We start from the raw sequence: 91583 nt of genomic DNA on the forward strand, positions 1-91583 counted from the left end.
CGGGGGAGCCCTCCTCCCCGAGGAGCGTGCACCGGAGCGGTCCGGCCTCGGCGCGTTCCCTGCCGACCAGGCTCAACCGCTCCGGGCCGATCGCGAGCCCGAGCGGGACTCCCGGGCCGCGCCAGCGGGGTTCGTGGGTGGTGTCGCCGCGACCGGCGAACCTCCTGGCCCACAACGTGTCCAGGAGGCGCTCACCCGCGAGCGCCGTCACCAGTTCGGGCAGTGCGCGGAGGCGGGCCTCCCGCTGGCTCCCGAAGCCGACCAGCATGGAGACCTCCTCCCTGACCCGGTCACCGCTCCAGGTGACGCGGATCTGACCCGAGTAGGGGTGGCCCGTGTCTCCGGGCCCGGAGAAGTACGACAGCGCGGCCCGGGGCGCCCGGTGCCGGACGGACCGGGTGAGCAGTTCCCGGTCCCACGGGATGAGGGCGGGCTCGTGCCTCCCCCAACCGGCGGGCGGGGGACCCGCGGCGTACTCGGCGAGGACCTCCGCGGCCCGGCCGAGGAGGAGGCCGTCCCGGTCCTCGTGCACCACCGACAGGTTCAGGGCGAGCTGGACCCCCGTGGGCGCGGCGTCCAGGAAGCCCGGAGCCGCCTCGGGGGCCCGGATGCCAACCCCCTCCCCGGGCGGGGTGACGGTTCCCCCCGAGCCGTCCGCCTCCTCCGGTCGGAGCACGAAGCCCTGCTGGTCGTCCCAGGTCAGCGGTAGTCCGGTGACCCCGTCGTAGTGGCCGCCGTCCGCACCGCGCACCACCCACAGGCCCAGGGGGCCGGTCACGAAGGTCCACAGCCCGTACGTCAGGCGCGAGGTCTCGGGGGTCAGCACCTGGAGGCGCCTCCTCCCGCCGCCGGTGGCCACGACGTCGCCGAGCCAGGACGAGAACGGCACCACCTCGCGGTCCTGGGCCACCAGCACCGCGTGCGGAGTCGCGCGTTCGACGGCCGGATGGGAGGTGTCCTCCCACAGGCCGAAGTCGGCTCCGCCCGAGGTCCACACCAGCCCGCCCAGCCGCAGTACGAGCCCGTCCGCGATCCGGTGCGCCACCTCCCGCCCCGCGCGGTCCGGGCGGGCGCGCACCTCCACCCACCAGCAGGGGGCCGGTAGCTGCGCCTGGACCTCCGCGCCGAGCAGGCGGCCGACCTCGCCCGGGGAGCCCACCGACCGGCCCGGTTCGAGTGTGGCCAGGAGCCTCTCCTCCGCGTCGCACACCCGGAGGAGGCTGGTGCCCTCGTACCCGTGCAGCCACAGGCCGGGATCGACGTCCCCGAGGGCGCGGGCGACCGCTTCGAGGGCGGGCTCACCCGCCACGAGCGCCACCGCGTCGTAGCTCAACGTTCCTCCCGGTCTGGTGTGGGGGTGCCGCCGGGGCGGGCGGACACGGACCGTGGCGTTTCCGGCGACGAGGGTATCCAACGTGCCGCGCCCGCCCGCCCGGGGGTCCGGCGGCGGACACGCGGACGGCGCCGCCCGGAGGGGCGGCGCCGTCGCTGCGTGGGAGGGGCGGGTGCTAGCTCACGGCGGGCAGGGCCTCGGAGCCGGGCAGGTCCATGAAGGTCGGGTGCTGGGTCATGCCCGCGGGGGTCTCCTGCGGGGCGGTGCCGCCGGAGACCGAGAGCAGGTCGCTGGTGTCGATGTCGTTCAGCAGGTCGGTGCCCCGGCCGAGCTCGGCCACCAGGTCCTCGGCGGTCTGGGTGTCGACGCTCTCGACCGCCACGGGCAGACCGGCGTCGGCCAGCTGCGGCGAGACGGAGTCGGCCGCGTCGTCGACGAGGGGCACGCCGGTGCCGGAGAGGCGGGGCAGCCCGGGGTCGGCCAGGGGGCCGTCCACGTTGAGCGGCTCCATGCCGAAGGTGCTGAAGCCCTCGCGCTCCAGGTCGCCGCTGAGCAGGGTGCCGACCAGGTCGCCCAGGCCGGGGTTCTGGGGCGAGGACTGCGGCAGGGTGGTGAGCGGCTCGTCGAGGTTGCGCTGTCCGACCATGCCGAGCGCCTCCTCCTCGCCCAGGCTGACGGAGTTGCCGTCGGTGAGGGGGGTGAGCGACATCAGGTCCCGCACGCCGTCGGGCGTCTCGATCCCGAAGATGTAGGCGATGTCCCACATGTTGGGGGCGACGGGCCCGGCCGCGCTCTGGTGCACGGGCGCGGACATGCCCAGGGTGTCACCCAGGGCGGGCGCCTGCTCGCCGTTCAGGGACAGGGTGTTGCCGCCGGTCACCGAGGTCAGGTCGGAGGTGTCGGGCAGCGGCGCGGCCTCGGAGAGCCGCTCGGGGCTGGCCAGCGGGACGACCTCGTCGACCTTGGGCAGGTCCACCTGCTCGCGCAGCCCGTAGACCGACTCCACGGTGTGCGGCAGCACCTCCATGGCGGTGGCCTCGGTGCGCTCGCCCGCGCCCTCGGCCATCCCCTCCACGGCGGAGCCCGCCCGGTGGCCGCCCTCCTCCAGGGAGCGGCCCAGGTCGTGGCCCACGGTGTCGTGCGGGTCGCCGTCCAGGCCGGTGGCGTCCTGGACACCGGCGACGGCGTCAGCCAGGTCGGAGGTCGGGTTGGGCAGTTCACCGAGCGGCGTGCGCACCGGCTCGCCGTCGGGCAGCGGCGCGGACAGGTCGGGGGCGGGCTTGGCGGGGTCGTGCGCGCTCTGCTGCAGTTCGGAGCGGGCGCTGTCGGCGATCGGCCCGACGCCCTCGGGAGCCAGGCTGGTCACGGTGGGGGCGACGCCCTCCACCAGGGCCCGCTCGACGAGGGGCGCCACCTCCTGGAGGGGCGCGACGTCCGGGAGCGGGATGTGGAGGGCTTCGGCACCCGCGATTCCGCTGCCGAGGGCGACGAAGCTCGCCGTTCCGGCGGCGAGGAGGACGGACCTGGCCGGGATGCGCTTGACCTGCGTCATGGGGTTTCCTTCCGGAGTTCGTGATCTGGATCAGTGGATTGCGGTGCGGCCGTGCGCGTGGGGCGCGTGCGGCCGGAGCCGGAGTGGACCACCGGCTGGCGTGAGCGCCGTGCGCGGGCACGGGACTCACGTCAGCTCCCAGAGAGGCGGCGTCGTGACGGCCGGGGCTGGGAACGGTCCGGGCGGGGACCGTCCTAGTCGGGCGAGACGGTGGGGTCGTCGCTCGGACCGCCCGGCACGGGGTGCAGGGCGTGCGCGGCGAGCAGGACGGCGTCGGCCGCGGGCGCGGCGACGGGAACCGTCGTGAGGTAGCCCGCGATCCCGGGGGCCGGGGCGCCGCCGCCGGGGGCGGCCGAACCCGGGGTGAGCTGCACGGTGGAGGAGGCGGGGACCGCGGGCGCGGCCTCCGGCTCGGCGGTCTCCACGGAGGTCTCGGTCGCGGGCAGGGCCGTCAGGACCGTGTGCGAGGTGCGGACGGGCGCGGGCCGCCGGGGGGCGCCGGAGGCAGGGGGCTCCTGCCCGGAGCGCTCCTCGGGTGCGGTCGCGGGGTCCGGTTCGGCCTTCGGCGGGGACACGGGGGCGAGAACGTCCTCGGTGCGGTCCCGGTCGAGTTCGCGGACCACCCGGCGGGCGCCCTCGCCGACACCGTCGACGGGCCAGGGCGCCTCGGGCAGGACGGTGGCGGTTCCGGCGGCGGTGCGCTCGGCGCCCTGCTCCAGGCGGTGCTGGACACCGTCCAGCGTGCTGGAGACCGGCTCGGCCACCTCGCCGGGGACCACCTCCTCCAGCGAGCCGGGGTCGCGCAGGTCCAGAGAGGAGGTGTCCAGGCCGCCGCCGAGCACGGCGTGGGTCAGCGGGCCCTCGCCGAGGGAGCCCCCGGCCAGCGCGCCGGTACCGAGGCGGCCGCCGAACGGGCTGCCGTCCTGGGCGGAGGCGGGGGCGGCGCCGAGCAGCCACAGGCCGGCCAGGAAGGCGCCGACCACCAAGGGCAGGAGCAACAGGGAGGGTGCCAGCGGGCACACGGCCGCGGCCGCGCGCGAGGCGCGTGCCGTTCGGCTGGTGCGAGGCATGGCGGGGCCCTCCGGCTGTGTGCGGCCTGGTCGGAGCCGGGGCGGAACCCCGACTCGCGACCTGACGTTAGCACAGAGTCACAGAGGGTAGTTTGGGTTTTCCGTGACCGGGGAACCCGGAGTCACCGCGGGGCCTCCCCCCTGGCGGCGCGTTCGCGGAGGACGAAGCGGGACCTGCTGTCGCGCAGCTGGTCCCAGGCGAACACGCACAGGGCCAGCCAGACCAGGCCGAAGCCCAGCCAGCGGGCGGGCGGCATCTCCTCCCCCTGGACGAGCCAGCCGATGAGGAACATCATGCTCGGGGCGATGTACTGGAGCATCCCGATGACGCTGAGGGGCACCATGCGGGCGGCGGTGCCGAACAGCAGCAGGGGCACGGCGGTCACGAACCCGCCGCCGACGAGCAGGGCGGTGTGGCCGGGGGAGACCGACAGGGCGGTGCCCGCCCCGGTGGCCTCCAGGTAGACCACGAAGCCCAGCGCGGGCAGGAACATCACCAGGGTCTCGACGGTCAGGCTCTGGGTCCCGTCCAGGTCGACGTACTTCTTCACGGCCCCGTAGGCGGCGAAGGAGGAGGCCATGAGCAGGGACAGCCACGGGGCCACGCCGTAGCCGACGGCCATCACGACGACGGCCAGGGCGCCCAGGACGACCGCGGTCCACTGGGTGGCCCGCAGGCGCTCGGCGAAGAACAGGACGCCCAGGCACACCGACATCAGCGGGTTGATGAAGTAGGCCAGCGAGGCCTGGAGGGTCTGCTCGATCGAGACGGAGTAGATGAACCCCCACCAGTTGACGGAGATCAGGGCCGCCGCCGCGACGACCGGCAGCAGCCGCCGGGGGCTGCGCACCACGGCGGGGAACCAGGACCAGCCCCGGCGGGTGAGCAGGAGGATCACGCACATCGCCAGGAGCGACCAGACCATGCGGTGGGCGAGGATCTCGGCGGGCGCGGCGGCGGAGAGTAGGGGCCAGTACAGGGCCGTTACGCCCCACAGGAAGAAGGCGGAGGCGCCGAAGGCGACACCGCGGTTGGATTCGGTCACGGGGGCGATACGGGTGGATTCCGGCACGCCTCAATGGTAGGACGAATATTTCTGCATGTCCTGTAAGTTCTTCCCGCCCCCGGTTGTCCACAGCCCCCGCCCGGCCCCCGCGCCGCTCTCCTCCCGCGGATACCCTGAAGCCATGTTCGGTAGAAAGACGACCATGGTCGATCCAGCCCGCGCCCTGCCCGGCCGCGACACCCCGCTGCCGGAACCCGCGGCGCACACCGTCCTCGGTACCAGGCTCACCCCGCCCTACCCGGAGGGGAGCCGGATCGCCGACGTGGCGATGGGCTGCTTCTGGGGTGCCGAGCGCATGTTCTGGCGCCTGGGCGCCGAGCGGGGCGTCATCACCACCGCGGTGGGCTACGCGGGCGGCTACACGCCCAACCCCACCTACGAGGAGGTGTGCTCGGGCCTGACCGGCCACACCGAGACGGTGCGTGTGGTGTTCGACCCCGAGCGCATCACCTACGAGGAGATCCTCAAGGTCTTCTGGGAGGGGCACGACCCCACCCAGGGGATGCGCCAGGGCAACGACGTCGGCACCCAGTACCGCTCGGCGGTCTTCTACCATGACGACGCCCAGCGCGCCGCGGCCGAGGCCAGCCGCGACGCCTTCCAGCCGGTGCTGACCCGGTCCGGCTACGGGCCGATCACCACCGAGATCGCCCCGGCCGCCGAGTTCTACTTCGCCGAGGACTACCACCAGCAGTACTTGCAGAAGAATCCTAACGGGTACTGCGGCATCGGCGGAACCGGTGCCAGTTGCCCGATCGGTGTCGTGACCTCGGACGATGCGTCCTCGGGTCACGCGGCCGAGTAGTACGACGGAGTACGTGCGAGTACGCCCGCGCACGTTCGAACGATGGCTGAGTGATGGCTCAGCCATCATTCAATGATGGTTGGGGCACCAACGGTCGACAGCAACGCCGTGGGCATCGCTCGCGGGAGACTGCTCGCCGTATGCGAGCGTCTGTACCTTCAGCATGGCTGGATTCGCCGGTACACCCGCGAGTGCCGGGATAACGGAAGAAGCTTGCGCCATACTCTCGTGTTCTACGCGCCTTGGCGGCCCACGAAGCAATAGCTTGCATACACGAGAGGCTCGCTCATATGTGATGCTCGGCACCGTCTAGGGTGGCCCTACTGTTCAGGCGCGAGGACGCGTTCGTAGAGCAGGTCTTCTACCTGGTACATCTCGCGTTCGACGGACTCGGTCAAGCCTTGGTCGTCAATGAGCACACCGAACTCGACGTTGCCGTGTTCCGCGCTCCACGAGAAGTTGGCACTAGTCACCAGAAGGAACCGGTGATCGATGGCCAGGAACTTCGCATGGTTGCGGACAAGGTTTCCGTCGAAGTCCTTCGTTCGCAGGACGACGCCTGGACTCAGGTGCGCGGCCACTTCCGTTGTGGTGGGTGACCAGCGTTTCGGATGAAGGTCGGCCGCTCGGGTGTCGAGATAGACCCGTACCTCGACCTCTGAACGGCGCGCTGTTCGACGCAGGGCCTTCCAGAGCCCGGACGACCGCTGAAAGTTGAAAGTCGAGCAGGTGACGGACCGGCGCGCGTTGTTGACGAGGTGAGCGACGGAGCTGGTCAGAGGCCCGCTTTGTGCCAGGTGGCCGGGCATGGTCCACAGCGGGTCCAGGGCGGTGGCTTTCGACCGCGCTCCCTCGACCGCCCGCAACATGGTCACCAACAGGCCTGTGTCTGGCGGTCCCGATCCTGCGGCGCCTTCCAACAGCGCCCGTACCTCCGAGCGACGTCCGACGGCGACCGCCCTAAGCGCGGCTGTCAGAGTGGCGCCATCGGCGAGTCGGTTGGCCAGCTCCCGGGCTTCTGTACCGGTGAGGAACTGCCCGAGCCTCCTCGCCGCAGCGGCGTCAACCGGTCTGTCCGAAGAAGCCAAAGTCGCTCCCGGGCAGATCGATGAGGAATCGGCGGTCGAGGAAACGGTTGGCCCGCTCGCACGAGGTCTCCGAGGCCATGACACAGCAGTGGCACGCGGCTCCGTGGAGGAAGTCTTCGGGGTTCTGCGGAGTACGTGTCGCGCATATCGGGTCCGAGGAGCACCGAGCCGCCCGACGCAGAGCTCTTGACACGACTCCCTGCATCTCGGCGGGGTCGCTCAGTTGGACGAGCCCGCCGAGTGTCCCGTCACTGTCCGATGCGGTGGTGCAGATCAGCAGGCCAGCGGCAGCCGACCGTTCCTCGGTCTCCGGCCAGGCGTACAGGCGTTCGCTCAGGCTGGCCGCTGAATAGCCACAGGTCATGGCCAGCTCGCGAATCAGGACATGGGCCAGTGTGTGCACGAGCCAGTAGCGTGGCGGCCGAAGACGGTCATCTGGATCAACCTCGATGGCCGTTTCGGAGAAACGCCGGTGGAAGTTGCGTCGGTGGGCTTTTTTGTGTGCGTTCCAGATGCCGGTGCCACAAACCTGGCTCTCCCACTTCGCGACCGCTTGCTCGTCGAGTTGCAGGAAGATCCCTTCCCCGCGGTCCTCGGTGGCGACGGTCCAAGAGGGTCGGGGAGCACGGGTCAACGGGACGAGACGATGGGGCAGGTCACCGACACGGTCCATGGCGTCGATCCGGGTGAAACCGATCAGTGCGTTGACCTTGCGCAGCCTTTCCACCGCGAGCACGCGAGTGATCTGCTCTGGCAGCTTCGATCCGCGTTCCCGCTTCGAGAGTGTGAGACCGCTCGCCGGATCCTCGACCCCCGGTCCGGGTACCTCCTTCTGGAGATACAGCCATTCGGGAACGAGTAGGTCCACGGGATCCCAAGTGCGGGCACGCTCCTCCTGGCCCGCCTCGGGCACGGGCGGGGCATCGGCCGCTGCGACCGTCTCAGCCAGTTCGGTGTCCGAGAGGTCGGTGACGTCGACCTTGCCGTCCAGCACGTCCCGCATCGTCTCCAGGTCATCGCGGTACTTCGCCAGCTTCACACCCAAGGCGACGCGGATCTGGTCGGCGAGGTCGCTTCTACGCTCCTCTGTGGACTCCGGCATGACGATGATCGACTCTGTGGCCGGAAACCAGAGGTTGGAGGCACCGACGAGCATCAACCTGGTGTCATTGCCGCACTGTTCGAACGCGTCCAGGTGCGGGTGGCGACCACGGCAGCTCGGCAGTTTGGACCTGCCAGCCTCGCCCTGGGCCTCGTTCATCGGTCGCCGCAGACCACAGGACTCGCAGCGGATCACGGCCGAGGCGCCTTTACCCGCCATACGATCGACCATTTTCAGCGCCGGGAACTCCGCTTTGTCGCATCGTTGGCCTTGATGGACCCACAAGTTGTAGGGAAACTCGTCGAGGTGACCGTTGACGCAGGCCAGTAGGTAGCGGGCCGGCACAGCGGTGCGACGGCTCGGCTTGCGGGTTCGGGCACCGGCGCGGCCGGTGCACCGGACATGCTCAAAGCAGGCCAGGTCGGTGCGGTAGGGATGGGTGTTCCGGTAGTCGAACTGCGGCAACGTGCCGAGCATGTCGCATCCAGTGCAGCGCAGCCACTGCGGGAAGACACGCGCTGGTACGCCCAGGTCGTTGCCCTCGGTTGACAGACTCGTCTTCTTCGGTTGCCACGGGAAAGGTCGCAGTTCGACGTCCCGCGACCCCAGCAACGAGCCCACGGCTTGGCGCAACCGCGGTGCTCGAATCTGTGGAACACCGTCACGTCGACGCCAGATCCGCTCCCAGTCGTCGAGTCCGGAGGGCATGATCGTGAACTGCGGTAGGTCCATGATGGCACCCGGACCGTAGGTGTAGAGCAGCGAGGACGGGCGTCCCGAGCCGACCTTGGCCCGGTTGTGCTTGCGGCCTGCGTCGGATTCCCTCTCTGCGTCGCCCAGAGGGTCGACGGTGTTGGACGCGTCGTAGAGGAAACGCACATCCATCGGTTCGGCGGTCATGACTCCTCCTCGGGCGGAGCGAACTCCCATGCCGGAGTACCGGGTGGCTCGGTGAAGACCAGGTTTTCCTTGATTGGGCTCACCAGGAGGTTGATCTCCGGTTGCACCTCACGCATCGAGTTGGCCACGACGAACGGTGGGGTGTCCTTGCTGTCCGTCACTGCTCGGGCGTTCTCCGCGCTGATCATGAGCGGATCGAAGTGGGCCTTGTCCGGTACCCGCTCATAGACGAGGCCCTTGTTCTGGCTCGCCAGGTACCGGCACCGCTTCTCCCACTGGTCGAGTCGGTTGTGCAGGCGTCGGCGCGCACGGTCGGCCGGATCGTCGTTGGACGCGCGTTTCACCCGTTGCACCAGTTTGTCGATCAACCCTTCGGCGAAGTCGCGCTCCTCCTCGATCCTGCCCGCACCCCGCTCAGGTGACAGGCCTTCACGCCGGGTCGCCTGGAGTACCCGTGCAGCGCTGACCAGTACGCCGTCCAGTCCTCGTTCCAGGGAAGTGATCGAGAACGGAGTGACCGACAGCGCCTCGACCCGGGAGTAGAACGTCTCGTGGTAGTGGCGGAACTGTTCGAAGTGTGCCAGGTCACGCGGCCTCGCCCAGTTGCCTAGTGTGACTACCAGACCGGGCCTGTTCGCGGCGCGCCCCACGCGTGAGGAGGCCTGAATGTACTCCGCGGTGTTTTTCGGCTGTCCGACCACGAGCATCAGTCCCAGGCGAGTGACATCGACACCGACCTGAAGCATCGACGTGGCCAGGACCGCGTCGTACGGGTTCGCCTCGCGACTGGGCACGGGTTTTCGGGCCTCGCGCAGTTCTTGCATCTTCCGTTTGCCGGAAGCGGAGTCGAACTCCGGATCGAACGTCACCGCCATCTGATCCAACGTGGCGGTGATGTCGGCACTGGCTACGCGGGAGGTCAACTCGGCGGTGTTGAGCGTGCCGAACTCCGTGCCGCTCCGACGCGGCAGCAACGACCACGGCCGCCGCTTGGAAAGCGCGGTCTGGATGTCGTCACCCATGTAGCGGGCCATACCGGCCAGTTCGCGAGTAGCGCTGAAGTAACCCACCAGGGTCATGTACGGGTCGGCTGCCCTGCCGGATCGATCGAGCAGCAACTGCGCACCGGCCATGAGGACTTCGGCGATGCGGATCTCCGCCGTGGTGAGCCGGACCCCGGTCGTGCTGATGCCCACGTACCGTCGACCGGGGAACTGTTCGGAGACGGATTCCTCCTTGGAGAAGAACGTCATCCCAGCGTCGAGCACTTGCGGCGGGAAGATCGTTACGTCACGCCCGTAGAGAGCCCGTACCTGGTCGGTCGCGTTTCGGGCCGTCGCGGTCGAGGCGACCAGCAGTGGTTGGACCGCCCGTCCTTCTGAGTCATGCCAGGACGTCATCACGTCGATTGCTACTTCGAACAGACCCACTGTCGTGCCGAGCGCCCCTGTGATCAGGTGTAGTTCATCCTGGATGATGAGATCCGGCGGACGTAGCCGTGCCACGGGACGGAGGCCTCCAGCAGACAGGCCGTCTTTGGCCCGGTGCCTACCGCTGTCACTCAGTTCGCAGTACTGCGAATCCTGGTGGACGTAACCGTGCCAGTCACAGCGCCGGGACACGTAGCCGAACAGGGCCGCAGCCTCACCCTCTCGCGCTAGGCGGGCGAACTTGTCCACGGTGGCGATGACGAACGCCGGAGCGAGCCGGTAGATCTCTTCGTCCACCGTCAGGACCGGCAGCCCTTCGGTCACCTCGCCGCCTTCGGCGAACGGGCAGTCGGCGAGTTCATCGCTGCAGTACACGTGTACTCGACGGGTCGCCTTGACCGCCCGGATATCCCGCGCACTGATCTTGCTCCCGCACCAGGGGCACCGTTGGATCTGCAGCACTGTCAGCCGGTGCCCCGGGCGGTTGTTGGCCTTTTCCAGCTGCGCCTCCGCGTCACCGAACCGCTTCGGGCTCACATCAGTACCGACCCACAGTCCGATGCGGAACGGTTCCTCTCCCCACGTCTTTGGATCCGCAGCGCGTGCCAGCTCGGCAGCGCACACCAGGGCGGTCGCACGCTGGAACTGCTGTGACGTGAGCAGACGCAGCGTGTAACGCATCAGCACGGCCACACCCGCGCCACCGTCGAGAGGGCCGTCGGAGGTCTCCACGACACCCTGCCGCCGCCGGATCGCGAACGTGTAGGCGGCCAGCCCCAGGTACGCCTCTGTCTTGCCACCGCCGGTGGGGAAGAACAACAGCTGCGCCTTGGCCAGGTCACCGGAGCGGTTCTCCGACGACGGATGGGTCAGCAGCGGCAACTGCATCAGGATGAACGCCAGCTGGAAGGTGCGCCACGAATGCGCCTTCGCGCCGTTCCCGTCAAGTACTGCTGTGCGAGCCTGCTCGATGTCCTCCTGCGGGTGCTTGGCCCGATACTCAGCCACCTGGGTGTGCACGCGTTGGTCCGCCATCACCTGGTTCATGAACCGGAAGCAGCGCAATGCCTCATCGTCGTCGAGCAGGTGTTCCAGGCCTTCGGTGAGCTGATGCTGTACTTTGCGGGCCTCGTAGACGGCCGCCAAGCCCTCCTGCCGCAGGTGCTCCGGCAGTGTCTCAGCACGACGTTCCTCTCCGTCGAGCCAGGCTGTGTAGCCATCCAGAATGGGCTTCAGCCCCGCCCGCAGTTGCTCTGGGACCGCTGTGGCGAGCTGGGTCATGTCCAGCAGTGCCTCGTGAATCTCCTCCGCCGTGGTCTGCGGTGTCTGATGGGTAGGCAGCCACGTCGTCCACACTCCGCTGGCTCGCCGTGCGCCCTCCTTCACCCGCCAATCCACCGAGCACGTGCGCCCGACGGCGAATTCCAGCCGGTCTCGGTACTGCAGGTCCAGTCGTTGCAGCTCTTCGTCGTCCTGCTCGAGGCGGGTCTCCTCCAACGGGTCGGAAACGGGAAGGAACGCTTCCGCTCCACCGGCGTCTACGGCCAGTCTGGTCTGGTAGAGCCACGCCTCGACCGGGATCTTGCGCGGTGTCTCCCGGTCGTTGCACAGAGCTACTTCGATGATCAGGCAACCTCGGGACTCGTCATCGTGTCGATCGACACGCAGTACGACCTTGTCCTTCAACGGGAGCTCCGTCGTGGTACCGGCCTTGAGCTCGGCAACGGAAACCTTCGTCGCAATATCGACGGGCGTGCGCTTGTAGCGGCGGCCACGTGGACCGTCAACGTCCGCGGACTCCATCTTGACCGGCTCGTACAGCCCCCACGACGCGGTCACCGTGAACGACTCGAGGTCGTACGGGATCTGGTAGCGCAGGCCCATCGACGCGGGGATCATCAACCCCCGTTGCTGCGGTTGGTCCTCGGCCTCAGCGTCATCGCCCGCTCCCTTGCCGCTCTCTTCCACCGCGGTGACGGGCACGCCCCGGCTCTTGCTTGCGGCTATGGCGTCACCGACATCGGTGGCTGCATCGTTCGCGTCGGCATCCTGCGGGTCGTCATCGCTGACGGCCAACTTGGACGGAGCGATCCGACCGACGAGATACGCCACGTCCGGTGGGCCCTCCAGAAGCTCCTCCGGGCCTCCGGCCGGCCCAAGCAGTTCCCGTTCGAGGATGTCGGCCAGGTTCTCTCGAGCCGTCCAAGACCGTTCATCCGGCTCGTAGGCAAGCGGGTAGGACGGCTCGTGCGTAGGGTGGGGGACGGTCACTCAGCATGCTCCTCACCTGGACTCGGCTTGGGCCTCTCCAGAACCGGCCGGATGGCTCCTATGACGCGCAGAGGGTTCCGTTAGGGTCCGGCGCGACGGCTCCACCTGCTGATTCGGATGTCGTCGTGCTGTTTCCACGCGATCACTTCGCACGACGGTATCGTGTGGCAGCGACAGGAGAATCCTGAGCATGAAGGTGCCCGTACCCAAACTCACGCTGGAGTTGCTCCCAGGTGAAGTCCACACGAGCACGGTCACGCTGCGAGAGCACCCGGGAGATCTCGCACGATTACCTGGAAGCGGTCATCCGCGACCGCTGCGTAACCAGCGGTGGTCGCGGGAGACGCATGCCGCATAAGCCGCTGGGTCAACAACAGATCCTGCCCGGAGGCCCGGTAGACGGCGGTTCCAAAACGGTGGCGGAGCTGGTGATAGCGTATCTTCACTCCGATGGCGGCCGCAATCCGTGAGATGGAGCGCGAGACCTTCTCCGGACGCAGCTCGGGCCAGAATCGTCCGCCGCTTTTTTCTTTGAGGGCGGCAAGTACCACGGGTGGTACGGGGATGACGTCTGTACGCCCGCCTTTACCCACCACACGCAGGACTGTCTGTCCGTCCCCGGCATCATGAAGATCCTCTGCGGACAGCTTGGCTGTCTCATGCGCACGCAGCCCGCAGAAGGCGCCGAGTAGTACCCAGGCCTTGTGATCGGGGCGGGTGGCGGAACGAAGCAGGTCCTTGAGGTCGCGTTCCGCGATGGGGTCAGGAGTGGCGCGAGGAGCCGGAGGTTTTCGAAGGCCGTCGATGAGATTTCGGCCGAGCCATTTGCCGAAGGACGAGAGATGATTGAGGTAGGTGCGTCGAGTCCAACTCGTGAGGAAGCGCGTTGAAAAATATTCCTGTACGTGCTCTGCACGGATTCGGTTAGGCGCCAACCCGGAATGCTTCGCGATCGCTTTGATGCAGTTTACTCGAGCGCGGATGGTGTTGTAGGCGTAACCGTCTGCGCGCTGGGACGCAGCATACTTTTCGATCACCATACCGCAATCCTTGGCTGTTCGTGGGGGTATGACTGGTGTTGTATTGCAGATATTAGACAGGGTTAGAGGGAATGTCAATTCGTTGATGTAGCACTCTCTGCCAGGGATTTCTGGAAATTTTCCTCTGGAGTTGACTGATGTGGGGAGAGGGTGAAGTCGGTTGCCGACTCCTCGGTACGCCCGTGGTGTAGTACTGCTGTTCGATATTTCTCTTGTCGAAGCACAGGGAGGATAGCGGCATCGGTAGGGCGATCGTTAGATGGATCGCATCCGTCTGGTAGCCAACCGTAGGCGGTCATTTATCGGATCGTATGTCCTGGGCACTGGCTTCATTCTGGAGCCTGAGCAGGCCCAGGAGCTGATCGAGCGTGACCCCCGCAACAAGGACGTCCTCTTCCCCTACCTCAACGGAGAGGACCTCAACTCGCGTCCTGACTGCTCGGCGAGTCGGTGGGTGATCAACTTCCACGACTGGTCCGAGGAACGGGCGCGGAGCTACTCCGAAGTATTCGACATCGTCGAACGCCTCGTGAAGCCCGTAAGAGCAAAGAACAGCAACCGTCAACGCCGGGAGCTATGGTGGCGCTTCACGCGTCCCACACTCGATCTCTACCGGGCTATTTCGGGTCTTGACCGTGTTCTGGTGGTAGCTCTCGTCAGCAAGACACTTATGCCAGCCTGGACATCCAGCCGTCAGGTTCTATCCCACAAGATAGGTGTTTTTGCAGTCGATAAAGACGAATATCTCGCCTTTATGTCAAGCTCTTTTCACTCCAGGTGGGCATGGCGCAACTCATCAACGATGAAGTCTGATATTAACTACTCCCCATCTGACGCCTACGAAACACTTCCTCATCCGCAACTTAATTCTCGCCTTGCAGATCTAGGTGCAACTCTTCATGGAATTAGGGGAGGTCTAATGACAGAGAGGGGCGAGGGACTGACAAAGCTCTATAATTCATTCCACGACCCTATGCAAAAAAGCAAAGATCTGTGGTTACTTCGGAAAGTTCATGAGCTAATCGACCACACAGTTGCAGATCTGTATGGCTGGCACGATTTGGACGTTAGGCATGACTTTCGGGAGACTCGGCAAGGGTTCCGTTACGCCATCGACCCCACCATCGAAGTTGAAATGCTCGATCGCCTTCTTGAACTCAATCATCACCGCCACCAGGGGGAACACACTGGGGAGGCCTAAGGTGCAAACACGGGGATAATTATTTTCTTCCCTCTTGACTGTGCGCGTGATTGACCTCAAGTAGCCGATCAAGGATCTCCGCTTGAGTTGTGCGACAAAAAACGAGGCGATGGCTTTGCTTTTCCTGCTGAAACTCGAGGTCGAGATTGAGATCTCCCCATCCGTATGATTCTGCCACAGCTTGATTAATGTGAGCATGGACACCCCTGAGTTTGTTTATTTCTTCCCCTGCAAACGCCGGGTCATGGAATCTATTGTATAGCTTGGTCAATCCGATATTTTGATCAAGCATGATGGTGGAACGGGTTTCATGCAAGAGCAAGCCGAGGCTAGCCAATTTTTCTTTGGATGAAGTGCTGGGCTGAGGAAAAGTCTCGTAAACATCGGATGGTGTATAGCGAAGGTCTCCCTTGAGGCTGGAGCCCCATGTGTTCGCCCACAGGTAGTGAATTCCGCTACTCAGAAGAGCCAAGTCTGATGTGCCATTGCTTGTAAAAACTACAGTGTTCTCACTGAGCACCTGGCCCGTAGGGACGAATACTGGTAGGCATGTCTTGCTAACGCGAGCTACCACCAGAACACGGTCAAGTTCAGAGATGAGCGAGTACAGTTCAGGACGACGTCGCTCGTACTGCCACCACCTCTCTCGAGCGTTCTTACTGTGGGTAACTTTCAACCGTACGGGCTTCACGAGGCGTTCGACGATGTCGAATACTTCGGAGTAGCTCCGCGCCCGTTCCTCGGACCAGTCGTGGAAGTTGATCACCCACCGACTCGCCGAGCAGTCAGGACGCGAGTTGAGGTCCTCTCCGTTGAGGTAGGGGAAGAGGACGTCCTTGTTGCGGGGGTCACGCTCGATCAGCTCCTGGGCCTGCTCAGGCTCCAGAATGAAGCCCTTACCCAGCACGTTGGACCCTTGGAAGGACTTACCCCGGTTGGCTACCAGACGGAACGGTCTCCCAGAGACACGTGACTTGCGATCCAGTGAGGAGGTGATGCCGTTCACCGGTTCGTCGTCCAGTACACGTCCCGCTTCGGGGTCCAGAGGCTTCTTACTGGTCCACACCGCGCAGTACTCCAGCGCGGCTGAAGAAGAGGGCCAGCGCGCACTCTTGATAGCCCTCCGGATCTCGACACCGCTTTCGGTGATCTGGTCGAGCCCCACCTCGCGTGTATCGCCCTGGGCAAGGGTGTTGGTGGCGATGAGGCCGGTGTATCCCTGGGGGGCGAGGAGCCGATGCGCGCGGAGTTCGAAGTAGGCGACAAGGTCGGCGCTACCCTTACGTCCGTTCGCAAGCATGGTGACGAACCAGTCACGGACGTTCTTTCCCATGGCGCCGGTGAGTTTCTGCCCGCCCAGGAACGGAGGGTTACCGATGATCGCGTCGAAGCCGCCCCGTTCCATCACGTCTGGCACAGCGAGGATCCAGTGCAGTGGCTTCCAACGCTCGTAGTCCGTCACCACTGTCGGGGTGAGTCCAGCGAGGAGAATGTCGTCGAGCATCGCCCGGTTAGGTTTGCTGTCGTCTGTCGGGTATGCGAGGCCGACAGCGATGCGGAGGTTCTCATATGCTTCGGACAGCGCCTTGCCGGGTTTGCCGCCGAGTCGCAGGCCGGCCGCGATCACGCCGTCGGCAACGTCCGCAAGCTGGCGGGTCAGTTCCTGGTACTCACGCCACTGCCTCCGCTTCGTGGTCGCCGAACGCTGCGGGTCGTTGTCGTTGATCTCGCTCGCTAGGTTCTGACGCAGTCTTGTTGCCCGTGTGAGCACGCCATCGATGTCGAGATGACGGATCGTCTCAGCGTTCTCACCGATATCGAAGAGCGGTGTCGCCGCTGCCTTGACCGGAGTGGCGTGGAGCGCACGAAGTTGTTCGGCATCAGTGAGGCCGAGCAGGGAGTTGCCGTGCAGCACCTTGTCGTCGACGAAGGAGAAAGGCAGTTTGGGGTCGAGGGAGACCAACCAGAGCGACAGCTTGCACATCTCGACGGCCATGGCGTTGATGTCCGCGCCGTAGAGGCATCTCGCAACGACCGTCCGTATCGCGTGGATGTACAAGTCGTGTGCGGTCCCTGTCGCCACACCCTCACGTCGCCAAGCCTCGACGAGCCGAGCTGCCAGATACCGAGCGGCGGCGACGAGGAACGCGCCGGAGCCGCAGGCGATGTCGGCGACCTTGAGGTCGAGGATGTCATCGGACGAGACGGGCCGCCATGCTTCACGATCGGCAGTCCGGTGCGGACCGGGGTTGAAGACCAGCGGTTCCAGAGCATGCTGGACGACTTTCTCTGCCAACTTGCGCGGGGTGTAGTGGGCCCCCGCGGTGGCACGGGACGGGGACTCGACGAGTAGTACACCGCCGGGCTCGACGACGAATGGGCGGTTGCGCAGATCTCGTCGGATGATGCCGATGAAGGGCCGTAGTTGGTCGCGCAGCGCAGTGTCGGTGGTGATGGCGCGCAGGGCCCGTTCGGTGTCCTCGATCTTCTCGCCGCTGAGAATCGCTTTGGCTAGTGCCGTTCTGGAGGGTGGCTTGGCGGCGGGCTGGTTCTCTTTCACCCAGGCCAAGATCGCTCCGGCCAGCTTCGACGCGTCGCGGTCTTGGGCGGCCATGGCCTCCAGCTCGGCCAGGGGTACCTCCGGCTCCTCTCCAGGCCTTCCCTTGAGCCCTACGGTGATCTCATCGACCTCCTTGCTGGTGTAGCCGAGCAGACCCTCGTAGATGTAGCCGATTTGCTCGACGTCGATGTCGCGGAACGAGATCCGCCGAGCCGGCTCGCCCCGCAGCTCGGCCACCTGGACCGAACGCAGTACCTCCAACATGACCCGGTCGCTCACCGTGATCGCCAAGGTGCCTCGGGGGCTGCGCGTCAGGAGGAACGGGAACCGATCGGCGGCGAACAACGAGCCGCCGTACGAGGGCAGGCGCAGATCCTCGAACGAAGCACCGCGGGAGAGTGCTTGAGACGTCGCCAGGAGACGGTGCCAGGTGAGGTGGGTACCGTCGAGAGTCTCACTGCCCTCTTCTCGCTCGCGGCGGTCAAGAGCGTCCAGCTCGTCGCTGATGCCGTACCCCATCGCGAACAGCCGACTTTGCGGGAGCAGACCGCGCTCCTCTGCGAAGAGGAGAAAAACCACCCGCATCATCACCGTCACGGCGGCCTCGTAGACCTCCGACCGCTCTTCGGGCAAAGGATCGGACTCGCCATGTCGGACAGCGTCCAGAGCCCCCTCCGACAGGGCCTGTACGAGTAGTTCGACCGCTCGTCGGACTTGGACGCCGAGTGCCTCGGTGATCTCCTCGGCGGCGGCGACCGACTCTCCGAACAGTTCAGTCAGCCTATCCCCGGGGCGTCCTCCGAACAGGCGCCGGATCCGGAGCAGTTCGAGGAATGCGTTGCGCGTCTGGGGCTCCTCGATCCAGGTCTGCGCGTCGACGATGCCGGAGGCGACCATGGTGTCCTTGCGGGCGCTGACGATCGCCCACCACCGTCCATCGGTGACGACACCGACGGGAACCCCACCAAACCGCAGCAGTTCTTCCATGCGGTCGATGGGACTGGTGGCCCATCCATCGTCCAAGGGGTCGCGCAGCGAGTCCACTGGGTCGACGACCAGGACGAACGCGCCGAGCTTCTCACCGTGCGCGAGGACTCCGGTAGGTGTCACCGTCACGGTGTGGTCTGGAGAGCGTACACCGGCAGCCACCTCAGCGAACTCGGTGAAGTCGGTGGTGTAACGGTCACCCCAGCCGAGGATGTTGCACAGGATCAACTCCACCCAGGAGTCGCGTGCCTCTCGGTAGACATCGAGTGCGGCCGGGTCGTCTCGCCGTAGGTCCCAACTCTCCCACGCCTTCTCGAATGCCGGCCTGGCCTCCTTGAGCATGGCGACCTGGTCGGCGTCGAGCGGCGGCATCCCCTGAGGCCAGACGCGTTTGAGAGCGGGAACGGACAGGAACGGTCCGTCGGAGTCCACCAGCTCCAACCAGGCGCGGTGGAGATCGGCAGCGGATCGCATCGTTCCGGCAGACTCGCGCCTCATGACCCTATCCTTCCCTCTTCAGCGTCGGCTGTGGTCAGGGCGAAGACCACGGCTGCGGCGGATACATGCGGTTTGACATCGGCGTATCGCTCGCCAATGGAGGCGATCTCGCGTTGCTCTTCATCTTGGAGGTTGGCCAGCCGATCCTCCATCGCACGCAGGTCACGTCGCCGCTGAGCTTGCTGGTCGTCGGTGAACAGCAGTTCCTCCTGGGCCCGTATCTCTCCCGCGAGCCGCTCGCGTGATTCCTTTAGGTTGACCCGAAAGGCCGCGAAGATCTCTCGGGCACGGTCGATGTCGGACTCCCTGCGGGCGCGCAGGGCCTCCGTAACCCGTTCCTGGTGGGACTCGGCTCTGCGTGCGACCGCTGTGAGCAGTCGGTTCCGTAGCCGGGAACCATCGGCGTTCCACACCTGTACGAGCGCAGTACGTACACTCTCGTCGGCCAGGACCAGGTCCTCTGCGTCGAGAACCTGGTCGAGCACCTCTTCGACCTTGGTCTCCGCCATGGCCTGACCGCGTAGGCGAACGCCGGTGAGGAAAACCTCCTCATGCAAGCGCAGACCTCCGCGTCCGACGAGGACCAGCCGGGAGACTGCGGCCACGCATGACTGGGGCAGGTCATCGACCACCACCGCGCTCACTCGGTGTACCGGCGAGTCGACTCCGAACAGCGCGCTTCGCAGCAGCCGGGCCGACCGCTGCATCAACGCGTGGCCGAGGTGGACATGAACCAGATCGGTACGGCCCTGTACAGCTTGGTCGTCGAACGTGATCGGACGCAGGACGCCGGGGTTCAGGCGGGTGTCGAGTCCATCGATTGCATGCTGCCAGGCCGATCCAAGTGCTGGGATCTCGAAGACGTCCGCCTCGGTGCGGTCGTCACCGATCTCGACCAGCGGTGGCTGAGCGGTGAGCGACAGAGCTGTGTCAACCACACGACGTGCGTTGCCGGGGGTCAGATGCATCTTCAGCTTGCGCTGCTTATAGGTGTCGGAAAGCTCGGTGAGGCGGCGGTTGAGTTCCATACCACCAGCCAGGGCGCGGGTAATGATGGCATCACCGTTCTCCCGACCCGTCCTAGCCCTGCGGGTGGCCGTGTGCGGACTGAAATACTCCTGCAGTTCAGCGTCGATGATCTGGTTGACCGAGCCGAGATCGTGGGCGACGTTGCCGACCTTTTCCGCGACCCGACGCATGAAGTCCATGTCGGCCGCGTAGGTCGCCGAGGTCGAGTCGGGCCGGAAGTGGTAGATCTCGGGCGTGTGTCGCTGACCGTAGCGGTCGATGCGCCCGATGCGTTGCTCCAACCGAGAAGGGTTGAAAGGAATGTCGAAGTTGACCAGGCGGTGGCAGTAGGCCTGCAGGTCGATACCCTCACCGGCTGAGTCGGTCGCGAGGAGCACCCGCACACGTTCCTTGCTCGGGTCCTCGGTGAAGCGAGCCCGGATCTCCTCTCGCTCTTCTACTGGAGTCGTCCCCTGAATGGTGGCCAGTACCTCACCGTAACCACACTGTGTGAGCACGTCGGTGATCCAGTCCAGGGTGGCGGCGTACTCGGTGAACACCACCACCCGTTCGTTCGTCCACAATGTGCCGTCCGGACGGCAGGTCGCATCAAGGAAGCGGATTAGGGCCTGGAGACGGGAGTCCTGCCGGTGTTCGTACCTCCGGCCCCACGTGACCAAGGCGGTGATCTCCTGGGAAGAAGCAGCCACCAGTGGGTCGGAGCCCTTACTCTGCCGCAGGGCGGTGAACTCCGGATGGTCCGCCTGCCCCTCCTCCTCATCGGACTGCCGACTGCCGAGGACTTCCTGGTAATACTCGTCCTCGTCGTCCAGGTCCGGCAATCGGCCGGTCGCGGCTGCCTGCTCGTACAGTTCCAACGTGCGAGCGAATGCCCACGGGCTCGACAGGAAACGCTTCTTCAATAGCATCGCCACGATGTCACCCGAGCGTTTCTTGCCGTTGGCCCGGGCACTCTCCGTCAGGATGCGCTCCAAAAGCGTGAACTGCCGCTGTTCGTCCTCGTCCGGGGTGAACGGGATGGTCTTCAGCTGACGGGCCTTGAAACCCCTGTCCTTGAGTTCGCTCTTGAGCCGCCGCACCGTCACCTCGCGTAGGGCCCTCTCGTCCAGCAGAGCTCCGCGGCTGAACCGACGGCTGTCGATCATCTCCAGAAGCGCGGTGAACGACTCCTGGTAACCGTTGTGCGGCGTGGCGCTCAGGAACAGGCGATGCTCGCACCTCTCCGCCAGAGCCCGAGTGGCCGTCGTGCGCTGGCTGTCCACGGCATAGCCGTGGTGTCCGTCTCTTGAAGCAGGCCCTGCGGGCGCGACATGGTGTGCCTCATCAACAACGAGCACATCGAACGCGAAACGCTGAGCCGTGGTTGTGTCTCGGGTATCGGCGTAGACCGCGCGCAGCAGACGCTGCGCCCGCACCGTGGGCAGCCACGACAGACTCACGATGACACGTGGGAACAAGCGAAACGGGTTCGTGTTCAGCCCGTGGCTGCGTCGTACCCGCGCCATCAGATCGCTGTTGACGATTACGAAGTCCAGGCCGAACTTCTCCCGCATCTCGTCCTGCCACTTCAAAGCCAGACTCGGCGGGCAGACGATGATGACCGACCGCGCCCTGTGCCGAAGCAGAAGTTCCTGGATGACCAGACCGGCCTCGATGGTCTTGCCCAGCCCGACGTCGTCGGCGAGCAAGAGGTTGGTTCGGGAAGACTGCAGGGCACGGCGCAGCGGCTCCAACTGATACGCCTCGATGTTGGCGCCGCTGCGGAACGGTGCTTGATAGGAATCGGTATCAGCGGAGGTCACCGCGCCCCAGCGCACGGCGTCCACGAAGGCCGCGAGCGTGTTCGGGTCGTCGAAGCTGTCCACAGCGATGGTCTCTGGCAGTCCTTGGTCGGGCGCGACCGTGTGCCCAACCTCCAACTCCCATACGACAGCCAACTCCTCGCCGAGGCGGTCTTCCTCCAAGGACTGGAGACCAACCACATGTGTGAGCTGGGCCGTGCCCTCGTCCGCGGGACTCCGAGGCAGACCTTGTCGACGCACGTCTGTCACAGCCCAGGTGGATCCTCGGACGTTGACGACCTGTCCGGGCTCGGGGACCGGGGGTCGACCTGCACGCTGTTCGCCGCCGAGCTCTTCGTGGCCCTCCTGCTCCGGTGTGACCGTCATCCCCGTGCCCCTTCGTCGTTCGTCACCGGCAAGTGGATAGCACAAGCCTCTTCAAGCCATGAACAGCGCCGGTCTGATCTTCCCGATGGTTTCAAGGTATTGCTACTCATGGGGGCGTAGACCTCAAGGGCCGAGGCCAAGTGCGGGGCCACCAGTTGTACAGGGAAGAGCTCCAGGGCCTCCGACACCTGGCGTCCAGTCACCAACATGCCTTCTCCGACTGCGTCGGAGGAGACATGGTCGGTCTCCGTCTCTGTGGGTGCCTGACACAGTTGCCCTTGTTTGGACAGCGGTTGAGGCTCTGTTGCGGTGTTCGAGCAGTTCAGCGGTCCAGGTTTCCATCCAGAAGCTGGCCCTGGGTGATATTAGGGCGTTAAAAAATTCCAGCACGTGAATATTCGGATTATTCCTGGACGCCGGTGCTCTGTACGCGTAGATTGCGGTGCACAACCCCCTACCGCGGAGGTACAACCGTGGACATGGTCCAGATCGCCGGTGACTGCAAGGGCGACGACTGCCCCAAGGTGTTCACCACTGACAGGAACTCGATCGTCGTCCAGGGCGACCTGGTCACGAGCATCAGCAGCCCCGACGGAGAGGCCGTCGTGGAGATCCCCCGAGCCGTGTGGGAGGAGGCCGCCCGTGCGCTTGGAAGGTGACGCTTGGCGCGAGTTCTTCGACGCCTTCAGCGACTACGCGTTCCGGCTGGAGACCCTGCCGGTCTACGGAGTCGCCTCCGAGGACGAGGAGTTCAGACGCTTTCTGGTCGGCGAGCCACGACCGGACGAGGAACTGGCGGACTCCCCCTGGCTGCACCGGGTCCGGAGGTTCACGGCATCCGGACGCCGCGTGGAACGCGTTCACGTGGTGACACCGCCGCTGTCGGACTACCTGCGCTACGAGATGGAGTGGGGATACGACTTCAACATCGTGGCGGGAGAGGACGTGCGGATCATCGAGACAGAGGCGCCTTCGGGGCTGCCGTTTCCCGCGCATGAGGACTTCTGGCTCTTCGATGACACGCATGTCGTCCTCATGCGGTACGAGGACGACGGAACGCAGATCGACAGGGTTCTCCTCGAAGATGCGGATGTCTCGGACTACATCTCTCGCAAGGACACCGCGCTTCGTCTGGGAACTCCCTACGAGCGTTACAGGGTACGACTGAACACCTAGTGCTGGAACCAGAAAGCATCGACGGGCGCCGCGGAGAGCTGTCCAAGGCGCTCCGTCGTGTGCGGAAAAAGGCCGGGCTCACCGGAGAGCGGCTCGCCTCCATCGTCGGGATGAGTCAGAGTAAGGTCTCGAAGATAGAGACAGGTAAACTGGTTCCCTCTTCAATCGATGTTGAACGGATTCTTCGTGCGCTCAAGGCGACTCCAGAAGAGATAGAAGAAATCTCGTCGCTGGCACGAGTCGCCAACACGGAGTACCAGAACTGGCGTGCTTCGTTGCGCCGAGGCCTGCACCACAAACAGGCGGAGCTCGCCACCCTCGAAGCAACCTCATCGACCTTCCGCTACTTCCTCCCGTCCATGATCACGGGGTTGCTCCAGACGCCGGAGTACGCCAGGGCGAGCCTGGCAAGCCTGCCGGGGGACCACACGCGTGCCCTGATGAGGCGGTTCGAGCGCCAGTCCATCCTGTATGACACGAACAAGGGCTTCACCTTTCTCCTCACCGATCAGGCACTCAGATGGCCGCTCTGTCGCCCGGGGGAGATGTCGGTACAGCTCGAACGGATCGCGGCGCTTTCGGAGCTGCCCAACGTCAGGATCGGTGTGCTTCCGCTTGACCGGGCCACGGTACCCGAAGGCCCATTGTCCACGTTCACCGTCTATGACCAGACCCTGGCCACTGTCGAGACGTTCACCGGAGCACTGCTCATCCGCTCTGCCCAGGACGTGGCCCTCTACGTCGAGACTTTTCGCCTGTTCGAAGAGAACGCCCTGTTTGGTGCACAGGCGCGGGATTTCGTGCGCCAGGCGGCAGAAGCCTTTCGCGACTGAATTATTCTTCATGGGTCCATGTCTTGGTGGCCCGGTCATCATGCCTGATGGGTGACTTTATTCCATGACGGGAAACCCATGGAATCCCCATCGGTATGTGTATATGCTCTGGATCGGTTGGCGGCCATTGGGAGAGAAAACCTGATCGCCATGAGCGTGGTCGAAGCAGGTTCTCCTCATCTCCGGAAAGAACCACGAAAGCCTGTCTTCGGGCGCGAACACACGAACGAGGAACGAGGGAACATGCCCGTGATCGTCAAACAGAGCGCCCGCGCAATCCTGTTCGACAGCGAGGGGCGACTGGTGTTCTTCAAGCGCACCAAACCGGGACAGGAGCCTTACTGGACCTCTGTGGGAGGCCGACTGGAGCCGGAGGACGCCGATGCCGAGGCCGCACTGCACCGGGAGGTCCTCGAGGAACTCGGTGGAAAGATCGACCAGGTCCGCCAGGTCCTCCTCATCACCGACGACCTTCCCGGAGGTGTGGGCCTTCAGCACGTCTTCACCGCACGGCTGGTCTCCATGGACCTGGTCCACCGTACCGGTGCCGAGTTCACCGAGACCGGACGCGGAACCTACGAGGTGGTCAGCGTTCCCGCCACACGCGCCGCCCTCTCGGAGATCCGTCTCTTGCCATCTCAGCTCGCCGAGTTCGTCCAAGCGAACGTCCATGGTCTTCTGGCACTGCTGGACCCGACCGGTGAGGCGCACGAGGAAGACGAGGCTCCGTGACCGGATTTGTCAGCCTCAACGGACCGGACAGCAGCGGCAAGTCGACGCAGGTGCGTCTGCTGGCCGAGAGCTGGGAAGGTTTCTGCGACCTGGGCCCCGTTCACCGGCACGACCCGATTCCGTGGGACCGCGTCTCGGGGGAGGGGTACGGCACCTGGTGGTTCATCACCTCCACGACGGAGGAACTAACCGGAATGCTGTTCGCTGGCCACGCCGCTAGGGCAGGGGCACGACCTTCCGGCAGGGTCGGGCTGCTCGACCGCGGCTGGTACATGCTTCTCGCCACGGCGATCGCCACGTGCACGGTCAAGGAGTCGTTGTCTGTCGAGGACGCCCGGTCCCGTGTCCTCGCCCTCCTGGACACCGACGCACCCGATCCACCCGAAACCCCGCTCCTGCTGCTGCCCTCACTCGACACCGAACGCAGTATCGCCATCGCCCGGCGTCGAGAAGAACGCCCGTGGACCGATACCTACCTCGACTACCAGAGGCATCTACACCGCGTGCTCCTGTGTATGGCGCACCAGGGCGTGTTCGCTGATGTCGTGGCCGATCCCTCCCAGGGCATCGACGCGACACACGCACGTATTCGCCGGGCTCTCACCGAACAGGAAGTCGGTGTTCCCGCACATCGCCACCCAGTGAAGGACGGACGATCCCGTGAACCCTCCCGGCCTCTCCCTCGCTGAACCCCTCGACCCCCTGCTCACCCTGCTCCCCTTCAAGGAACGCGCCCGGTTCAACGAAGTCGCGAGCGGGTTGCACCACACGAACCACCTGCTCTGGTCTGCCGAGGACGGTGTACGGGGCGACTCGCTCGACGCGGTACAGGTTGCTGATGGCAAGCGCGTCATCGACCAGCTCAACATGGACCGCGTCCGCCACGCAGAACGACTCGACGAGGTGATCGGTGCGGCATGCCCGCCCCCGGCCGTGACCGCTCCACTCCACACCGAGCCGCTCAGCTCCGTGATCGACCGGCTGTCGGTGTCCGTGCTGCGGCTCCACTACACCCGTCTGGTGGCGGAGGACGACACCGGAGTCCGAGCCCGTGTGGCCGGGGTGCGGACCCAACTCCGCGAGGCACGCGAATCCCTCAGATGCCTTGCCGAGGACGTTGCCGCCGGAGGCAGGCGGCTCCCCAACGGTGCGCGGTTCAAGCTCTACGGCACGACCACGCGGACCGAGACGCGCTCCGCCCCGAGTCCTCATCTTCCGCCGGTCATCGCACTGGGTGGGCTGAGCGAGTGCGGCAAGACCACCTCGGGGATCTTCCTGAACCGGGACGAGAACGCGGCACGGTTCAAGATCGGCTACCTCCTGGCCCAGGCAGCGGCCCGTCAGGGCTTGGCCGATCCCTACGCCCTGCCGCCGACGCGACAGGCGGAACTCCTCCTGGACGAGCTCAACCGGTTCGCCGACGCTCACCTGGGTATCGGCCTGATCACCATCGAGTCCGTACACAGGGCCGAGTCGATCACGGCGCTCAAGGAGGTGATGGGTGAACGTCTGCGCGTGGTCTACGTGCGCACTCCTCGCGCGGTACGGCTGGCACGATCGGGCGGCGATGAACGGGCCCTGGAGGAGAAAGACCGGATCAAGATCGAACGGGGTGCGGACCGTATCCCCGCCGACGTCGTCCTCGACAACTCCGGCAGCGTGCCCCGTCTGCACAGTGGACTCCGGCACCTGGCCAGCCCGCCGGTCGACTCACGGTTCAAGACCGTCCGCCCCGAAGAACTCGGGCTGCCCTCCGCGGTGTGTGCGGCAACCTCCCGGCTTGTGGACGCATTGGCCGTTCTCTCCGAGGAACCGTGTCTGGTCGCCCTCACGGGAAGTGCGGTCAACGGCGGGTGGCGCGAGGGCTGGTCCGACATCGACCTGCTGGTCATCGCCGAAAACGGGCACAGTACAGGCGTGACGCGGGCGGTCGATGACTACCGAGCCGCCCTTCAGGCCTACGGAGACATCCACCTGGGTGCGACAGTCCTCCCCCTCGCCGAAGCCCAGGCCCGCAGACTTCCGAACCGGGTACTCGCCGCGCTGGTCATGCTCCAAGAGGGCGCTCCCGCTCTGATGGTCGGGCCGGGACTTCGGCTGCCCATGATCTCCCGGCAGGAGGTGGAACGCGCGACCCCCGCCGCCCTGGCCGACGTGGTCGCGACCACTCGGAGACTCCGTCACGACCCCGGACACGGCCACATCCGTTCCCTGTACAAGCATCTGGTTCTGCTCTGCCGACTCCTGCTCAGGGAACAGGCGGTGTGGGTGAACGGCAACGACGAAGTCATCTCCGAAGCGCTCCGGTTGCTTCCCGGACTCGGGGCTCTCGAACTTCCGCCCCTGCCCGAGGTCATCGCCGCCCACCAGCAGGGCACGGACCAATCCCGAGTGCTCGGCGCGATCGAGAAGGCCGTGGACCGGTTGCTCATCTGGCACCAGCGACAGTGCGCTGCCTGAGATCCGAGAGGAAGAACATGGAAGCGGTCACCCAGAGAGCGGCCTTTCACGCCGAGGTCGTCCCCCGATTGGATGCAGGACCCCACAGCCGTCCCGAGCGGGTGCTCCACGACCTCGACGGCGCACGGTCGGCTGTTCTGCCGGCCGAGTTCACCACCGCCGGTCGCACCCTGTGGGAAAGCCTGCGCAGTACCGCCCCGGCGGTGGAGGACGCCGACGCCATCCTCGGCCTGGACGCGGGCGGAATCGTCCCGGCCCTCGCCGCCAGCCTCGCCTCGGGGATCCCTTACAAGCTCGCATGGAAGGTCCGGGTTCCCCTGCCCGGAGCCGTCCATTTCGTCGAGGGCCACGCGAACCGTCCGAACGTGTTCGCCTACGGAATCGTCCCCGGCAACGGTTACGTCCTGGTCGACGACGAGGTGACGACCGGCGTCACCCTGGCGAACCTCGCCCAGGCTCTGTTCCGCCACGGGGCGCGTCCGCTGGCCGTGGCGTGCCTGGCAGAGGACACCCGTTACAGGGCGAGGGAGGTCATCGAGGAACTCGGTCTTCCCCTCGTCTCGCTCACCCGGATCGGAGAGGGAGGATGAGTCCGACCAGGGCCGCAGTGGCATGTCACTGGGGGAACACCGTCTACACCTCCGCGCAGGTACTGGCGATCCCGCTCGGCTACGACCGCGAGGCGACTCCGGTCGGACAGACGCTTCCAGGATCTCCCGATCACGGGTTGCGGCGTTCTCTGGAACGGTGCACGCAGGTCGTGGTGGCCTTCGACGGCAAACTGGGGGACTCCCTACTCTCCTTCGGAGTGGTCGCCGCGGTCACGGATGCACTCTCGCTCTTGGGTAGAAACGTTCCCCTCATTACTCTCGGCCGCTACGGGCATCTCCACCCGGAGAGACACACGGACGGCTCACACCGTGGCACGCCCCGGATCATCATCGGTGATGAACCGGGGGCGGCACTGGCTCACCCGACCGGTGACGACCACGTTCTGCTCTGCCGTCCGGAACGGGCCCACTGCCGTGATGACGGTCAAAGAGCCCACACCTTCCTCCCCGCCCGCTACTACCTGGGAGTGGAAGAACGCTTCGGTCAGCGCCTGATCGGCGGTCCGCCGTTCCTCCCCTCTCTGGCACCGGACACGTGCGGTACCGGTGGACATGAGCTCACGATCGCGGTCGTCACCGCAACCAGTTGGCCCGACCGCAAGGACTACGGCGCGCAGGGGTTCACCACGGCGGCCCGCATCATCGGTGAGCGCGTCGGCCGCAAGGTGAGGCTCCTTCTCGTGTCCGGCCATGACAGGGCAGAGGTCCTCCCCGCAGACGCGGGCGGGACACGTGTGGAACCGGTCGTGGGAGCTGGTCTGAAGACACTGATCTCCCGGTTCGCCCAGTGCGACATGGTCCTCGGCAACGACACCGGGCTCACCCACCTGGCCGCGCTCGCCTCAAGACGCGCCGAGGTCATAGGGCTGTACGGTCGGCACTCCCACAGCAAGTGGCGGACAGGGCTTGCTCACCACCACGCACTGGCCACACCCTTCTCCGAGCGCATGCACCGCTGGGACATGTGCCCGGTACGTGACGGCCTGGACGAAGCCGCAGGGGAGCGGCACTCCCCGCTGTCCACGATCTCCCCGCACGTACTCGCGGACGCCGCTGTCCTCGCCCTGGAACGCGGACACCCATGACGAAGCCCAGAGTGCTCCTGCGCATCGGCCGCCCCTCGCGGTACACCCGCAACCGTCTCTATCCGGTCGACACTCCCCGTCGTCAGCTCATCGCCAAGTCCATGCCCGACCACGGTGAGGCCCGCGCCGAGGTACGCGGGCACCTACTCCTGCGCCGTTGGTACCCGGTGCCCGCTCTGCACCACCGGATTCGGCTTCCCAGCCGCACCGTCCTGGTGTACCAGCGGCTGGAGGCGGGTACCGACCGCGGACTCCTTCTGGATCTGCTCAACACACCGGACGACGGCGACCACTCGGCCCTGGACACCTACCTGCGCCAGCTGACGAGCACCTACCTGCGGGTCTTCTCCGAAACAGCGCAGATGAGCCCTCCCGAGGCAGTGATCGGCAAGCTCTACCGGGACCGGGCCAAGCCCGGTGGACGGCTCGACCACTACTACGCTGACCAGGAGTCCGTACTGACCGATGCCGAAGACGGACCGAGGCTCAGCGACCTCGCAAGAACCGGCGTGTACGTCAACGGGCGCCACTACAAACTCGACTGGGCCGCGACGATCGCCTGGCTTCGCGACGCGTTCGACGTTCCCGGCTGGAGCGTGATCAGCCAGGGCGACCCCACCGACGTCAACCTCGCCGTTCCCTTGGCCTGGATGGACTACGACACCGCCGGACGCAACGCCCTTGCGGGCGAGATCGCCAACTTCAGCTTCTACACGGCCGTGCTCGGAGGTTGGTTGGTCCCCGCGCTGAACCCGGAGGCGTTCACCCGGCATCCCGCCACGTTCGCCCGGCTCCCCGCGAACACGCCACACGTCAGCTCGCATACGCACGCGGACACGCTCCACATCCGGTTCACGGACCGGTTGACTCGTGCACGGAGGCTCGCGCTGTCCCGTTACTGGGAGCTGCTCGTCCGCCCGATCGCCGCACGCTACCTCCCCGGAGAGTCCCTCGGTGAAGCGCTCCGCCCCTACCTGGCGATGCGCATCATCGGTGTGTTCAACCTCGCCCACATGTCCTTGGAACAGCGGCTGTACCTGATCGCCAAGCTCGCTCTGTGCATGGACTCCAACTTCTCTCCCACCCGCTTCTTCGGCCTGACGGAGTACGCGTGACCTACTCGTTGAACGGGCGCCTGGCCCTGGTGACCGGAGCCACCGGCGGAATCGGATCGGCAGTCGCCCGTGCTCTTGCCGGGGCCGGTGCCCATGTCGCACTGGCCCACTGCGGCGGTGACGAACACGCCCGTGGCCTCACCCGGGAAATCATGGACGACGGAGGCGTCGCCGGGGTCTTCGAAGCGGACCTGCGTTCACCCACCGCACCAGCGGAGTTGTACGCACGCGTGCATGAACGGATGGGAGCTCCGAACATCCTTGTCAGCGCAGCCGGAGACTACCCCCGGACGCCGCACGCGGACCTCACCCGGGCCCGGTGGGCAGAGTGCCTTGCTCTCAACCTGACCGCCCACCACCTGCTCATTCAGGCCATCGCTCCGGCGATGGTCTCCCAACACCACGGCCGCATCATCATCATCGGTAGCGTGCTCGCCTCCACCGGTAGACACGACCTGGCCGACTACATCGCGGCGAAGGCCGGTCTCGAAGGGCTCACCCGGGCGCTCGCCCGTGAACTCGGCGGGGACGGAATCACCGTCAACTGTGTCGCACCGGGGTCCATCCGCGTGCCCGCCGAGGACCAGGTCGTCCCTGATCCCGTAGCCATGGAGGAACGTCAACTCACCCGTCAGTGCGTGCGACGCCGGGGCCGTCCCGAGGACGTCGCTTCCGCTGTGGCATTCCTGGCCAGCTATGAAGCCGGGTTCATCACCGGACAGACCCTGCGGGTGGACGGGGGATGGGTTCTTGGCTGAGGTGTACCTGATGCGTCATGCCCACTACGTCGGCCACGGATCCGGCTACCACGCGCCCGACGACGCGATGCTCTCATCCGAAGGCCGACAGGACACGATCGCGATGGCTCGGTTCCTGCCATCCGCTGCCGGCATCGTCTCCAGCCCACTGCCGCGTGCGCTTCAGACCGCTGAGATCCTGGCAGAGCACTCGGGGGTCCCTCGGTTGGGCGCCATCTCGGACCTTCGGGAATGGCGCAGTCCGAGCGCCGTTCGAGGTGTACCTCCAGCGGACTTCCCCGAGGACTACGCCGAATGGCGTTCGAGGCGCACGCATGAGCCCGCCAGCCGGTACGGAGACGGCGAATCTCTCCAGGAGTTGAGTGAGCGAGCCACACGAGTCCGTGCGGGGTTGACCGCTCTGGCGGAGCGGCAAGGACCTCTACTCGTGGTCTCCCACAAGATGCTTCTCCGCGCGCTGACCCTTTCGGGCGGCCCCTCGCCCGTGTTCGACCCGGCTGGACGAGACAACTGGCCTTTTCTCGAGTTCCGTGCCTTGGACAGGGAAAGCTAGACGACGTACTGCTGGGGAGAGTCTGAGGAAGCGGTCGCCTCCGACCTGCTCTTCGGTGCCGAAGGGGCCCCAGCGGCGGTGCTTCTGTACTTTGTGCTGTGAGCGCACCACAGTTTGGGCTCAGACGGCGCCAAGCCTCACCCAACCCCATTTGGATGGAGAGCCGAAGAGATAGCCCTGGCGCCCACACGGCTTTTCCACCATGATGGACAGTCGTGAGTAGCCGTGGCAGTATCGCGAGCTGGCCTCAAAGCAACAGGGGCGCTCCCGGATCTCGTCTCACCAGTTCTCCGAGGCGAGGATTCGGCCGCCAATGATGTCCCGTTCCAGGCGCGCGTACCCATTCGCTGCATGACCAGTTCGCATGCCGGAGTCATGCGCTGGTGTGCGGCGGGTGAAAAAACAACTGCGTCTCCCCAAGGCCACATCCGGACATCGATGGTTCTCCTGGCTCCACTGGTCCTAGTCTGTCATAGGGACATTTTCCTCACTGAAGCCTGGACCATGTTCCGGGGCGGCCAGCAGATTGCTTCGTGGCGCCTTCACGACATGCTGGTCCTCTGGCTCGAGCATGGAGAAAGACCTTCCTCTTGCGCCGTAACGTATTGATGAGTGGAGTGCTGTGACGCTCAAGCCCTGGCCTGAAGCGATCGAGGCGGCTGCGCGTGCTCTTCGCGCTGGCCGTATTGCTCGGGATTCCATGCACCCCCGCGAAGCCGCTGAAGCTGCCTACACGCCTGGAGGCCCCAGCGTTGACGAGCTCGAAGCGCTGATCCGGCGGCATCGCGCCGAAGCACGTGCAGCCCTGGGTGGCGTAGAAGCTGAGTCGAGCGAGGTCGACCGGCGGCCGAAGCGCCAGGATGCTCGAAAATTTGACGCCCACGAAAAAGGATCCTTTAACCCGAAAAGGGGAACGGTGAAACAGCCGCGCAGCTCTGGAGAGATGAAGGAAGAATTTCCGTACACCCTGAGCACGATGTGCTACATCGAGGTACGCAACGACGGTGAGGTTCTGTGGGGAGGCGGACACGAAGCATATGAGCGCGTGAGAAGGGGCGAGTGCCGTCTCTACGCGGTCTGGCCAGGGCAGTGGTCAAGCCACCTCTTCGCCATTGACGACCTGGACCAGTACGCCGCTGCCTTCGGCCTCGTCCATGACGAGAAGCGAACGGGCCTAGCTGACCACCAGCATGAGGTGAGCTGGTCGGTGTCCCCCTACGAGAAGCGCCCCAACGGATCCTATGTCTCTATCGAGGTGCAGCTTGGCTGTGGGTGCTCGATCCGAGATCTCAAGGCCTTCGCCAAGCAGATGCGTGAGCAACGCGGCTGGGATGTCGCGACGACCACGGGTTGGGGGAGTGCGGGAGACACGTACTCCATCCGTGTACGCCGCACGAGTCTTCGGCAGTAACGGAAATGGAGTACGGCACTTGAGGTGATCCGGTCCGCATCTTTATGCTCTTCGTGCGTAGCTCGTTGGCGGTCCGCGGGCCGTCGACGAGCTGTGAAGCCAGAGTGCGTCGCTGACTATCCGTACTGGAACACCTGGGTTCGGACCCCACTTCGCTGAAGCTCAACGAAGGTCGGGAAGCCAGGTTTCCTCGGTAGTGGGGTAGTCGTGTCCCACAGCCTCTTGGGACAACCCCGCTACCGCTGTCGGGAGCCCTGGTCATGGCACCAGGGTTCCCGTGAACTGAGCTGGTTACGGACGTTCTGCCCTGAACTGGTGGAGGAAGCGCTGCCACTCCTCCGCCGGAAAGCTGAGGAAGCCGAGGACACGGTTCTGGGTGTCACGGACGTCGGCCCCACGGGCGTGCTCACGCGCTTCGACACAGTTGGTGGCCCCGTTGCTGTACGTACTCTTGTGCCACTCCGGCCTGTTCATCGCTCCAACCTCGCTATTTCGTCCTGGAACCTGGTCAAGGTCTCGATGGGGTTCATCGCTATCCCCTGCAGCGCGGAGAACTGCATACGGTAGTTGGCCACCTCCATCGTGTTCGTGATGACCTGGCCTTCACGGATGGACTCAGCGACCAGCACTTCCGGGACGTGATCCGTCGTGATCAGCTTATATGCGCCGGAAACGCCAGGATGGGTGGGAGCGTCAGGAGGCACCATCTGGAGGGTGATCCGACCGCGCACGGCCAGATCCGTCACGTGCGCGAGCTGACGGCGCATGACCTCTGCCGATCCATAGCGTCGGAGTAGGACCGACCCGTCCATGACCAGCCAGAGTCTCGGATTCTCCCTCTCGGCGATTCGCTGTGAACGCTTCCACCGCTCCTCCGCCATGCGCTCCACCTCGCTTGTGGGAAGCCAGGGAGCTCCGTGGCGGATGATCGCCCGAGCGTACTCCTGCGTCTGGAGATAGGCCGGGAAGACAAGGACCTCATACTCGTAGACGGCGCTGGCCCCGTCGATGAGTTCGGCGATCTCGTACTTCCAGACCTCCCCTCCCGAGCCGGTCAACTCCTTCCACAGGTGCGTCAGTCTCCCGTTGCCGAGGGCCTCGTCCAGGGCGGCACGCAACTGGCCGACGGGAGGCGTTACTCCCCGCTCGACCTCAGAGATCGTCGTCTTCGAACTGTTCGCCCTGCGTGCGAGTGCTGTCTGCGTCAGTCCGGCCTCCTCCCGTAGGCGCCGAACCTCACGCCCGTAGGAAGCAAGGACTCTCTTGTCCGGTTTTTCGTTCTTCTCGGGAGGCACCCTCTTATCATGCCTGGCTATGACGTGTCACGTCGATCCTTTCCTGAAAATGACGGGAGGGGAAACCCTGTGACGGCTCTGTGACGATCACCTTCACCTGCGCAATGACGAAGCCGAAGATGGAACCGCGGCTCGTTGGGATGAGGAACCGAACCATCCCCAAGGCCGAGAAGTGCCTATCAATGGCCAGTCTCCACATGAAAAACAGACAGAAAGGTTGATGGCGTGGCGAAAGTGATCAGAGTAGACACGGCCAGGTTCCGTAGCTGCGGAGACCAATCCGCCGATCGGCTTCCCCGCCGCCTCGGTGACTCTCGTTCGAACTCGCCCCTGGTGATGGACGAGGATCGTCCGCACCTGGGTGCCGCGATCGTTCTCCCCGGTGAACCTGATCAGGCGGCCGTCATGCGGCGTCGAATCCGCTCACGCACCAACGGCAACGGCCCTGGGACCGACACTCTCGTGCTGCTGGCCAGCGAGCTGTTCACCAACGCCCTACGACATAGCCGCAGCGGCGGTCCCGGAGGGGAGGTCGCTGTGGCCGTGTTCAAGCTCCCCGGCCGCTACCAGGTCAGAGTCACCGACCAGGGGCCCGGTGAGGACCACAGGAGTACCTTCCCCCATCCCCGTCCCTTGGGCTTGTTGGACGAAGGAGGCTTCGGTCTGCACCTGGTCGACAGCGAAGCCAGCCGTTGGGGCACGATTCGCGAAGGCGGCCGGACCACTGTGTGGTTCGAGGTTGACCGCGATTCCCACGTCTCCGCCTCGTGAGGCCACTATGGGGTGGCAACGTGCGGATGACCAATGTGCTTATGACGCCGCCCGAGGGCTTCAGCGCCACCTCGGTTCCAGGTGGCTCGTGTTCTGGGGGCCCGCGTCGCGAAGCTTCTGGGGGTTCCAGCGCGGTGGCCCCTACCCCCTGATGCTGAGAGCCCCAACACCACAGGGCCTTGTGGACGAGATCCGACGACACCGAGGATGAGGGGAAAGCAAGCGGATGGTTCTCCTCTGCGGGTGCTACGGCAACCCTCGCGAGGGCGCGGAACGCCGACCTACCGCTACACCCGCATCCCTGTGCCGGTGTAGCGGTCTCCGGGTTTGGCTCCGGCCTTCACACGCTGAACCTCTCCGAAGCCATCCGGTGTCTGCGCCGCCCCTCTGAAGCCGGTGCCCGTGCCAAGGCGGTGCAGCTTGTCACGGGCGATGGGCTCTGGCCCCCAAATCGTCGGTATCAACCGTGCTGTCGCCGTTCCGCGCGGTTAAGGGGGCCAAAGGGTCCAGGCCACTTCGGCAGTGCCGTGTGTGGTCATCACCAGTTCTGTCCCAGACCCGGGTTACGCACCAGGACACTCGTTCCAAGCCGTTCCTGTGGTATCCGCTGCCGTGCTTGGAGAAGGGGCAGAACGCGGTTCTGCAGTGGCCCGGGGAGCCACCGGCATACCGCTGCGTAGTCGGACGAGGCGTGTCGGTTGCTCGCGTCCGGTTTCCTCCAGGATGCGGAACCGTCAAGCAGAAAGCGATAGTGGGCTTCTGCTGGTCGTAGCCTCGGTAGCCCGGCTGCTTCGGCCTGTGCGGCTGCACGCACGGCTATCTGCAGTCCTGCCAGATCCAGATCGCCGAAATAGTAGACATGATCTGGTGCCGGTTCGAGCATAGGGATGCTCAGAACACTCTGTGTGAAAGACGTGCCGTGTCCCCACCCCACGTGCAGGTTCGGGCGTGCATCTGGTCCACATCGCCGGAGCGCGGTGAGGAAGGAATTGTAGGTGGCGAGATTCTCCACGACGAGCAGACGGGGGCGGCCCTCTCCCCGCACGTACTGGGAGACGAATGGTAGGGGTGGTGCGAAGCACGCCAGAGAGTCCAGGCTCAGCGCGCCAGTGGTGAAGAGCCTGGTCTTCAGGTAGCGCTCAAGGGCTTTCTCGTCATCGAAGAGCTCCAAGGACCGCTCCTGGACGGGAGCCGGGGCCGGTGTGGGAGTGTCGCGCATCCAGGAGGCTATCCGCTCGAGGACCTCCTGTTCGTCGGCGCGGGTGGCGATCCGCCCTGCGGCTTCGAGGGCCTTGGGCCAGACACGCCGGATGGGTTCGGGCTTGGACGGCGCCGGAGGCATGACGCGCATGACCCAGTTGGGTATCGGCGGAGAGGCACGCGTGTCCCAACCCGTCCGCGAACCGTCCGCTGGAAACGTGATCTTCCTGGTGCTGCCGAGTTCATCGAGAGCGGTGCGGACCCGGGCACGGCCCTGGGGATCACCGACCAGCCCCGGGTCGAATCCGTGTGCACATTCGAAGAGCACATCAACCTCGACCCGTTTGGTGCGGGCACCGTCGAGGACGTGGGCGAGTTCAGCGGCCAGTGGAGACAACCGCTGCTCCTCGGAGTGGCTCATACCTCTCCTCCCTCATGGGGAGAATCGTTCTCCCAGGAGTGGTCGTGATGCGCGACCCGGATGCCGGTGACCCCCATGGCGCGGTCCTTGATCTCCTCCTCGGCAACGATGTAGCGGCGGTTGCGGGTGCGACCACCCCGGTTCTCGAGCCTGATGACGTTGGGGAACTGGATGACGGCCGCGGGGTCCTTCACACCTGTGGTGTAGACGAGCTGTACTCCGTGTGAGGCGGCCACGCTCCGCTGCAACCGCACCAAGGAGGCTGAGGAGGCCCTGCCGATGGGATTGTCCAGGAGCAGTACCCCGCCCGAGCGCCCCCGGCGGCCGGTGTTCGCGGCGCGTAGCGCGGCCAGCGTGCAGTACAGGGCCACACACACGGTGAGCTTTTCACCCCCGCTCCACTTGGCGAGCCGACTGATGTCCTCCGTAGCGCCGGTGACGTCTTCGGTGGGCTTGAGCACCTTGACAGTGAAGCCCCGAGGTCCCGCCGCTTCATGGACGGCTGCCTTGAGCATCGGCATCCCCTCGGGTTTGAGCCCTTTCTGCACCGTCCGGTCAATGATTCGCTCGGCGTAGACGATCAGATCCGCTTCGCTGGGCCTGTCGAATCCGATCCGGAGTATGCGCTTCCCCGACCAGGAACCGGAGGTGTTCTTCATCTGGGAAGCGCGTTCGGCCTTGGCGAGCACGTCGAGGCTCTCCTTGACCAGGTGGGCCAGGGCCTCGCTCAGAATGCCCTGGTCCTGGGCGATCGAGGTGAGTTCATCGCCCAGTGTCTGAGCACGCAGCCGCAGCCGGTCGGCCAGGTCGGACGCGTGAGAGCCGAGCATGGCAGGCTGGTCGTTGGCCACCCGGTCCTTGACCGGACCTGAGACCCCCGGGAATCGTGTGGCGGTGCGCCGTAGCTGGTCCACGGAAGCCGTGAGCTCCGCGTTCGCCGTGTCGACCTTCTTCGTCGCGGCGGTGATGGCGTTCCTGACCTCGCGGGAGCGTTCCCTGGCGGTGTTCTCGTCATCAGTGAACAGGTCCGCCTCGGTGACGGCATCTTCTCCAGGTTTGGGAAGTGACTCCAACAGGGTGTCGAGGAGTTTTTGGCGAACACCAGAGCTCTGGACTCGTGCGTCCAGTTCTTGGATGAGCGCTTCTGCCCGGGTGACCTTCTCTTGTGCCTGTTGGGTGAGTACTTCCTGCTCAGCAGCCAAGGACTCGGCCTGTGCCGAATCGACGGGTACCGTGGGCAGGGCACGGCGCGGTTTCTGCCGTACCTCTTCAATAGTCCTGAGATCGGCTGCGCACTGTTGAACCCTGCCTTGTGCGACGCCATGTTCTCGGTCAGCGGTTTCTGAGGCTGCACGGGCTTCCCTGAGCGCCGAGTCTCGAAGATGCCGGTCCTGGCCCTCTGGTGAGGCGAGTAGTCGGCTCGCGACCTCACGCACCTGCGAAGTGAGCGTGCCCAGTTCCTGCCGGGCAGAGGCGACGCGTTGGGTGAGGCTCTGAACACGGTCGGCCAGTACCGATGCGGACGCACGCTGCCTCAGCGCGCTCAGCGCATTCTGCTGGTTGTGGCGCAGGGTGTCCAGCGGTACGGCAGAGTCGTCCGACATCTGGACCTGAACGGACAGTCCATCGGGACTGTCGGGGATCTCGTCGCTCTCCGCTCGGTAGCGCTGGGCCTGACGCTGTTTGGCGCCGGCTTCGGACTCCTTGGCCTGGGCTGTGAGCAGTGCTTGTGTGGCGGCACGGTCGTGTGTCGCTTCCCGTGCGACGGCATCGCTTTTGCGCAGTCGGGCGTCGGCTTCGCGCCGTTGCCACGACTCCTTCTCCGCAAACGAAGGCAGCAGGTCCTCAAGCCAGTCGATGGTTGCGCCCAGAAGACGTGACTCCTCGACGAGTTCGGCACGGCGGGTCTCGTCCAGTTCATCGCGGTCGTTCAGGCTCTGGAGTTCCAGCCGAAGTGTTTCGGCTTCCTCATCAAACCCCGTGATCTTCTGGTCGAGGCCGTCGATCTCCTCATCCAGCGCCTCCAGGTGCCCGGCAGGGCAGTCACCAAGGAAAGCGATGATCTCGCGGCGCAACTCCTCATCGGCGTCGCGCTGGGCGGCCAGTTCCCGTTCCATCCGTTGATGGACGTGCGCCTGCTCCTTCAGGATCCGTACCGTCGCCTCCGCTTCGACCGGGTCGACCAGACCTGGTTGAAGGGCGGTCCAGGCAGGTTCGGTACCGGAGCTGTTCGTGGAGCCGCCGCGGATGATGGCGTCAGCGGCTTCCACGGAGTAGAGGCCGACAAGATTCGTGGTCACGACGCTCTGAGCGTTCAGAGTACGCACGGCTTCGGGGACCGACTCGGTCGGTACCACGACGCCGCACCCCAGTCGGGCTACCTCCGGAGTATCCAGGAGGGTGATGAGGCGGTCAGTGGACACGACCTCGCGGAGGTGGGACCATCCCGCCTGCGTGGGAATGCCCGAGCTGGTGAGTGCATGCTCGACGCGTTCGGTATCCAGCCCGGGCGGAAGTACATGGTCGCGTTGCTGAGCCTCGATGGTGTGCTGGTCGGCACGCCGCTCGGCCCGGCGAAGGATGCGCTCGTTGTCGGCCGAGAGCGCGGCGTCGCTCAGCCGACGCTGAAGCAGCGCCGCTTCCGACCACAGATCGATGCTGGTGGTGTCGTCGGCTTCGGCGAGTTCACGCAGCCGTTCGGAACCTGTCAACACGCTCAGACGCTGCTCCAGCCCTGCTCGGCGCTGTGCCGTTGCGGTCCTGGCGTGCTCTGCCGCACTGCGTTCATGTGCCAGGTCTGTCTGCCGTGCCGTGATCTTGTTACGGCGCCGCCGACGATCTTCCGCCTGCTCGGAAAGCTCCGTGACGCGGTTGTCGACCCGGCTCTGTTGCTCCGTGACTGTCGTCAGGTACTGGTCGGGGGGTGTGGATTCCGCGGGCAGGTGGCCGCGTTCCACCCCTCGGCTGATTTGCCGGGCGAGCATGGTCAGCCGTTCACGAGCCTTGGTCTCGTCTGTCGCGGCCTTGTCCCGATCGGCGCGTGCCGTCCCAGCGAGCTCCTTCTCCGCGGCTGCGGACTCCAGGGCTGTTTCTCGTTGCTCATCCGCCAGTTCAGACCCGAAATCGGCTTCCTCGGCGAGCCTGGTCAGCCGTAGTTTCAGCAGCACTGCCTTGCGGGCGTGCTCCTCACGCAGCGGGGCGAGTTCGTTTTCCTCAGCGGCCGCGTCCAGTTCCGCTTGGGCGAGCTCGCCCTCCAGGGTGGCGAAGGCGGCCAGTTGCCCGGTGGCCTCCCAGGCCCGGCTGGTGGCGCGAGCTTCCTCAGCCCGTTTGTATGCGGCACGTTCCTCGACTTCGGCCTCGCGTAGACGCAGCCGTGCGGCCTCCCGGCGGTACAGATAAAGCAGTCCCCCGCTCTGTGAGCGTTCGTTGTTGGCCGCGCTTCTCTGCTCCTGGATGACCTTCTTCTGCGACTCGAGATGCTTCAGATCCACGCCGATCTTGGCGACCGAGGAGGCGAAGGAGGACGCCAACCGCATCGCGGACATATCGGCCGCCGAGAGCTCATCGTTGGCGGACTGCAGTTTGCGATGACGCGAGTACACCTCGTCCAGACCTGTCGCCGCCGCGTTGCAGAAATCACGTTCCTCGATCTTGCGGGGCTTGGCGGACAGCAGTTCGGTGACGCTGGCCAGTCTGCGGGCCACACTGGCGGGCGCATCCGGCTGAGTGGTCAGATCGAGGAGGAAATCGATGAAGTCCTTGGCGGCGGGGAACTTGAACATGTCCTCCACACCGCCCTCGACATGGTTCATCTGCTTCTGGATCCGGAAGATCTCCGGGTCCAGGTGGCGGTCCAGCAGCGCCTTGTTCCACACGTACTGTTTGTCCGTCACCACGAGGTCGACGTGACGCATATGCGGTTTCGCCATGTTCTTCAGCGCGTCCAGGAAGGCGTCTGCCCGTCGGGGTCTGCCTGATTCGTCGGTGAAGGGAAGGTTCTCCAGGTCCAGAAGAGACGGCAGCATGCGGAAGAGGTAGAAGCTGGTGTTCAGGCGGTCCCGTGACTCGGTGGCCTTGACGGGGCGGCGTAGGCCGACCCATTCATGGACGACACCGGTGATGAGGACGTCCTCTGGATCACCCAGCAGCGTCCGGGCTGTTTCCACGGGTTGCCAGACGGCGGTCACGTGAGAGGTGTCGCCCGAGTCCACGTAGTCGGTGAGGTGCCGTTGGACCGCCCGTCCCATGAAGTCGTTGGCACGCGGCAGAAGTTGCGCGTACAGCAGTGACAGGATGCTGGACTTGCCGCCGCCGTTGCGAAGCCATACCACCGAGTCGTGGGGGAGCGCACCCTCGTCGGTCGGAGCGGTCAGATCGAGGGTCAGGTCGGTGAACCGGGCCGACCGCTCGCCGACGGAGCGGAATCGCAGGGCTGCCAGTTGGTACGTCATCCGTCGCTCTCCTCGCTGATCGGATCTGTTCCCCGCTGAGCTCGGCGGAGTTCCGCGATGAAGGTGTAGGCGCGTTCGAGCGCGATCTCCCTGGCGTGTACGCGAAACCTCTCGGTTAGCGTCCACGTTCCGCTGACGGAAGGGTCGGTGCGTGCCATGCCCTGCCCTGTGAGCCAGGAGAGGATGGATTCGACCCAGAAGCGAGTGCACTTGGTCGTCAGCCTGCCGGATCGGGGCCCCTGCTTCCCGTAGTCCGTGGGCGGCATGTCCAGATAGATCCGCCAGGCCTCGTCCAGCCCTTCCTCCGGGATGATCTCCCCGGCCGCGTCGTGTGTACGCAGTTGTTCGCACAACTCGCGCAGCCAGGTGTCCAGATCCCGGGAGGGCACCCGCCGGACCCTGTCGTCATCGAGCTCCTGAGCGCTGGGAAAGGCGAAGGCGACGAGGCCGGTGAGAACCAGCCCGGCCAGGATCTTGTGCTCGGGTTTGCCGGTGTTGGGCATGTCCGAGAGCCGAAACGCCAGTGGGGATTCCGGCTGGACACCGAGGATCAGTCCGAAGTCTCCGTCGGACAGCACCTGTGCTCCGAGGCCGTGGAGCATGGCGTTGGTGGCCGTCTTGAAGTTCAGGTCCGTGCGGTAGCGGCTCAGCACCCGCTGATATTCCGGGTTGCGGCCTGGTCGCTGCGCGGGACGCAGGGCCCAGGCGACCAGCGTTCCGATGTCGGTGTGGTCGTTGTCGGTCAGGGTCATGTCGGCTCCTCGATCGAGGAAGGTGGGGTACTGAGAAGCACTGAAGGGGTGGGGTCCGCCTCCGCCAGACTGTTGGGATCGCGGGCGACGATCACGTCGTCGCCGTCCCAACCGGGGAGGCGCAGGCGGAGTCCGTCACCGTCGACGGCGGTTCTCCGACCGAGGACAGTGGCCATGAGGTCGTCCGCCGATCGTCCTTCGTCGTCATCGGCGTCCTCGGGGGAGAAAGCCCACAGGACAGCCAGGTTCAGGACCTCAGCGCCCTGTTGGCGGATGCTGGCGGAGGCTTCCTGCGGATCGTCGTAGCAGGCGGAGATGAGGGCTGACAGTCGGGCGGGGAGTCCCACGCGTTCGACGGCACGGGCTGCGACGCCGATGATCTCGGGTCGGAGGAGCGGCACAGGAGGGTCGGCCAGGTCGTGTCCTTCGTCCTCGTTGCGGTCGTTGGGTCCGGTTCTGGTGTGCCGTGACCACAGGTCGTTGACGAGTCGGTACAAACGGGGAAGGCGGGGCGTTCTGGGACCCCACATATCGATAAGGAACCTCTCGGTGAGGGTTCCGGCATCAGTGCGGCCCAGTTCCAGAGCCGGCATCAGGACATCCTGGTGGGGGTCAGGCAGATTGAGTAGCGCGGGTGGTCGGAACGCCTGGCGCTCCTGCTCGTCCAGGAACACTCCGCGTGCGGAGATGACCCGCTGGTGCAGGGACTCGTGGCGCTGTTGGCACTCCTCCAACAGTTGACCGATGCGCAGTGCCGCCTTCAGGAGACGGGAATCCGTGCTGGTCAGAGCCTCACGGATCTTTGCCAGAAGGTTCCGCTCGACTCTGAGACGCCCGCGTATGTGGTCTCTGGCCCTCTCAAGCTGCTCCGGTACGGTAGCGGCCCACTCCTCTTCCACGATTCGGAGGTCGCGGCGAGTCTGCCGGAGGAGGCGGTCCAACTCCTCGGCCAGACTCATCGAGAGGAGTCTGGCGCGTTCGGCGGATATGACCGCTGGTTCGAAGTCGTTACGGGCCAGTTGCCGTTCCAGGATCAGTTCGGTCGCGACCTGTTCGTCCTCGACGTCGAAGTCCAGACCGCCGATCAGCGCGTTGATCGCGTCCTTGGTCGCTCGCAGGACATTCTCGTCCCGGGCCGGGTGGTCGTGCTCGATCAGGAGGGAGAACGGTACTTCGCGCCGCCGATGGACGAGGTCGGGAGCGGAGTAGTCGCTTGTCACATATCGGAACGGCACCTGTCGGGCTGACCTGTTCAACAGGGAGTCCACCACGAAGGCGGCGACGTCCGAGTGCTCGTCGGGCGACTGTTCGGGAGCAGCCGCTCCCGCGAGCTGGGACAGCGCCTGGATCACGTCCGTGCGGGTCGCCTCCAGTTCGAAACCCTGCCGGGAGACCACCAGGTCTATAGCGGCCAGAGTCAGTGTCACGATGTCGTAGGCATCCTCGGGCCACTCTCGGCGGCGGGCCGCCTGCATGGCCTCGAACACGGGGCTGAACCGTAGGAAAGCGGCCACCCGAGCAGGGAAAGAGGACTCGTGCACGCTCAGTCCGTCAGTGCCGGTCGCGAACGAACCCGCTGCCTGGCCATCGGTCAGTGGTTCGGTGTGGTCTCCCGACGCGCCGTCGTCCTCTTCGAACAAGAACTCCATATGACCGCTCTCTGCCGTTTTGGCCTTCCCACTGCGAATGTTAGGAGAGGGTCGCGACAATTTTCCGGGGTTTGGCCTGATCTGGTCTGGTGATTTCAGAACTCTGGTCCTGCCGTCCTGAGGAAATCGATGCCGGAGTTGAGCGGCAAAGGTGGGAGCTTCCGTGACCTGTGCTGATGCAGTCGAGGTGGTGAAAAGCGTCGGCGTGAAGACGGGCGGACAGCGGCGCTGACGCGGATGTCTCCCAGGAGTGCGAACATATGTTCTAGAAATGGAAGACGCTGTGGCGCTTCGTCTGCAGGTGTAGAGATGGTAACGGTGTGTCAGGCAGTATCGAGATGGGAGAAGGCCTCCCAGAAGAGTGGTGCCTGTGGTCGACTGGGGCCATGGCGCGACGCTTCCCGCCACTGAGCCCTTGGCAGGTCAAAGTGCTCACGTGGATCTCGAACGGATGCCCCGACGGCGTGATGCGGGACTACACCTACAAGACCACGGCGATCGCTCTCCAGGGGCGGCGTCTGGTCACGGTGAGCAAACGCGGGGGGACCTGGTCGGCCACCACCACACCGGACGGTGCGTACTACCTCCGGCATGGTGCCTATCGCCCCGTCGAGAAGTCGACCCCTCGCCCAACCGGGACCGCTTCCCGAGCCTCGTCCACCAACCGTCGTCCGCACGGGGAAGAGCGCCCAGCGCCGGACGCGACCGTGCGCGCTATGAGGGCGATCGCGAGCGGAAAGCGCAAGGCGGTCAAGGCCAAACACGTTGAGATCCGGGAGACCTTCATGCGATACCGAGTCGTGGTGACACGTGTTCAGGCGGCCGAGAGGTATGTCCGCGCCACGGATGAGGAGGACGCCGTCCAGAAGGTTCGGGAGGAGTTCGATCGCCCGTACGGCTACTTCGGTTCCTGGAAGACCACGGGATCTGAGGTAGAGGTGGTAGGGGTCGAGGAGACGGTCGTCATCAAGCAGCCGCACCCGCTCTCACCGGAGGGCCCGCTCCTCCTGAGCCTGAAGGACGTCGGTAAGGCGTTGGGGCTCTCGTACTCCACCGTCTACGAACTCGTCTCCCGTGGGGAGATCGAGCATGTGATGGTTGGTTCCAGGAAGTACATATCCCGTGACGCGCTGGCACACTTCATCACCCAGAACACGCATCGTGGCTACCACAGGTGAGAGGTCGACTTCCTGTCGAATCGGGCTCTTGTGGGCCGGCCGCTCTCAGCGGCGCCACCATTGAGGGCGACCCCGCTGACGGTAATGCCAGCTCTCTGAACGCGAGTATCTCCCGTGGTCCGTTTCCTCGGGCTCCGTTCGGTAGCGGTATTCACGGCGTGGTCCATGAGGGCTCCAGTCTCCGAGGAAGGGCCTCAGCTCATCCGGTGAGGGCGCAGCGTCGAAGTCCTGGCTTCGAACGCCGGAAACGGAGCGGACGGGATCCCACCGCTCGGCTGTCTCCTCCCCCCACCGTGCCCATAGCATCAATCGCTCAGCATGTGCTGAGTCCCCGCACTCCTGGGCTTCCTTCTCCAGTGCTCTGCAGAAGCCCCGAATCTCGTTGACGGTGTTCCACGCCTCCAGAGCCTCCCGGAACACCACGCTCCGCCTGGCCGCGATGGCGTGTTCCGTCGCGTCGGCCATGGCTTCTTCCCATTCGGCCTGTTCGCGGAGCCGTCTGCGCCTCTCCTGCTCCTCCCATTCTTTGAGCTGACGCTCCCGGGCGAGCCTCGCTTCGTCCGCGGCCTTCGAGCGGTGCTCGAGTTCGGGAACGACGTCACGGACCTGGTTCTCCAGGCGTCGGCGTCCCTTGTCGCTCCAGTCCGTAGAGTCGGCGTATCCTTCGGGTGAGATCACGAGTGTGAGGCGACCGGTCCATCTGAGCTCGTATGCCGGTCGCGGCACCAGGTAGCGGTTGAGCGAGCGTGGCCTGAGCCGTGTGTCCGAGTGCTTCCCCACCCGTTCGCGCTCTTCCGCCACAGTCAGGTCGTACTGATGTCCATTGACTGTGACGAACAACGTGGTTCCGCTGCGCCTCTTGGCCAGGACCAGCCGATAACCCTTCCTGCTCATGGCCTTGCCGAGGGACTCGACGACGGTCAGCGCTCGGGGGAGAAGCGCTTCTGAGACCTTCAGGGAAGAAGGATCGCGTCGGAGCTCTTCGAGAGCGGCGGCCGTACCGGTGTGCGTGCTGCCGGTGGTGGTCCGGATCTTGTTCCACTCCGTCTCACCACCGTTCGCCGGGTCGATCAGACAGACGACCAGGTCTCCTGCACTACGCCCTGTGTACCTGAGGGATGTGCCCTCGGGTACGAGGCTGTACCGCTTGGCGCGGTCAATCACCCTTCGGTAGTGTGCCCGGGTTTCCCCGTCCGGACTCTCGAAGCGGAGGACACCTCCGGCCGCGTTCAGGTCGGCGATTAGTTTCGCGGCATCGTCCGAAGGAGTGGAGCGGGAAGCTCGGGCTCTCTTCCGCTCTACCTCGGCCGGACGTTCCCTCTTCTTCGGGCTCTCCTCATCAGAGGGTCTGTCCGGATGGTGTCCGTGTTTCAAGTAGAAGCGGCCAGCGTCCGTGACGTGGGCTTGCCACCTGCCCTGTTTCCTACCCGCTGTGACGAGGCCCCGGTCACGAAGCGCGTAGGCCGATCTGCGGTACTTGGCACCTTCTCGGCTGCTGAGATCGACGCCTTCAGCGATTTTGGACAGTACCGAGAGCTGTAGTTCGTTGAGGGGGTCCCAGCGACGCATCGCCGTCCCTTCTCCGGCTGAGAGGCCGTTTTCCAGTCGAGGGAGAGGCCAGGAACCTCAGGAGGTTGGGGTTCCGAACCTACAGCAGGGCGTCGTAGTGAGAGGGGATAACCGAAAAGCGGAGACGTATCTGTTGGTATGGAGGAGTCCGGGGCATCCCAGTTCTTGGTTGTCGACCCGAGTTGCCGAAGGTCTCCGAACGGATACGGCGACGGCTGCGGCTTGGCCCCAAGCCGGGTGTGCTTGTCCTTGGCCTCTTATCTCCCGCACCAAGGGAACTACTAGAGGTGTAGGCCCGACGTGGGTTGCCGACTCGTCGGCAAACCGTTGTGACCAGTGCCGATACCCTTACCGGCCGTCGGCGGAACAGAGTGGTACAGGAGCGGACCATGGTGGTACGCGTGCACGGCCAACCCGGTACACCCATGGACACGGTTGCACAGCAGTATGGTCCGTCTGCCAGGCGTGGAGCGTTCTTCGAACGCCGTGTGGGCGCAGCTGTACAGGCCTGGCTGGAGAACCTGTCCGAGGTGTACCACCTCTTCTCCGACCTGGTCCGCCTGGACCATGCCATCGGAGCGGCTCTGGGCCGCTCTCGCCGGGGCTTTCTCTCGAGGTTGCCGGAGCCTGCGTCAGTCGGTCCCCGGGTGCTGGAGGACGTGAACGGTCACCCCGCTGCGCCCTGACCGAGCAGCCCTCCTGACAGCAGTTCCGCGGAGAGTAGACGCCAAGGCGCGGACGCCCTCAGCAGGGTTGACCTAAGGGTTCGAACAATGGTTGACCCCACGGTTGACCGGGCGCTACAGGCACCACTACAGGAACGGGTTCAACTTTCCCGAGGGCGCCGGACGCATCAAAGCCTGACACAGTAGAGGATGAAGCGTTGTCGGCAAACGCCGACATCTTCTCTCTTTCCTTATGTAAGAGAGAAGCGTCTTCCTTCTTATGACTCCTGTCTTCCTCTGCTCCGCCTGGATCGTGCTCTTCCCTCTGTAGGCCTGCGGTGCTTTCCAACGTTCCAGACCAAGGTGACCTACCTTCCGCCCGGTCTCCCCATGACCGTGATGACACCCCTACTTCACTGCCTCTCACTCTCCTGCCTGAACTCCTCTCACCTGCTCGCCTATCTACCTTGAGCTGGGAACACCCGTACATGCTGTGCATCTGAGCCTCTGCCCGGCCAGGCCAGGAGGGTGGGGCTGCATGGCTGGCGCCGCGCTCGTCCCGCGTGCCAAGGCCCTCAGTCGGACTCTGAAGCCTTGGAAGGGTCACCCCGGAGAAAAGGGTCGCATGGAGAAAGCAAACGTCTCAGGATTGACCTGAAAGGCGCTGGGCGGATCTTCCTGCGTCCTTGGTGTTGCGGGTATCCCTTTCGTTCTCTGTGGTGATGCGAAACGGGGGAGTTCTCTCCCCCGGACAAAAACGCCGCTTTCCCTCAAGGGCCGGGTCGCGCGGTCGTGATGCGTCACATGCTCGCCCCTGGCGGGCTTCTCCCTTATGACGCGATGTCTTTCCCCTATATCGAGGAGGACGAGGGTTTGCCGATCCGCACCATTGAGGCCAGCGCCCTGGCCCAACACGCCCAGGCGGTGCTCTACCAGCACCGCCTGGCCACCAGCCACCAACTGGCCCGCATGCTCACCCCCAACACCACCTCACGCCGGTACATGCTCCACGTCCTGCACCAACTGCGCACACAAGGCCTGGCCGACCGCGTGGTGCCCCCGGGCCGCCGGCCGCACCGCTGGTTCCTCACCCCCGCAGGAGCACACGCGGTACACGACAGCGACCAGGTACCGGTGCGCCCCTACCGGATGAGCCCCCAGCGCGCCGCGGGCCCACTCGCCGAGCACATGCTGGCGGTGGTCGAGACGGGCCTGGCCTTCTTCGAACACGCCCGCCTCCTGGGCGACGGCTTCGAACCCCTGCACTGGATCCCGGAGGTGGCCCACCGCTACACCAAGGCCAACGGCAGATTCGCCGACACCCATGTGATCAGCGACGCCCTGCTGCACTACATCGTCGTCGAACCCAGCGGGGACCGCTGGCAGATCCAGTTCCTGGTGGAGGTGGACCGCGCCACCATGCCCGTACACCGGCTGGCGAACAAGCTGGTGGCCTACGCCCGCTACTTCGACCACCATCCCCTGCGCAAACGCAGGAGCGCGGCGGACGGGCCGGCGCGCCCGGCGTGGTGGGAGCGCTATCCGCTTTTTCCCCGGGTGCTGGTGGTCCTGGACGGAGCCAACGAACGTCGTCTGGCCAACCGCCGGACCGACCTGGCGGTCTATATGCGCTCCTCGCAGTACCTGATGGTGCCTCGGGCGGGGTTCGCGATCGGGTGCGCGACGATGCCCGACCTGGTGGAGCAGGGGCCGCGGGCACGGATCTGGCTCAACCTGCTCGACCCGTCGTGGGACCAGGAGCAGTACACCGACTTCGCGCTGGGCTTCACCTACTCCAGACGCTGAAGTCACTCTGTCCCAGCATTTCCGCGACAGGAGAGGAGCGAGCGGCGGAGAGAGACGACAGGAGCATGGAACGGCTGATGACGCTCAAGGAGGTGGCGCGCTACCTGGGCAAGTCCGAGCGCTGGGCGCGGATGGAGGGCCGTGATCTGGGGCTGCCCCTGGTGGTGATCGGCAGGTCGCTGCGCTGCGATCCGGCCGAGCTGAGGAAGTGGGTGCACCGGCAGAGGTAGGGCCTGTCTACAGGGGAGGTCCCCGGCGGCATGCTGGGGACCTCCGGTCGTTGTCGGCGCTACTGGAACAAGGCCTTGCTGACCACCCTGCTCATGCTGGTCAGGGACTCGGGCAGCAGGTGCTTGTAGGTCTTGTGGGTGACCTGCATGTCCTTGTGGCCCATGTAGTCGGCCACGTCCGATAGCGGGATGCCGTTGCGCACGGCCGTGGAGGCGAAGAAGTGCCGCAGGCTCTTGGTGTCGACTTCAGGCGGGATCTGGGCGATGCGCCGTGCCGTGCTGAAGGCGGTGGCCCACGCGGCGTGCGAGACGGGAGCATTTCTCAGGTGCTCACCGCCCTGCGGGACGCGGAGCTTGAGGAACTCCCGCCGCATCCCGCGCAGGTAGTAGCCGTCCGGGGTCAGTGCGTACCTTTTCTGGTGCTCCTCCATGTGTGAGACCAGTTCGTCGCTGATCGGCGTGTCCCGGTACTCGCCTTGGCGCCGGTGCTTGAGGGGCCCGAACTCGCTGTGCTTGGTCCACTGGTGGTTGAGCCTGTAGGTGTTGCCCTCCCGCAGGCAGGAGGCGTTGGCTGCCAGGATCTCGCCCAGGCGCAGCCCGCAGCCCGCTCCCAGGTAGATCCCCAGGCTCAGGTGGGGTGGCATGGCCTCGGCCAGAGCGTGGATCTCCTGCGCGGTGGGCAGGTAGAACTCGCCGAGGGGTTCGGGTGGTAGGGGGATGCGTGTCACGGGGTTGTCGGTGATGACCTTCTCCAGTCGGGCCTCCTCGAAGACCATGTGCAGCAGGTCGCGCGTGACCTTGAGGCGTCCATAGGTGAACCCCGTGTCGATGAGGTGCTTGAACTGGTTCAGCACGTGGGGGTTGCGGGCGATGCGGTTGATGGGCAGGCGTCCCAGTTCGGGGTAGACGTGGTTCTCCAGGATGCTGCGGTAGTTGCGCTGGGTGTTCTTGCCCAGGTCGATCCGGCCGCGCAGGTAGTCGCCGGTGAACCGTTCGAAGGACGGGACCGAACGGATGGTGGCGCGCTCCACGGGCGCCTCGGCGAACTTGGCCCTGTTGACCTCCTTCAGGCGGCCCTCCGCCTGGCGGCGGGTCCAGCCCTGGTCGTGTCCCTCCTCACGGGGCCTGCCGTCGATGCGGTAGCGGATGTGCCACTCGTGCTTGCAGCGCGTCTGGTCGGCGCACTCACAGCGCTTGAAGATGCTGCCCTTGCCGTGACCGAGGCTGATCGGCTTCTGGGGCAATGCTCGGCTCCCTTGTCGTCCAGGTGGGAGCTGGTGATGGCTGAACGATGGTTGCTCCCATCAAGACAGAAGCCGTATACGGCCTGACCTGTGACAACACCGGATCGTCCTGCACTACCACCAGCAGTACCTGTCCGACGCCAAGAACCCGAACGGCTACTGCGGCATCGGCGGCACCGGCGCCAGCTGCCCGATCGGCGTGGCCTCCTCGGACGACACCGCCTGACCGTGTCCGGTCGGGTGGCCCGGCTCGGGGGGCATGACACCTGCCGGGCCCCTGCCCGCCCGTGAGCTGAAGACCGCGTACGGCGACCGGTGGATGCGCTTCCACGGACTGCCGGAGCCGAAGCGTCACCCGGGGCGAGGAGGAGTAAGCGATCGTCCTGGACCGCTACAACACGGTCCTCGACGAGCTCTTCGCGGGCGGTGAGGCCTACGTCGTGACCACCGACTGGGCCGACCCGTCCGAGCTGCGGTGGTCGGAGCACCGCCGTGCCCTGCGCCCCGAAGGCACGGTGTGGACCAAGCTGGAGGACACCGACGACCCGGACCTGGAGTTCCACGTCCGCTGGTACTTCTACGCCGACCGCCGCCGCTGGGAGCGCGGCTGCATCGACCCGCTGCTCCGCGCGGTCGCCGACGACGTACTGCCCGGCGTGTGTCACGGACGGCGGCCTCACCCGGTTCCACCAGCCCCACGACGACGGCGACGCCGACGTCATCCTGCCCACGCCCGGGGAGCGCGACCGCCTGCGCGCCCGGTACGCCGCGTGGCTGTCCCGCATCCCCTGGGCTGCTGACCGGACCTTCGCTTACCTGTGCTCTACCGGTGGGAGGTGTAAGCGCGTGGCTCCCGCCGCGCGGACAGACACGGTCTCCGCTCCCGAGGACCCAGTCACGATCCCGGGCGCCGCTATGTCCGTTCCCTGTACAAGCATCTGGTCCTGCTCTGCTGACTCCTACTCAGGAAGCAGGTGGTGCGGTCAAACGGCAATGACAACGTTATTTTCGAGGCACTTCGGTCGCTTTCCGGACTGGGCCCTCTCGACGGCACCGCACACTAGCTTGGGTCCGGGTCTGGAGGACAGGAACATCGAGTAGCCGGGCACAACCTGCACTGATATCTAGACTCGCATGATTTTTTGTGGCTCTATGTGTTTCTAAGTCATCTTTGTGGTCGCATGTGAGGATTGTTGTCCTATGGTCACTGTGACCGATTCTTCTATTGTGTTAACTTATGTGAATTTTCAATGTCTGGGAAAGACAATCGTCCTTGACGTGTGGATGGGGCTGGACAGGCTCGGCATGGTGGGTGAATCCTGTATCCGCCCAGGTGGGTCGGTCTCCGTGCATTCGGAGCAGGCTCTGTGTGCGGTGCGCTTGACGTGCAGAAACCAGCTCCGTTCGATCGGTGCGGATGACAGGGACGTCTCCGGTGTTGTGGGAGGTCCGTCCATGATCGCCGGGTAGGCCTGGAACCGCTTCCACGTGGTCACTCACCGTTTCGCCCCCGGGGTGGGTGCGGGTGTGTGAACTCTGGCGCTGAGTGCTTTATTTCTTCGCACATCGTTGGAGGGTTCCGAGGCAGGGACGGATATTTTGTGGTTGGCTTAGGGTTTGAGCGGAGATCTGTCAGGAAACAAGGATCTCCGGGTACAGCTCGCTTGGCCCCCCGAAGCGATTGGCGTGCTCCATGACACCTTCACATCCTCGCCTGGCGAGATCGCCCGTGTGTGCGGTCTCCGTGAGGTCCCGGAGGTGTGTGCGTGAGACCGCGGCCTCTAGTTCTGAGAAGGCTGCCCAGAACCCCCGAGAAGGTTGGAGTCTCCCTCACGGGTCGAGTGCTGAGCACCGGTGTGGGCGGGTAGTGCCGCGCGGGCGTCCGTTCGTTCGGTGGTGGGAGTGGGTCAGAGCCTGCGCCCGCATCCGATCCGAACGAGGGTTACGGTCATCTGGGGTGTCCTGGTGCTTCCTGGAGCTCTGTCCGAAAAGGAAGAGGTCGGACCTCTTTCGGCGGCAGCGCCTCCGGATGGTATCGGTGCATGTCAGATGCTTGGTTCATCCGCTGGGACGCAGGGTGTCGATGACCGCTCGGAGGTATCCTGCTGCTCCTGCGGGAGGTGTTCCTGCTATTTCGGCTAGGATTCAAGCTGGGTTAGGTTTTGACTGTTACCTTCCTGTCAAGATAAACTACCAGCTTGTAGATCTGTGTGCTCCGAGTGGAACCGTGTCGGTCGGGAGTGCGGCAGGCAGGCACGAAAGCCTGGCCGCGCCCGACTCCGAGATATTTCGGAGCCCGGAGGCGCGGCCAGGCCTGTCGGGATGTCGATCCGCCACGGACTCGCCGCGGCGATGGACTCACCCTTGGTTGTCCGCCAAGGGTGGTAGGCGATGGAACCCGTTGCAGAGCGGCTGAAAACTCGTACGTGGTTTCATCGGAGGGCCCTGGGGGAGGGTTAGCCTTCCCCCAGGATTCCCCTCATCGCCGTGGACACCCCCTGGGGAGCAGTGATCCACGCGGGCCAAGCCCACGCAGCCAACCACTCGAGCCAGCCGAGTACTCCCAGCATCTCCAGGCAGAGTCCGGCGATGATGGTCGCGAGTACGCGGATCCCCAGTTGGTAGACGATGCGCGGCACTCGTTTGGTTCCGCTGTTGGACCCCTCCTTTCTCTTTCTCGGAGGACGCCTCCAGAAGAAGGCGTTTCGTCGTTGCATGACCGTTTTCCTCTCATTTTTGGAGCGAGGTCGCGGATCGACCCCCTTGGCCGAGGGGGTCGTGTGCGGGAGAAAAACGGTCTTCAGGACAATCTAGCGTCAGGTTCCAGGTGAGGCGCAACTCAGGTCAGCGGGTCGTTGGTCTAGCCCGGATGGGTTTCGCATACCAGCCCTGAGTGGTCCATGGCTACCCCCTTTGTGGCATCGATCTGACTTGGTAAGCGTTTTCCTATGCATGTATGCCAGTGTCCGCATACCAAAGAAAGAGTATTCGGTGCAACATGGCACACTGCAATGTGTACCGGAAGTCAGCGCATTGAGGGGTTGGCCGCTCGTATGCGTGCGAGCCCCGAAAGTCGGATCCAGGTGGAGCGGGGCGCCATGATGTGCGTCACATCGCTGTTCCGCGTCATCAGCTTCGACGGTGACACGCACCCGAAAGGAAGGACGAGCCATGATCGATGATCGCGGACCAGTAGTCCATCAGGCCCTGCTCACGGACCGGCTGGTGCGGCTGCGCCAGAGTCGTGGGCTGACCCAGGAGCAGGTGGCCGGTTCCCTGGATTGGTCTGTCTCCAAGGTGATCCGCTACGAGAAGGGCCAGCAGGTCATCTCCAAGGTGTCCCTCAACGCACTCTTGGACCTGTACAAGGTGGCCAGGACCCGTGAAGGCGAGGAGTTGGTCCGCCTGGGTGAAGGAGCGCGTCAGAAGGCGTGGTGGAGCGACTTCCGTCGGGTGATGAAGCCCGACTACACGCGCTATGTGGGCTTGGAGGCCGGAGCGTCCTCGATCTTACAGTTCCAGGCCACAGTGGTTCCTGGGCTGTTGCAGACCCACGAGTATGCCCGAGCTGTCACCAAAGCGGTGGTCCACGGAAGCGATGCCGACCTCATCGTCGATGTTCGTCGGCGCAGGCAGCGCCACATCGAGGAACGTGCCGTGCGCCCCAAGCAGACGTATGTGCTCGACGAGGCGGTTATTCGGCGGCACGTGGGAGTGCGTGAAGACCCGAACATCATGCCGCTGCAGCTGTGGGCACTCGTCCATGCCGCCCGGAGTCCGCATGTGGACATACGGATCATTCCCTTTGGTGTGGGAGAGCACTTTGGATTTCGTGGCTCATTTACCATCCTGAAGTTCGATGGTGTGCTCGGAGAAATTCTTTACACAGAGAGCGATGGGAGATGTGTTGTCTCTGACAAGGAATACCGTGTCAGGAGACACAGGGAAAGAGTGGAAGATCTGATTTCTAATAACACTCTTGGCAGTGAGGAGTCTGTGTCGATGATCGAGTCGGTTGCGATTGAAATGAAAGTTTCATGAGTGCTGTACTGTCCGTTTTTTAGGATTGGCGAGTGAGTCCATCCAGGGTCGGCGGCTGATGTCGTCCTGAATTTTACTGGTGGATTTCTCATTCGAGATCTACACTTGTCGCTGCCAGGCCGGTACGCTTTTTCTGGACTTCACCAGGAGCCGTGTCGTCGGCGGTCAGGGCCGTGTGCCCTGACTCCCCCAGCGCCGAGGAGAGTGGATGCCTCTACCGAAAGCTTTGCCGCCACGGTGGCACACCAGTACTCACAGTGACGACATACAGTGTGTCGAGGTCGCCTTCAAGATCCAGAGGATCTTGGTTCGCGACTCGAAGAGTCCCGCTGGCCCGTTCTTCACCTTCCACGGTCAAGAATGGGTCTGTTTCGTCCTCTCGATCGGTGGCATCGTCGGGAGGAGAGCGGTGGTTCAGCCCTGACACGGAATTTATCCGTCTTACGGCTACGTGTTACGCGGTTTGCGTTCTTCCGCAAGGAGGGCTGGATGTGGCGCTGGGGATCGGTGTTCCCAATGTGCCAGCGGAGATTGGCGATAGGGTGACCTGGGCTCTCCCTGCCATCGTTCGCCGTGTATTCGACGCTCCGACGTGGGATTATTCGTACGTATGGCAACGAGTGCGTACCAGATTCCCGGAGTAGCTCTCGGGCAGAGCGTCGGGCTGCACGCCGAATACGCCTACTGGTGGTCCCGACCCTGGTACTCCGGCCGTAGACCGTGGTTCTCATGATCGGAGGGCTTTGGCAACGTTGGCGGCTACGGAGCACGTGGGCCTGGTCGCCTACGTACTATCGCGTGGGATTACGCGGTGAGCCGGGTTCATCGCCCGCTGTCGACGTGTGGTTTACGAGTTGGTACGCGGTAGCAGCTAAAGCGGTCGATGGAGGGCTGTGGCCCTTCCTGGCCATGGCGATCGAGGTTGACGTGCGCTTTCGGTCACCCCTGGCTTAGGCGTCCCCCGGCACACTTGTCCGCGCTCCCGGGAGGACTCCGTCCCTTGGTCAGCGACTGTCGTCGAAGACCACCGACACCGGGGCCGCACCGCAGGTAGACGGAGTCTGCGCGGGCACACCGTTCCCCTGGTCGGGAGCGGGCTTCCCCGAGGTTCCGGGGTCAGCGGTCCTCGCCGTGCACGGGGCCGGGGGTGCCGTTGCCGTCGGTCAGCTGCGGCTCACCGGTGGCGCTCTCGGCCAGCCACTCGTCGAAGCCCAGCTGGAAGTAGCTCCAGCCGTTGTCCCACTCCACCTGGCGGTCGGTGCCGGTGGTCTCCAGCACGTCGCCCATCAGGGTGTTCTCGAAGAACCACAGGGCGTCCTCCATGCGCAGGTTGGTGCAGCCGTTGGAGGTGTTGGCCGTGCCGATGTTGGGGTTGTAGGACGCCTCGTGCACGTACTCGCCGCTGTTGGTGGTGCGCACCGCGTAGGAGACCACGGTGTTGTAGCCGGGGAGGTCGTCGGGGATGGCGGTGGTGCTGGAGTCCATCTCCTCGGTCTCCTTGTGCGACATGAGGACGTGGACACCGCTGGTGGTGGTGTTGAAGTGGGTGGTGGCGGCGCCGTTGCTCACCGGCAGGGTGCGCTCGTGCTCGCCGTCCACGGTGATGACCATCTCGTGGTCGGGCACGTGCATGGTGGCGATGAGTTCGCGGCCGACCTCGAACTCCACCCGGTAGTCGCGCAGTCCGTAGACGCCCTCGGAGGCCTCCACGCCCGCCAGGTTCATGTCGACGGTGACGGTCTGGTACGGCTCCCAGTACTCCTCGGGCCGGAAGACCGCGGTGGTGTCGCCCAGCCACCGCCACGAGCCCCGGGTCGGGTGCTCGGAGGTGACCTCCATGGAGTTCTCGACCTGCGCCTTGTTGGTCACCGGCTGGGTGAAGTTGACGGTGAGGGGCATCCCCACGCCCACGGTCTGGCCGCTGTTGGGGAAGTTCGAGGCCAGGTCCAGGCCCCGGCCGGGTTCGGCGGCCAGCGTGGTGAATTCCGCGACCGCCTCGGCGGCGGTGCCGTCGGGGCCCTCGGCGACCGCGGTGACCGTGACCTCCGCGCCGGGGCGCAGGTTCCAGTCGCTGACCCAGACGGCCCCGTCCTCGGCGAGGGTGCCGGTCATCCCGTACAGCCCGGGGTCGTCGCCCTCGACCTCCTCGGCGACGGCCTGGTCCACGCGCACGTCGGTGATGGTGCCGCCCTCGGCCGACACCCGCACCGGGGTGTTCGGCGCGACCTCGGAGGCGCCCGCCTCGGGCGTGATGCTGACGGCGACGCCGCCTCCGGCCGCGGCCTGCGGCTCGGCCTCGCCGGGGCTGCACGCGGAGACGGTCAGCGCGAGCGCCATGAGCCCGATGCCGTACCTGCGGGCCGCCGCCCGGGGGAACCTGGCCATCCCTGTGAACCTCCTGCTGCCGTGTGCGTGCTTCACACGTCATAGGACCCCTGGCGGCGGGGAAAGTTCACTTATCGGGGAGATTTTCCGGTTTTCGGTGCTCGGCCCGCCGGGTGCGGCGGACCGGACCGGGAGCTCCGATCCTCCGGGACTGTCGGTGCCGGAGGGCGCCTTGCTATTCTTCCCGGGCCAGTCGTACCACTCCGGTGGTCAGGGAATCCGGTGCGAATCCGGAACTGACGCGCAGCGGTGAGGGGGACGGGCGGGGTACTCACGCCACTGGGGCGCGGCCGTACCGACCACGGCGTCGGAGCGGCCCGGCCTGGGAAGGCACCCCGTCCGGACGAACCCGAGTCCGAAGACCTGCTGGCCCCTCCGCGTCGAGTGCGCGGGGGAGAACCCGTGCCAGGCTCCGCGTTCGAGCCCCGACATCCAAGGCATGCCCATGCTGCGCTCCGCGCTCGCCCCCGCCGCCCTGCTCCTCTCCTCCCTGGCGCTCACCTCCTGCGGAACCCCTCCGCAGGAGGAGTCCTCCGGAACGGAGTCCGCCTCCGCCGCCGGCTACCCGCGGACCCTCGACAACTGCGGCCACGAGGTCGTCCTCGACGCGCCGCCCGAGCGCGTCGTCTCCCTCAACCAGGGCAGCACCGAGATCCTGCTCTCCCTGGGCCTGGCGGATCGTCTGGCCGGCACCGCCACCTGGACCGACCCGGTGATGGAGGGGCTGGAGGAGGCCAACGCGTCCGTGCCCCGGCTGGCCGACGACAACCCCTCCTTCGAGAGGGTGCTGGAGGCCGAACCGGACTTCGTGACCGCCTCCTTCGTCTCCACGCTCGGCCCGGGCGGCGTCGCCACCCGCGAGCAGTTCGCCGAGCTGGGCGTGCCCACGTACGTCTCCCCGTCCGACTGCGCCGCGGGCAAGGACAACGAGAGCGGCGGGGACGGGTCCCGCAGCGAACCGCTCACCCTGGACACCGTCTACGGCGAGGTCCGCGACCTGGCCGCGGCCTTCGGCGAGCAGGAGCGCGGTGAGGAGCTCGTCGCCGAACTGGAGGGCCGGGTGGCGGCGGCGACCGAGGGCCTGGACGCCTCGGACGTCTCCCTCATGTACTGGTTCGCCAACTCCGAGTCCCCCTACCTCGCCGGGTGCTGCGGCGCCCCCGGCGCCATCACCGACGCGGTCGGCGCGCGCAACGTCTTCGACGACACCCACGACGAGTGGCCCCAGATCAACTGGGAGACCGTCGCCGACCGCGACCCGGACGCCATCGTGCTCGGCGACCTGACCCGCGAGTCCCAGACCGCCGAGACCGCCGAGGCCAAGATCGCCTTCCTGGAGTCCCACCCCGCCACCCGCAACCTCACCGCCGTGCGCGAGGAGCGGTACATCCTGCTCAGCGGCCAGTCGATGAACCCCACGATCCGCACGGTCGAGGGGATCGAGCGGGTCGCCGAAGGCCTGCGGGACCTCGGGCTCACGCGGTGAGCGGCGCCCGTGCGGCGCTGCTCGTCTCCGGGGGACTGGCGGTCCTGGCCGTGTCCGTCTCGGTCGCGGTGACCATCGGCCCCGCCGACATCGCTCCGGACCAGGTCTGGCGGTCGGCGGCCGCCCGCCTCGGGTTCGGGGCCAGTCCCCTGTCACCGCTGCGCGAGGGCATCGTGTGGAACCTGCGCATGCCCCGCACCCTGCTCGCCGCGGTCTGCGGGGCGGGGCTGGCCCTGTGCGGCGCGGTCATGCAGTCCCTGCTCCGCAACCCGCTGGCGGACCCCTTCGTGCTCGGGGTCTCCTCCGGGGCCTCCACCGGGGCGGTCGCCGTGCTCGTCCTGGGCTGGGGCGGGGGAGCGGTGTCCCTGTCGGCGGGCGCCTTCTCCGGGGCCCTGCTCTCCTTCGGCATGGTCGTCGTGCTCAGCCAGGTCCTGGGCGCGAGCATGGACCGCGTCGTGCTGTCCGGGGTCGCGGCCATGCAGCTGTTCTCCGCGCTGACGTCGTTCATCGTGCTGACCTCGGCGGACGCCGAGACCACGCGGGGCGTGCTGTTCTGGCTGCTCGGCTCGCTCGGCGGCGCCGGGTGGACCGACGTGGTGCTGTGCGGGGCGGTGCTGCTCGGCGTGCTCGCCGTGTGCCTGGCGCACACCACCACCCTGGACGCCTTCGCCTTCGGTGAGGAGGCCGCGGCGAACCTGGGGGTGCGGGTGGCGCGGGCCCGGCTGCTGCTGCTGAGCGCCACGGCCCTGCTCACCGCGGCCCTGGTCAGCTCGGCCGGGGCGATCGGCTTCGTGGGGCTGGTGCTGCCGCACGCCGCCCGCGCGCTCACCGGCTCCGCCCACGCCAGGCTCCTGCCCGTCACCGCGCTGAGCGGAGCGGTCTTCCTGGTGTGGGTGGACACGGTCGCCCGCACCGCGCTGGACCCCCGGGAGATCCCGGTGGGGGTGGTGACCTCGCTCATCGGCGTGCCCGCCTTCATCGCCGTGCTCTACCGCGCCAGGAGGCAGACGTGAACGACACCGTGCCAGGGGTCCGGAGCGGCCTGGGCGCCGACCGGGTCGGCCGCCGGGCCGGGGGCCGACTCGTCCTCGACGGCGTCACCCTGGTCCCGCGCCCCGGCCAGACCGTCGGCCTGCTCGGCCCCAACGGCTCCGGGAAGTCCACGCTGCTGCGGCTGCTCGCCGGGGTCCTGCGGCCCTCCTCGGGCGTGGTCACCCTGGACGGCCGCCCGCTGCCCCGGGTCGGCCGCCGCGCCGCGGCGCGCAGCGTCGCCGCCGTCCAGCAGGAGGCGCACACCCAGACCGAACTGACGGTCCGCGACGTGGTCGCCCTGGGGCGTATCCCGCACCGGAGCCCCTGGGCACCCGCCTCGGCCGCCGACACCCGTGCCGTGGCCGCGGCCCTGGAGCGCACCGGCCTCACCGACCGGGCCGGGCAGTCCTGGCACACGCTGTCCGGCGGCGAGCGCCAGCGCGCCCAGATCGCCCGCGCCCTGGCCCAGGAGCCGAGCGAGCTGCTGCTGGACGAGCCGACCAACCACCTCGACATCCAGCACCAGCTCGACCTGCTCGAACTCGTCACCGGCCTGCCGGTCACCACCGTGATCGCCCTGCACGACCTCAACCTGGCCGCGATGTACTGCGACCACCTCCTCGTGCTCCGGGGCGGCCGGGCCGTCGCCGAGGGCACGCCCGCCGAGGTGCTGACCCCCTCCCTCATCGCGGAGGTCTACGGGGTCCGGGCCGAGGTCACCCCCGGCCGCGACGGCCCGGTGGTCCGCTTCCTGCGCGGGGCGGCCCCGGTGCCGGAACGCTCCCCGGGCTCCCCCACCGGAACGCCCACGTGAGCGAACGGCTAGGGTGTTGGCGCTCGTGGTGCAGGAACCCGGTGCGAGTCCGGGGCGGTTCCGCCACTGTGACGCCCCCGCACGGGGGCCAGCCAGACACTGGCCCCGGGCAGTCCGACCGCCGATGGGGCGAGAACCCCGAGGGAGGAATCCGGCCATGACGGTACGGATCGCGCTGCTGTCCACGTCCGACACCGACCTGCTCTCCGCGCGGGCCAGCGGCGCCGCGTACGCGTGGGCCAACCCGTCCCGCGCCTCCGACGCCGAACTCACCGCCGCCGTCGAGGACGCCGACCTCGTGGTCGTGCGGCTGCTCGGCTCCCCGCACGACCTGTGGCCCGGCCTGGCCGCCGTCCGGGAGCGGGGCACCCCGCTGGTCGTCCTCAGCGGCGAGCTGCAGCCCAGCGCCGAACTGATGGAGCACTCCACCGTCCCGATCGGCCTGGCCACCGACGCCCACCGCTACCTGGCCGAGGGCGGTCCCGCCAACCTCGCCCGCCTGCACGCCTTCCTGTCGGACACCGTGCTGCTGACCGGCGAGGGGTTCGACCCGCCGCAGGAGGTTCCGCTGTGGGGCTTCGCCGAGCGCGACCAGCCGGACGACCCCGGGCTGCCGCGGGTCGGCATCCTCTACTACCGGGCCCACGAGGCGGGCGGCAACACCGCGTTCGCGCACGCCCTGGCCGACGCCGTGGACGCCACCGGGCAGGCCGTGGGCGTCCCCGTGTTCGCCGGATCCCTGCGCTCGGCGCCCGACGAGCTGTACGCGGCCCTCGGCGGCTTCGACGCGCTGGTGGTCACCGTCCTGGCGGCGGGCGGCAGCGTGCCCGCGTCCGCCGGCGCGGGCGGGGACGACGAGGCGTGGGACGTGGAGCGGATGGCGGCCCTGGACGTCCCCGTCCTCCAGGGGCTGTGCCTGACCAGCTCCCGCGCCGACTGGGAGGCCTCCGACGACGGCGTCACCCCGCTGGACTCGGCCAGCCAGATCGCCATCCCCGAGTTCGACGGCCGGATCATCACCGTGCCGTTCTCCTTCAAGGAGATCGACGCCGACGGGCTGCCCCGCTACGTCGCGGACCCCGAGCGCTGCGCCCGCCTGGCCGGGATCGCCGCCGCCCACGCCCGGCTGCGGCACGTGCCCCCCGCCGACAAGCGGATCGCGGTGGTCCTGTCCGCCTACCCCACCAAGCACGCCCGGATCGGCAACGCGGTCGGACTCGACACGCCCCGCTCCCTGGTCCGCCTGCTGCGCCGACTGCGCGCCGAGGGCTACGACCTGGGAGAACCCGGAGACCTGCCCGGACTGGACCTGCCCGACGACGCCGAGGCCGGGGACGCGCTGATGCACGCCCTGATCGCTGCGGGCGGACAGGACGAGGACTGGCTCACCTCCGCGCAGCTCACCGAGGCGCACGTGCGGATCTCCCCCGAGCAGTACGCGGCCTGGACGGGGGACCTGCCCGAAGCCCTGAGGGAGGCGATGGTCGAGGCGTGGGGCCCCGCGCCCGGCCGCCTGTACGTCAACGACGCGGGCGAACTCGTCCTGGCCGCGCTGCGCGCCGGGAACGTGGTCGTGCTGGTCCAGCCGCCGCGCGGCTTCGGGGAGAACCCGGTCGCCATCTACCACGACCCCGACCTGGCCCCCAGCCACCACTACCTGGCCGCCTACCGGTGGCTGGAGCACGGCTTCGGCGCCCACGCCGTCGTCCACCTCGGCAAGCACGGCTCCCTGGAGTGGCTGCCCGGCAAGAACGCCGCGCTGTCCGCCGCCTGCGCCACCGACGCCGTGCTCGGCGGTCTGCCGCTGGTCTACCCCTTCCTGGTCAACGACCCCGGCGAGGGCGCCCAGGCCAAGCGCCGCGCCCACGCCACGGTCGTGGACCACCTCATCCCGCCGATGGCCCGCGCGGAGACCTACGGCGACATCGCCCGCCTGGAGCAGCTGCTCGACGAGCACGCCAACATCGCGGCCATGGACCCGGCCAAGCTGCCCGCGGTCCGCGGCGAGATCTGGTCCCTCATGCGCGCGGCCGAGATGCACCGCGACCTCGGCCTGGAGGAGCGGCCCGACGACGAGGAGTTCGACGACTTCCTGCTGCACGTCGACGGCTGGCTGTGCGAGATCAAGGACGCGCAGATCCGCGACGGCCTGCACGTGCTCGGCGAGGCGCCGGAGGGCGAGGCCCGGGTGAACCTGGTCCTGGCCGTCCTGCGCGCCGCCCAGGTCTGGGGCGGGGTGGGGAGCGCGGTGCCCGGGCTGCGCTCCGCCCTCGGCCTGAAGGAGGACGCGCCCACCACCGAGGTCGACGCGGCGGAGGCGCGGGCACGCCGCCTCGTCGAGCGCATGGAGGACGCGGGCTGGGACCCGGCCGCCGCGGCCGGCCTGCACGAGGACCCCGAGGTGCGCCGCGTCCTGGAGTTCGCCGCCGAACAGGTGGTGCCGCGCCTGGCCCGCACCACCGACGAACTCGACCACACCGTCCACGCCCTGGCGGGCGGCTACGTCCCGGCGGGCCCCTCCGGCTCCCCGCTGCGCGGCCTGGTCAACGTGCTGCCGACCGGCCGCAACTTCTACACCGTCGACCCCCGCGCCGTCCCCTCCCGGCTCGCCTGGCAGACCGGCCAGGCCATGGCCGACTCCCTGCTGCGCCGTCACCTGGAGGAGACCGGGACCTACCCCGAGTCGGTGGGCCTGTCCGTGTGGGGCACGTCGGCGATGCGCACCTCCGGCGACGACATCGCCGAGGTGCTGGCGCTGCTGGGCGTGCGCCCGGAGTGGGACGAGGCCTCCCGCCGGGTCAGCCGCCTGGACGTGGTGCCGCTGGAGGAGCTGGGCCGCCCGCGCGTCGACGTCACCGTGCGCATCTCCGGCTTCTTCCGGGACGCCTTCCCCCACGTGGTCGCCATGCTGGACGACGCCGTGAACCTGGTCGCCGACCTCGACGAGCCGGAGGAGCGCAACTTCGTCCGCGCCCACGCCCGGGCCGACCTGGCCGAGCACGGCGACCGGCGCCGCGCCACCACCCGGATCTTCGGCTCCGCGCCCGGCTCCTACGGCGCGGGCATCCTCCAGCTCGTGGAGTCCGGCAGCTGGCGCGACGACCGCGACCTCGCCGAGGTCTACACGGCCTGGGGAGGCTTCGCCTACGGGCGCGGGCTCGACGGGGTCCCGGCCGCCGACGACATGCGCGCCAACTACCGCCGGATCAGGGTGGCAGCCAAGAACATCGACAGCGCCGAGCACGACATCGCCGACTCCGACGACTACTTCCAGTACCACGGCGGCATGATCGCCACCGTCCGCGCGCTCACCGGCGCCGAGCCGAAGGCCTACGTCGGCGACTCCACCGCGCCCGACGCGGTGCGCACCCGCACCCTCGCCGAGGAGACCGCCCGCGTGTTCCGGGCCCGCGTGGTCAACCCGCGCTGGATCTCGGCCATGCGCCGCCACGGCTACAAGGGGGCCTTCGAGCTGGCCGCCACCGTCGACTACCTCTTCGGCTTCGACGCCACGGCCGGGGTCGTGCACGACTGGATGTACGAGAAGCTCGCCGCCGAGTACGTGCTGGACGCCGACACCCAGGAGTTCCTGCGCCGCTCCAACCCGTGGGCGCTGCACGGCATCGTCGAGCGGCTGCACGAGGCCGCCCGGCGCGGGCTGTGGGCCGAGCCGGACCCGGCGACGATGGAGGCCCTCACCGAGGTCTACCTGGAGGTCGAGGGCGACCTGGAGGACCGGTCCGAATGAGGGTGCGCGTCCTCGGCATCGGCATGGGGCCCCGACACGTCACCGCGGAGGTGGCCGAGGCCCTGCGCGGCTGCGACTACGCGGTGGCCGCCCGCAAGCGCGAGGGCGACGAGCTGCTCGCCCTGCGCCGGGCGGTCTGCGACGCCTACGGCCTGCCCCTGGTCGCCGTGCCCGACCCCGAACGCGACCGGAACGACCCCGCCGACTACCCGGCCGCGGTGGCCGCCTGGCACGAGGCCCGGGTCGCCGCCTACGAGCGGGTGCTCGGCGAGCGCGGCGGCACCGCCGCGTTCCTGGTCTGGGGAGACCCGGCCCTGTACGACTCCACCCTGAGGATCGTGGCGCGCGTGGCCGAGCGGGGCGTCGTCCCCGTGGAGTACGACGTGCTCCCCGGGATCAGCGCCCCCCAGCTCCTCGCCGCCCGGCACCGGATCGTGCTGCACGGGGTGGGCCGCCCGGTGCACGTCACCCCCGCGCGCCGCCTGAACGAGGCCGTCGCGGCCGGTCAGGACAACATCGTCGTCATGCTCGGCTCCGGGCCCGTGTTCGAGGGGCTGGAGGAGTGGTCGGTCTGGTGGGGCGCCAACCTGGGCACCGACACCGAGGAGTTGGTCGCGGGCAGGGTCGGCGACGTGCTGCCCGCGATCGGGGCGGCCCGGGCCCGGGCCCGGGAGCGGGCGGGCTGGGTCATGGACGCCGCACTGCTGCGGAGGAACACGTGAGCGGGGCCGGAGGGGCCGCGGGCGGCGGGATGCTGGTCGCCGGAACCACCTCCGACGCGGGCAAGAGCGTCCTGACCACCGCCCTGTGCCGGGCCTTCGCGCGCCGCGGCCCGCGGGTCGCGCCGTACAAGGCCCAGAACATGTCCAACAACTCCATGGTCTGCCGGGGTCCCGACGGCCGCCCGGCGGAGATCGGCCGGGCCCAGTGGGTGCAGGCGCTGGCCGCCGGGGCCGCGCCCGAACCCGCCATGAACCCCGTGCTGCTCAAGCCGGGCAGTGACCGGCGCAGCCACGTGGTCCTGCTCGGGCACCCCGCCGGGGACGTGTCCTCTGCCGACTGGGAGTCCGGGCGCCGCCACCTGGCCGAGGCCGCGCACGCGGCCTACGACGACCTGGCCGGCCGCTACGACGTCGTCGTCGCCGAGGGCGCGGGCAGCCCCGCCGAGATCAACCTGCGCGCGGGCGACTACGTGAACATGGGCCTGGCCCGGCACGCGGACCTGCCCGTGGTGGTCGTCGGCGACATCGACCGGGGCGGGGTCTTCGCCGCCCTGTACGGCACGGTGGGCCTGCTCGAACCCGCCGACCAGGCGCTGGTCGCGGGCTTCGTGGTCAACAAGTTCCGCGGGGATCCCGGCCTGCTCCGGCCGGGGCTGGCCGACCTCGAACGGCTCACCGGCCGCCGCGTGTACGGCACCCTGCCGTGGGATCCCGGACTGTGGCTGGACTCGGAGGACGCCCTGGACCTGGAGGGCCGCCGCGCGGCCGGGGGAGCGGGCCTGAAGGTGGCCGTGGTGCGCCTGCCCCGGATCAGCAACTTCACCGACGTGGACGCCCTCGGCCTGGAACCCGACCTGGACGTGGTCTTCGCCTCCGGCCCGCGCGACCTCACCGACGCCGACCTGGTCGTCATGCCCGGCACCCGGGCCACCCTCGCCGACCTGGCGTGGCTGCGCGCACGCGGGCTCGACCGGGCGGTCACCGAGCACGTCCGCCGCGGCCGTCCGCTGCTCGGGATCTGCGGCGGCTTCCAGATGCTCGGCCGGACCGTCGCCGACCCGGACGGGGTCGAGGCCGGGCCCGGCTCGCGGGCGGAGGGCCTCGGCCTGCTCGACGTACGCACCGACTTCACCGCGGAGAAGACCCTGCGCCTGCCCTCGGGACGGGCGCTCGGCGCGCCCGTGCACGGCTACGAGATCCACCACGGCCGGATCACGGTCGGCGGCGCGGAGGAGTTCCCCGGCGGCGCCCGCTCGGGCGGGGTGTTCGGCACCATGTGGCACGGCAGCCTGGAGGGCGACGCCTTCCGCGGGGCCTTCCTCGCCGAGGCGCTCGGCCGCGAGCCGTCCGGGGTGAGCTTCCCCGCCGCCCGGGAACGGCGCCTGGACCTGCTCGCCGACCTGGCCGAGCGGCACCTGGACGTCGACGCGCTGCTGGACCTCGCCGTCAAGGGCGCCCCGGCGGGTCTGCCCGCGCTGGCCCCGGGGGCGGGCCGGTGAGGCTGCTGCTCCTCGGCGGGACCTCCGAGGCCCGTGAGCTCGCCGCCCTCCTGGTCGACGCGGGCGTCGACGTGACCACGTCGCTGGCGGGCCGGGTGGCCCGGCCCCGCCTGCCGGTGGGCCGGGTGCGCATCGGCGGGTTCGGGGGGGTTCCGGGCCTTCGCGCGGCGCTGGCCTCCTACGACGCGGTGGTGGACGCCACCCACCCCTTCGCCCTGGGCATGACCGCCAACGCGGCGGCCGCCTGCACCGACATCCCCCTGCTGCGGCTGGAGCGGCCGGGCTGGGATCCCGACCCGGCCTGGCACTACGCCGACACGCACGAGGAGGCGGCAGGGCGGGCCGCCGCCCTCGGCGCCCGGCCCTTCCTCACGGTCGGCCGCCAGGAACTCGCCCGCTTCGTCCCGGAACTGGGCTCCAGGGCCGTCCTGGCCCGGGTGGTGGACGTCCCCGAACTCGCCCTGCCCGCCCCCTGGCGGCTGGTGACCAGCCGGGGCCCCTACCGCCTGGAGGGCGAACTGGACCTCATGGGCGGCCACCGCGCGGACGTCCTGGTCACCAAGGACTCCGGCGGCACCTACACCTGGCCCAAGATGGCGGCCGCTCGGCGGCTGGGCGTGCCCGTCGTGGTGGTGCGGCGGCCCCCGGGCCCGCCCGGGGTGCCCACCGTCCACGACGTGGCCGCCGCGTTCGCCTGGGTGAACGGCCTGCGCCGGGGGTGAACGCGCGGGGACCCGGCACGGGAGCCCGGCTCCCGGAGGGGCCGGTGTCCGGGTTCAGCCGGAGGCGGCGTGCACGGCCCGTGCGAAGCGGGCGGCGAACCGGGGGTGCCCGGCCCAGTGGACGTGCAGGTAGGAGGCGTGCAGCGTCGGCGAGGCGAAACCCTCCGGCGCGCCCTCGACCTCCCACGCCGGACGGGTCCCGCAGGACCCGGGCGTGAGCCGGGTGCGGTGGAACTCGTGGCCGGTGGCCCTCTCCCCGGCCCGGGTCAACAGGGTGTCCCCGGGCGAGACCGCCTCGGGGTAGCGCAGGGTCAGCCGCTCCGTCATCTCCGCGCGCGCGGGCACGGCCCCCGCCATGGGCTCGCCGTCGAGCGACTCGGCGAGGTAGAGCAGCCCCGCGCACTCGGCCACGGTCGGCACGCCTCCGCGCACCGCCTCGCGCAGTTCGGCCAGTAGGCCCCGGTTGGCGGCGAGCCGACCCGCGTACACCTCGGGGAAGCCCCCGCCCAGGTAGAGGCCCCGGGTCCCGGCGGGCAGCCCGCCGTCGCCGAGCGGGTCGAAACCGACCACCTCGCATCCGGAGGCGGTGAGCAGTTCCTCGGTCTCGGCGTAGCGGAAGGTGAAGGCACGCCCGCCCGCCACCGCGACCACCGGGCGACGGTCCGCGGCGGGCGCCGCCACGGCGTCCGCCGGGTCCCAGGGCCGGGCCGCCAGCGGGGGCGCGGAGCGGGCCAGGTCCAGCAGCGCCGCCAGGTCCACCTGGTGCGCGATCTGCTCCCCCAGGTGGGCGACCGTACGCGCCGACTCCGCGCGCTCGGACGCCGGGACCAGCCCCAGGTGCCGGGAGGGGGCGGCGAGCCGCTCGTCGCGGCGGACCACGCCGAGGACGGGCAGGCGCGTCGCCCGGATGATCTCGGCGACGTTGCGCTCCGAGCCCGCCTGGTTGAGGATCACCCCGGCCACCTCGACCGCCGGGTCGTAGGCGGCCATGCCCGCGACGAGCGCACCCACCGAACGCGACATCCGGGACACGTCCACCACCAGCACCACCGGTGTCCGGGTCAGTGCCGCGACGTGCGCGGACGAGGCGAACCCGTCGGTGCCCAGCCGCCCGTCGTGCAGGCCCATCACCCCCTCGACGACGGCGACGTCGGCGCCGCGCGCACCGTGCAGCAGGAGCGGCGCCACCCGGTCCTCGCCGACCAGGTGGGGGTCCAGGTTGCGGCCGGGCCGCCCGGTGGCCAGGGCGTGGTAGCCGGGATCGATGTAGTCGGGGCCCACCTTGTGCCCGCTCACCGAGTGTCCGGCGTCGCGCAGCGCCGCCATCAGCCCGGTCGCGACCGTGGTCTTGCCCTGCCCGGTCATGGGCGCGGCGACCATCAGCCGGGGCAGGTCCGCCGGCGGGGAGGTCACCACTCGATGCCCCGCTGCCCCTTGCGCCCGGCGTCCATGGGGTGCTTGACCTTCGTCATCTCGGTGACCAGGTCGGCGGCCTCCAGCAGGCGCGGGTCGGCGCGGCGGCCGGTGATCACCACGTGCTGGCGGCCGGGGCGCTCGCGCAGGGCCGTGACGACCTCGTCGGCGTCGACCCAGCCCCAGTTGATGGGATAGGTGAACTCGTCGAGGATGAGCAGGTCGTGCGCCTGGTCGGCGAGCCGCCGCCGGACCTCCGCCCAGCCCTCGGCGGCGGCGGCCGCGTGGTCCTCGGCCTCGCCCTCGCGGCGGATCCACGACCAGCCCGAACCCATCTTGTGCCACTCCACCGGACCGCCCTCGCCGGTCTCCTCGTGGAGCCGGCCCAGGCGTTCCAGCACGGTCTGCTCGCCGATGCGCCACTTGGCCGACTTGACGAACTGGAACACCCCGATCCGCCAGCCCTGGTTCCAGCCGCGCAGGGCCAGGCCGAACGCGGCGGTCGACTTGCCCTTGCCGTCGCCGGTGTGCACGGCGAGCAGCGGCAGGTTGCGGCGCTGGCGGGTGGTGAGTCCGTCGTCGGGAACGACGAGCGGTTGTCCCTGCGGCATCAGGAGGCCCTCTCTCGTACGGCGCCGCCCAGCGCGTCCGCGCTGACCTCGGCGACGGGCAGGTGGTCGGCGCCGAGGCGTTCGGCGAGGCGTGCGGCCAGGCCCAGGCGCAGCGGTCCGGACTCGCCGTCCACCACGACGGTGGTGACGCCCAGCCCGGCGACGTGGTCGGCGGCGCTCAGCGCTCGGCCCACGGCGCCGCGTCCGCCGGTGGCCCGGCCGTCGGTGACCACGAGCAGGAGCGGGCGCAGCCGGGGGTCGCGCAGGCGTTCGCGCCGCAGCACGCGGGCCGCCTCCAGCAGGCCCTCGGCGAGCGGGGTGCGCCCCCCGGCGGGCAGGCCGTCGAGGCGGGCCGCGGCGGCGTCCACGGAACGGGTCGGCGGCAGGGTGAGCTCGGCCCCCCCGCCCCGGAAGGTCACCAGGCCCACCTTGTCGCGGCGGCGGTAGGCGTCCAGGAGCAGGGAGAGGATCGCGGCCTTGACCTCGCCCATCCGCCTGCGCGCGGCCATGGAGCCGGAGGCGTCGACGCAGAACAGCACCAGGTTGCTCTCCTGGCCCTCGCGGACCGCGACGCGCAGGTCCTCGGGGCGCAGCCGCGGCCGGCCGCCTCCCCGGGGGCGGGCCGCGGCGGCCCGCACGGTCTCGACCAGGTGCAGCGAGCCGCCCGCCCCCGGCCCGGGCGCGGCGGAGCCGATCCGGCGGCCCCGGGCGCCGACCGCCCGGCTGCGCCTGCCCTCGGCCCCCTCACCGGAACCCCGCGCGGTGAGCAGCCGGGGCCGGTAGGGGGCGGCGGCCCGGACCGGGGGGGCCTCCCCGCCCCGGGGCGAGGGGGCGCCGTCGTCCGCGCCCGTCGGGGCGGGGGCGGGACCCTGCTCCGGTGCGGCCGGTTCCGGGCCCCCGGGACCCGCCGGGGGCCCGTCAGCGCCCGAGGGGTCACCGGTGTCGGCGGGGTCCTCGGTACCGGGGAGGTCGTCGGGGTCGGTCGGGGCGGGATCGTCGGTCCCGCCCGGGCCCGGCGGCTCGGGCGGGTCGGGAGGCGGTTCCTCCTCACCCAGCACCCGGTCCAGGAGCTCCTCGTCCAGCCCCGGCGCGTCCAGCGGGTTGCGCCGCCGCCGGTGCGGCAGGGCCAGCAGGGCCGCGCGGCGGATGTCGGCCCGGGTGACCGAGGTGCGGCCCGCCCAGGCCGCGTGCGCCATCGCCGTGCGCGCGGTGACGATGTCGGCCCGCAGGCCGTCCACCTCGTAGGCCGCGCACACCTCGGCGATCTTCAGCAGCGCGGCCTCCGACAGCCGCACCCGGCCGAGCCGCTCCCGGGCCGCGGCCACGCGCGCGGCCAGGGCCTCCTCGGCGGCGCGGTAGCGGTCGGCGAAGGCGGCCGGGTCGGCGTCGTGGGCCATGCGCCTGCGCACCACCTCGGCGCGGAGCGCGGGCTCGGACGGCGCGGCGACCTCGACGGTGAGCCCGAACCGGTCGAGCAGCTGCGGCCGCAGCTCACCCTCCTCGGGGTTCATCGTACCGATGAGCAGGAACCGGGCCGCGTGCTCCACGGAGAACCCGTCGCGCTCCACGGTCACCCGGCCGGTCGCGGCGGCGTCCAGGAGGAGGTCGACCAGGTGGTCGTGCAGCAGGTTGACCTCGTCGACGTAGAGGATCCCCCGGTGGGCGCGGGCCAGCAGGCCCGGCTCGTAGGCCACCTTGCCGTGCGTGAGCGCCTGCTCCAGGTGCAGGGAGCCCAGGACCCGGTCCTCGGTGGCGCCGACGGGCAGCTCCACGAGCCGCACCGGGCGGCTCTCCACGACCGTGCCGGTCCCGAACGGTCCGTCCGGCGACCGCTGCGCCGGGTCGGCGGGGTCCACGGAGAACCGGTCGCCCCGGTAGACGTCCACCGGCGGGAGCAGGGGGGCCAGGGCCCGCACGGCCGTGGACTTGGCCGTGCCCTTCTCCCCGCGCACCAGCACACCGCCGATCTCCGGGGAGACGCTCGTCAGGACCAGGGACAGGCCCAGGTCGTCGAGCTGGTCGGTGTCGCAGCCGACGATCGCGGAGAAGGGGTAGTGCGATGACCGCAATGGCATGTGAGGCTCCCGCTCGTGTCGCCATCCGTAAGGGGCGGGCGCGAGGCCGGTCTTCGGACTTGCCGGGTCCCCCTCGGCGGGGGCTCGGTTCACCGCAGCGGGCCTGTGCCGGAATCTCACCGGGCTTCCCAGATTCTCCCCTCCCGCCGTCCCCGCCGTTTCCGACGGCTGGGCGGTCAGGGCACCTCGTGCCTGTGCCCGCCACGATAACGTCAGGGCCATGGAGCCCGACACGCCCCCCAAGGACACCGTCACCGTCGTCGGCGTCGGCGCCGACGGCTGGCCCGGCCTGCCCGAGCGGCTGCGCCGACTCGTCCTGGACGCGGACGCGGTGCTGGGCGGGCGCAGGCACCTGGCGATGCTGCCGGAGGCGCCCGGGCAGCGCAGGCTGGTCTGGCCCGCCCCGCTGCGGGAGGGACTGCCGCCGCTGCTGGCCTCCCTCGACGGCGTCCGCACCGTGGCGCTCTCCTCCGGCGACCCCCTGCTGTCCGGCGTCGGCACCACGCTGATCGGCCTGCTGGGCCCGGACGCCGTGCGCGTGGAGCCCGGCGTCTCCTCGATCGCCCTGGCCCGCGCCCGGATGCGCTGGCCCGCGGAACGCTGCGCGGTGGTGAGCCTGGTCGGGCGCGACCCCCGCCTGCTGCTGCGCCAGCTGGCCCCCGGACACCGCGTCCTGGTGCTCTCCTCGGGCGCCGACACGCCCGCGGCCGCCGCCGCCCTGCTGGCCGGGGCCGGGTACGGAGCCAGCCGGATGACCGTGCTGGGCGACCTGGGCGCGGACTCCGAGTCCCGCCTGGAGGCCACCGCCGACGCCTGGCTGGCCGACCCGCCCGCGGCCGTGCCCGCGCTGCACGTGCTGGCCCTGGAACTCGCCGGCCCGCCCGGCTACGGCCTGGTGGCGGGGCTGCCCGACGACGCCTTCGAACACGACGGGCAGCTGACCAAGCGGGACCTGCGGGCCTCGGCGCTGGCCCGGCTGGCCCCCGCGCCCGGCCAGCACCTGTGGGACGTGGGAGCCGGTGCGGGCTCGATCGGGATCGAGTGGATGCGCGCCCACCCGGCCTGCGCCGCCACGGCGGTGGAGGCGAGGGCCGACCGCGCCGAGCGGATCGGCCGCAACGCGGGCCGCCTCGGCGTCCCCGGGCTGCACGTGGTCACCGGCCGCGCGCCGGAGGCGCTGGCCGCGCTGGCGGCGCCCGACGCGGTGTTCGTCGGCGGCGGCGCGACCCGGCCGGGCGTGCTCGACGCCTGCCTGCGGGCGCTGCGGCCGGGCGGGCGGCTCGTGGTGCACGGGGTGACGCTGGAGACCGAGCACCTGCTCGCGGACGCCTACCGGCGCCACGGCGGGGAGCTCACCCGGATCGCCGTGGAGACCGCCGCGCCCGTGGGCGCGTTCACCGGCTGGACGCCCGCCCGCACGGTCACCCAGTGGTTCCTGGCCCCCGGTCGCTGACCCGGGGCCGGGCCGGGTCGTAGAGGAAGGACTCACCGCCCCCGGCGGGGTCCAGGGCCCATCCCACGAGGACCACCGCCGCCTGCCGCAGACCCGCCTCCTCCACCGCGTCGGCGATGGTGGCGACCGTCCCGCGCAGCACCTCCTCGCCCGGCTGGCTGGCCCGGTGGACGACGACCACCGGGCAGTCGGCCCCGTACTCGGGCCCGACCTCGGCCATGAGCTCCCGCACCCGCCGGATCGCCAGGTGCAGCACCAGCGTGGCCCGGGTCGCGGCGAACGCGGACAGCGACTCCGTGGCGGGCATGGCCGTGGAGCGGGCCCGGGTCCTGGTCAGCACCACCGACTGCGCCACCAGCGGCACGGTCAGCTCCCGCCCCGCCAGCGCCGCCGCGGCCGCGTACGCGGGCACCCCGGGGGTGACGTCCCAGGGAACGCCGTGCGCGTCCAGCCGCCGCGTCTGCTCGGCCAGCGCCGAGTACAGCGACGGATCACCCGAGGTGAGCCGCACCGTGTCGCGGCCCCCGTCGTGCGCGGCCACCAGGTGTTCGGTGATGCGGTCCAGGTCCAGGCCCTGGGTGTCCACCAGTTCGGCGCCGGGCGCGCAGTGGGAGAGGACCCCCGGGTCCAGGTAGGTGCCGGGGTAGAGCACCACGTCGGCCGCGGCGAGCATCCGCGTGGCGCGGACGGTGAGCAGGTCGGCGGCGCCGGGGCCGGCCCCCACGAAGTGCACGGTCACGGTCGCACCCACCTCGGGGTCCACACGCGGCCCGCCTCCGAGACGCGGGTTCCGGAGGCGCCGACGATGAGCAGGCAGCGCATGTCGACGGCGGCCGGGTCCAGTTCCTCCAGGGTGGTCACGGTCAGGGACTCCCCCTCCCGGCCCACGTCGCGGCCCACGACCACCACGGTGTCGGGCTTGCGGTGCTCCAGCAGCACCCGGCGGGCGGTGGCGACCTGCCCGGTCCGCGACCGCGAGGCCGGGTTGTAGACGGCCAGGGCCAGGTCGGCCTCGGCGACGGCGCGCAGCCGGCGCTCGATCACCTCCCACGGTTTGAGGCGGTCCGACAGGCTCATCACCGCGAAGTCGCCGCCCACGGGGGCCCCGGCCCGGGCCGCGACCGCCTGGACGGCGCTGACCCCCGGCAGCACCCGGACCGGAACGTCCCGGTAGGCGGGGTCCTCGGCCGCCTCGAACACGGCCGTGGCCATGCCGAAGACGCCGGCGTCCCCGCCGGAGACCACGGCGACGCGCTCGCCGCGCCGGGCCAGGTCGAGGGCGAGGCGGGCGCGGTCGAGTTCGACGGTGTTGCCCGAGGCGTGCCGGGTGAGCCCGGGGCGCTGCGGGACCCGGTTGACGTAGGGGGCGTAGCCCACCACGTGGTCCACCCCGGCGAGCACGTCGGCGGCCTCGGCGGTGAGCCAGCCCTCGGGGCCGGGGCCCAGGCCGACCACCAGCAGTTCGGCGGCCGGTGCCGCCGCCGCCGACGCCGTCGGCTCGGGCGCGGGGCCCTCCCGCGACCGCCTGCCGTTGCGGCTGTCCCCGGTGACCAGCACCAGGGAGAAGTAGGGCACCGTCTCCGGGTCGACCTCCGCGGCCGGCAGCCGCCGCTCCCCGTCCATCGAGGCGCGCTCCACGTACACCGCGTGCTCCAGCCGCCCGGCCGCCGCCAGGGCCCGGCGCACGGCGGAGAAGGTCCGGCCCAGTTTCATGACCACGGCCGCGTCGGTGTCCGCCAGGCGGCGGGCCAGCTCCGGTTCGGGCAGGGTGCCGGGCAGCACGGTGAGCACGTCGGTCTGCCGGGCCAGCGGGGCCGCTGCGGCGGAGGCGGCGGCGGCGAAGGCCGGGACCCCGGGCACGATCGCGGTCTCGTAGCGCTCCGACAGGCGGTCGTGCATGTACATGTACGACCCGTAGAACAGCGGGTCCCCCTCCGAGAGCAGGACGACGTCGCGTCCGGCGTCCAGGTGGGCGGCCAGCCGGGCCGCCGACTCCTCGTAGAAGTCGGCCAGCGCCCCGGCGTAGCCGCCGGGGTGGTCGGTCGTGCCGGTGGTCACCGGGTAGGTCAGCTGCTCCTCGACCGCCGTGTCCGGGATCAGGCCGGCGGCGATGCGTCGGGCGTTGGACTCCCTGCCGACGCCCGCGTGGTAGGCGACCACGTCGGCCGAGGCGATGAGCCGGGCCGCCCTGAGGGTGATCAGCTCGGGGTCCCCGGGTCCGACGCCGACGCCGTGGAAACGACCGGTCACTCCTCCTCCTTCGCGAGTGCGTTGAGCGCCGAGGAGGTCATGGCCGAGCCCCCGCGCCGCCCGAGGGCGGTCACGTAGGGGATGTCGGCGCCGTACCGGTCGGCGAACTCCGTCAGGGCCTGCTTGGACTCGGCGGCGCCGACGAAGCCGACCGGGCAGCCGACGATCGCGGCCGGGCGCGGGGCGCCGTCGGCCAGCATCTCCAGCAGGTGGAACAGGGCGGTGGGGGCGTTGCCGATCGCGACCACGGCGCCGTCGAGCAGCGGCTCCCACAGGGACACCGCGGCCGCGGTGCGGGTGGTGCCCCACTCCCGGGCCAGGCCGGGGACCCGCTCGTCGCCGAGCAGGCAGAGCACCTCGTTCTCGCGCGGCAGGCGGCTCGCGGTCACGCCCGAGGCCACCATGCGCGCGTCGCACAGGATCGGCGCACCGGCCCGGAGGGCGGCGCGCGCGGCGGGGACCAGGTCGGGGTGGACCACCAGGTCGTCGGCGAGGTCGACCTGTCCGGTGCCGTGGATCATCCGCACGGCGAGCCGTTCGGCGTTGGCGGGCAGGTGCCCGAGCCGGGCCTCGCGCCGGATGATGGCGAAGGAGTCGGCGTAGATCGCCGGACCGTCGTCGACGTAGGCGTAGCGGCGGTTCGGTCTGCTCGGGGCGGTCACTGTGCTCCTTCGCATACGAGGACGCCCCGCCAGGGCGTGACGACGAGTTCACCGGCGGACGCCTCCCGGGCCAGGGCCTGGGCGGCGGACCGGTCCAGCCCCTCCTCGGGGACCGGCGCGTGCCGTCCGGCTCCGGGCAGCGGGCCGTACGGCAGCGGCGGCGCGGGGTCCGGCAGCCGGGGGTCCGGCGGTGCCGGGTCGGCCAGCGGCGCGGGGAGCTCGGTGACGTGCCACGGCGCGGCGGGACCGTCGCCGCGCCGCTCCAGGAACGCGTCGGCGAGCCGGACGAGCGCGGCGGCCGCCCCGTCGAGCGGGACCAGCGGTCCCCAGCCCGCTCCGACGCGCAGCTGGGCGGTGTCCGCGTCCAGGGCCACCAGACCCAGGTCGCAGGGGCGTTCGACGAGGTCGCCGCGCCCGTCGTCCAGGACGAACAGGAAGCGCCCGGGCAGCGCGGCGCGGTGCGGGGCGGCGCACAGCAGCGCGTCCAGCCCGGCGGCGACCGGCCGCAGGTCGGCGCGCCCCCCGGCGCGGCCGGTGAGGGGGGAGACCATCACGTTGCGGACCAGCTCGTGGGAGGGCGAGGGCAGCAGGCCGGTCTCCGCCACGGCCCGGAGCACCTCGGGGTCCAACCGCCCGTCGCGCCCGGGCAGGGCGCGCAGCTGCACGTTGGCCCGGCCGGTGGCGTACACCCGGCCGTCGCCGTGGCGCTCGGCCACGGTGGCCAGGGCGCGCAGCGCCGCGGCGGGGAGCCGCCCGCCGACGAGCCGGAGCCGCACCAGCAGGCCGTCGTCCGCCACCCAGGGCCGCAGGGCGCCGGGACAGCGGTCGCGCCGGGTGCGGGGCGGCGGCGAGGAGGAGGGGGACATGCGCGTCCTTCGGGTCGGGGACCCGTTCGCGGGGTCCGCGGGTGACCTGGCGGCCCGTCACCGCCAGCGCCAGCAGGTCTTCGGACTCGGGTTCGACCGGTGCGGAGCGCCTTCCCGGAGCGTCGCTCCAGTGGCTGCCCCGGGAAACGCGTTCCCGTGGCGTGCCCGCCCGTCACCCTCACCGCTGCGCGTCAGTCCCGGACTCCCACCGGGTTCCCTGCTCCACGGGGTGGAGTTCGACTGGCTCGACGAGGGTACCTCGCCCCTCCCGGAGCGCTTCCAGCGGTGTTCGCTCCGGTCGTGCCCGGTCCGGGCGCCCCGGCCCGCGGGGGAGGCCCCGGGCGGCCGGCCCCGGAGGGCCTCCGGGGCCGCCACGGCCCGGCCGGCACCCCCTCCGCCCCTTCCCGGACGGGGCGGGCGGACCACGGGGGTCACCCGACCCGCCGGGCGCGGTCGCCCCCGAGCACCCGGACCAGCCAGTCGACCGCGCGCCGCCACGGCGAGGACGGGCTCGCCGTCCTGCGGGAGCGCCCGCCGCGCAGGCGCGGTGCGACGCGCACGGGGGAGCGGCCCGAGAGGGGCAGGCGCAGCGTGAGCCGGTCGCCGCCGCGGGAGACCTCCAGGCGGTCCCAGGCCACAGCGTCCCCGACCACCACCTCGTGCAGAAGCGCCCCGTCGACGCGGGAGACCACGAGCAGCCGTTCGCCGTCCCGGACCATTGCCGCCTGCGCGGGGTCGGCGAACGGGCCGAAGCGCATCTCGACCACCTGTGCGCCGTCCTCGCGTCCCCGGTCCACCCGGACCACCGACGTGATCGCACCGACGGAGGCCCACGCCCCGGACCGCGGGGTGCCGACGAAGGCTGACGAAGCGAACGACATGGAGACCACCCCTTACCTTGAGTCCTCTGCGCTCAATTTAAGTGATTCAGGGTGCAGCTAGCAAGGAAACGGGTAGAAGCTCTCCCCACCGGAGCGAGCAAGGGCACTCCGCCACTCCTCTGTCGGCACGACTTCCTACAGTTGACCCTGAACACACACTCCCTGAGCACCGACCAAGCCACCCGCACCCGAGACGGCGGTTCCATGACCACTCCCCACGGCACCGGAGACACCGCGCCGACGACGAGCTGGCAGGCCCGCGCCATGGTCGCGGCGCTGCGGCTGCTCCAGACCCGACGGCTGATGTGGGCGGTCGCCTCGGTGCGCTCGGTCGCGGCCGCCCGGGCCAGGCGGGCGGCGCGGGGCGCCGGGCGCCGGGACGAGGGCCGCCCGCCCGCGCGTCTGTTCCGGGAACTGCGGATCGTCCGCGCCGAACACGCGGGCTGGCCGGTGTGGACCCTGCTCCCGCCCCGACCCCGGCGCTCCGACCGCGTGGTGGTCTACCTGCACGGCGGCGCCTACCTCTGGCAGGTCGGCGCGACGCACTACCGCTGGTGCGCCGACGTGGCCCGCGCCACCGGAGCCACCGTGGTCGTGCCCGTCTACCCGCTGGTCCCGACCGGCACCGCCGCCGAGACCGTCCCCACGGCGGCCGACCTCATCGCCTCCGTGGTCGCCGAACACGCCCCCGACGCGGTGACCGTGGCCGGGAACTCCGCCGGCGGGGGACTGGCCCTGGCCGCGGTGCAGGAACTCCTCCGGCGCGGCGCGCCCGTCCCGGCCCGCCTGGTGCTCATCTCGCCCTGGCTGGACGTCACCGTCGGCGACCCCGCCAGCGCCGACATCGACGACCCCTTCCTGGGCCCGGACGGGCTGCGCGCCTGCGGCCGCCTCTGGGCCGGGGACCTCGACCCCGGCGACCCCCGGGTGAGCCCGCTGTTCGGGCCGCTCGCGGGCCTGCCCCCCACGACCGTGTACGCCGGGGCGCGCGACGTCCTCTACCCTGACGCCGTGCGGCTGCGCCAGCGGGCCGAGGCCGAGGGCGCCGACGTCGACCTCGTGGTGCACAAGGCCATGGTGCACACCTGGCCGCTGCTCCCCGCACTGCCCGAGGCCCGCCAGATCCGGCCCCGGCTGCACCGCTCACTGGTCGGTTAGGGGTCCGACCGCCGGGGCGTCGGCGCGTACCTCCGGGACCGATCCATGTACCGCTCGAAGACCGCCTCCTCGCTGGGCGCGTCCAGCGAGGCCGTCGGCTCGGCCAGGGCGAGCAGCAGCGTGTCCTCGCGCATCGAGGCCCTGGCCAGGGCGGTGCGCTGCCACTGCCCCTCGGACAGGTCGGTGCCGCCCGGCTCCCGGCCCAGCTGGGCCGGGAGCCGCCGGGCAGCCGCTCGGCAGGGACCCGGCGTCGGCGGTGCGCACGGCCCCGCGCAGCGCCGCGCGGTCGTGCATCCGGGGCGGATCACCGATCCCGACCGTCTCCCGGAACACGGTGTGGAACCGGCCGAAGTCCTGGAAGGCCGCGCTGGAGCGGGCCCACCACCGTTCGGTCGCGATGCCGCGCAGGTCCCGGCCGCCCACCAGCACGCGCACCGCGGCCAGAGCGGCGGCGAGGAGGGGGCCCGCGGCGCCGAGCGCCCGCAGGAGGAGGAGCCGGTTCCGCACGAAGCCCACGTGTCCGCCCTTCGCCGTGTCCGTGTCCCGCCCCCGTGGCCGGATGCGGACCCGGACACCCGGCCCGCGCGCCGGACGCCCCCGGAACCGCCGGCACGCGGGGCCGGGGGTAGGCTCCGCGTCATGGACTGGCCCGAACGCCTCCGCTCCGTCAGGCGCTGGACCCGAGCCGGGGAGCGCGCCCCGCACAAGCCCCTCCTGCTCCTGTACGCGCTCGCCCACCACCAGCGGCACGGCAACGTCCCCATCGTCTACAGCGAGGCCGAGGAACGGCTCGCGCGGTTGCTCCGGGAGTTCGGCCCCCGTCAGCGCACCAGCCCCGGCTACCCCTTCCACCACCTGGCGAGCGACGGGGTCTGGCGGGTCACCACGGTCGACGGTGAGGGCTCACCGGGGTCGGGAGTGACCGTGCTGCGGGAGAAGCGGGCTATGGGAAGCCTCAGCGCGGACCTGGACGCGGCCCTGTGCGCGGACCCCGGCCTGGCCGCGCGGATCGCGCGCGTGCTGCTCGACGACAACTTCGCCCCCTCCCTGCACGCTGGGATCATCGCCCTGACCGGCCTGCGGGCGGCGCCCGAGCCGCTCTCCGAGGAGGGCGGCGTCCGCGACCCCCGGTTCCGGGAGACCGTGCTGGAGGCCTACGCCCACCGGTGCGCGTTCTGCGGCTACGAGGGCCGGCTGGACGGCGTACTGGTCGGCCTGGAGGCCGCGCACATCCGCTGGTGGTCCCACGGCGGCCCCAACGAGCCCGACAACGGCCTGTGCCTGTGCTCCACACACCACCTGCTGTTCGACCGGGGGGTGCTCGGGCTCACCGGGGAGCTCACGGTGGCGGTGTCCTCCCGGTTCGAGGCCCGCTCGGGGGCGGCCGAGGCGTTCGTCCTGTCGCTGGCCGGGCGGGACCTGCTCCGCCCGGCCCACGGGTACCCGCACGCCGCCCCCGACCACGTCGGCTGGCACACGGACCAGGTGTTCCGGGCCCCCGCGGTCTGAGGGAGGCGGTCAGCCGCCGATCCGGTCCTTCCACTGGCCGTTGGCGGTGAGCCAGTGCGGCACGAGGGTGACGGGGAAGGGGAGGCCGGTCTCGACGTCCTCGCCGTGCACCCGGACGACCTCGCGGTACTGGCAGTCCTCCAGGCGGAGCTCGATGATGCCGACCTTGTCGGGCAGCGGGCTGGTGATCCAGCAGGACGGGACGCCGAAGGCCGCGTACTCGAGGCGCTCGGTGTGGTCGTCCCGGAGAACGCCCTCGGGGGAGACGACCTCCACGGCCAGGAGAGGAGGAACGTTGAAGTAGCCCTGTGCGGGTGGACCGCGGTCGAAGACCGCGAGGTCAGGGACGCGGTGATGGCTCCGGTCCCCGTTGGGGTCGACACCCGCTCCCCCGGCGATCTCCCCATCCGAGGACCGGTGCGGTCCCGATCCGGAAGTGTCGGTGGCGGGTGCCACACTCGGCGCATGTTGGACCACATCGGCATCCAGGTCAGCGACCCAGCGGCGAGCGCCGCCTTCTACGACGCGGTCCTCGCCCCCCTGGGGGCGCGGCGCATCCTCGACTTCGGCGAGAACATCGGCTACGGCACGTCCGGGCCCGACTTCTGGATAGGGCCCACGGGCACACCGGGCGCCGCCCGGGAGTCCCACATCGCCTTCACCGCGCCCGACCGCGCGGCGGTCGACGCCTTCTTCGCCGCGGCCGTCGCGGCGGGTGCGGAGGCGCTCCACGAGCCGAAGGTCTGGCCGGAGTACCACGAGCACTACTACGGCGCCTTCGTCCGCGACCCCGACGGCAACAACGTGGAGGCCGTCGCGCACGCCCCCGCCTGAGCCCGCCCCGGGCGGGGCGGCCCGCCCGGCGTGCGCGCCTACGCCGCCGCGACCGAGCGCCCGCTCGTGGCGGCCTCGGCGGCGGCGAGCGCGCTGGTGAACGCCACCTCGCCCAGGAGGCCGGGCGCCGCCACCGAGTCCCCGGCCAGGTAGACGCCCCCGCCCCGCTTCACCGCCGGACGGTTCCGCCACGTGCTCCCGGGCAGGTCCAGCGCCCCGGTGCGCTCCCGCGCCACCTGGTCGCGCCGCCATGTCACCCGCTCCCGCCAGCGCGGCAGGCACAGGTCCAGCAAACGCTCCATGCGCTCGGTGGCCGCGGCCCGGGATTCGCCCGACCGCACCGGCAGCTGCGCCTGCACCAGCTCCTCGCCCTCCGGGGTCAGCGTGCGGTCCGCCAGCGAGTAGCGCTCCAGGAAGCCGCACTCGTCCGCGTCGAAGACCACGAAGGGGTCCCTGCCGCGCCACAGCCCCAGGTCCACCATCGGGGTGTGCCCGCTCTCCCACTCCAGCGAGCCGTCACGCAGCAACGCGCGGGCCGACGCCAGCGAGGTCGCCACGATGGTCGGAGTGCCGGGCAGTTCGTTCACCCGGGCCCCGGTCTCGATCCGCACCCCCATCGCGCGGGCCCGCCCGGCCATCCGCTCGACCAGCGACGTCCAGCCGCCGACAGGCGCGAGGGGTCGGAGTCGAACAGGACCACGCCCGTCACACGGGCCGCCACCCGGGCGGCCTCCTCCCCGAGCCGCTCCCGGGCCCAGGAACCGAAGTCGTGGTCGTGCGGAGCGCGCAGACCGCGCCGTGCGGCGGCCCTGAGCAGGGCGGCGGGGACCGTGACGAGTCCTTCCCGGTAGCGGGTCCGCACCCCGGGCAGGCCGCGGAGGGGAAACCTCCGGAGGGGCGGCAGCAGGCCGCGCTCCGCCAGCCACGCGAACAGCGGCCCGTCGCCGTACAGCACGTGCGGCCCCTCGTCGGCCACGTACGGCGGCGCGGTGGAGCGGGCCCGCCCGCCCAGGGTCCGGTGGGCTTCCCACAGGGTGACGCGTGCGCCCCTCTCGGCGCTGGCGATGGCCGCGGTCAGTCCGGCGAGGCCGCCGCCCACAACGGTGATGTCCATGCCCCTAGGACGGCCCGGGCACCCGCAGACGTGACATCTTGTCGGGGTTGGCCACCAGGTACACGTGCCGGACGCGGTCCTCGGCCACGTCCACGACCACCAGGGACGCCGCCCGGCCGTCGGCCGAGATGAGTACCGCCGGGCCGCCGTTGACCTCGGTGACGTCGACCCGGAGGTGCTCCGGCCTCGGGTCCGGCAGGCCCACGGACCGCAGGAACCGCTCGGTGTTGCGCCACTGCCCCAGCGAGGCCAGGAACCGGCCGACCTTGGCCGTCCCCTCCAGGACCCGCCGCGGCGCGCGGGCCCTGCCCCCGCTGTCGCTGACGAGGGTGACGTCCTCGGCGAGCATCGCGGTGAGCCCTTCCATGTCGCCCTCCAGGCAGGCCCGGAGGAAGCGCTCGGTGATCCGGCGCCGACGGGACCGGTCGGACTCGTACCGGGGGCGCCGGTCGCGGACGTGCTCGCGGGCCCGCCTGGCCAGCTGCCGGGTGGCGGCCTCCCCCCGGCCGATCACCGCGCCGATCTCGGCATAGGGCATCTGGAAGGCCTCGCGCAGCACGAACACCGCGCGCTCCAGCGGGCTGAGCGTCTCCAGGACCACCATGAACGCGAACTCGACCGAGTCCGCCAACTCGGCGTGGTCGGCTCCGCCGGGCAGGTCGCTGACCGGCTCGGGAAGCCAGTCCCCGACGTAGGCCTCCCGCCGGGAGCGGGCGCTGCGCAGCCGGTCGACGGCCAGCCGGGAGGTGACGGTGACCAGGTAGGCGCGCGGGTCGTCGACGCGGGACCGGTCGGCGGCCGACCAGCGCAGCCAGGCCTCCTGGACGACGTCCTCCGCGTCGGAGGAGGTGCCCAGGAGGCGGTAGGCGACGCCGGTCAGCAGGGGGCGGTGTCCTTCGAAGACATCGGTCGTCATGACAGGAAAGACGTACCACCCCGTCCGGGCGTGACACGCTCCCGGGGGCGCGTCCACGCGGGGAGCGGGTGCGTCGGGCCGGGGCGGGGCGGGGGAGTAGCGTGGCGCGGTCGGAAGGAACGCGAGGAGGGGGCGGGGTGTACCGACTGCGGAAGTGGGAGCCGGGCGACGCCGACCGGCTGCTGGAGGCCTTCGCCGATCCGGAGCTGGCCTGGCAGTCACCGTCGGTGCCGACCACGCCGGAGCAGGCCCGCGAGTGGATCGTGCGGACGCGGGTGCTGGCCGAACAGGGCCGGGCCTTCGGGTTCGCGGTCGTGGCGGGTGACGGGCCGGTCCTGGGCCACGTCCAGGTGGACGTGACCAGCAGGGTCTTCGACACGGGCTGGGTCTCGTACTGGACCCTGGCCGAGGCCCGGGGCAGGGGGGTGGCGACGGCGGCGGCGCTGCTGGTCAGCGAGTACGCCTTCGCCGAGGTGGAGCTGTTCCGGCTGGAGCTGGGCCACCGCCTGAACAACCCCGGATCGTGCCTGGTGGCGTGCCGGGCCGGGTTCCGGCCCGAGGGGATCCAGCGCGCCAAGCTCCGCTACGGCGACGAGCGCTTCGACACGGGGGAGCACGCCAGGCTGGCCACCGATCCGGTGGAGGGGGTCGCCGCGCGGCCGTGCGCCTCCTGACCACGGGGAGGCGCGGGCGCGAGCGGGGCCGCCGCGCGGTCGCGGCCGCCGCACCCGGTACCGGCGCGGCTCGGCTCCCTCCTGGCACCGGAGCGGGACACGGGGCCTGGGCACGTCCGGCGCGTGAGGCCGGGGACCACGGGAGGACGCGCAATGCTGGGCCCCGCGTCCCACGACGTTCGCGCGCCAGAGGAGTGCCCGGAGAACGGGACTGGTCCACGACGACGATGCCGGACGTGTTGTCGCTGGCCACCACGTTGCAGTCGTCGGCGGAGAAGCCGTAGAAAGAGAGGGCGTCGACGCGGATCGGCACGGTGACGTTCTGGATCTCGGCGTTGTTGTCCGCGGAGGCGGTGCCGGCCCTGCCGCGCCCACGGCGAGATCGGTGGCGAGGACGAAAGCGGAGACCTTGGCGATACGCGACACCCTTATGACCTTTGGGGAGCCCACGACGAGAGGGCTTTAGCCGCCGGAACCGACTTGGCGCAGTCAGGGGTCTGTTCGGAGTACTTCTCGGAGAGAATCCAGAGTTTCCTCCAACTTTCTTCGACTTCATGGGGGACATGACGGACATGTGCCGCTTCGGCAAGCCCTCGCGTTGTGGAACCGAAGGAACGGCGTGCCGCCATATCTGACACAGGCGTCGGAAGTGGTGTGTACGCCATCGACCGCACACGAAGGGGCCCGCACGGTACGTCACCGTGCGAGCCCCGGGAGCGCGGCTACCAGCCCTGCTGCTGCCCGTACCCCGGGTACTGCTGCTGCCCGTACCCCGGGTACTGCTGCTGGTCATAGCCCGGGTACTGCTGCTGTCCGTAGCCCGGGTACTGCTGCTGTCCGTAGCCCGGCTGCTGCCCGTACCCCGCGTAGGGGTCCTGCTGCTGGCCCGGGGGCTGGTACGGCTGCTGCTGCCCCGAGACGGGTTCCTGGCGGTGGCCCTCGGTCCGCTCCGCGGCCCCGCCGCCCTTCCCGGCGTCCGGGTCCGGCCGGAAGACGAACAGACGGGCGGGCTTGTCGATCTCATCCCCCGGAGTGATCAGGTCAAGCCGCCAACCGGCCTCCTCGATCCCCTCCAGGATGCGGGTCAGCCCGGGACGCAGCTTGCTGGAGGGCTCGTCGTAGGCGTTCACCTCCAGCTGGACGATGAACATCCGGCGCTTCTGCTGCGCGGCGACCTTGGCGTGCTCGACGACAGTGCTGTCCCTCACGACCTGCGTGACGCTCATGAATAACCGTACCCATCTGCTCTGCGCGGAGCTTGCCGTACCCGTCGGGCGATACCCGGTCATCCGCGTCCACCGTGGCGGGATTCCGCCGGGCTCCGCCACCATGATGCCCCCTGCGGATACGTATGGCCACAGAAAGCCGCACGAACGCCCGGCGGACGCGGTCAGGAGGCGGCCGCGCGCACCGCCTCGAACACGGGCGTCTCCCCGTTCACCAGGTTGAGAACCCCGCCGACCGTCCCCGGTTCGTCCAGGAGGGCGACGATCACCGAGGCCACGTCGTCCCGGGTCACCGAGTCGCGCTCCACCTCCGCGCCCAGCGCCACCCGGCCGGTGCCCGGGGCGTCGGTCAGCCGACCGGGGCGCAGGATCGTCCAGTCCAGCTCCAGCCCCCGCTCGCGCAGGTCGGCGTCGGCGGCGCGCTTGGCCTCCACGTAGGCGGCCCAGACCTCGTCGGTGCCCTCGGGGACGGGCTCGTCCACACCGATGGCCGAGACCTGCACCAGGCGGCGCACGCCCGCCAGGGAGGCGGCGTCGGCGGTCAGCACCGCGGCCTTGTGGTCCACGGTCTCCTTGCGGGCCGGGCCGCTGCCCGGGCCCGCGCCCGCGGCGAACACGACGGCGTCGGCGTTCATGATCTTCTCGGCCAGCTCGGTGACCGTGGCGCTCTCCAGGTCGATCACGACCGGTTCGGCACCGGCCTCGGTCACGTCCGTGGCGTGGTCGGGGTTGCGGATGAGGGCGACGGGTTCGTCCCCGCGGTCGGCCAGCTGTCTGGCCAGGCGCAGTGCGATCTTCCCGTGTCCTCCGGCGATGACGATACGCATGGGAGGAAGCGTATGCCCTCGCGGACGGGGAGGCCGGACACGCGGCCGACGCCCCGAGCGGATGTTCCGCGCGCCGACCGCCGCCGGGGGCCCGTCCGGGGCCCCGGCGGACCGGCTACGCGACCGTCCAGGTGTCCCCGCTGGCCAGCAGCTCCGCCAACTCACCGTCACCGCGCTCGGCCCGGGCGTCGGCGACCTGCTCGTTGACCAGGTCGTCGTAGGTGGGACGGCGCACGTCCCGGAACACACCGACCGGCACGTGCTCGAAGGCGGGCTGGTCCAGCCGTGAGAGCGCGAAGGCGTACCCAGGGTCCTCCCGGTGCGCGTCGTGCCGGATCAGCCTGTCCTCGCCCACCGCGGCCACGTCCGCGACCTCCAGGCCACCGAACTCCCCGGCGACCACGCCCCGGTCCGGGCCCAGGAGCAACGGCTCGCCGTGCTCCAGGCGCAGCAGGCGGGTGTCGCGCGCCGCCGGGTCCTTCAGCGGCTCGAACGCGTCGTCGTTGAAGATCGGGCAGTTCTGGTAGATCTCCACGAACGAGGCGCCCGGGTGGTCGGCCGCGGCCCGCAGCACCGAGGACAGGTGCTTGCGGTCGGAGTCCACGGTGCGCGCCACGAAGGTGGCCTCCGCGCCCAGCGCCAGCGACACCGGGTTGAACGGCTGGTCCAGCGAGCCCACCGGGGAGGACTTGGTGATCTTCCCCGGTTCGGAGGTGGGGGAGTACTGGCCCTTGGTCAGCCCGTAGATCCGGTTGTTGAACAGCAGGATGTTGATGTTGACGTTGCGGCGCAGTGCGTGCACCAGGTGGTTGCCGCCGATGGACAGGCCGTCGCCGTCACCGGTCACCACCCACACCGACAGGTCCGGACGGCTGGTGGCCAGCCCCGTCGCGATCGCCGGTGCGCGCCCGTGGATCGAGTGCACCCCGTAGGTGCTCAGGTAGTAGGGGAAGCGCGACGAGCAGCCGATCCCCGACACCATCACGATGTTCTCGCGCGGTACGCCCAGCTCGGGCAGGAAGGACTGGAAGGCGGCCAGGATCGCGTAGTCCCCGCAGCCGGGGCACCAGCGCACCTCCTGGTCGGACTTGAAGTCCTTCATCCTGTACTCGGTCTCGCTCCTGGGCACCAGCCGGAGCCCGCCCAGGCCGCCCCCGCCGTTCCCCGACGCGTTCTCAGTCACGGTCGATGACCTCCTGCAGTACGCCCGCGAGCTCCTCGGCCTTGAACGGCAGGCCGCGGACCTTGTTGTAGCCGATGACGTCGACCAGGAACCTGCCGCGCAGCAGCAGGGCCAGCTGGCCCAGGTTGATCTCGGGGACCACCACCCGCTCGTAGCGGTGCAGCACCTCGCCGAGGTTGGCCGGGAACGGGTTCAGGTGCCGCAGGTGCGCCTGCGCCACCCGGCCGCCCGCGCGGCGCACCCGGCGCACGCCCGCGGTGATCGACCCGTACGTGCCGCCCCAGCCCAGCACCAGCACGCGCGCCTCGCCGCCGGGGTCGTCCACCTCCAGTTCGGGAATGTCCCGCGCGATCGCGTCCACCTTGGCCTGGCGGGTGCGCACCATCAGGTCGTGGTTGGCGGGCGTGTAGGAGATGTCACCGCTCTGCGCGTGCTTCTCGATCCCGCCGATCCGGTGCTCCAGGCCGGCCGTGCCCGGCACCGCCCAGGGGCGGGCCAGGGTCTCCTCGTCGCGCAGGTAGGGCAGGAAGCTCTCCCCGGGCCCGTTCGGCTCGGTCGCGAAGCCCGGGTCGATCTCCGGCAGCTCCGACACCGACGGCAGCCGCCAGGGCTCCGACCCGTTGGCCAGGTAGCCGTCCGAGAGCACGATCACCGGCGTGCGGTAACGCACCGCGATCCGCACCGCCTCCAGGGCCGCGTCGAAGCAGTCCGCGGGCGAGGACGGGGCCACCACCGGGACCGGCGACTCCCCGTTGCGCCCGTACAGGGCCATGAGCAGATCGGTCTGCTCGGTCTTGGTGGGCATGCCGGTGCTGGGACCGGCGCGCTGCACGTCGATGATCACCAGCGGCAGCTCGGTCATCACCGCCAGGCCCACCGTCTCCTGCTTGAGCACCATGCCCGGGCCGGAGGTGGTGGTCACCCCGAGGGAGCCGCCGAAGGACGCGCCCAGGGCGGCGCCCACGCCCGCGATCTCGTCCTCGGCCTGGAACGTGCGCACCCCGAACCGCTTGTGCCGGGACAGCTCGTGCAGGATGTCCGAGGCCGGGGTGATCGGGTACGACCCCAGGAACAGGGGCAGCCCCGACCGCTTGGACCCGGCGATCAGGCCGTAGGCGGTGGCCAGGTTGCCGGTGATGTTGCGGTAGGTGCCCGAGGGGAGCCGTGCGGGCTTGATCTCGTAGGAGACCGCGAAGTCCTCGGTGGTCTCACCGAAGTTCCACCCCGCCTGGAAGGCGGTCAGGTTGGCCGCGAGGATGTCGGGCTTGGCGGCGAACTTCGACTTCAGGAACGAGGTCGTCCCCTCCGTCGGCCGGTTGTACATCCACGACAGCAGGCCCAGGGCGAACATGTTCTTCGCCCGCTGCGCGTCCTTCTTGGAGATGTCGCAGTCGGCCAGCGCCTCCACCGTCATGGAGGTCAGCGGCACCGCGCTCACCTTGTAGCCGTCCAGCGTCCCGTCCGCGAGCGGGTCGGCGGTGTAGCCCACCTTCGCCAGACTGCGCTTGGTGAACTCGTCCGTGTTGACGATCACCGTCGCGCCCCGGGGCACGTCGCCCAGGTTGGCCTTGAGCGCCGCGGGGTTCATGGCCACCAGCACGTCGGGGGCGTCACCGGGGGTCATGATGTCGTGGTCGGCGAAGTGCAGCTGGAAGCTGGACACCCCGGGCAGGGTCCCCGCCGGGGCGCGGATCTCCGCGGGGAAGTTCGGCAGGGTGGACAGGTCGTTGCCGAACGACGCCGTCTCCTGGGTGAAGCGGTCACCGGTCAGCTGCATGCCGTCGCCGGAGTCCCCGGCGAAGCGGATGATGACGCGGTCGAGCTGTTCGATCTGTTTGGCCACTGAGATCGACGACCTCCTTGGTGAGCCGCCGGTCGTGACGGGCGGCGGCGCTCGGGTGTCAGCCCCCGACCGGACCGCGCCATCGCGGGCCGGGTGCCTGGTTCGGGGACGTGGGGACAGCGTGCGGCCCTCGCGGTCGCCGGATGCGCCAACCCGGTCTCGCACGTCAAGGCCGGGTCGTGAAGGGGCCAGCCTTCAACGACACGGCCACCCGCGCACCGGACCGAGGGGAAGGGCTCCCGACGACCTGGTGCGCGCGGTGATAAGGGCCACGTTCGCACTATAGGTCGTCGTGCGCGGCCGGGCGCCGCCCGGGTGGCGATTGTCACACCCCGGTCGGGCCGCGGTCGGCTCGCACGGGGGTCCGGGCCGGTCACGGGGCGCCGGGAGGGGCGGTGTGACCGACGGCCGGCCACACGGGGAACGCGGGACCCAGACCCACACGTTTGTCACCATGTACGCATCCAGGTCGGCGTGAACGAGGAGGTGGCGGCGTGCACGTCAACATGGCCCGGGCGGCCGGTCTGTTCGCCGGCGTCGCGGTACTCGTCCTCGCGGCCGGCTGGGTGTGCGGTGCCGAGAAGGGCGTCCAGTACTCCGTGGCCCTCGTGGTGTGCGCCGGGGTGCTGGTCTACCTCTTCGGCGACTCCCTGGCGCTGCGGGCCATGCGCGCCCGCCCGGTGGGCGAGATCGAGCAGCCGGAGCTGTACCGCCTCGTCCGCGAGCTCGCCACCGCGGCCCGGCAGCCGATGCCCCGGCTGTACCTGTCGCCGGTGCGCTCACCCAACGCCTTCGCCACCGGCAGGAGTCCCCGCCGCGCCGCCGTGTGCTGCACCACGGGCCTGCTGCGCACCCTCGACGAACGCGAGCTGCGCGGGGTGCTCGCCCACGAACTGGCGCACATCCGCTCCCACGACACCCTGATCAGCTCGGTGGCGACCATCCTGACCGGGACGGTCGCGGCCGTGTCCGCGCTGGCGTTCCTGCTGCCGCTGGGGGAGTCGGAGGAGACCGACATGCCCAACCTGCTGGGCGGCCTGATGATGGCCCTGCTGGCGCCCCTCGCGGCGCTGGTCGTCTACTTCGGTGTGGGACGCCGGCGCGAGTTCCGGGCCGACGAGCGCGCGGCGCGGCTGACCGGGGACCCGCTCGCCCTGGCCCACGCCCTGCGCAAACTGGACGTGGGCGCCCGCCGCTACCCGCTGCCGCGGGAGCGCGGCCTGCTGGCCTCGGCGCACCTGATGACCACCAACCCGTTCCCCTGCGGGGTGGGCCGCCTGTTCGCCGCCCACCCGCCGACCGACGAGCGCGTGCGGCGCCTCAAGCTCCTGCGCCGCGAGTGGGACCTGGGCGGACAGTGACGGCCGCCCACCGGGGGTGGACGGCCGCGCGCACGCCGGTCGGGGACGCTACCGGTAGTTCACGAACTGCAGGGCCAGGTCGAAGTCCTTCTCCTTGATGAGGTTCTGGACGGTCTGCAGGTCGTCCTTCTTCTTGGAGCTGACCCGCAGCTCCTCCCCCTGGATCTGGGCCTTGACGCCCTTGGGGCCCTCGTCGCGGATCAGCTTGGAGATCTTCTTGGCGTCCTCGGAGGTGATGCCCTCCTTGAGGCCCACGGGCAGGCGGTACTCCTTGCCGGAGGGCTTCGGCTCGTCGCCCGGGTCCAGGATCTTCAGGGAGAGCTTGCGCTTGACGAGCTTCTCCTTGAAGACCTCCAGGGCGGCGTTGACCCGCTCCTCGGAGTTGCCCCTGATCTCGATCCCGCTGTCGCCCTGCCAGGAGATGGTGGTCCCGGTGCCCTTGAAGTCGAACCTCTGGGCAAGCTCCTTGGCGGTCTGGTTCAGGGCGTTGTCGACCTCCTGACGGTCGAGTTTGGAGACGACGTCGAAACTGGATTCGGCGGCCACGTTCGCTCACACCCCGCTGGTTCTCATGGGTCGCGGGCGCCCGTGGACGCCCGCGTGGGTACTGGTCGGCCCGCGCCGCAACCCGGTGCGGGCAGGACTTCAGAGCTTAGCCGCGGCCCGCCCGGGGTGTCCGGACGACCGGTCGGGGGCGCGCCCGCCCAAACGATTTCAGGTTCGGGCGGATCATCCGCTATTCTCGGTGGTGCGCCGCGAGGAACACAGCGGACGCAGCCCAGGCAGGTTGCCCGAGCGGCCAATGGGAGCGGACTGTAAATCCGTCGGCTTTGCCTTCCAAGGTTCGAATCCTTGACCTGCCACGCTGGGAGAGGGCCCCGGTGTCCAGCAGAAGTGCTGGACACCGGGGCCCTTTGTGTTCGCGGCAGCGGCCGGGCGGTACCGGCGGACGCTCTGAGGCGGGTGAAGGTGGATGCGCCGGGAGCGGGGAGGCGCAGGGCGCACCTGCCGTCGGCCGCGGGGGCGCGGCCCGTCCAGGACCCGGCGCCGACACCCCGGGAATTCGGATGATCTCATGTCCATCTCTTGTGGATCACGTGCGTGCAACGGAGGTTTCGCGCCGCGGTCGCGTGGGGACGGCGTGCGGGGCTCGGGGCGCGGGGGCCTCGTTCCGCGGCTTCCCTTCCCGCGCGGGCGGATCGGGGGCGGGTGTGCGTGATGGGTGCGTGGATAGCGGATGGTGTGTCCGCTTCGTCGTTCTGCCCCCGTCTTGGGCGAGAGGCAGCTTTTTGCGAGGGTCGCGCGAAAAGACATTGAATGAAACTGTTCGTGTGCGCGCGAAAAGAATGATCGAGGCAATTCGGACAAAATAATTTCCGAGTTTCGGCGTTGACAAAAACCAGGGGGCGGCTGATGATTGTCCCAGTCCACCGCGACACAGGTGCAAGAAGCGCCTGCGTCTTTTTCTGTCGACACCTCGTAACCGATACTCGGGGGAAACATGATCAAGAAGATGGCCGCTGCTGGCCTGGTCGCCGGTGCCGCGATGGGCGCGCTCCTCATGGGGGCTCCTGTTCACGCCCACGGTTCGCACGGTGGTGACCAGCAGTTCAACCAGAACCTGCAGCTGGTTCCGATCCAGGCCTGCAACGTGAAGGCCAGCGTCGGTGTGGTTTCGGTCAACATCCCGATCCTGTCGCCGCAGTCCGCGGGTAAGTGCGTGAACGGCCCTATCGGCACCAACATCAGCTAGTTCCGGCAATACGTCCGACCGAGACAATATCTCAAACTTTTCCGAAGGGTAGTTCCAATGCTGCGTAAGCTCGGGGTTGCTGGCCTTGTCGCTGGTGCCGCCTTCAGTGTCGTCCTCTCCGCCTCGCCGGCCTCCGCCAGCGATGGCCAGCAGTTCAACCAGAACCTGCAGCTGGTGCCGATCCAGCTCTGCAACGTGCAGGCCGCGGCCGGCCTGGTCGCGATCAACCTCCCGATCTTGTCGCCGCAGACGACGGGTGCCTGCATCAACGGCCCCGTTGGCACCAACATCGACTAGGAGGTTCTCGACATGCTGCGCAAGTTGACGGCCGCCACCGCGATCGCCGGTGTCGCCCTGGGTGCGGTGCTCGCTGCCTCGCCGGCCTCCGCCAGCGGTGGCCAGCAGTTCAACCAGAACCTGCAGCTGGTGCCGATCCAGCTCTGCAACGTCGACCTGGCT

The 91583-nt window shown here is 68.9% G+C and carries 71 protein-coding genes, 1 tRNA gene, 3 pseudogenes and 4 riboswitches (1 of these 79 running past the window's edge); of the genes and pseudogenes, 38 read left to right on the top strand and 37 right to left on the bottom strand.

Annotated features, from left to right (window positions below):
- From FYW95_RS02500 to rarD, 4 genes are all read right to left on the bottom strand, one after another.
- A protein-coding gene (locus FYW95_RS02500; RefSeq protein ID WP_160049924.1) for a DUF6177 family protein crosses the window boundary here: on the bottom strand, positions 1-1333 show its 5' portion. The gene continues 101 nt to the left of window position 1, outside the view; the window shows 1333 of its 1434 coding nt (coding positions 1-1333); it begins with the start codon at positions 1331-1333; its stop codon lies beyond the left edge, outside the window.
- A gap of 175 nt (positions 1334-1508) precedes the next feature.
- Positions 1509-2885: a BTB/POZ domain-containing protein gene (locus tag FYW95_RS02505; RefSeq protein ID WP_159941401.1), complete on the bottom strand. Its 1377-nt coding sequence runs from the start codon at positions 2883-2885 to the stop codon at positions 1509-1511.
- Between the two features lie 194 nt (positions 2886-3079).
- Positions 3080-3955, bottom strand: coding sequence for a flagellar associated protein (locus FYW95_RS02510; RefSeq protein ID WP_160049925.1), 876 nt, complete (start codon positions 3953-3955; stop codon positions 3080-3082).
- Between the two features lie 122 nt (positions 3956-4077).
- On the bottom strand, positions 4078-5001 hold the full coding sequence (rarD, locus tag FYW95_RS02515; protein ID WP_159941403.1) for an EamA family transporter RarD: 924 nt from the start codon (positions 4999-5001) through the stop codon (positions 4078-4080).
- A gap of 142 nt (positions 5002-5143) precedes the next feature.
- On the opposite strand from rarD, the gene msrA reads away from it, so the two are divergent.
- On the top strand, positions 5144-5827 hold the full coding sequence (gene msrA, locus FYW95_RS02520; protein WP_160049926.1) for a peptide-methionine (S)-S-oxide reductase MsrA: 684 nt from the start codon (positions 5144-5146) through the stop codon (positions 5825-5827).
- A gap of 320 nt (positions 5828-6147) precedes the next feature.
- Here msrA and drmC read toward each other — a convergent pair whose 3' ends face one another.
- From drmC to FYW95_RS02540, 4 genes are all read right to left on the bottom strand, one after another.
- Entirely contained in the window at positions 6148-6915 is a 768-nt protein-coding gene (drmC, locus tag FYW95_RS02525; protein WP_160049927.1) for a DISARM system phospholipase D-like protein DrmC, read from the bottom strand.
- Positions 6890-8917 (bottom strand): DUF1998 domain-containing protein, encoded by a 2028-nt coding sequence (drmB, locus tag FYW95_RS02530; protein ID WP_160049928.1) that lies wholly within the window; start codon positions 8915-8917, stop codon positions 6890-6892. The genes drmC and drmB overlap by 26 nt, the downstream gene beginning before the upstream one ends.
- Positions 8914-12618, bottom strand: coding sequence for a DISARM system helicase DrmA (drmA, locus tag FYW95_RS02535; protein WP_160049929.1), 3705 nt, complete (start codon positions 12616-12618; stop codon positions 8914-8916). Before drmA ends, drmB begins: the two co-directional genes overlap by 4 nt.
- A gap of 254 nt (positions 12619-12872) precedes the next feature.
- Positions 12873-13658, bottom strand: coding sequence for a tyrosine-type recombinase/integrase (locus FYW95_RS02540; RefSeq protein ID WP_160049930.1), 786 nt, complete (start codon positions 13656-13658; stop codon positions 12873-12875).
- Between the two features lie 259 nt (positions 13659-13917).
- Here FYW95_RS02540 and FYW95_RS02545 point away from each other — a divergent pair, with 259 nt between their 5' ends.
- Complete coding sequence (locus FYW95_RS02545) at positions 13918-14859, top strand: type IIL restriction-modification enzyme MmeI (protein WP_160049931.1); 942 nt, start codon at positions 13918-13920, stop codon at positions 14857-14859.
- A gap of 19 nt (positions 14860-14878) precedes the next feature.
- Here FYW95_RS02545 and FYW95_RS02550 read toward each other — a convergent pair whose 3' ends face one another.
- Complete coding sequence (locus FYW95_RS02550) at positions 14879-18904, bottom strand: Eco57I restriction-modification methylase domain-containing protein (protein WP_201294627.1); 4026 nt, start codon at positions 18902-18904, stop codon at positions 14879-14881.
- Positions 18901-22101 carry a DISARM system SNF2-like helicase DrmD gene (drmD, locus tag FYW95_RS02555; protein ID WP_160049932.1) on the bottom strand — a complete coding sequence of 1067 codons (3201 nt, stop codon included), beginning with the start codon at positions 22099-22101 and terminating at the stop codon, positions 18901-18903. Before drmD ends, FYW95_RS02550 begins: the two co-directional genes overlap by 4 nt.
- A gap of 479 nt (positions 22102-22580) precedes the next feature.
- On the opposite strand from drmD, the gene FYW95_RS02560 reads away from it, so the two are divergent.
- The 12 genes from FYW95_RS02560 to FYW95_RS27525 all read left to right on the top strand — a co-directional run bounded on the left by FYW95_RS02560 (position 22581) and on the right by FYW95_RS27525 (position 32835).
- Entirely contained in the window at positions 22581-22760 is a 180-nt protein-coding gene (locus FYW95_RS02560; RefSeq protein WP_160049933.1) for a hypothetical protein, read from the top strand.
- A complete protein-coding gene (locus tag FYW95_RS02565) occupies positions 22744-23277 on the top strand; it encodes a DUF6879 family protein (protein WP_160049934.1) in 534 nt (177 codons plus the stop codon). The genes FYW95_RS02560 and FYW95_RS02565 overlap by 17 nt, the downstream gene beginning before the upstream one ends.
- Complete coding sequence (locus tag FYW95_RS02570; RefSeq protein ID WP_160049935.1) at positions 23277-24110, top strand: helix-turn-helix domain-containing protein; 834 nt, start codon at positions 23277-23279, stop codon at positions 24108-24110. Before FYW95_RS02565 ends, FYW95_RS02570 begins: the two co-directional genes overlap by 1 nt.
- A gap of 243 nt (positions 24111-24353) precedes the next feature.
- Positions 24354-24842 carry an NUDIX domain-containing protein gene (locus tag FYW95_RS02575; protein ID WP_160049936.1) on the top strand — a complete coding sequence of 163 codons (489 nt, stop codon included), beginning with the start codon at positions 24354-24356 and terminating at the stop codon, positions 24840-24842.
- Positions 24839-25531: a hypothetical protein gene (locus tag FYW95_RS02580; protein ID WP_160049937.1), complete on the top strand. Its 693-nt coding sequence runs from the start codon at positions 24839-24841 to the stop codon at positions 25529-25531. The genes FYW95_RS02575 and FYW95_RS02580 overlap by 4 nt, the downstream gene beginning before the upstream one ends.
- The gene (locus FYW95_RS02585) at positions 25503-27302 is read left to right on the top strand and encodes a DUF4254 domain-containing protein (RefSeq protein ID WP_160049938.1); all 1800 of its coding nucleotides are present in this window, start codon (positions 25503-25505) and stop codon (positions 27300-27302) included. The genes FYW95_RS02580 and FYW95_RS02585 overlap by 29 nt, the downstream gene beginning before the upstream one ends.
- Positions 27303-27319: 17 nt before the next feature.
- Entirely contained in the window at positions 27320-27892 is a 573-nt protein-coding gene (locus FYW95_RS02590; protein ID WP_160049939.1) for a phosphoribosyltransferase, read from the top strand.
- The gene (locus tag FYW95_RS02595; protein WP_160049940.1) at positions 27889-28998 is read left to right on the top strand and encodes a glycosyltransferase family 9 protein; all 1110 of its coding nucleotides are present in this window, start codon (positions 27889-27891) and stop codon (positions 28996-28998) included. Before FYW95_RS02590 ends, FYW95_RS02595 begins: the two co-directional genes overlap by 4 nt.
- Positions 28995-30113: a hypothetical protein gene (locus FYW95_RS02600; RefSeq protein ID WP_160049941.1), complete on the top strand. Its 1119-nt coding sequence runs from the start codon at positions 28995-28997 to the stop codon at positions 30111-30113. Before FYW95_RS02595 ends, FYW95_RS02600 begins: the two co-directional genes overlap by 4 nt.
- On the top strand, positions 30110-30871 hold the full coding sequence (locus tag FYW95_RS02605) for an SDR family NAD(P)-dependent oxidoreductase (RefSeq protein ID WP_160049942.1): 762 nt from the start codon (positions 30110-30112) through the stop codon (positions 30869-30871). The genes FYW95_RS02600 and FYW95_RS02605 overlap by 4 nt, the downstream gene beginning before the upstream one ends.
- Positions 30872-30881: 10 nt before the next feature.
- Positions 30882-31424, top strand: coding sequence for a histidine phosphatase family protein (locus FYW95_RS02610; RefSeq protein ID WP_236572043.1), 543 nt, complete (start codon positions 30882-30884; stop codon positions 31422-31424).
- Between the two features lie 622 nt (positions 31425-32046).
- A complete protein-coding gene (locus FYW95_RS27525; RefSeq protein WP_201294634.1) occupies positions 32047-32835 on the top strand; it encodes a hypothetical protein in 789 nt (262 codons plus the stop codon).
- A 291-nt stretch (positions 32836-33126) separates the two neighbouring features.
- Here the strand turns inward: FYW95_RS27525 and FYW95_RS02620 are convergent, their stop codons facing one another.
- Positions 33127-33309: a DUF397 domain-containing protein gene (locus tag FYW95_RS02620; RefSeq protein ID WP_160049944.1), complete on the bottom strand. Its 183-nt coding sequence runs from the start codon at positions 33307-33309 to the stop codon at positions 33127-33129.
- Positions 33306-34130, bottom strand: coding sequence for a helix-turn-helix domain-containing protein (locus FYW95_RS02625; protein WP_160049945.1), 825 nt, complete (start codon positions 34128-34130; stop codon positions 33306-33308). Before FYW95_RS02625 ends, FYW95_RS02620 begins: the two co-directional genes overlap by 4 nt.
- Positions 34131-34466: 336 nt before the next feature.
- Here FYW95_RS02625 and FYW95_RS02630 point away from each other — a divergent pair, with 336 nt between their 5' ends.
- On the top strand, positions 34467-34901 hold the full coding sequence (locus FYW95_RS02630) for an ATP-binding protein (RefSeq protein ID WP_370463234.1): 435 nt from the start codon (positions 34467-34469) through the stop codon (positions 34899-34901).
- Between the two features lie 538 nt (positions 34902-35439).
- On the opposite strand, the gene FYW95_RS02635 is transcribed toward FYW95_RS02630, so the two are convergent.
- The 4 genes from FYW95_RS02635 to FYW95_RS02650 are packed head-to-tail and all read right to left on the bottom strand — an operon-like array spanning position 35440 to position 43374.
- Positions 35440-36522: a hypothetical protein gene (locus tag FYW95_RS02635; RefSeq protein WP_160049947.1), complete on the bottom strand. Its 1083-nt coding sequence runs from the start codon at positions 36520-36522 to the stop codon at positions 35440-35442.
- Positions 36519-40973: a coiled-coil domain-containing protein gene (locus FYW95_RS02640; protein ID WP_160049948.1), complete on the bottom strand. Its 4455-nt coding sequence runs from the start codon at positions 40971-40973 to the stop codon at positions 36519-36521. Before FYW95_RS02640 ends, FYW95_RS02635 begins: the two co-directional genes overlap by 4 nt.
- Positions 40970-41725 carry a hypothetical protein gene (locus tag FYW95_RS02645; RefSeq protein ID WP_160049949.1) on the bottom strand — a complete coding sequence of 252 codons (756 nt, stop codon included), beginning with the start codon at positions 41723-41725 and terminating at the stop codon, positions 40970-40972. Before FYW95_RS02645 ends, FYW95_RS02640 begins: the two co-directional genes overlap by 4 nt.
- Positions 41722-43374, bottom strand: coding sequence for a hypothetical protein (locus FYW95_RS02650; RefSeq protein ID WP_160049950.1), 1653 nt, complete (start codon positions 43372-43374; stop codon positions 41722-41724). Before FYW95_RS02650 ends, FYW95_RS02645 begins: the two co-directional genes overlap by 4 nt.
- Positions 43375-44090: 716 nt before the next feature.
- Here FYW95_RS02650 and FYW95_RS02655 point away from each other — a divergent pair.
- Positions 44091-44552: a helix-turn-helix domain-containing protein gene (locus tag FYW95_RS02655; RefSeq protein WP_160049951.1), complete on the top strand. Its 462-nt coding sequence runs from the start codon at positions 44091-44093 to the stop codon at positions 44550-44552.
- A gap of 45 nt (positions 44553-44597) precedes the next feature.
- Here FYW95_RS02655 and FYW95_RS02660 read toward each other — a convergent pair whose 3' ends face one another.
- The gene (locus FYW95_RS02660; RefSeq protein ID WP_160049952.1) at positions 44598-46121 is read right to left on the bottom strand and encodes a hypothetical protein; all 1524 of its coding nucleotides are present in this window, start codon (positions 46119-46121) and stop codon (positions 44598-44600) included.
- 1505 nt (positions 46122-47626) lie between these two features.
- Here FYW95_RS02660 and FYW95_RS02665 point away from each other — a divergent pair.
- Both FYW95_RS02665 and FYW95_RS02670 read left to right on the top strand, forming a co-directional pair.
- The gene (locus FYW95_RS02665) at positions 47627-48592 is read left to right on the top strand and encodes a replication-relaxation family protein (protein ID WP_236572032.1); all 966 of its coding nucleotides are present in this window, start codon (positions 47627-47629) and stop codon (positions 48590-48592) included.
- A 65-nt stretch (positions 48593-48657) separates the two neighbouring features.
- Positions 48658-48822, top strand: a complete 165-nt coding sequence (locus tag FYW95_RS02670) for a MerR family transcriptional regulator (protein WP_160049953.1) — start codon at positions 48658-48660, stop codon at positions 48820-48822.
- A 59-nt stretch (positions 48823-48881) separates the two neighbouring features.
- On the opposite strand, the gene FYW95_RS02675 is transcribed toward FYW95_RS02670, so the two are convergent.
- A complete protein-coding gene (locus tag FYW95_RS02675) occupies positions 48882-50066 on the bottom strand; it encodes a tyrosine-type recombinase/integrase (RefSeq protein WP_160049954.1) in 1185 nt (394 codons plus the stop codon).
- Positions 50067-50181: 115 nt separating this feature from the next.
- Between FYW95_RS02675 and FYW95_RS27955 the strand changes: the two are divergent.
- The 4 genes and pseudogenes from FYW95_RS27955 to FYW95_RS28805 all read left to right on the top strand — a co-directional run.
- Positions 50182-50292 (top strand): annotated as a pseudogene (locus FYW95_RS27955) (peptide-methionine (S)-S-oxide reductase); the annotation flags it as partial.
- A gap of 214 nt (positions 50293-50506) precedes the next feature.
- The gene (locus FYW95_RS02685; protein WP_201294636.1) at positions 50507-50866 is read left to right on the top strand and encodes a DUF3885 domain-containing protein; all 360 of its coding nucleotides are present in this window, start codon (positions 50507-50509) and stop codon (positions 50864-50866) included.
- A gap of 2371 nt (positions 50867-53237) precedes the next feature.
- Positions 53238-54107 carry a helix-turn-helix domain-containing protein gene (locus FYW95_RS02690; RefSeq protein WP_160049955.1) on the top strand — a complete coding sequence of 290 codons (870 nt, stop codon included), beginning with the start codon at positions 53238-53240 and terminating at the stop codon, positions 54105-54107.
- Between the two features lie 208 nt (positions 54108-54315).
- A complete protein-coding gene (locus tag FYW95_RS28805; protein WP_160049956.1) occupies positions 54316-54531 on the top strand; it encodes a DUF397 domain-containing protein in 216 nt (71 codons plus the stop codon).
- Positions 54532-55223: 692 nt separating this feature from the next.
- Here FYW95_RS28805 and FYW95_RS02700 read toward each other — a convergent pair.
- Positions 55224-56492 carry a L,D-transpeptidase gene (locus FYW95_RS02700; protein WP_159941407.1) on the bottom strand — a complete coding sequence of 423 codons (1269 nt, stop codon included), beginning with the start codon at positions 56490-56492 and terminating at the stop codon, positions 55224-55226.
- A gap of 173 nt (positions 56493-56665) precedes the next feature.
- Positions 56666-56878, top strand: a riboswitch (cobalamin riboswitch).
- Between the two features lie 59 nt (positions 56879-56937).
- Here FYW95_RS02700 and FYW95_RS02705 point away from each other — a divergent pair.
- The 7 genes from FYW95_RS02705 to FYW95_RS02735 all read left to right on the top strand — a co-directional run bounded on the left by FYW95_RS02705 (position 56938) and on the right by FYW95_RS02735 (position 66515).
- Entirely contained in the window at positions 56938-57978 is a 1041-nt protein-coding gene (locus tag FYW95_RS02705) for an ABC transporter substrate-binding protein (RefSeq protein ID WP_201294638.1), read from the top strand.
- Complete coding sequence (locus tag FYW95_RS02710; RefSeq protein ID WP_159941409.1) at positions 57975-58991, top strand: FecCD family ABC transporter permease; 1017 nt, start codon at positions 57975-57977, stop codon at positions 58989-58991. The genes FYW95_RS02705 and FYW95_RS02710 overlap by 4 nt, the downstream gene beginning before the upstream one ends.
- Complete coding sequence (locus tag FYW95_RS02715; protein WP_159941410.1) at positions 58988-59824, top strand: ABC transporter ATP-binding protein; 837 nt, start codon at positions 58988-58990, stop codon at positions 59822-59824. Before FYW95_RS02710 ends, FYW95_RS02715 begins: the two co-directional genes overlap by 4 nt.
- Positions 59819-59947: riboswitch (cobalamin riboswitch) on the top strand. (Overlaps the previous gene by 6 nt.)
- Before the next feature lie 34 nt (positions 59948-59981).
- Positions 59982-63572 carry a cobaltochelatase subunit CobN gene (gene cobN, locus FYW95_RS02720; RefSeq protein ID WP_159941411.1) on the top strand — a complete coding sequence of 1197 codons (3591 nt, stop codon included), beginning with the start codon at positions 59982-59984 and terminating at the stop codon, positions 63570-63572.
- Complete coding sequence (gene cobF, locus FYW95_RS02725) at positions 63569-64294, top strand: precorrin-6A synthase (deacetylating) (protein WP_159941412.1); 726 nt, start codon at positions 63569-63571, stop codon at positions 64292-64294. The genes cobN and cobF overlap by 4 nt, the downstream gene beginning before the upstream one ends.
- A gap of 29 nt (positions 64295-64323) precedes the next feature.
- Positions 64324-65793, top strand: coding sequence for a cobyric acid synthase (locus FYW95_RS02730; protein WP_159941551.1), 1470 nt, complete (start codon positions 64324-64326; stop codon positions 65791-65793).
- Positions 65790-66515 carry a cobalt-precorrin-6A reductase gene (locus FYW95_RS02735; RefSeq protein ID WP_159941413.1) on the top strand — a complete coding sequence of 242 codons (726 nt, stop codon included), beginning with the start codon at positions 65790-65792 and terminating at the stop codon, positions 66513-66515. Before FYW95_RS02730 ends, FYW95_RS02735 begins: the two co-directional genes overlap by 4 nt.
- A 54-nt stretch (positions 66516-66569) precedes the next feature.
- Here FYW95_RS02735 and FYW95_RS02740 read toward each other — a convergent pair whose 3' ends face one another.
- From FYW95_RS02740 to FYW95_RS02750, 3 genes are read right to left on the bottom strand one after another with little or no spacing between them, the layout of a single operon-like run.
- Entirely contained in the window at positions 66570-67928 is a 1359-nt protein-coding gene (locus tag FYW95_RS02740; RefSeq protein ID WP_236567653.1) for a cobyrinic acid a,c-diamide synthase CobB, read from the bottom strand.
- Positions 67925-68539 (bottom strand): cob(I)yrinic acid a,c-diamide adenosyltransferase, encoded by a 615-nt coding sequence (gene cobO, locus FYW95_RS02745; protein WP_159941414.1) that lies wholly within the window; start codon positions 68537-68539, stop codon positions 67925-67927. Before cobO ends, FYW95_RS02740 begins: the two co-directional genes overlap by 4 nt.
- Positions 68539-70614: a VWA domain-containing protein gene (locus tag FYW95_RS02750; protein WP_236567654.1), complete on the bottom strand. Its 2076-nt coding sequence runs from the start codon at positions 70612-70614 to the stop codon at positions 68539-68541. Before FYW95_RS02750 ends, cobO begins: the two co-directional genes overlap by 1 nt.
- Before the next feature lie 47 nt (positions 70615-70661).
- Positions 70662-70750: riboswitch (cobalamin riboswitch) on the bottom strand.
- Between the two features lie 84 nt (positions 70751-70834).
- On the opposite strand from FYW95_RS02750, the gene cbiE reads away from it, so the two are divergent.
- Positions 70835-72067 (top strand): precorrin-6y C5,15-methyltransferase (decarboxylating) subunit CbiE, encoded by a 1233-nt coding sequence (gene cbiE / locus FYW95_RS02755; protein WP_159941415.1) that lies wholly within the window; start codon positions 70835-70837, stop codon positions 72065-72067.
- On the opposite strand, the gene FYW95_RS02760 is transcribed toward cbiE, so the two are convergent.
- The 5 genes from FYW95_RS02760 to FYW95_RS02780 form a co-directional block, all read right to left on the bottom strand.
- Positions 72036-72818, bottom strand: a complete 783-nt coding sequence (locus FYW95_RS02760) for a cobalt-precorrin-4/precorrin-4 C(11)-methyltransferase (RefSeq protein WP_159941416.1) — start codon at positions 72816-72818, stop codon at positions 72036-72038. The two genes, cbiE and FYW95_RS02760, sit on opposite strands and share 32 nt — an antisense overlap.
- A complete protein-coding gene (locus FYW95_RS02765) occupies positions 72803-74317 on the bottom strand; it encodes a precorrin-2 C(20)-methyltransferase (protein ID WP_159941417.1) in 1515 nt (504 codons plus the stop codon). The genes FYW95_RS02760 and FYW95_RS02765 overlap by 16 nt, the downstream gene beginning before the upstream one ends.
- Positions 74314-74979: a precorrin-8X methylmutase gene (locus FYW95_RS02770; RefSeq protein ID WP_159941418.1), complete on the bottom strand. Its 666-nt coding sequence runs from the start codon at positions 74977-74979 to the stop codon at positions 74314-74316. Before FYW95_RS02770 ends, FYW95_RS02765 begins: the two co-directional genes overlap by 4 nt.
- Positions 74976-75845, bottom strand: coding sequence for a nitrite reductase (locus FYW95_RS02775; RefSeq protein ID WP_159941419.1), 870 nt, complete (start codon positions 75843-75845; stop codon positions 74976-74978). The genes FYW95_RS02770 and FYW95_RS02775 overlap by 4 nt, the downstream gene beginning before the upstream one ends.
- Before the next feature lie 53 nt (positions 75846-75898).
- A riboswitch (cobalamin riboswitch) is annotated at positions 75899-76105 on the bottom strand.
- Positions 76106-76276: 171 nt separating this feature from the next.
- Positions 76277-76726 (bottom strand): hypothetical protein, encoded by a 450-nt coding sequence (locus tag FYW95_RS02780; RefSeq protein WP_159941420.1) that lies wholly within the window; start codon positions 76724-76726, stop codon positions 76277-76279.
- Between the two features lie 204 nt (positions 76727-76930).
- On the opposite strand from FYW95_RS02780, the gene FYW95_RS02785 reads away from it, so the two are divergent.
- Positions 76931-77884, top strand: a complete 954-nt coding sequence (locus tag FYW95_RS02785) for an alpha/beta hydrolase fold domain-containing protein (RefSeq protein ID WP_159941421.1) — start codon at positions 76931-76933, stop codon at positions 77882-77884.
- On the opposite strand, the gene FYW95_RS02790 is transcribed toward FYW95_RS02785, so the two are convergent.
- Positions 77881-78192, bottom strand: a complete 312-nt coding sequence (locus tag FYW95_RS02790; RefSeq protein ID WP_159941422.1) for a hypothetical protein — start codon at positions 78190-78192, stop codon at positions 77881-77883. The two genes, FYW95_RS02785 and FYW95_RS02790, sit on opposite strands and share 4 nt — an antisense overlap.
- Positions 78193-78523: 331 nt before the next feature.
- On the opposite strand from FYW95_RS02790, the gene FYW95_RS02795 reads away from it, so the two are divergent.
- Positions 78524-79393, top strand: a complete 870-nt coding sequence (locus FYW95_RS02795; protein WP_159941423.1) for a phosphorothioated DNA-binding restriction endonuclease — start codon at positions 78524-78526, stop codon at positions 79391-79393.
- A 9-nt stretch (positions 79394-79402) separates the two neighbouring features.
- Here FYW95_RS02795 and FYW95_RS02800 read toward each other — a convergent pair whose 3' ends face one another.
- On the bottom strand, positions 79403-79870 hold the full coding sequence (locus FYW95_RS02800; protein ID WP_236567655.1) for a Uma2 family endonuclease: 468 nt from the start codon (positions 79868-79870) through the stop codon (positions 79403-79405).
- Between FYW95_RS02800 and FYW95_RS02805 the strand changes: the two genes are divergently transcribed.
- The gene (locus FYW95_RS02805) at positions 79859-80227 is read left to right on the top strand and encodes a VOC family protein (protein WP_159941424.1); all 369 of its coding nucleotides are present in this window, start codon (positions 79859-79861) and stop codon (positions 80225-80227) included. The two genes, FYW95_RS02800 and FYW95_RS02805, sit on opposite strands and share 12 nt — an antisense overlap.
- A 38-nt stretch (positions 80228-80265) precedes the next feature.
- On the opposite strand, the pseudogene FYW95_RS02810 reads toward FYW95_RS02805, so the two are convergent.
- Both FYW95_RS02810 and sigJ read right to left on the bottom strand, forming a co-directional pair.
- Positions 80266-81341: pseudogene (locus FYW95_RS02810) on the bottom strand (FAD-dependent oxidoreductase).
- Between the two features lie 4 nt (positions 81342-81345).
- Positions 81346-82257 (bottom strand): RNA polymerase sigma factor SigJ, encoded by a 912-nt coding sequence (gene sigJ / locus FYW95_RS02815; protein ID WP_159941425.1) that lies wholly within the window; start codon positions 82255-82257, stop codon positions 81346-81348.
- A gap of 137 nt (positions 82258-82394) precedes the next feature.
- Between sigJ and FYW95_RS02820 the strand changes: the two genes are divergently transcribed.
- Positions 82395-82931: a GNAT family N-acetyltransferase gene (locus tag FYW95_RS02820; protein ID WP_159941426.1), complete on the top strand. Its 537-nt coding sequence runs from the start codon at positions 82395-82397 to the stop codon at positions 82929-82931.
- Positions 82932-83145: 214 nt separating this feature from the next.
- On the opposite strand, the pseudogene FYW95_RS27960 reads toward FYW95_RS02820, so the two are convergent.
- The 5 genes and pseudogenes from FYW95_RS27960 to FYW95_RS02840 form a co-directional block, all read right to left on the bottom strand.
- Positions 83146-83357 (bottom strand): annotated as a pseudogene (locus tag FYW95_RS27960) (hypothetical protein); the annotation flags it as partial.
- A gap of 296 nt (positions 83358-83653) precedes the next feature.
- On the bottom strand, positions 83654-84157 hold the full coding sequence (locus FYW95_RS02825; protein ID WP_160049957.1) for a hypothetical protein: 504 nt from the start codon (positions 84155-84157) through the stop codon (positions 83654-83656).
- A gap of 164 nt (positions 84158-84321) precedes the next feature.
- Positions 84322-84984, bottom strand: coding sequence for an SDR family oxidoreductase (locus FYW95_RS02830; RefSeq protein ID WP_159941428.1), 663 nt, complete (start codon positions 84982-84984; stop codon positions 84322-84324).
- Positions 84985-85099: 115 nt separating this feature from the next.
- Positions 85100-86167, bottom strand: coding sequence for a 2-oxoacid:ferredoxin oxidoreductase subunit beta (locus FYW95_RS02835; protein WP_159941429.1), 1068 nt, complete (start codon positions 86165-86167; stop codon positions 85100-85102).
- A complete protein-coding gene (locus FYW95_RS02840; RefSeq protein WP_159941430.1) occupies positions 86160-88010 on the bottom strand; it encodes a 2-oxoacid:acceptor oxidoreductase subunit alpha in 1851 nt (616 codons plus the stop codon). The genes FYW95_RS02835 and FYW95_RS02840 overlap by 8 nt, the downstream gene beginning before the upstream one ends.
- A 494-nt stretch (positions 88011-88504) precedes the next feature.
- Here FYW95_RS02840 and FYW95_RS02845 point away from each other — a divergent pair, with 494 nt between their 5' ends.
- A complete protein-coding gene (locus FYW95_RS02845; protein ID WP_160049958.1) occupies positions 88505-89371 on the top strand; it encodes a M48 family metalloprotease in 867 nt (288 codons plus the stop codon).
- A 48-nt stretch (positions 89372-89419) separates the two neighbouring features.
- Here the strand turns inward: FYW95_RS02845 and FYW95_RS02850 are convergent, their stop codons facing one another.
- Positions 89420-89917: a YajQ family cyclic di-GMP-binding protein gene (locus FYW95_RS02850; protein ID WP_159941432.1), complete on the bottom strand. Its 498-nt coding sequence runs from the start codon at positions 89915-89917 to the stop codon at positions 89420-89422.
- Between the two features lie 235 nt (positions 89918-90152).
- Between FYW95_RS02850 and FYW95_RS02855 the strand changes: the two genes are divergently transcribed.
- From FYW95_RS02855 to FYW95_RS02865, 3 genes are all read left to right on the top strand, one after another.
- Positions 90153-90234, top strand: a tRNA-Tyr gene (locus FYW95_RS02855).
- A 638-nt stretch (positions 90235-90872) separates the two neighbouring features.
- The gene (locus FYW95_RS02860) at positions 90873-91124 is read left to right on the top strand and encodes a hypothetical protein (protein WP_159941433.1); all 252 of its coding nucleotides are present in this window, start codon (positions 90873-90875) and stop codon (positions 91122-91124) included.
- Between the two features lie 57 nt (positions 91125-91181).
- Positions 91182-91421, top strand: coding sequence for a hypothetical protein (locus tag FYW95_RS02865; RefSeq protein ID WP_159941434.1), 240 nt, complete (start codon positions 91182-91184; stop codon positions 91419-91421).
- Positions 91422-91583: the final 162 nt, after the last annotated feature.

Origin of the sequence: Nocardiopsis sp. FR4 (genome assembly GCF_009830945.1) — a bacterium.
Taxonomy (GTDB): Bacteria; Actinomycetota; Actinomycetes; order Streptosporangiales; family Streptosporangiaceae; genus Nocardiopsis.

What these genes read in the sequence shown, in the direction of transcription:
- FYW95_RS02865 (WP_159941434.1), top strand. Translation starts at nt 91,182, where the DNA reads ATGCTGCGTAAGCTCGGGGTTGCTGGCCTTGTCGCTGGTGCCGCCTTC.
- FYW95_RS02510 (WP_160049925.1), bottom strand. Translation starts at nt 3,955, where the DNA reads ATGCCTCGCACCAGCCGAACGGCACGCGCCTCGCGCGCGGCCGCGGCC.
- cobN (WP_159941411.1), top strand. Translation starts at nt 59,982, where the DNA reads ATGACGGTACGGATCGCGCTGCTGTCCACGTCCGACACCGACCTGCTC.
- FYW95_RS02705 (WP_201294638.1), top strand. Translation starts at nt 56,938, where the DNA reads ATGCTGCGCTCCGCGCTCGCCCCCGCCGCCCTGCTCCTCTCCTCCCTG.
- msrA (WP_160049926.1), top strand. Translation starts at nt 5,144, where the DNA reads ATGTTCGGTAGAAAGACGACCATGGTCGATCCAGCCCGCGCCCTGCCC.
- FYW95_RS02690 (WP_160049955.1), top strand. Translation starts at nt 53,238, where the DNA reads ATGATCGATGATCGCGGACCAGTAGTCCATCAGGCCCTGCTCACGGAC.
- FYW95_RS02650 (WP_160049950.1), bottom strand. Translation starts at nt 43,374, where the DNA reads ATGGAGTTCTTGTTCGAAGAGGACGACGGCGCGTCGGGAGACCACACC.
- cobF (WP_159941412.1), top strand. Translation starts at nt 63,569, where the DNA reads ATGAGGGTGCGCGTCCTCGGCATCGGCATGGGGCCCCGACACGTCACC.
- FYW95_RS02665 (WP_236572032.1), top strand. Translation starts at nt 47,627, where the DNA reads ATGTCTTTCCCCTATATCGAGGAGGACGAGGGTTTGCCGATCCGCACC.
- FYW95_RS02795 (WP_159941423.1), top strand. Translation starts at nt 78,524, where the DNA reads ATGGACTGGCCCGAACGCCTCCGCTCCGTCAGGCGCTGGACCCGAGCC.
- FYW95_RS02780 (WP_159941420.1), bottom strand. Translation starts at nt 76,726, where the DNA reads ATGTCGTTCGCTTCGTCAGCCTTCGTCGGCACCCCGCGGTCCGGGGCG.
- FYW95_RS02540 (WP_160049930.1), bottom strand. Translation starts at nt 13,658, where the DNA reads ATGGTGATCGAAAAGTATGCTGCGTCCCAGCGCGCAGACGGTTACGCC.
- FYW95_RS02830 (WP_159941428.1), bottom strand. Translation starts at nt 84,984, where the DNA reads ATGCGTATCGTCATCGCCGGAGGACACGGGAAGATCGCACTGCGCCTG.
- FYW95_RS02700 (WP_159941407.1), bottom strand. Translation starts at nt 56,492, where the DNA reads ATGGCCAGGTTCCCCCGGGCGGCGGCCCGCAGGTACGGCATCGGGCTC.
- cobO (WP_159941414.1), bottom strand. Translation starts at nt 68,539, where the DNA reads ATGCCGCAGGGACAACCGCTCGTCGTTCCCGACGACGGACTCACCACC.
- FYW95_RS02595 (WP_160049940.1), top strand. Translation starts at nt 27,889, where the DNA reads ATGAGTCCGACCAGGGCCGCAGTGGCATGTCACTGGGGGAACACCGTC.
- FYW95_RS02730 (WP_159941551.1), top strand. Translation starts at nt 64,324, where the DNA reads ATGCTGGTCGCCGGAACCACCTCCGACGCGGGCAAGAGCGTCCTGACC.
- FYW95_RS02620 (WP_160049944.1), bottom strand. Translation starts at nt 33,309, where the DNA reads ATGAACAGGCCGGAGTGGCACAAGAGTACGTACAGCAACGGGGCCACC.
- cbiE (WP_159941415.1), top strand. Translation starts at nt 70,835, where the DNA reads ATGGAGCCCGACACGCCCCCCAAGGACACCGTCACCGTCGTCGGCGTC.
- FYW95_RS02560 (WP_160049933.1), top strand. Translation starts at nt 22,581, where the DNA reads ATGGTCCAGATCGCCGGTGACTGCAAGGGCGACGACTGCCCCAAGGTG.
- FYW95_RS02505 (WP_159941401.1), bottom strand. Translation starts at nt 2,885, where the DNA reads ATGACGCAGGTCAAGCGCATCCCGGCCAGGTCCGTCCTCCTCGCCGCC.
- FYW95_RS02660 (WP_160049952.1), bottom strand. Translation starts at nt 46,121, where the DNA reads ATGCGTCGCTGGGACCCCCTCAACGAACTACAGCTCTCGGTACTGTCC.
- FYW95_RS02805 (WP_159941424.1), top strand. Translation starts at nt 79,859, where the DNA reads ATGTTGGACCACATCGGCATCCAGGTCAGCGACCCAGCGGCGAGCGCC.
- FYW95_RS02825 (WP_160049957.1), bottom strand. Translation starts at nt 84,157, where the DNA reads ATGAGCGTCACGCAGGTCGTGAGGGACAGCACTGTCGTCGAGCACGCC.
- FYW95_RS02610 (WP_236572043.1), top strand. Translation starts at nt 30,882, where the DNA reads ATGCGTCATGCCCACTACGTCGGCCACGGATCCGGCTACCACGCGCCC.
- FYW95_RS02750 (WP_236567654.1), bottom strand. Translation starts at nt 70,614, where the DNA reads ATGCCATTGCGGTCATCGCACTACCCCTTCTCCGCGATCGTCGGCTGC.
- FYW95_RS02775 (WP_159941419.1), bottom strand. Translation starts at nt 75,845, where the DNA reads ATGTCCCCCTCCTCCTCGCCGCCGCCCCGCACCCGGCGCGACCGCTGT.
- FYW95_RS02600 (WP_160049941.1), top strand. Translation starts at nt 28,995, where the DNA reads ATGACGAAGCCCAGAGTGCTCCTGCGCATCGGCCGCCCCTCGCGGTAC.
- FYW95_RS02635 (WP_160049947.1), bottom strand. Translation starts at nt 36,522, where the DNA reads ATGAGCCACTCCGAGGAGCAGCGGTTGTCTCCACTGGCCGCTGAACTC.
- drmB (WP_160049928.1), bottom strand. Translation starts at nt 8,917, where the DNA reads ATGACCGCCGAACCGATGGATGTGCGTTTCCTCTACGACGCGTCCAAC.
- sigJ (WP_159941425.1), bottom strand. Translation starts at nt 82,257, where the DNA reads ATGACGACCGATGTCTTCGAAGGACACCGCCCCCTGCTGACCGGCGTC.
- FYW95_RS02640 (WP_160049948.1), bottom strand. Translation starts at nt 40,973, where the DNA reads ATGACGTACCAACTGGCAGCCCTGCGATTCCGCTCCGTCGGCGAGCGG.
- FYW95_RS02575 (WP_160049936.1), top strand. Translation starts at nt 24,354, where the DNA reads ATGCCCGTGATCGTCAAACAGAGCGCCCGCGCAATCCTGTTCGACAGC.
- FYW95_RS02590 (WP_160049939.1), top strand. Translation starts at nt 27,320, where the DNA reads ATGGAAGCGGTCACCCAGAGAGCGGCCTTTCACGCCGAGGTCGTCCCC.
- FYW95_RS02545 (WP_160049931.1), top strand. Translation starts at nt 13,918, where the DNA reads ATGGATCGCATCCGTCTGGTAGCCAACCGTAGGCGGTCATTTATCGGA.
- FYW95_RS02785 (WP_159941421.1), top strand. Translation starts at nt 76,931, where the DNA reads ATGACCACTCCCCACGGCACCGGAGACACCGCGCCGACGACGAGCTGG.
- FYW95_RS02655 (WP_160049951.1), top strand. Translation starts at nt 44,091, where the DNA reads ATGAGGGCGATCGCGAGCGGAAAGCGCAAGGCGGTCAAGGCCAAACAC.
- FYW95_RS02550 (WP_201294627.1), bottom strand. Translation starts at nt 18,904, where the DNA reads ATGAGGCGCGAGTCTGCCGGAACGATGCGATCCGCTGCCGATCTCCAC.
- FYW95_RS02630 (WP_370463234.1), top strand. Translation starts at nt 34,467, where the DNA reads ATGGACGAGGATCGTCCGCACCTGGGTGCCGCGATCGTTCTCCCCGGT.
- FYW95_RS02645 (WP_160049949.1), bottom strand. Translation starts at nt 41,725, where the DNA reads ATGACCCTGACCGACAACGACCACACCGACATCGGAACGCTGGTCGCC.
- FYW95_RS02670 (WP_160049953.1), top strand. Translation starts at nt 48,658, where the DNA reads ATGGAACGGCTGATGACGCTCAAGGAGGTGGCGCGCTACCTGGGCAAG.
- drmD (WP_160049932.1), bottom strand. Translation starts at nt 22,101, where the DNA reads ATGACGGTCACACCGGAGCAGGAGGGCCACGAAGAGCTCGGCGGCGAA.
- FYW95_RS28805 (WP_160049956.1), top strand. Translation starts at nt 54,316, where the DNA reads ATGCCTCTACCGAAAGCTTTGCCGCCACGGTGGCACACCAGTACTCAC.
- FYW95_RS02860 (WP_159941433.1), top strand. Translation starts at nt 90,873, where the DNA reads ATGATCAAGAAGATGGCCGCTGCTGGCCTGGTCGCCGGTGCCGCGATG.